Raw genomic sequence first — 113236 nt, forward strand, 5'->3', positions numbered from 1 at the left:
TGGCCGGGACCGTGCCGTGCCCGGAGGCACCGGCGGCCCCGGGCGGGCTCAGGCCGGGAGGATGACCCCGGCGAACCGGACCAGGACCGTCCCGAAGAGCAGCACGAGCAGGGCCGCGGAGACGAACCACGCCCACTGGCCGGCGCCCCGCGCCACGCCGGCGGGAGCCGGCAGCACCCCGGCGCGCAGGTTGCGGGCCGTGGTGTGCACGAGCAGGACGGTCTGCATCACCCACACGAGCATGCAGTACAGGCACAGGGCGTTGATCTCGAAGGTGGTCTGCCACCACAGCCACAGGACGAAGACCCAGCCGAGGGTCACCCCGATCTGCAGCCCCCACCAGTACCAGGCGGCGAACCGGGCGCCGGCCAGCACCGCGAGCGCCACGGCCACGACGACCGCGTAGGCCACGATGCCGATGAACGGGTTGGGAAAGCCGAAGGCCTCCGCCTGGGGCGTGCGCATGACGGTGCCGCAGGACAGCCACGAGTTGATGTCGCAGCTGGTGCGGTGACCGGCGTCGAGGAAGAGCTGGAGCCGCTCGTAGACCAGCGTGGCGGCGCCGTAGAAGCCCAGGAGGGCGGTCACGAGGGCCACCAGTCCCCAGCGCCGGTCGGCGCGGGCGTCGTGGCCGTGGGACACGGCGGGGGAGCCGTCGAGGGTGGGAGGAGTGGAGGTCACACGCCGATCCTAGGCGATGCGCCCCGGAGCTCTCCCGGACCCGCGCGGGAGGGTTGCGAGCCGTGACGAGGCCAATCCGGCCCGGACCGGGACGTCTGTGAGATACTGGCCACGGTCGTGCCCGCCCGTACGCGGGATCTCGGCCCAGTCGGACTTCGACCCCAGGTCGGCAGGACCCGCGGCTCTCATCGGATTGAGCGCGTCCGCCGCCGGCTCAAGACCGTTGCCCTCGTGAGCAACGGCTCGAAGCCCCGGACTGGCTCGTTGCCGTCCCCGCCCGTTCGCGGGGTGTGCGGGACGCGACGGGTACGCACAGGACTTCTGGCCGCCGCGTGGACCCCCACCGGCGTTACGCCGACCAAGCCGTTGCGGGGACCGGGTACGGACGGCGTACCGCGGCAGGAGCACAGCTGTATATGGATGCCGAACAGGTGAACCAGGCCGGGGCGCAGGACGCTTCGGACGCTGGTCAGCAGAACACATCGGACGACGCACGCCGGGACCTCCCGGTGGCGGAGGGAACGGTGCAGGACACCGCCCCAGAGACCCCGGCCGAGGCGCCGGGTGACGTCCTCGACGAGCCGTCGCAGGCCGCGCCGGAGGCCGCCCCGGAGATCCCGGCCGAGGTGCCGGGTGACGTCCTCGACGAGCCGTCGCCGACCGCCCCGGAGATCCCGGCCGAGGCTCCGGGCGACGTCCTCGACGGGCCGTCGGAGGCCGCGCAGCCCGTGCCGGACGCTGCGCCGGCCACCGGCGACGCCGCGGGGACCGACACCCTCGACGTCGCGCCCGGGACCGCGGTGCCGGGCGACGAGCGCCCCGGTGCGGTGGCCGAGGAGGCCGCGGCGCCCGGGAACCCCGCACCCGGCACGCCCGGTGCCGAGGAGTCCGCCGAGGGCGTGGAGCCCGCCGGCGAGGCCGAGGACCTGGGCCCCGAGGCCCCGTCCGCACCGGCCGAGGACGCGCCGACCAGCGCCGCGCAGGACCCTGCCCCGGACGCCGACGAGGACACCGACGAGGACACCGACGAGGACACCGACGAGGACACCGACGACGAGGGGGAGCCGCGCACGGCGCTGGCCGCCGCCGTGACGGCAACCTCGCTGATGTTCCACGCCCCGGACCTCGACGAGCTGCGCGAGGCCGCCCAGCAGCGCGCCGCCCGCCGCCGGGAGGCGCGGCGCCGCCAGCAGGAGGAGAACGCCTCCGCCGAGGACCCGGGCGACAGCCCCGAGGAACCGGACACGGCGGAGCTCGCCGACGAGGGCGAGGAGGCCGGACAGGGGTCGGGCGGGGGCGCCACCAGTCGACGCCGTCGGCGCCGCCGCCGCGGCGAGGTCGACATGGAGCTCGTGGGCGGCAGCGACGACGATCCGCCCAACACCGTGACCCGGGTCCGGGCGCCCCGCGCCGCGGAGACCGCCACGGCCGACGAGGTCGTGGCCGTGAAGGGCTCCACGCGGCTCGAGGCCAAGAAGCAGCGCCGGCGCGACTCCCGCCAGACCGGCCGCCGCCGCCAGGTGATCACCGAGGCGGAGTTCCTGGCCCGCCGCGAGTCCGTCGAGCGCCAGATGCTGGTCCGGCAGAAGGACAACCGGATCCAGATCGGCGTCCTGGAGGACGGCGTCCTGGCCGAGCACTTCGTCTCGCACACCCAGCAGGACTCCCTGATCGGCAACGTCTACGTGGGCAAGGTGCAGAACGTGCTGCCGTCCATGGAGGCCGCGTTCATCGACATCGGCCGGGGCCGCAACGCCGTTCTCTACGCCGGCGAGGTGAACTGGGACGCGTCGCGGGTCGAGGGCGGGCCCCGCCGCATCGAGGTCGCGCTGAAGTCCGGGGACTCGGTCCTGGTGCAGGTCACCAAGGATCCGGTGGGGCACAAGGGCGCCCGGCTCACGAGCCAGATCTCCCTGCCCGGCCGGTACCTGGTCTACGTCCCGGGCGGGTCGATGACCGGGATCTCCCGGAAGCTGCCCGACGTCGAGCGCGCCCGGCTCAAGAAGATCCTGAAGGACCGGCTGCCTGACGGGGCGGGAGTCATCGTCCGCACCGCCGCCGAGGGGGCCTCCGAGCAGGAGCTCACCCACGACATCAACCGGCTGCGCGCCCAGTGGGAGCAGATCCAGGAGCGGTCCGGGTCGACGAGGACGCTCGCGCCCGAGATGCTCTACGCGGAGCCGGACCTGACGATCAAGACGGTCCGCGACGTCTTCAACGAGGACTTCACCACCATGGTCGTCCAGGGCGACGAGGCGTGGGACAACATCGAGGCGTACGTGACCTACGTCGCGCCGGACCTGCTCGACCGGCTCCAGAAGTGGGACGAGGACGAGGACCTGTTCGTGAACTACCGCGTGGAGGAACAGATCCAGAAGGCGCTCGAGCGCAAGGTCTTCCTGCCCTCGGGCGGATCGCTCGTGATCGACCGCACCGAGGCGATGACGGTGGTCGACGTGAACACCGGCAAGTTCACCGGCTCCGGCGGCAACCTCGAGGAGACCGTCACCAAGAACAACCTGGAGGCGGCCGAGGAGATCGTGCGGCAACTGCGGCTGCGGGACATCGGCGGGATCATCGTGATCGACTTCATCGACATGGTGCTCGAGGCCAACCGGGACCTCGTGATGCGCCGGCTGGTGGAGTGCCTGGGCCGGGACCGCACCAAGCACCAGGTGGCGGAGGTGACCTCGCTGGGCCTCGTGCAGATGACGCGCAAGCGCATGGGCACCGGCCTGCTGGAAGTGTTCTCCGAGCCGTGCGAGCACTGCGCCGGTCGCGGCGTGGTGGTCCACGACCACCCGCTCGAGGGCCGCACCGGCGGCGCCACGGGCGAGTCCCGCGACCAGCGGCCGAACCGCACGGAGCGCAAGCGCGGACGGGGGGGCCGCAGCGAGCAGCAGCAGCCCGCCCGGACGGAGCAGCGGTCCGCCGAGCCCGATCCCGCGGAGAGGGCCAAGGCCGAGGCCGCGCGGACGGCGTTCGCGACGATCGCCGCCGCCACCCACCACGAGGAGGCCGCCGCGGAGACGCCGGAGCTCGCCGAGGAGACCGCCCAGCAGGCGGAGTCCCGGCCCGAGGGCTCGGGGCGCTCCCGGAAGAAGCGTCGCGGCAAGCGCAGCCGCAACCGCGGCCAGGGCGCGGAGAACGCCGCCGAGCAGCAGCCGGACGCGGGGGAGAGCCCCGCCCCGGCCGCACCGGACCAGGTCCCCGCGGACGGGTCACCGGCCGAGCCGGGATCGCGCCTGACGATCAACGGCGAGGTCATCGAGCTGCCGCAGGGCCACGCCGTCGTCGAGGAGCCCGCCGAGGCCCGGCCGCTGAGCCTGGACTCGCTCGCGGAGGTCCTCGGGCAGACGGCGCCGGACGCCGGTTCCGTTCCCCAGGAGGCCACCGCCGAGGAGGTCACCCCCGAGGCGGTCACCGCCGCGCAGGAGGCCGTGGCACGGGAGACAGCGACGCAGGAGCCCGTGGCGCGGGAGAGCGCGGAGCAGCTGGTGCCCACCCCGTCGGCGGCTCCGGAGCAGGCGAGCACCGAGCCGGCACGGCCCCGTCGTCGCTCCCGGCGCGCCTCGGCCCCGGCGGCACGGCCGGGCGAGGCCGAGGTGACCGCCGGCCAGGCGGTCGCCGCGGAGGGCGCCCGGCACGAGGCCAAGGCCGTCGCCCAGCGCTCCCCGGAGGACTCCTCCCGCCGGGCGCCGACCGTCGTCGGCGTCGGCGTCAAGGCCGAGGACCTCACCAGCGGCAGGCCCGCCGACCGGGGCTGAGCCGCCCCGCCGAGCAGGACGACGGAGGACCCCGACCAGCACGGTCGGGGTCCTCCGTCGTCGCGGACCGTCACGGACCGTCCCGGTCCGCCCGGCCCCCTCGCGGCGGCGTACCGTGGTGCGCACCACAGCACACCCGGGGCCGCCGTCCCGTCCGCCGGGGAGAGCGGCCGCCCGTTCCAGGGAGCATCGCCATGACCAGTGCAGACACCATCCGCACCGCCGGCGCGGACCTCTTCGTCCGCCGGGACCCGTCGGCCGTGGACCGCCACTACACGGAGGACTTCGTCCAGCACTCGCCGCTCGCGCCGGACGGACGCGAGGGCCTCCGGCAGTTCGTGCGCAGCATGCCCGACGACTTCCGCGTGGACCTCGTCCGGGTGCTCGACGACCACGGGACGGTGGTCGCCCACTCGGCCTACGCGGGACTCGGCCCGGAGCCCCTGGTCGGCTTCGACGTGTTCCGCGTGGACGACGGGCGGATCGCCGAGCACTGGGACGCCTTCGAGCCCCTGCGCACGGACTCCGACGGCGCCCGCCCCCAGCTCGACGGCCCCGTCGAGGTCACGGACCACGAGCGGACGCAGGACAACAAGCGCATTGCCGCGGAGTGGGTCGAGTCCGCCCTCGTCGCGGGCGACCGCCACGCCGTCCAGGACCACATGAGCCCCCGGGGCTGCACCGAGCACACCGCCCGCACGCCGGACGGCCCGCAGCCCGCGTACCGGCGGCTGCGCCGGGTGGTCGGCGAGGGGAACTTCGTGCTGACCGTCGCGGAGGCCGTCACGGGCGGCGACCGCGGCGACGGAGCCGCCGGCACGGTCGCCTGCTACGACCTCTGGCGCCTCGACGACGGCCGGATCGTGGAGCACTGGGGCGTCGCCCAACCGGTGCCCGAGAGGATGGCGCACGCCAACGGCATGTTCTGAGCCGGCGGCCGGGGTCCGTCCGCGTCCCGGTTCCCGCGCCGACTAGACTGGCAGGACACCTGACACGGGGTGCCGCACGAGCGGCTGAGAACACACCCGTCGAACCTGATCTAGCCAGTACTAGCGAAGGGATGTCGCAGATGCGCGATGCCGTACCCACGTCCGCCCGCACACCAGCAGCCGCGAGGCCGGCGCCGCCGGACCCCGCCCTCGCCGAGGACGCCGCCGCGGCCCTGGAGGACCTGCGCTCCGCGGCGCCGCTCGTGCAGTGCATCACCAATGCCGTGGTCACCAACTTCACCGCCAACGTGCTGCTCGCCGTGGGCGCGTCCCCGGCGATGACCGACATCCAGGGCGAGGGCGGGGTCTTCGCGGAGCTCGCCGACGGCCTGCTCGTCAACACCGGCACGCCCACCGCCGAGCAGCGCGGCGCCGCCTACGAGGCGGTCGGGGCCCGGGGCCGCGCGGGCCGGGCGTGGGTCCTGGACCCGGTGGCGGTGGGCGCCCTGCCCGTGCGCACGGCGCTGGCCCGCGACCTGCTCGAGTTCCGGCCGGCGATCGTGCGCGGCAACTCCTCCGAGGTGATCGCCCTCGCCGGCGGCGCCGGAGGCCGCGGCACGGACGCCACCCACGGCGTCGACGCCGCCCGGGACGCCGCCGCCGCGCTCGCCGAGCGGGCCGGCTCGGCGGTGGCCGTGTCCGGGCCCGTGGACCTCGTGCGCTCCCCGGACGGCACGGTCGTCCGCGTGCCGCACGGCACGCCCCTGCTGACCCGCATCACCGGAGGCGGCTGCGCCCTGGGCGCCCTCATGGCCGCGTTCACCGCCGTGCGCGCGGATCCGGCCGCCGCGGCGGTGGCCGCCACCACGGTGTACACCCTCGCGGCCGAGGACGCGGCCGCCGACTCCGGCGGGCCCGGCTCCTTCGCCGTGGCGCTGCTGGACCGGCTGCACGCCGTCACGCCGGAGCGGATCGCCGCCCGGGCGGAGCTCGTGCGCGAGGAGGGCACCCGGTGAGCCCGCGCCTCGACCCCGCCGCCCTTGCCCTGCACCTCGTGACCGACACCGCCCTGAGCTCGCCCCGGACGGTTTCGGACGTCGTGGCGGCCGCCGTCCGCGGCGGCGCCACGATGGTCCAGGTCCGTGCGAAGGACGCCCCGGTCCGCGAGCTCGTCGCCCTCCTCACGGCCGTCGCCGAGCGCGTGGGCCGGGAGGTGCCCGTGCTCGTGGACGACCGCGCGGACGTCTACCTCGCCGCCCGCGCGGCCGGCGCCCCCGTGGCCGGGGTGCACGTCGGTCAGTCGGACCTGCCCGTGGCGCTCGCCCGGGCGATCTGCGGGCCCCATGCCGTGCTCGGCCTCAGCGCCGCCACGGCGGAGGAGCTCGACGCCGCCTCCGCCCTGCCCGCCGGGACGGTCGACTACCTGGGGGTCGGGGCGGTGCGGGCGACCCGCACGAAGCCGGACCACCCCGAGCCGCTGGGCGTCGAGGGCTTCGCCCGCGCCGCGGGCCGCACGACCCTGCCCTGCCTGGCCATCGGCGGGGTGGAGGTCGGGGACGCCGCCGCCCTGCGCGCCGCGGGCGCCGCCGGCCTGGCCGTGGTCTCCGGGATCTGCGCCGACCCCGACCCCGAGGCCGCGGCCGCCCGCTACGTGCGGGCCTTCGCCGCCGTGACCGCCGAGGAGGTGGTCCGGTGACCGCCCGCGTGCCCCGTGTCCTGGCCATCGCCGGCACCGACCCCACGGGCGGCGCCGGCCAGCACGCCGACCTCAAGTCGATCGCCGCGATGGGCGGCTACGGGATGAGCGCCGTCACCGCCGTCGTCGTCCAGAACACCGTGGGCGTGCGCTCCATCCACGTCCCGCCGGTCGAGTTCCTCTCCGCCCAGCTCGACGCGGTCGCCGAGGACGTCGAGATCGACGCCGTCAAGATCGGGATGCTCGGATCCGTGCCGGTCATCGAGGCCGTCACCCGGTGGCTCGGGACCCACCGGCCGCCGGTCGTGGTCCTGGACCCCGTCATGGTCGCGACCTCCGGGGGGCGCCTGCTGGAGCGCGAGGCCGAGGACGCCCTGCGCTCGATGCTGGGCCTCGCCGACCTGATCACCCCGAACCTGCAGGAGCTCGCCGTGCTCGCCGGGGAGGACCCGGCGCCGTCGTGGGAGGAGGCCCTCGCGCAGGGCCACCGCGTGGCCCGCGCCCACGGGACCCTGGTGCTCGTCAAGGGCGGGCACCTCGCCGGCGACCGGACGCCCGACGCCCTCGTGGGCCCGGACGCCCCGGAGCCCCTCGTGGCGTTCGACGGCGCCCGCGTGCCCACCGAGAACTCCCACGGCACCGGCTGCTCCCTCTCCTCGGCCCTGGCCACGCTCCAGGTGCGGCACGGGGACTGGTCACGGAGCCTGCGGATCGCCCGGGACTGGCTGCGCGGAGCCCTCGAGGCCTCCGGGGAGCTCTCGGTCGGCCACGGGAGCGGTCCCGTCCACCACTTCCACCACGTCCAGGACGCCCTCGAGGCCTGGGGCACGGCGCCGGAGCGGTTCAGCGACGAGCTGTGGGAGGCCTCCGCGGCCGTGCGGCGCGAGATCGAGGAGCTCGAGTTCGTCCGCCTCCTCGGCGACGGCCGGCTGGAGCCGGACCGCTTCCTCGCCTACCTCGACCAGGACCTGCAGTACCTCGACGGCTACAGCCGGGCGCTCGCCCTGCTGGCGGCCAGGGCGCCCGACGAGGAGCAACGGCTGTTCTTCGCGGCCGGCGCCGTGTCCTGCACCGAGACCGAGGCGCGGCTGCACCGGACCCGGCTGCAGCACGCGGGGGACGGCGGCGGCCGGGACGGGCTCAGCGAGGTGACCCGGCGCTACACCACGTTCCTGCTCGCGGCCACCGCGGCAGAGCCCTACCCGGTCGGTCTCGCCGCCGTGCTGCCGTGCTACTGGGTCTACGCGGACGTGGGACGCCACCTGGGCGGGCTCGCCGCGGCCGGCGGGCCCGACGAGCACCCCTACGCGGACTGGCTGGCCACCTACGCGGACGAGGGGTTCCAGGAGGCGACCCGCACGGCCCGACGGCTGCTCGACGCCGCCGCCCGCGAGGCCCCGGCTGAGGTGCGGGACCGGATGCGGGAGGTGTTCCTGGAGGCCTGCGCGCTCGAGCGGGACTTCTTCGCCGCGCCGGTGGCGGAGCGCCGGTTGGCGGGCGCTGACCGGATCGAGTAGTCTTGATCTTCGGTGCCCTGCCGGTGCGCGCGTGTAGAAACTCGACACCCCACCTGGCGGCACATGCGGGTGCAGTTCCTGAATTGCGGCGAACCTGCGCTGACCTCGGCCTAGTCCCACGGGCCGGTCACCGACAGCTCGTCTCAACGTCGTTGGTCCTGACAGGTATGCGCTCGACCCACACTGTTTACACATGACGTCGAGAGAAGTGAGTTCCCAAGTGGTGTACGCGATTGTCCGCGCTGGCGGCCGCCAGGAAAAGGTTTCCGTCGGAGACCTCGTTACCCTTGACCGCGTCGCCGGCGGAGCAGGCAGCACCATCGAGCTCCCTGCCCTGCTGCTGGTCGACGGGGACAAGATCACCTCGGATGCCCAGACCCTGGCGAGCGTCAAGGTCACGGCCGAGATCGTCGAGAACCTCCGCGGTCCCAAGATCTCCATCCAGAAGTTCAAGAACAAGACCGGCTACAAGAAGCGCCAGGGCTTCCGTGCCGAGCTGACCACCGTGAAGGTGACCGGCATCGACGCCTGACCGACCCGGTCCCCGTCCAGACTCCACCAGCCAGTAAAGACCCGAAGGTAGGCACACCTCATGGCACACAAGAAGGGCGCGAGCTCCACTCGCAACGGTCGCGACTCCAACGCGCAGTACCTCGGCGTGAAGCGCTTCGGCGGCCAGACCGTCAACGCCGGCGAGATCCTCGTCCGGCAGCGCGGCACGCACTTCCACCCCGGCCTGAACGTCGGCCGCGGTGGCGACGACACCCTGTTCGCCCTGGCCGCCGGCCAGGTCGAGTTCGGCACCCGCCGAGGCCGCAAGGTCGTCAACATCCAGGCTGCCGCAGAGTAGTCGACAGGGCCGGCCCAGCCGGCCCCGGTGCGGGTCCCGACCCGCACCACCCATGTTTGGTCTGTAGAGGGTGGGTGCGTCCAGCGCCCGCCCTCTACAGTTTTAACGTGGCCCGTCCGCGGGCCCGACCGTTCTTGAAGCAGAGGAGTTCCCCGTGGCCAGTTTCGTCGACCGCGTCGTCCTGCACGTCTCCGGCGGCTCCGGCGGGCACGGCTGCGTGTCCATCCGCCGCGAGAAGTTCAAGCCGCTCGGCGGGCCGGACGGTGGCAACGGGGGAGACGGCGGCAGCGTGATCCTGCGCGTGGACGGTCAGACCACCACGCTGCTGAACTACCACCACGCCCCCCACCAGTCCGCCCCCAACGGAGGACCGGGCAAGGGGGACCTCCGCCACGGGCACAAGGGCGAGGACCTCGTCCTGTCCGTCCCCGACGGCACCGTGGTCAAGGACCAGGAGGGCAACGTCCTGGCCGACCTCGTGGGACAGGGCTCCGAATTCGTGGCCGCCCCCGGGGGGCAGGGCGGGCTGGGCAACGCCGCGCTGGCCTCGGTCAAGCGCAAGGCCCCCGGCTTCGCGCTCCTCGGCACGCCGGGCTCGGGCCGCGACGTGGTCCTGGAGCTGAAGTCCATCGCCGACATCGCCCTGGTCGGCTACCCCTCCGCCGGCAAGTCCAGCCTCATCGCCGCGATCAGCGCCGCCCGCCCCAAGATCGCCGACTACCCGTTCACCACGCTCGTCCCGAACCTCGGCGTGGTGGAGGCCGGGGACGTGCGCTACACCGTGGCCGACGTCCCGGGCCTGATTCCCGGCGCCTCCGAGGGCAAGGGCCTGGGACTGGAGTTCCTCCGCCACGTCGAACGCTGCGCCGCGCTCGTCCACGTCCTCGACTGCGCCACCCTCGAGCCCGAACGCGACCCGGTCTCCGACCTCGAGACGATCGAGGCGGAGCTCGCCGGCTACGCCGTGGACGGCGACCTCGACGGCGGACAGGCGGTGCCCCTCAACGACCGGCCCCGCCTCGTGGTGCTGAACAAGATCGACGTTCCCGAGGCCCGGGAGCTCGCCGAGTTCGTGCGGCCCGAGCTCGAGTCCCGCGGCTACCGCGTGTTCGAGGTCTCCACCGCCTCCCACGAGGGGCTGCGGCCGCTGACCTTCGCCATGGGCGAGGTCGTGCAGGAGGCCCGGGCGGCGCGTCCCGCCCCGGCGGAGGCCCCGCGGGTCGTGCTGCGCCCCAAGGGGGTGCGCGGGCCCGAGTTCACCATCACCCGCGAGGAGCGCAACCTCGAGCCGCTGTGGCACGTGCGCGGCGAGAAGCCCGACCGCTGGATCCTGCAGACGGACTTCAACAACGAGGAGGCCGTCGGCTACCTCGCCGACCGGCTCGCGAAGCTGGGCGTCGAGACGGAGCTGTTCAAGCAGGGCGCCCGACCCGGCGACGCCGTGCTCATCGGCCCCGAGGACGACGGCGTGGTCTTCGACTGGGAGCCCACCATGGTCGGCGGCGCCGAGCTGCTGGCCGGCCCCCGCGGCACCGACCTGCGCTTCGCGGACATCGACCGTCCCACCCGCGAGCAGAAGCGCCAGCAGTACCAGGACCGCAAGGACGCCAAGGCCGCCGCCCGCGCCGAGCTCGAGGCCGAGCGCTCCGCCGGCGTGTGGACCGAGTCGGTCGACGCCCGGCGCGGCGAGGCCACGGGCGGCCCCGGCACCGACGACTGAGCGCACCCGCAGGGCGGACCACGACCGCACGCACGGGACGCCCCGCGGCCACCGCCCGACGACCGACCCGGCACACCGACCGACCCGGCACACCGACCGACCCGGCACACCGACTGACCCGACACACCGACGACGCCCACCGGACGAGGGAGACGCCCAGGATGAACGAGCAGACGAAAGCGATCGACGTCGAGCAGCTCGAGGAGGTCGCGGAGAAGTCCGCGGTCCAGCTCAGCAGCGAGAACCGCGGCAAGAACCGGCGCAGCCCCATCGAGCGCCGGGAGGACATCCCGCGCGCCCACCGCGTCGTGGTCAAGGTCGGCTCGTCCTCGCTGACGTCCATCGAGAGCTCGATCGACGAGCAGGCCGTGCGGATGATCGTGGACGCCCTGGGCGAGACGAAGGCGCGCGGCATCGAGATCGTGTTCGTCTCCTCGGGAGCCATCACGGCCGGCCTGGCGCCCCTGGGGCTGTCCCGGCGGCCCAAGAACCTGGCCGGCAAGCAGGCGGCCGCCGCCGTGGGCCAGGGGCTGCTCATGGGCCGCTACATCGAGTCCTTCGCCCGCTACGGCGTCACCGTGGGCCAGGTGCTGGTCACCGCGGAGGACCTGATGCGGCGCAGCAGCTACAAGAACACCCACCGCCAGATCGAGCGGCTCCTGGACTTCGGCGTGCTGCCCATCGTCAACGAGAACGACGCCGTGTCCAGCCAGGAGATCAAGTTCGGCGACAACGACCGGATCGCCGCCCTGATCGCCCACCTCATCAAGGCCGACGTCCTGCTGCTGCTCTCCGACGTCGACGCCCTCTACACCATGGACCCCCGCAAGGGCGGGGAGCGGATCCCGGTGGTCAACGACCCCATCAAGGACCTCGAGGGCGTGCAGATCGGGTCTGTCGGCCGCGCCGGCGTCGGCTCCGGCGGCATGGTCACCAAGGTCCAGGCCGCCCGGATCGCCGCGGCCTCGGGCATCCCCGCGCTCGTCACCTCGGCGCAGAACATCACCCGCGCCCTGGACGGCGAGGACGTCGGCACCTGGTTCGCGACCTCCGGCGGGCGGCGCAACGTGCGGCTGCTGTGGCTGGCCCACCTCGCGGACATCAAGGGCTCCCTGACCCTGGACCCGGGCGCCGTCGAGGCGATCCGCGACCGCAACTCCCTGCTGGCCGCCGGGGTCACCGGCGTGTCCGGCACCTTCGAGGCGGGGGAGCCCGTCTCGCTGCGGGACGAGGAGGGCAGGGAGATCGCGCACGGGCTGAGCAACTACTCCTCGGACGAGATCCCGCCGATGCTCGGCAAGTCCACCTCCGTGCTCGCGGAGGAGCTCGGGGACGACTACAGCCGGGAGCTCGTGCACGTGGACAACCTCGTGGTTCTGCGCGCCCGCGGCGCACGGACTAAACTGAAGACATGACTTCCGCCGCACACGATTCCGTGACCACCGACGAAGCCACCCGCCCGACCGGCAAGGCGGTCGTGTCCGACCACGGCATTGTCGCCACCTTCGGGGAGGACCCCGTCGCCGGTGTCGCCGCGATGGCCGACGACGCCCGGGACGCCGCCCGGGTGCTCGGCCGCGCCACCCGGGCCTGGAAGGACCGCGCGCTGCTCGCCATCGCCGACCGCATCGAGCGCAAGCAGGACGTGGTGCTCGCCGCGAACGCCAAGGACCTCGAGCGCGGCCGCGTGAACGGGACTTCCACGGCCCTCCTGGACCGGCTCAAGCTGGACACCGAGCGGATCACCGGCCTGGCCGAGAGCCTGCGCGAGCTGGCCGCCCTGCCCGACCCCGTGGGCGGCTTCGTCCGCGGCAGCACCCTGCCCAACGGCCTGCGGATGCGCCAGGTGCGCGTGCCGATGGGCGTGGTCGGAGCCATCTACGAGGCCCGCCCGAACGTGACCGTGGACATCGCCGGCATCGCCCTGAAGTCCGGCAACGCGGTGCTGCTGCGCGGCGGCTCGGCCGCGGAGGAGAGCAACCGTGCCCTGGTGGGCATCATCCGGGACTCCCTCGCCGACGTGAAGCTGCCCGTGGACTCCGTCCAGAGCGTCGACGAGTACGGCCGCGAGGGCGCCAACGCGCTGATGGCGGCCCGCGGAAAGGTCGACGTCCTCATCCCGCGCGGCGGGCACGGGCTGATCCAGTCCGTCGTCCAGAACGCCAAGGTCCCCGTCATCGAGACCGGTGAGGGCAACGTCCACCTGTTCGTCGACCACTCGGCGTCGAAGGACATGGCCGTGAAGGTGGTCGTCAACTCCAAGACCCACCGCACGAGCACGTGCAACACCACGGAGACCCTCCTGATGCACAGCGGGTTCGAGCACGGGGCCGCCGTGCTGGCGGCCCTCGACCGGGCCGGCGTCACGCTGCACGTGGACGACCGGGCCGAGACCATGCTGCCGGCCGGCAGCCACCACCTGCGCGCCACCGACGAGGACTGGGGCACCGAGTACCTGTCCATGGACCTCGCCGTGAAGGTGGTGGACTCCCTGGACGAGGCGCTCCAGCACATCGACCGGTGGTCCACGCGGCACACGGAGGCGATCGTGACCAACGACCTCGCGGCCGCCGAGCGGTTCGTCGCCGAGATCGACGCCGCCGCGGTCATGGTCAACGCCTCCACCCGCTTCACCGACGGCGGCCAGCTGGGCCTCGGCGCCGAGATCGGCATCTCCACCCAGAAGATGCACGCACGCGGACCCATGGGCCTGGAGGAGCTGACCACCACGAAGTGGATCGTCCAGGGCGACGGGCACGTCCGCTCCTGAGCCCCGGACGCGGCGGGCGCGCCGCGGATTCAGTACGATGAGAGCCGTCCGGGCCCACCGGCCGAGGCGGCACGGGCCGCTCACCGACCACCCGCCGCGACGCCGGCGCCAGAAGGGATCCCCATGTTCCAGCAGACCGTCACCACCGTCCTCGCCGCCGCCGAAGGCGGGCACGCCGCCGCCGAGGCCGGAGTTCCCCCCGAGGTCTGGGGCATCTCCGTGTTCGTCGTGCTCATCGGACTCATGGTGGTGACGCTCTCCTTCGCCAACCGCGGGCTCAGCCCGGAGGTCGGCCAGCACCAGGATCCCGCCGACCTGCCCGCGGACGAGCGGGCCATGCTCGACGAGTACGCCGCCAAGCGCCACGGCTGAGCCGGGGAACCCCACCGTCGTGACGACCGCTTCGCAGGACACCGCCGCCCGCACCCGGGACCTGCCCCTCACGGGCACGGCCGTCCCGCCCCGGACGCCGGGCCGCACCCGGCTCGGCGTCATGGGCGGGACGTTCGACCCCATCCACCACGGCCACCTCGTGGCCGCGTCCGAGGTGGCGGGGGAGTTCGACCTCGACGAGGTCGTGTTCGTCCCCACCGGGCGACCCTGGCAGAAGGCCGCCGGGGCGGTGAGCCCCGCGGAGCACCGCTACCTCATGACGGTGATCGCCACGGCCTCCAACCCGCGGTTCACGGTCAGCCGGGTGGACATCGAGCGCGACGGTCCCACGTTCACGGTCGACACCCTGCGCGATCTCAAGCGCCAGCGCCCGGAGGCCGACCTGTTCTTCATCACGGGCGCGGACGTCATGGGGGAGATCCTGACCTGGAAGGGCGCCGAGGAGCTCTGGCAGCTCGCCCACTTCGTCGGCGTCACCCGGCCGGGCCACGACCTCGCCGCACCCGTGGGGTCCAGCGGCGTGAACCTGCTCGAGGTGCCCGCGATGGCGATCTCGTCCACGGACTGCCGCACCCGGGTGGCCGAGCACAAGCCCGTCTGGTACCTCGTGCCCGACGGCGTGGTCCAGTACATCAACAAGTACGGCCTCTACCTCGGCCCCGGGGACGCGACGACGCCGGACCACGTCGGCGCCCGCGGTGTCTCGGCGAAGGCGCCCTGATGGCCGGCGAGGACGACATGCGGGACGGCGCCGCACAGGACGACCGGACCCCGGCGCCGCCGCCGGTGCCCGCCGGGCCCGCCCCCATCATCGACCTCGGCGGTGACGCCGTGCCGGTCCGACCCGTCAAGCCCCTCGGGCCCCGGCGGCTGGCCCGCCTGCAGCGTGAACTGGCGGAGCGGTCCCGCGAGCTCGAGGAGGCCAGCGGCAGCCCCGCGGACCTGGAGCTGCTCGAGAAGCAGCGCCGGTTCGCGGAGCTCGCCGCCCAGGCCGGGGCCGCGCAGGCCGAACCCGGCACCGGCACCGCCGTCCAGGAGCCGGTCGTCCCGGAGACCGCGGCGCCAGGTTCCGCACCGTCCTCCTCCGCTCCGCCCTCCTCCGCACCGGGTCCCTCGGCGCCGCCGGAGGACCAGCAGGAGCCGCTCGAGCAGATCACCGTCGTGTTCCCCGACGGCGGCGGTCCGGGCGGGCCGGACGGGCACGTGTCCCACGACCCCGTGCACGTCGACCCGGCCCTGTTCAGCAACCGGCTCGCGCCGGAGGACCTGGCCGCGCTCACGCACATCGAGATCGTCACGCCCGCGGACGCCGAGCACCACGGCTCCCACGCCTCCACGTCGCCCGCCCCGGTTGCCGGCCACGAGGAGCCGGGGCACGCCGACGACCCACCGGCGGCTCCGCCCGAACCGGCCCCGGAGCCCGCGGGGTCGTGGACCGACGACGCGCCGCCGGCCGCGCCCGTGCCGGCCAGCACCGCCGAGGGGCTCGAGCTGCTCGAGCCGCGGGAGTACCGGCGCCGCGCAAGCAGCGCCTGGTGGGTCCTGCTGCTGCTGGCGGTGCTCGCGGCCCTCGCCGTCGTGCTCGTGCTCTTCGTGCTCTGAGCGCACCACCTGCTGTCCCGCACCACACATACCTGCACCACTCGTCCACTTCCATCCGTCCCCAGGGGACGGAACCTCCGGTTCGCCGGGAAAGGATCCTCCTTGACTGTCAACGATCTCTCCCTGTCCATCCTCCAGGTCGCAGCCGCCGCGGCCGACGCCAAGCAGGCCCACGACATCGTGGCCCTCGACGTGAGCGAGGCCCTGGGCATCACCGACGCCTTCCTCGTCGCCTCCGCCTCCAACGAGCGGCTCGTCAACGCCGTGGTCGACGAGATCGAGGAGAAGCTGGTCGAGCAGCTCGAGCTGCGCCCGATCCGCCGCGAGGGCCGTTCCGAGGGACGATGGGTGCTCCTGGACTACGGCGACGTGGTGATCCACGTCCAGCACGACGAGGACCGGGCGTTCTACGCCCTCGAGCGGCTGTGGCGGGACAGTCCCGTGGTGGACCTCGGTCCGGTCACGGGCCAGGCCGCTCCGGCGCCCGCCGCCGACGATTTGCCTGGAGCCTGACCGGCTGCCTACTATGAATGCGTTGCCCAGCGAGGTGCTGGATCAACCGGAAAAGGGTGCCGAGAGGGACTCCTTCAAGGTTGTGATAGTGTCTCCGAGGTAACGACCTGGGGCTGTGGCGCAGCTGGTAGCGCATTTGCATGGCATGCAAAGGGTCAGGGGTTCGAGTCCCCTCAGCTCCACCAGGACGAAAGAGCCCGTTCCGCATCGCGCGGAACGGGCTCTTTCGCTTTTCGTTTTCTCAGCTGCATTCTCTTCCGCTCGTTGACGCGTCCTGTTAGCGTCAGCACAACCGGCGGCCTTATCCCGTGACCTGGCTCACAGTGAGCCCAGGGCCACAGCGTGACGAGTTCCGTCGGAGACGAGGGCGTCGGTGGTGGAAACCTGCTGCGGACGCCCGTGACGGACATCCACCACGGAAGAGGTCATGATGGCAGGGAACAGAGCGGTTGCCTACAAGGGTCCCGGCAAGGTCGAGGTCATCGACACCGAGTACCCGGAGTTCGATCTCAAGGACGCGCCGGGGATCAACCCGGCCAACATCGGCCGGAAGGTCCCGCACGGAGTCATCCTCCGGACCGTGGCCACCAACATCTGCGGTTCGGACCAGCACATGGTCCGCGGGCGCACCACCGCCCCGACGGACCTGGTCCTCGGTCACGAGATCACGGGCGAGGTCATCGAGTGCGGGCCGGACGTCGAGTTCGTCCAGGTCGGGGACATCGTCTCCGTCCCGTTCAACATCTCCTGCGGCCGGTGCCGCAACTGCAAGGAGCGCAAGACCGGCATCTGCCTCAACGTCAACCCGGACCGGCCGGGCTCCGCCTACGGCTACGTGGACATGGGCGGCTGGGTCGGCGGCCAGGCCGAGTACGTGCTGGTGCCCTACGCGGACTGGAACCTGCTGAAGTTCCCGGACCGGGACCAGGCCCTGGAGAAGATCATGGACCTGACCATGCTCTCCGACATCCTGCCCACCGGCTACCACGGCGTGGTCACGGCAGGAGTGGGCGTGGGGTCGACGGTCTACATCGCCGGTGCCGGACCGGTGGGCCTGGCCGCGGCGGCCTCGGCGCACCTGCTGGGGGCCGCGGTGGTGATCGTGGGGGACATGAACGAGCAGCGCCTGGCCCAGGCCCGCAGCTTCGGCTGCGAGACCGTGGACGTCTCCCAGGGCGCCCCCGCCGACCAGATCGAGCAGATCCTGGGGGTCCCGGAGGTCGACTGCGGCGTGGACGCCGTCGGCTTCGAGGCCCGCGGGCACGGCAAGGACGCTTCGCACGAGGCCCCGGCCACCGTGCTCAACTCCCTGATGGACATCACCGCCGCCGGCGGGGCGCTGGGCATCCCGGGCCTGTACGTCACCGGTGACCCCGGAGCCGTGGACGAGGCAGCGAAGAAGGGTTCCCTGTCGATCAGCCTCGGCACCGGATGGGCGAAGTCGCTGTCCTTCACCACCGGGCAGTGCCCGGTGATGAAGTACAACCGGCAGCTGATGATGGCGATCCTGCACGACAAGATCCACATCGCCAAGGCCGTCAACGCCAAGGCCATCCCCCTGGAGGAGGCGCCGCAGGGCTACGCCGAGTTCGACGCCGGGGCCGCCACCAAGTACGTGCTCAACCCCAACGGCTACATCAAGAACTGACGCCGGGGCCGCCATCGGGCACGTGCTCGACCGCGGCGGCCGGGTCGAGAACCAGCCCGCGGGACGGAGGGCGCCCGCGGGGCGAGGCGGATCGGATGCCCGGTCCGCTCCGCCCCGCGGGCGCCGCCGCATCCTGGGTGCGCGCTGTGGAACACTGGGCGCATGGCCAAGAAAACCAGCAGCTCGGAGCTGAAGCAGACCGTCGACCAGGTCACCGAGGAAGCCATCAACGTGGGCTACCGCCTCGAGCAGCGGCTCCACCGGTTCCGGCAGCGGCGCGCCGAGGCCCGCGGTGACATCCCCGTCATGGTGGCCTTCGAGGGGTACGGCTCCCAGCACCACGTGCGGGTCCTGGGCCGGGCCCTGCTGAAGACCCGGGGACTCATCGAGTCCACCGACGAGAGCGCCGAGTCCATCCGCGGCTGGCGCTCGTTCACCGCCGTGCCCATCGCCTTCGCGCACATCAACGTCTGGATCGACGAGTTCGAGTTCCACCTGGTGGCCGACAAGGGCGGCGTGGTCGACGTCGACCTCCAGGTGTCCCTGGCCCCGGGCGAGCACACCGTGTGGATGCAGACGGAGGGCTCCGAGACGGTCGAGGCCCGCGTGTTCGTCGTGGCCGACGAGCAGCGGATCGGGGTGGTCTCCGACGTCGACGACACCGTCATGGTCACGGCCCTGCCCCGGCCCATGCTGGCGGCCTGGAACTCCTTCGTGCTCAACGAGCACGCCCGCACACCCACCCCGGGAATGGCGGTCATGATGGACCGGCTGCTGCACCGCCACCACGAGGCGCCGTTCCTCTACCTCTCCACGGGGGCGTGGAACGTGGCGCCCACCCTGCGCCGCTTCCTCACGCGCAACGCCTATCCGGCCGGGGCGCTGCTGCTCACCGACTGGGGGCCCACCACGGACCGGTGGTTCCGGGCCGGGGCGGCGCACAAGGTGCAGAACCTCGAGCGGCTGGCCCGCAACTTCCCCCACGTGCGGTGGATCCTCATCGGCGACGACGGCCAGCACGACCCCGAGATCTACAGCGGCTTCGTGCACCGCTATCCCGAGCACGTGGCCGCCATCGTGATCCGCAACCTGTCCCCGGCGGAGGCCGTGCTGGCCGGCACCCCGCTGGTCAACGAGGAACGGCGGGTGACCATCCCCGAGGGCACCCTGTGGATCGAGGGCAACGACGGCGCATCGATCTCCCGGCAGCTCGCGGAGCACGGCCTGCTCTGACCGACGGCCGGCCCGGGACGGCCGTGCCTCCCGGCTATCTGTGCTGTTCCGGCTCCCGGTGCTGCCCTGGCCGTCCTCGTCGCCCTTGACTGTTGGGGCAGCCCTGACCGGGCGTGCCGCCCCGGCGGTCTGTGGCGTCCGAGCCGGGCCCTACCCTGGAGCCATGACCAGCACCCGCAGCACCACCTCCGCCCCTGCACCGGCAGACGTCTCGGCGGGCTTCCCCGCCGTCGACGCCGCCGTCGACCGCGCCCGGGCGGCCTTCGTCCCCGACGTCGACCTCGCGACCCGGCTGGACCGGCTGCACCGGCTCGAGGACCTCGTGCGGGAGAACCGGGCCGGGCTCGAGGAGGCGCTGGCCGCCGACCTCGGCAAGCCCCCGGCGGAGGCGTGGCTGACCGAGCTCGGCTTCACCCTCGAGGAGATCGCCGGGATCCGCAAGGAGCTCGGCCGCTGGATGACCCCGACCCGGGTTCCCGTCCCGTTGAGCCTCGCCCCGGCACGCTCCCACGTGGAGCACCAGCCGCTCGGGACCGTGCTCGTGATGGCGCCGTGGAACTACCCCGTCCAGCTCGTCCTGAGCCCCCTGGCGGGAGCGCTCGCGGCCGGCAACACCGTCGTCGTCAAGCCCTCCGAGGTCTCCGCAACCGTCTCCGGGGTGCTGGCCGAGCTGCTCGAGCGCTACCTCGGGGACTGCGTGAGCGTGGTCGAGGGCGGCGTCCCGGAGACCACGCGGCTGCTCGAGCACCGCTTCGACCACGTCTTCTACACCGGCAACGGGTCGGTGGCCCGGATCGTGATGGCAGCCGCCGCCCGGCACCTGACCCCGGTGACCCTCGAGCTGGGCGGGAAGTCGCCGGTCTGGGTGGACGGCTCGACCGACCTGCGGACCGCCGCCCGGCGGATCGTGTGGGGGAAGTTCCTCAACGCCGGCCAGACCTGCGTGGCCCCGGACCACGTGCTCGGCACCCCCGAGACGCTCGCCGCCCTCGAGCCGGAGCTGGTGCGGGCGGTGGAGGAGCACTACGGCGAGGACCCGTCCTGCAGCGACTCCTACGGGCGGATCGTCACCGGGCGCCACCTCGACCGGCTGACCGGGCTCCTGGACCGGGTCCCCGCCCACGACATCGTCTGCGGCGGGACGGCAGGGCCGGGGGAGCGCTACCTCGCGCCCACGGTGGTGCGCTCCGCCCCGGACGGCCCGCTCATGGAGGAGGAGCTCTTCGGGCCCGTGCTGCCCCTGGTGCCGGTCGCCTCCGCCGAGCACGCCGTCGAGCTGATCACCGCCCGGGACAAGCCGCTGGCCCTCTACGTGTTCACCGAGGAGCGGTCGGTCAAGGATCTGTTCCGCCGACGCACGTCCTCCGGCGGACTGTCCTTCAACGCCCCGCTGCTGCACCTCACCAGCCCCGCGCTGCCGTTCGGCGGGGTGGGGGAGAGCGGCACCGGCGCCTACCACGGGAAGTTCTCGTTCACGACGTTCTCCCACGCGCGCGCGGTCCTGGACAAGCCGCTCGCCCCTGACACGCTGCGGGTCGTCTACCCGCCCTACCGGGGCCTGCGGGCCCGGCTCGCCGCCGCGGCGGTCGGGCTGCGCCGGCCCCGCCGCCGGAGCCGACACGCCGTGTCCGAAAATTAATCCTGTCCACCGGCCGGGGACCCCGCGGTGCGCACAGCCTGTGCACAACGGGACCCCGGCGCCGGAATTCCGCGACCCCCTGCGGAAGCCCCTGTGGATGGCCAGCGGTCGTTCTGGGGATAGCGAGAAAGGAGCTGTGGACAACCCCCACCACTGCATCTAGGGGTCGCTTCCCCTTCCTGGCACTAGATGTAGTATTGAAATCAGCCACCCGGAGAGACCCCTTCACCGCCGCAGAGTCTGCGGAAGTCCCGGATCTCCCCCACAAACCACCCGATCGACCAAGGGGAAACAGCGATGTCCGTGACCGTGTACAGCAAGCCGGCCTGCGTCCAGTGCAATGCCACCTACCGGGCCCTGACCAAGAAGGGCATCGAGTACAACGTCGTCGACGTCACGGAGGACGAGGCCGCCCTGGCCCACGTCCTGGCCCTCGGCTATCAGCAGGTCCCGGTCGTCGAGACGGCGACCGAGCACTGGTCCGGCTACCGTCCGGACAAGATCACGTCCCTGGCCGTCCTCCTCTCGGCCTGAGGCCGGCGCGCCGCCCGCTTCCCCGCGGCGCCCCGGCCCTCCACCACCGACCCCATTTCGGAGCGCGGAAGCAATGAGCACGCACCACCCCGGCACCCGTACCGGGACCGCTCAGCAGGACCACGGCGACACCGCCGCGGCGCCGGACAGCCACGCCCCGCTGGTGGTCTACTTCTCCTCGGTCTCCAACAACACGCACCGCTTCGTCGAGAAGCTCGACGCCCGCGTGCTGCGCCTTCCTCTTCTGACCGGGGAGGAGCCCCCTGAGATCACCGAGCCCTTCGTGCTGGCCGCCCCGACGTACGGGCGGCCCAACGGCAGCGGGGCCGTCCCGCCGCAGGTCGTGAAGTTCCTCAACAAGGAGACCAACCGGCGGTTCCTGCGCGGCGTCATCGGCGCGGGCAACACCAATTTCGGGTCGGCGTTCTGCCTGGCCGCGGACAAGATCGCGGCCAAGTGCGGCGTCCCCGTCCTCTACAAGTTCGAACTCATGGGCACCCCCGAGGATGTCCACCAGGTAAACCAAGGATTGGAACAGTTTTGGCGACAATTTCCGCAGCTCCGGGCGTGAGCGTCGAGCCCGGCCACGAGGACACGCGCGTCCCGGAGAAGTACCGGGGCCTGGGCTACCACGAGCTCAACGCCCTGCTGAACCTCTACGACGCCGACGGCCACATCCAGTTCGACGCCGACCGGCAGGCCGCGCGACAGTACTTCCTGCAGCACGTGAACAACAACACCGTCTTCTTCCACGACCTCGAGGAGAAGCTCGACTACCTGGTCTCGCACCAGTACTACGAGCCCGAGGTCCTGGCGAAGTACAGCATGGAGTTCATCAAGGAGCTCTCCAAGCGGGCGTACTCCCAGAAGTTCCGCTTCGAGACCTTCCTGGGCGCGTTCAAGTTCTACACGTCCTACACGCTGAAGACCTTCGACGGCCAGCGCTACCTCGAGCGCTTCGAGGACCGCGTGGTCATGGTGTCCCTCTACCTCGCCGACGGCAACGAGCTGCTCGCCACGCAGCTCGTCGACGAGATCATCTCCGGGCGCTTCCAGCCGGCGACCCCGACGTTCCTCAACGCGGGCAAGCAGCAGCGCGGCGAGCTCGTCTCCTGCTTCCTGCTCCGCATCGAGGACAACATGGAGTCCATCGGGCGGTCGATCAACTCCGCCCTGCAGCTGTCCAAGCGCGGCGGCGGCGTGGCGTTCGCGCTGACCAACGTCCGTGAGGCCGGGGCCCCGATCAAGAAGATCGAGAACCAGTCCTCGGGCATCATCCCCATCATGAAGCTGCTGGAGGACTCGTTCTCCTACGCCAACCAGCTGGGTGCCCGCCAGGGCGCGGGCGCGGTGTACCTGCACGCCCACCACCCGGACATCTACAGCTTCCTGGACACCAAGCGGGAGAACGCGGACGAGAAGATCCGGATCAAGACCCTCTCCCTGGGCGTGGTCATCCCGGACATCACGTTCGAGCTGGCCAAGAAGAACCAGGACATGTACCTGTTCTCCCCGTACGACGTGGAGCGGGTCTACGGGATGCCGTTCTCGGACGTCAACGTGTCCGAGAAGTACCACGAGATGGTCGCGGACGGCCGGATCACCAAGAAGAAGATCAACGCCCGCGAGTTCTTCCAGACCCTCGCCGAGGTCCAGTTCGAGTCCGGGTACCCGTACGTCATGTTCGAGGACACGGTGAACCGCGCCAACCCGATCGACGGCAAGATCATCATGTCCAACCTGTGCTCCGAGATCCTCCAGGTCTCCGAGCCGTCCACGTACCACGAGGACCTGAACTACGACGAGGTCGGCAAGGACATCTCCTGCAACCTCGGCTCCCTCAACATCGCGCTGACCATGGAGTCCCCGGACTTCGGGCAGTCGGTGGAGACCGCGATCCGGGGTCTCACCGCGGTGTCGGACATGTCCGACATCACCTCGGTGCCCTCGATCGAGCGCGGCAATCAGATGTCCCACGCGGTGGGTCTCGGACAGATGAACCTGCACGGCTACCTCGCCAAGGAGCACATCCACTACGGCTCCGAGGAAGGCCTCGACTTCACGAACATCTACTTCTACACGGTCACGTACCACGCGGTCCGCGCGTCGAACGAGATCGCGAAGGAGCGCAAGGCGGTGTTCGCCGGCTTCGAGCGGTCCCAGTACGCATCGGGGGAGTACTTCACCAAGTACACCGACCGCGAGTGGGCGCCGGCCACCGGGCGGGTGCGGCAGCTGTTCGCCGAGGCGGGCGTGCACATCCCCACCCGGGCGGACTGGGAGCAGCTCAAGGCCTCGGTCATGGAGCACGGGATGTACAACCAGAACCTGCAGGCCGTGCCGCCGACCGGGTCGATCTCCTACATCAACAACTCGACGTCCTCGATCCACCCGATCGCCTCGAAGATCGAGATCCGCAAGGAGGGCAAGCTGGGACGCGTGTACTACCCGGCGCCCTTCATGAACAACGAGAACCTGGAGTACTTCCAGGACGCGTACGAGATCGGCTACGAGAAGATCATCGACACGTACGCCGCGGCCACCCAGCACGTGGACCAGGGCCTGTCCCTGACCCTGTTCTTCAAGGACACGGCCAGCACCCGGGACATCAACCGGGCGCAGATCTACGCGTGGCGCAAGGGCATCAAGACGATGTACTACTCCCGGATCCGCCAGCTGGCGCTGGAGGGCACCGAGGTCGAGGGCTGCGTCTCGTGCATGCTCTGACCGCCGGAGCCCCGGCGACCACCCCAAAACTCCCCGCGCGCGTCCGCAGGACGCGCGCGGGGGTCCACCCCGTTCAAGGAAGAGACAGATCATGACTCTGGAGAAGAGCGAGAGCATCGACAAGGTGCAGCTGCTCCACCACCAGGCCCAGGCCATCAACTGGAACCGGATCGAGGACCCGAAGGACGACGAGGTCTGGGACCGGCTGACCGCGAACTTCTGGCTGCCCGAGAAGGTGCCGATCTCCAACGACGTCCCCTCCTGGAAGACGCTCACCGCGGAGGAGCAGGAGCTCACCATGCGGGTCTTCACCGGCCTGACGCTGCTGGACACCATCCAGGGCACCGTGGGCGCCGTCTCCCTGATCCCGGATGCCGTCACCCTGCACGAGGAGGCGGTGTACACCAACATCGCGTTCATGGAGTCCGTGCACGCGAAGTCCTACTCCTCCATCTTCTCGACGCTGTCCTCCATGAAGGACATCGACGACGTCTTCCGCTGGGCCCGGGAGAACCCGTACCTGCAGAAGAAGGCCGACATCGTCATCAAGTACTACAAGGGCGACGACCCGCTGAAGAAGAAGGTGGCCTCGACCCTGCTCGAGTCATTCCTCTTCTACTCGGGGTTCTACCTGCCCATGTACTGGTCCTCCCGGGCCAAGCTGACGAACACGGCCGACCTGGTGCGCCTCATCATCCGTGACGAGGCGGTGCACGGCTACTACATCGGCTACAAGTTCCAGCGTGCCATGGCCCTGGAGACCCAGGAGCGTCAGGACGAGCTGAAGCTCTACACCTACGAGCTGCTCGAGGAGCTCTACGAGAACGAGGTGCGCTACACCGAGTCCCTTTACGACGGTGTCGGGTGGACCGAGGACGTCAAGAAGTTCCTGCACTACAACGCCAACAAGGCCCTGAACAACCTGGGCTTCGAGGCGCTGTTCCCGAAGGAGATGACCGACGTCTCGGCGGCCATCCTCTCCGCGCTGTCCCCGAACGCCGACGAGAACCACGACTTCTTCTCCGGCTCGGGCTCTTCCTACGTGATCGGCAAGGCCGTGAACACGGAGGACGAGGACTGGGATTTCTGATCCCCTGTGAGGGGCCGAGCTAGTTGGCCAAAGCGGTAGGAGTTGGCCAAAATGCGCCAGCGGGTTGGCCAACGACCGCGCAGTTGGCCAGGGCCTTTGTGCAGGACCTAGGAAGTGCGGTGAGTAACCATTCTGCGCCTGAGCTTGCCGTTTAACCCTTGATGCTGGTGAGCGTGCCGGATTCAGGCCGGGGTCTGGCAGGAGGGCGGCCACCGCGTGATCCTTCACACGGTGGCCGCGCTCTTATTTGGAACGACGAGCAAGGCCACCGCGCTACATCCACTATGCGGGGCTCAACTTCGCCGTGGCGGTGTTCGTCCCCGTCTCCGGGTGGATCACCGGCCTGCTCACCGGGTGAGGGACCGACGTGGCGGTGCCCGGTTACGAGGTGACGGTCGCCCAGGTCCTCGCCGCGGCCCTGGTACTGGTCTGCCTGCCGGCCCCGCGGCAGATGTGGGAGCTGTTCCAGCTGCACCTGCTCTCCCGGGTGCTGCACTGGCCCCTCCGGCGAGCACCGTAGGGCACGGGGACGCTCGCCCGGGTCTTTCCGATCCGCCACGGGGAATGCCGTCCCCCTGCTATACCGGGACTGGGACCGCGGGGGAGATGCTTTTGACCGGGCGCTACTCGAGCACCTGAATATCGGGGCGGTTCTTCCTGACCCACTGGGCCATCCGACGCCGCCGTTTTCCGATGAACTCCAGGACGGCTTCCCGGTACTCCACGTATTCCTCCGGTGTGACCGGTGTTCCGGAAAGCTCGAAGTTGTTGAACGGTAGATAGAACCGGACCTCGGCATAGTCGGGCGTCACGAGGTCCTGGAAGTGGAAGAAGTCCACGAACTCAGGGAACCCGTCGAAGAGCGTGAAGAAATCCGCATAAGCGGTGATGACATCGGCCAGGGGGCTCTGAGGCTCTCCGGCGTAGTGACGCCGGATGCACTCGAGAGTGAGATCCATCCGGTCAGCAATCCGCAGGCGAGTCCCTCGCGCCTGGTTCATGGTGGGCCGGTCCTTCATCCTGACCGGCCAGATCATCGCACTGCCGATGGTGTACGGCGGGTCGAGGTAGCGGGAGCGCTGACCCTCGTCCATCGAGGCGACGGCGGCGGCCAGGGCCTTGGGACGCATCCACCGGGTGTAGGAGTTGGTGATGGCGTCGCTGCCGTACCGGTGCCGGCCTCCGGAGGTGTCCGTGAAGACGAGGTGGCGGCGACCCGGTGGCACGGTCGGGGCGAAAAGGACGCCGGAGTTCAGTTCCTTGGTCCACAACAGCTCATGGTCGGCCCTCAGCCTCGGGCTGAGACTGTCCGGGTCGGAACTTTCCCCTCCATGAGGAATGCCGGCCTTGTAGTCGAATGAAGTGTCGAAGATGCGCATGGTTGCAGTGTATGCACTCGTGAACACCACCGGCCTCGAACTCGTCGACCATCAGCAGGTAATCGAGCCGACAAAGCCATGGCCGTGCTCCGCTCACGGCTCACCACCAGCGGTGGGCCTGGGGTGGATGCTTTTCGTGTAATGCTTTCTCCGAAACGTCAACTCTCGCACCGAAACGCGTTGGAAAACACCTTGGGCTCGAATCTTGAGCGGGTTCTTACTCAAACGATGTTGAGATCAACGGAAAGGTGAAGCAGTGGCGCAGAGCGTGACGATGATTCTGGAGGACGACCTCGACGGAGGTCTCGCTGACGAGTCCGTTCAGTTCAGCCTGGACGAGAAGCAGTACGAGATCGACCTCAACCGCGCGAACGCGGAGAAGCTCCGGGAAACGCTGCACCCCGTCAACTCTTCCGGGCGGCGGAAGCAGGTCAAGCAGGCCCGCGCCGCCGGGGCCCGGACCACGGCGGCCGACAACCCGGAGACCGCGATGATCCGGGCCTGGGCGCAGGAGAACGGCCGGAAGGTCTCCGACCGCGGCCGGATCGCCCAAGAGATCCGCCAGGCCGACTACGCCGCCACCAGCTAGACCCCTCCTGACTGCCGGAACACCCCCCGCGTCACCGCACCCGATGAACGGCCCGCCGGACCCCCTCTTGGGGCGGGCCACGTCCGAGTCGCGGACTGTGGCACTACTGCAAGTGATTAGCTAACGCGCATATTGCATTCCACCCAATCGCGAGGACGCCATGGGCCACCGCAGATCCGCCATGTTCATAGACTTCGACAACTTCTTCAGCGGGTTGCTCAGTAGCGACCCGAAAGCAGCCCTCGAACTAGCGGAACGACCATCCGTGTGGATCAATCGGCTGTCCACAAAAAGTGGTGACGATGCTCGACGCTGGCTGGTACTTCGTTGCTACATGAACCCATCCGGTAACGTCGCCCACCCGTTGCGCCCGGATGAACGGCTGTACTTTTCGAAGTTCCGACCCTTCTTCACCCAGGCCGGCGTGGAGGTCGTGGACTGCCCCAGCCTCACCAAGGGTGCAAAGAACGGAGCGGACATCCGCATTGTGGTCGACGTGATGACCGCTCTGCAGCACGAGACTCACTACGACGAGATTGTGCTGGCGTCCAGCGACGCGGACTTCACGCCGCTGCTCCAGGTCCTGCGCGCCCATGACCGCAGAACTGCGATCATCGCCACTGGCTCGACGGCTGTTGCTTATGAAGCCCTGGCCGACCAGTACCTCGATGAGCAGGACCTTTTCGACCTCATGGCTCCGGCGCAGAAGTCGGAAGCTGATGTAAATGAGGAAGCAGCGGTAATCCTGGAGGCACACGACGTCGCAGGGGACACCGCTTCCGAGGGCCGGCCGAAGGATGAGGAGGCAAGGCGGGAGTTCTGCGAGGTGGTGCGCAGCGACTACGAGTCCTCCGAGGTGCCCAACAATTGTGCCCGCCTCGCCAGCAGGATCCACGCAGATATGGGTGAAGTCGTCACGCGTACCCGGTGGTTCGGGGGAGGAACGTTTCGGAAAGCTGTCGAACGGATCGGCTTGCCGAATATCGAATTTTCACAGCACCACTTCTGGGACTCGGCCAGGCACCTGGCGCCCGCACCTGTCCAGCCTGGCCTCAGCGCCCCGCCGGAAACTTTGGCGCCGCTTCCTCCGGGTATTACTCGATTCTGCGACGTCGCGAAGATGCCCCGACTGCCGCAGGAACACTGGCCCGTCGTGTTCCAGGTGCTCTCGGAGTACGCCCGTGAGTTCGACTTCATCCTGTCGGAGGCTTCGAAGTGGTCCCGAGACCGCGCCAGGGAGCTGGGCGTTGAGGTCTCTCGAAGAGCACTTCTCTACGTTATTCGAGGCGCCCGTACCGGTGGCGCCAACCATAGCGCGGATCAGGTCCCTGATGCGTCCGCCATCGGCCGCGCTGTGTTCAGCAGCGTGCTCGAACAGGCCGCCCTGGCGGGGTTCTCTCCTTCCGAGGGCGAGAAACGGGAACTGGCCGATTGGCTGACAGTCGACGCGTCGAGCTCCAGGCTTGTCCACGAAATGCAGTGACGACTGAAGCGGTGCCCGGCCTTCAGTCTTCGGGGTTTGCTGGCAACGCCGTCGCTGGCTCAGTATGAACCCTTAAACGGTTGAAGCCGGGCGGGGTCGGAGAGGTCGGGAATGGCCAACTATGCCGGGTCAGCGAGCACATGCTCGATGTGAGGAAAATGCCTAAATCTCGGGACTTTAGGACTGGCCACATTGGCCAGTTAGCCTGGTACCTCACATCCCGAGTGAGACCCCGACCTATCTGAGCAATGTGGCCCTGTCTGAGCAGTTCGGCCGCCGGATCTGAGCATTGATCAGATGTTGTGATACCGCGGTCCACCTGACCTCTTAGCCCTACCCGATCCCGGTGATTTGATGATCCGATCGCCGGGATCGGGCAGTTAAGCGGATGAGCCATGGTGTCGGTGAAGTTCAAGTAGCTTATAGAATTGGCTTGATTCGAGCGAAATGCGCGAATAGCCTATCCTGCGCAATGGCTCACATGAGGAGCAACTCGGGCCGCCGCCCAGAATCCCAATCGGTCTAAAAGTATGAATTGCGGCACAAGGCCGAAATTTTCTATCTGACGCTTGCCCTGAGGTGTGGCCAACTGTCGGATGACTGATTATCCGACTTACGCAGTTTCCCCGACAACGTCCCCTGATGCAGGAAATTCTGGCCCCCGAAGCGATCGACGACGGCAAAAAGGCGATTGACAGTGTCCTCGACGAAAAGGTTCTCGGGCCCGAGGGGTCCGAACTCCGTGTACGGAGACTCGTAGAGCTTCTCAGCGTCCATGCGGCCGCCCCGGGTGAGCTGGCCGAAGAGCATGTTCAGCATTTTCCGCTGGCGCGTGTTCGATGTGCTTGCGGCGATGAACTCGGCGAACGCCTCCTGGACGATTTGAGGGTCCAGGCCGACCAGCGATTTGATGAATCCAGCAAGCTCGCCCGCGCTGGTGCGTTCCAGGTCCTCGCGAGGTCCCGCACCGCTTTCCAGGAGCATCTTCTCGAGAGCTGCAAGAGCGAGCGTCGTCAGCGCCCGTCCGTGGCGCAGCCTGCGCCTGGCCGTTTCGAGCCGGAGCGGATCCCCTGCGGTCCACGCCCGGTTATCGGACCCCGTCTCCACGACGGCGTCGATCACGTGCAGCGGCGCCGAGATCCTCGAAACAATTCCCGGGTCCTGAAGCGCCGAAGCGATCTTCCCGCACGGCTCCTGAGGTCACGGCGCTGGCCCAGACGAGGATCGCCGGCGCACCGCTGTAGCCCAGGCGAGAGGTGAGGTCGACTCCTCGGCCCGCGACAGCGTTCGTCTCGACCTCCGGTCCGTCGCACTCGACGGGCGCGCATCGTCCGGTCCGACGGTAGGCGCAGGCGAACAGGACGGGCCCGCACGATCGGTGGGCAGGAACTGAAGCCGTGCGTGCCACTCGGCAGGAGCAAAGCGCAGGACACTGCGTCGATCGCCGACGTAGCTCCATCGGCGACGAGCAGCTTGCGCCCCTCGCCGCGAGCGAGGAACCACACCGCTGCACCGGACCGTCCCCGAGGGGCAGGCCACTCAACGCTGCCCCGGCGGGCCCGACTCGATGCCCTGTGGTCGTGCTGCCTCAGTCTGCCGCGTCGACTCGGGTCCCGGCTGTGCTCGTCCGCCGGATCGTCCACGGCCAGGTGATGAGCGCCCACGCCACAGTGACGACGAGGAACTCCACCAGCAGGTACCACGGCCAGGGCCCGAGCAGGTCGAGGACCGAGGGGTTGTCCGGCTTGCCGTTGAGGAAGCCGTAATTGGTCCCCAGCCGGCTGTTGAGCCCGAACGTTGCCATCGCCCAGGTGACAGTGACGGCGAGGGCCAGTCGGTAGTCGCGCCAGTCGACGCGGCCGCCGCGTCCCCACATCAGGTACAGGGTCGCCCAGAGCACCAGGATGTGCTGGACCCAGAGGTCGATGAAGTCGATGTGGGGGAAGTCCGGCGAGTCGAGTGCCGGGGTGAGGATGGCCTGCGGGTTGAGCGTGAGTCCCCAGTAGTAGGTGAGCGCCGTCGCCCAACGGGCCCGTGTCCACAGGGCGATGACGGCGACCATCCACGCGAGATCCGAGAGGTGGACCGGCAGAGAGATGTGGACGTCGAAATTGCCCGGCCACCACCGGTAGACGAGCATCGTCACCGTGTACGTGGTCAGCACCGAGGCGAAAGCCCGGGAGAAGATCACCTCGGCTTCGGAATCCCGTAGACGGCGGCCCAGGATCACCACGGCCGCAGCACCGAGGACGCAGACGCCCAGGGCAGCCCAGTGAGTGGCGCCGTAGGGTACGAAGACCTCCTCGTTGGGCATCGCCGTCTCCCCTCCACCTGTCCGGATTATAGATTTCCCGGACCGAGCGCCAGGAGCTCGGACGATCGAGGGGAGAGCACGACAGCGGGGGAGACCCGCACCGCGGTGCGGTCAGCGGGCTCGGCCCCTCCACCGGGTTTCCTGAGTGGTGCGACCATGGCACCAGAACATCAGATCCGGTCGTCCAGGGCCATGGGCGGGGCAACGTGAACCGGAACCGGTGTCGGTTTGCTGCTTGAGTCCTTGACCTTGCCCTGACCGATGCTGCGAGTGACGGAGATCAACTGGTAGGGCCGTTTGGCCCGGGGACGAGTGTCGCGCCGAAGCAGCGCCACCCAACCTTCGCCGGCAACGTCCATCTGCTTCAAGGGCCGGGTGAGGTAGCTGACAACCGTCGGCGGCGTTGTGGATCGGTCGATCCGGGCCCCGCCGACGAGACCGGTATTGAAGTCCCGGGTCCATGCGTTCTTCGCCGGCGTGGCCGAGGCGATGTGCTCTGTGAACTCCGGCGGCACCTCGAAGGTCGCCATCCTGCCTTCCACGCCCCGCAGCCGCAACGGCACCCGGTACCGCGGTGCGTCCAGCACGTCCATCCCAGGCCCTTCTTCGCGGGTTCGGACGGCGGGATTATAGCGTATCCGTCTGGATGTCTTCTTCTCAAAGATCATTGCAGCCGTGGGGAACCGCACTACTCCATGGCAGGCCGAGCCGGCCCACGATGGTGAACATCCTTGCGTGCGGCGTGAGTGAGACGCCGACGGCGAGGGCGTCCCAGGTGGCGCCTCGCGCTGTGCGCTGGGGCCATGGCCTCCCTGGGGGAGCAGGGGTGGGGTAGTGTTCGTGGTGGACATGCAGAACTCGCCTTCTCGTGTCCGCGGCTCGCTCGGTCTTACTGGACCGGGCGAGCCATTTTTCGTCGGGGGTGCGTGGAGCCCGCGGAGATGAGAGGGCGACGACCAGTGTCAGCAGCGGGAGCAGGGCGGCTCCGGCGCGGTCGACTACTGCGCCGGCTTCGAGATGTCCACGCCGGTGACCGGGTCGCCGGCCCGCTGGTAGACGAGCGAGATCGCGCCTTTCGGGAACGCCTGCGGTGGTTTCACCACGGTGAAGGCGGCCGGGACGGTGCCGTCGCCGAACAGGCGTTTGCCCGAGCCCAGGACCAGCGGATAGAGGAAGAGGTTCAGCCGGTCGACCAGGTTCTCCCTGAGCAGGCTCGTCACGAGGTCGCCGCTGCCGATGACGTGGATCTCGTCGAAGCGGTCCTTGAGCGCTTGCACCTCGGTCGCGACGTCCGTCAGCACCGTGGTCCCCTCCCACGACGGGTCGGTCAGCGTGCGCGACACGACGAACTTCGGCACCGCGTTGAACTTCACGGCGATCGGGTCGGCGTCGCCCTGGGCCGGCCAGTAGCCGGCGAAGATGTCGTAGGTCCTGCGGCCGAGCAGCAAAGCGTCCAGGCGCTCGATGCCGGCGGCGATCCTCTCGCCCGACTCGTCGTCGAAGTACGCCCCCTGCCATCCGCCGAGCTCGAAACCGCCCGAACGGTCCTCGTCGGGCCCGCCCGGCCCCTGGTACACGCCGTCGAGGGTGAGGAAGAGGTCGACCTGGATGATGCCCATGGGATGACCCTTCGGTGTGCTCCTGCAAGATCCGCGAGCACCATTTTTTCTCGACGACATCCGGGGATCAACCCCTGGCCGACGGATGACGACCCGCTCGGACACGGGCCGGACAGGGCCCGCGTGCACGGTGTCGGCCGTGGAAATGCCATGCTGAGGGTCATCGGCGCTGCACCCACCGGCAGGACCCACGACGGCCGGGGCGCTGATCGGGACCCCTGCTCCTGGAGCAGACCGGACCCATCCGGCTCCACCACGAGAGGACGGAGCGCCCATGCCCCACAGGACACCGGGCGTGTGGACCGTCGTCGTCCCTGGAGCTGCGGCGATGGCGCTGGCCATGGGCGTGGGCCGGTTCGGGTTCACCCCGATCCTGCCGCTCATGCAGGACCAGGCCGGCCTGGCCCCGGAGCAGGGCGCACAGCTGGCCACCGCCAACTACCTGGGCTATCTGCTGGGAGCGGTGCTGGCCCTGGTGCGGCCCGCGGTGACCTCGTCGGTCCTGGCGTTCAAGGTCGGGCTGGTGGTCCAGGTCGCGACTCTGGCCGCGATGGCGGCGACCGCCTCGGCACCCGCCTGGGTTCTGGCCCGGCTGAGCTCCGGGGTGGCCAGCGCCGTGGTGTTCATCGCCGTGGCCGGCGTCGTGGCGGTCCGGCTGTCGCACGGGGGAGCGCGCAGCGGCGGCTGGGTCTACGGCGGCATCGGTGGGGGCATCGCGCTGTCCGGCGTGCTCGTACTGGCCCTGGAGCGCGTCGGGACCTGGAGCACCGCCTGGTGGGCCTGCGCGGTGGCGGCCGCGGTACTGGCCGCGGTCGCCTGGATCCTGCCGGTGGGCGGCGCGCCGGGCCCCGTCCGGGCCCCGGCGTCGCGGGCCGGCTCCGGTTCCCCGGTGCGGGTCCGCCCGGGGGCCCGCCGCTCCTTCATGGCGCTGGTGGTCAGCTACCTCCTGGAGGGCGCCGGCTACATCATCGCGGGCACGTTCCTGGTCGCCGCGATCCGTGCCACCTCCCCGGGATGGATCGGCAGCAGCGCCTGGGTGGTCGTGGGCCTGGCGGCCCTGCCGTCCTCGGCGCTGTACTCCCGCCTCGCCTCTCGCTTCCCACCGGCCACGGTGCTGCGCACCGCGCTGCTGGTCCAGGGCGTCGGCATGCTGCTGCCTGCGGTGTTCTCGGGCAGCGGCGTGGCGCTGTTCGCCGGGGTCGTGTTCGGTGGCACCTTCCTGGGCATCGTCTCCCTGGGCATGGGCACCGGGGCCCGCATGGGCATCCCGCGCTCGGCAGCCATCCTCACGATCGCCTTCAGCATCGGGCAGATCCTCGGGCCGCTGGCCGCAGCGCCCCTGCTGGGCGGCGGATATGCCCCCGCCCTGGTGCTCGGAGCCGTGATCGTGACCCTGGCCGCAGTCCCCACCCTGTTCATCCGCTCCGGCAGGAACGCCACCGGTTGATGCGGTCCGGGCCTCCGGCGGAGGGATCCACGGTCTGCGCCTCAGCCGCCGAGGACCGGCGCCAGGGACTTGATCAGCTGCTGCACGCCCAGGACGGCGAACAGCAGGGCCGTGATGCCCAGGGCGATGTTGGTGTGCAGCTTGTTGGCCCACTTCTTCGGGATCCGCCTGCCGTTGAGCAGACCCAGCAGGGTGAGGGCGAGAAAGGGCATGAAGAGCGAGCCGAGCATGCCGTAGGCCAGGATCAGGCCGATGGGCTGGCCCAGGGCGAAGAGGATCATGGGCGGGAACGTCAGCCACAGCACGTAGAAGCGGAAGTACTTCCCGCCGACGCGGGTGTCGGGGTGGCCGGACTCCTTGCCGCGGACATTGCCCCAGAAGTCGGCGAACATGAGGGAGACGCCGTTCCAGACACCGATGATCGAGGAGAAGGACGCGGCCCAGAAGCCGAGGAGGAAGCCGGTGCCGACCACGTCCCCGTACTCCGCGCGCAGCACGTCGTAGAGGTCGAGGAGGCCCTCGTCGCCGGAGCTGAGCGCCAGGCCGGCGGAGCGGACCACCTCGGCGCCGACGATCAGCATGGCGATGACGAAGATGCCTGTGACGACGTAGGCCATGGAGTTGTCGATTCGCATGACGCGCATCCACTTCGGGGTGTACCAGCCCTTCTCCCGCAGCCAGTAGCCGTAGGCGGCCAGGGTGATGGTGCCACCCACCCCACCGGCCAGGGCCAAGGTGTAGAGCACGCCGCCCTCCGGGATGATCGGCACCAGTCCCGTGAGCATCTCGGGGATGTTGGGGGTCGCGATGACGGCCAGCCCGACGACGGTGACGAACATCAGGCCGACCAGTGCGGCGGTGATCTTCTCGAAGGTGGAGTACTTCCCGAACCACACCATGACGAACCCGAGGAGGCCCATCAGGATCGCCCAGCCCCAGAGCGGCAGGACGGGGAAGACCGCCGCGAGGGGAAGGGCTGCGGAGGACATCGCTGTCGCTCCGTAGACGAAGCCCCAGATCATGATGTACGGACCGAAGTACCAGGTGGTCCACCGGCCCAGGGACCGCCAGCCCTCGAAGATGGTCCGGCCGGTGGCCAGGGTGAAGCGCCCGGCACCCTCCACGAGGATGATCTTGAGGATCACCCCGAGGATCACGGCCCACAGCAGGCCGTACCCGTACCGGGAGCCGGCCACCAGCGTGGCGACCATGTCGGCGGCGCCCACACCGGTGGCGGCGACCACCAGGCCGGGTCCCACGATCTTCCACTTGGCGGGTGCGCCGCCGTCGTCGTCCGCGCGGGCCTCGTGGGCCGCGAAATCTGTTTCGTTCTGGTGGCTCATCTATGTCCTCATCGGATCGATCATGTGCATGCCGTGGCTCCCGGCGGGAATCGGCACAGGACTGCTGATCGGCGACGTCATCGTGCGGCGCCGGGAGATCCGGGTCTCCCGCACGAACGCGAGCCGGCCGAAGGGGTCGCGGTGTTCGATCGGACTGGCCCGGTCCGCGCCGGAGTCCTGTGCCCCGGATCACTGTACTGTGCGATGAGCCGCACCGTTCCCGGCACGGGGACCGGGAAGGGGCGCGGGTCCCCGGGATGCATGTCCTGACCTGGGGGCGGGTTTCCGGACACCTCCGCGGGCCCGACCGGAGGACCGTCGTCGGCGCACCGGACCGTTGCGGGAACGGCGGCGCGATGCCGGGCACCGGCCTGTTCCGCTCGGTGGTCCGAGCGGGCCACCGAGCCGTTGGCGTGTCCGCGCCCGTCACTACACTGGGCCGCATGAACGAGCAGGAACCGGGCCCGTCCCGGGCCGCCGCGGCTCCCGTCGGCCGCGCAGCACTTCCCGCGGACGCGGCCGTCACGTCCGCTCCGACCGATGACGCCGAGGCAGCACCGGGGCTGATCGATCCCGATGCCGTCGATACCTCCGTGCGCAGTCCCGCGCAGCGGTCCCGCACCTTCGCCGGGATCCTGGTGAACACCGCCCTCGCCAACATCACGACCAGTTACCTCTGGTTCGCCCTGACGTTCTGGGTGTACCTGGAGACGCGCAACGTGATCGCCACCGGGGTGGTCGGTGGCGCCTACATGCTGCTGATCGCGCTCTCGAGCATCAGCTTCGGCACCTTCGTGGACCGCTACCGCAAGCTCGCCGTGATGCGCTTCGCCGCAGCCTTCACACTGGTGATGTTCGTGCTGGCCGGAATCCTGTTCTTCGTCGCCCCGGCGGTCTCGATGGCGGACCTGACCCGGCCGTGGATCTGGATCTTCGCCCTGGTCGTCCTGATCGGGGCGGTGGTGGAGAACATGCGCAACATCGCCCTGTCCACCACGGTCACGATCCTCATCGAGCCGGACCGGCGTGCCAACGCCAACGGGCTGGTGGGCATGGTGCAAGGCCTGATGTTCATCATCACCTCGGTGCTCTCCGGGCTGTCGGTCGGACTGCTGGGCATGGGCTGGACGGTCGTGGTCGCCGTGGCGCTCACGGCCGTGGCCTTCGTGCACCTGTTGACCCTGCGCATGCCCGAGGAGGTGCGTGCCGCGGCCACGGACGCCCATGGCAGCTTCGACCTGCGGGGGGCGCTCGCCGCCGTACTGGCCGTGTCCGGGCTGTTCGCGCTGATCCTGTTCTCGACGTTCAACAACTTCATCGGCGGCGTCTACATGGCACTGATGGACCCCTACGGCCTGGAGATGTTCCCCGTGGAGATCTGGGGAACGGTCTTCGCGCTCGGCGCCACCGGGTTCATCGTGGGCGGGGCGCTGATCGGCAAGTTCGGGCTCGGGTCTAACCCGCTGCGCACCATGCTGCTCGCGGTGGTCGCGATGGGCATGCTCGGCGCGCTGTTCACCGTGCGGGAGTGGGCCTGGTTGTATGCCCTCGGCATCTGGCTCTACCTGGTGCTCGTCCCCTTCGTGGAGGCGGCCGAACAGACGGTCATCCAGCGGGTCGTGCCGCTCGAGCGGCAGGGCCGGGTCTTCGGCTTCGCCATGGCGTTCGAGTCCGCGGCGGCGCCGATCACCGCGTTCCTCATCGCGCCGATCGCCCAGTTCTGGATCATCCCGTACGCGCGATCCGCGGAAGGCAGCGCCCAGCTGGCCCCGCTGCTGGGCGAGGGCACCTCGCGCGGCATCGCCCTGGTGTTCCTGGTGGCCGGCATCGTCATGATCGCGGCCGCGCTGCTGGCCTTCCTGACCCCGGTCTACCGCCGGGTCTCGGCGACGTACGCACAGATCGCGGCGGAGGATGCCGGGAACGGCGTCACCGCCCCTTCGTCCCCCCTCTGAGCGAGACCGCCGGTCGGCCACCGCCCTCGCTCAGCCGAAGGACGAGGGCCGTGGCCGGCCGACGGGCCCGACCGGGCCGGCAGACCCGACACAACGTCAGCGGTGTGCGGCGACATAGGCGTCGAAGTCCCACGGCGGGCGGGTGGACGAGCCGTCGAGGAACTTCTCGGCGGCCGCCCGGCCGTTGTGGTAGAGGAAGTCCCGGTCGTCGTCGGTGAGGTTGAAGTCGGTGGCGCGGATGGTGCCGGTGTCGACGAAGATGGTGCGGGCCTGGGCGTCGGGGGACTCGATGTGCATCTGGTCGTAGAAGCCGGTCATGGTCTTGAGCATGGCCCGGCTCATGCTCACCGGCCCCTTGATCGGGTACCCCGTGCCCTGGACCGCGTCCGGATGGGCCGAGAGCTTGATGCCCAGCGTGGGCCACCGCGGAGCGGTGCCCGGCGGGGCGTCGAAGGCGGCGATCGGGAAGTTGGAGAGCATCCCGCCGTCGACCAGCCACGCCTTCCTGCCGTCGGCGGTGTCCCAGCGCACGGGACGGTAGAAGAAGGGGATGGACATCGAGGCCCGGACCGCCTCGACCACGTGCTGGGCGCCCCGGTCACGGCCGAACTCGTCGTAGTCCCAGGGCAGGTAGCGCAACCGGCCCCTGCTGATGTCCGAGGCGGTGACGACCAGCCGGAAGGACCGCTCCGGGGCGGGGGGCCGCTCGTCGTCGGTGTAGGGCAGGTCCGCGAAGGTCCGCACCCCGTACTCGTCGAGCTGGGACTGCAGCCAGGAGCGGAGGTGCTCGCCGAGATAGATGCCGTTGCGGGCCAGGATCCCGGCGGCCTTGCCCGCGGTGTAGCGCGTCAGACGGGAGCCGTCGCGGAAGTCCGGGTACTGGACGGAGCCGATGATGTCCACCAGCTTGCTCGCCGGGGCGCCGGCGGCGACCAGAGCCCCGACGATGGCACCGGCAGAGGTGCCCGCGACCCGTTTGAAACGGTAGCCGCGCTCCTCGAGGACCTCGATGGCTCCCACCAGGGCGATGCCTTTCACGCCCCCGCCCTCCAGCACCAGGTCGGCATACCGCTCCATGCTGTCCACGCCCCCTCGGCACGTCCTGTTCCCACTGTCAGTACAGCAAATGATGTGAGGGCATGGAACGGGTGTCCGGTATCGGGTCCCGTATGACGAGGGGGACATCGCACCTGGCACATCGGCACCTGCAGGAACCCCAGCGTTCCTCTCGGTGCAGAGGAGAGCGGCCCGACAGAAGCACAGACGGGGGTGGGGGTTCTTCATGTTGGTGTCACATGGTCACAGCCGCGGCACGGCAAGGATCGTCGTCTTGGAAGTGCATCCCCGAACGTGGTTTTGTCGATGCATATCACTAGGATGGTGTTCACCCCACACTGCGAGAAGCGATGGGTGCCGGCGTTGACCCGTATCGACACCTCGGTCCGCCAGGGCCGGTGCCCGTCCATGTCAGACCGTGGACCAGCCCGGTGTGCCGGGAAGCTGTGCCAACACCGTGCGGGCCGCGACTGCTCGGCGCGGAACGGCTCGCGCGGCGGGCGCTGGTCGCCGGGTCCTCGCAGGGCTTCGACGCCCTCGGCCTGCCGCGGGCCGTGCTCGAGACCATCCGACAGGTGCTCGTTCAGGAGTCGAGAATGATGAATTCCTCAGTCCGTCCTTATTGCGCTGTCAAGCCGCGCATCGTGCGTCCCCTCCCCGAGGGGGTGGTGGACGTCAGACAGCGACTCGTACGGTTGATGGCCCAGAAATGGGTCAACGGGACAGTGCTCCGCTACGCGTTCCGGGAGGGGCCCGAGCCTCAGCGCCACGCCGTGCGGAGCGCGTTCCAGGAGTGGAAGAACCTGGGGATCGGTCTCGGGTTCCAGGAGGTGGAGGAGCCGGGGGAGGCGGAGGTCAGGATCTCCTTCGACCAGGCCGACGGGTCGTGGTCCTACGTGGGCCGGGACGTCCTGACCATCGGCACCCAGGACGCGACCATGAACTTCGGCTGGGACCTGACCGATGAGTACGGGCGCACGACGGCGTTGCACGAGATCGGCCACACGATGGGCCTGCCGCACGAGCATCAGAACCCGTTCGCCGGCATCGTGTGGGACGAAGCGAGGGTCTATGAGTTCTTCGCCGAGGCCCCCAACCACTGGTCCCCGGAGACGACGCACCACAACGTCCTGCGCAAACTGGGACAGGACGAGGTGGAGGGCTCGACCTGGGATCCCGACTCGGTGATGCAGTACGCCTTCCCCGAGGGACTCATCAAGGAGCCCGCCCGCTACCAGCCGGGCATCAGCCCCCCGGGCGGCCTCTCGACCAAGGACCAGCAATGGGTGCGGAAGTTCTACCCGGTCCTGCCGGACCTGCTCCCGACGCTCGAACCGTTCCGGTCCACGCCGCTGACCCTCGCTCCGGGGCAGCAGGCGGACCTCGAGATCACCCCCGACGTGTCGCGGAAGTACCAGATCGCCACTTTCGGGACGGCCGACACCACCTTGGTGCTCTTCGAGGAGGTCGCCGGAGAGCTGCGCTTCCTCGCCGGCGACGACGACAGCGGGGAGGAACGCAACTCCGCTGTGTCGGCGAAGCTCTTCCGGGGGAGGCGGTACGTCGTCCGCGTCAGACTCGCCTGGGCAGGACAGTCGGGAGACACCGCCATCATGTGCTGGTAGCCCGCAGATGGTCTCCTCGATCGCACGAGCGGCGGCCCCTTCGCCCAGCACCCCACCCGGCCACCGCCGGGTCCTCGCGGGACCGGTGTCGGAGACCCCGGAACCTTGACGGCCTCCGGACCGGCCACGACACTTTGAGAGGTGGACGCACAGCTGGACCTCCAGCAGCTCCCTCGGAGCACCGCCCAGCGGGTCGACCCGACTCCGCCGGCGGTCCCGAACGCCGTGTCCGCGCCCCCGAGCGCCGGCACGATCTCGATCACCCGCGGCGTCCGTCGTGATTGCCTCGACGTCCCACCCCGGACGGTGGACGACGCCCTCCGGATGCCGGCCGGCGCCACGTCGCGGCCGGCGGCATCCGCCGACCACGTGCTGCCCGTTGACGAGTCCGGGCCGACCACCCGGAGCGATGCCTCTGCTGCGCGACCGGCCCCGGGCCGGTACCGCCATCCTGGAAGGAAGACCCATGTCCCAGATCTCTGATGCTCCCGTGCACGGCAGCGAGAGCGAGAACCCGGCGATCGACGCACCCACACCCAAGACCGGTCAGCCGCGGACCGTCCAGGACTGGTGGCCCAACCAGCTGGACCTGAACGTCCTGCGGAAGCACTCGACCACGACCGACCCGCTGGGCCCCGACTTCGACTACGCGAGCGAGTTCGCGACGCTCGACGTCGAGGAGCTCAAGCGGGACCTCGTCGAGCTCATGACCACCTCGCAGGACTGGTGGCCCGCCGACTTCGGGCACTACGGGGGGTTGTTCATCCGGATGAGCTGGCACTCGGCCGGAACGTACCGGATCGCGGACGGCCGTGGCGGTGCCGGGGAGGGCGCCCAGCGGTTCGCCCCGCTCAACAGCTGGCCGGACAACGCCAACCTGGACAAGGCCCGGCGCCTGCTGTGGCCGGTCAAGCAGAAGTACGGCCGGAAGATCTCGTGGGCCGACCTGCTGGTGCTCGCCGGGAACGTGGCGCTGGAGTCGATGGGCTTCAGGACCTTCGGCTTCGGCTTCGGGCGCGAGGACGTGTGGGAGCCCGAGGAGATGTTCTGGGGCCCGGAGGACTCCTGGCTCGGTGATGAGCGCTACGGCGGCGACCGCGAGCTCTCGGGTTCGCTGGCCGCGGTGCAGATGGGGCTGATCTACGTCAATCCCGAGGGCCCGAACGGCAACCCCGACCCGCTCGCCTCCGCCCGGGACATCCGCGAGACGTTCCGCCGCATGGCGATGAACGACGAGGAGACGGTCGCGCTGATCGCCGGCGGGCACTCCTTCGGCAAGACCCACGGGGCCGGGCCCGCCGACCACGTGGGCCCCGAGCCCGAGGCCTGCCCGGTCACGGGCCAGGGCCTGGGCTGGAGGAGCAGCTACGGGACGGGCAAGGGCCCGGACACCATCACCAGTGGTCTGGAGGTGACCTGGACCAGCACCCCGACCCGATGGGGCAACGGCTTCTTCGGCAACCTCTTCGGCCACGAGTGGGAGCTGACCGAGAGCCCCGCCGGGGCGCACCAGTGGGTCGCCAAGGACACCGAGGAGAGTGTCCCGGACGCCTTCGACCCGGAGCGGAAGCACCGGCCGACGATGCTCACGACCGATATCGCGCTCCGGGTCGATCCGGAGTACGAGAAGATCTCCCGACGCTTCCACGAGCACCCGGACGAGTTCGCCGAGGCGTTCGCCAAGGCTTGGTACAAGCTGCTGCACCGCGACATGGGCCCGGTCACGCGCTACCTGGGGCCGTGGGTGCCGGAACCGCAGCTGTGGCAGGACCCGGTCCCGGCGGTCGACCACGACCTGGTCGAGGACGACGACGTCGCGGCCCTGAAGGAGGCTCTCCTCGGCTCGGGACTGACCGTGGCGCAGCTGGCGTCCACCGCGTGGGCCTCGGCGGCCAGCTTCCGGGGCACCGACAACCGAGGCGGGGCCAACGGTGCCCGCATCCGCCTCGAGCCGCAGCGGCACTGGGAGGTGAACGAGCCGGAGCAGCTGCCCGAGGTGCTGCGCGTCCTCGAGCAGGTCCAGCAGGACTTCAACGGCGCCCGGTCCGATAACACGAGGATCTCGCTGGCCGACCTGATCGTCCTCGGCGGCTGCGCGGCCGTCGAGCAGGCGGCCCGGAACGCCGGGCACCCGGTCCAGGTCCCGTTCCGGCCCGGCCGCACGGACGCCACCCAGGAGCAGACCGACATCGAGTCCTTCGCCGTGCTCGAGCCGCAGGCCGACGGCTTCCGGAACTTCGCGAAGTCCGACGTGCGGCTCTCGCCCGAGACCCTGCTGCTCGACCGCGCCTACATGCTCAACCTCACCGCCCCCGAGATGACCGTCCTGGTCGGCGGTCTGCGGAGCCTGGGCGCGAACCACGGCCAGTCGGCGCACGGTGTCCTCACCGACCGCCAGGAGGCACTGACCAACGACTTCTTCGTCAACCTGCTCGCCGCCGGCACGGAGTGGCGGGCGTCCGAGGATGCGGAGGAGGTCTTCGAGATCCGCGATCTCGCCACGGACGAGCTCCGCTGGACGGCCACCGCGGCCGATCTGGTCTTCGGCTCGCACTCCCAGCTGCGGGCGATCTCGGAGGTCTACGCCGGCGACGACGCCCGGGAGAAGTTCGTGCGCGACTTCGCAGCCGCGTGGGTCAAGGTCATGGAACTCGACCGGTTCGACCTGCGCTGACGGCACCGGCTCCGGAAGGTGGGCCGCACCAGGTGCTGAGCGCGGCCTCGAGTCCTGAGGTGTTCCCGTCGCCCACCCAGGCGACGTGCCCGTCCGGCCGGACCAGCACGGCGGTGGGGGCGGGGACGGGCCCGAGCACCGGCAGCTCCCAGCTGCCGTGGTGCGCGGCGACGACCAGGGGGACGCGGTCCGCCCAGCCGCCGACGTCGACGCCGCCGGGCGTGCCGAGGTCGAGCAGCACCGGCCGGGCCTCGTGCAGCAGGGTGAAGACCCGCGTCGGTCCACCGGCCGTGCGGAGGTCGAGGTCCGGCATGCGCCGCCCGAGCAGCGGGTGTCCCGCACCGAGGTCGTAGTGGATGTCCAGACCGGACAGCATCGCCGCGTACCACCGGCGCGGCTCGTCCATGCGCAGCAGCTCGGCGACGGTCTCGCCCACGGCCCGGCTGCGGTCGTCGGGCCGGCGCAGCGCGACCTGCGCCATCGTGAGGCGCAGCACGCGGGCCGCCACCGGGTGGCGCTCGGCGTGGTAGCTGTCCAGAAGGCTCTCCGGTGCTGTCCCCTCGACCACCTGGCCCAGTTTCCAGCCCAGGTTCACCGCGTCCTGCACGCCGGTGTTGAGGCCCTGCCCGCCGTCCGGGGCGTGCACGTGCGCCGCGTCGCCGGCGAGCAGGACCCGTCCGTCCCGGTAGGACGCCGCCTGCCGGGTCATGTCGGTGAACCGTGTGATCCAGGTGGGGCTGTGGACCCCGTAGTCCGTCCCGTGCACGGCGACGAGCGCCTCGCTGAGGTCCTCCAGGGTGGGCTCGCGGCCGGGCCCGACGTGGCGCTCGGTCACCATGACGCCCACCGGCCCACCGTCCTGGGGCGGGCGGAAGGCATGCTTTCCGACGGCGTCCTGGTGGATGCCCCACTCCGGCGCCTCGGTCAGCTCCACCTCGGCGAGCAGGCTGCTCGTCGTCGGGTCCCACCCGGGGAATCCGATGCCCGCGGACTTGCGGATCCGGCTCCGTCCTCCGTCGCACCCGACGAGGTACTGCGCCCGCAGCGGCCGGCCGTCCGCCAGCTCGACGTCGACGCCCGTGCCGTCCCGGACGATGCCCGTCACCTCGTGCCCGTAGCGGACCGGCACCCCGAGCTCGCGGACCCAGCCGGCCAGGAGCCGCTCGATGTGGTTCTGCCACAGCGCGAGACCGTAGGGATGGCGGGTGGGGAAGTCGCTGATGTCCAGGGGGACACCGGCGAACCCGGCGACCTGGGCGGTCGTTCCCGCCGCGAGGAACCGGTCGGCGATGCCGCGCTGGTCGAGGACCTCGATGGTCCGCGAGTGCAGCCCACCGGCACGCGACCCGACGAGGTCCTGGCCGGCCCGCCGCTCGACGACGACGACGTCGGCCCCCGCCAGTGCCAGCTCGCCCGCCAGCACCAGTCCTGTCGGCCCTGCGCCGACAACCACCACCGCATGCTCGTCCATTCTCTCCGCCTCCGTCCGCAGGCCCCGATCCCAGCCCGAGCATTCTGCGGCGCGCCGGGGGTCTTGCCGCAAGCCCCCCGGAGCGCTGTAGGTTGGAAATGCAGGCGGGACATGATGACCGCACCGAGGGCCGGCAGATCTGCTGCGCCCTGGCGCACCCGGAGCTCATGGAGCTGCCGGCCTCGGCCGAGACGTTGCCGGTGGCCACCGGCTCCCGGGACACGCTGACTCCCACCTGCGGCGTTCCCGGGGAGGACCGGCGCCAGGAGGCGCACCCAGCCGCCCGGCGACCGCTCCGGATGTCGTCCGCCGGGCGGTACCCTGACTGGGTGGTCGAGCAGAGCGTGTGGATGCAGAAGGTGCGGGCGGATCCCGGGCACTCGTCGTGGTACGTCGAGCGGTTCCGGGCCCTCGCGGCCGCCGGTGAGGACATCGTGGGGGAGGCACGGCTGATCGAGGCCATGGTCCCGCCCGGGTCGCGGATCCTCGACGCCGGGTGCGGTCCCGGTCGGCTGGGCGGTCACCTGCACCGCCGCGGGCACACCGTCGTCGGGGTCGACGTCGACCCGGCCCTGGTCGCCGCCGCCCGGGAGGACCACCCCGGTCCCCGGTGGCTCGTGGGGGACCTGGCGGAGCTGGACCTGCCCGCCCAGGGCGTCCCGGAGCCCTTCGACGCCGTGGTGTGCGCCGGCAACGTGATGGCCTTCCTGGCCCCCAGCACGCGCACCGAGGTGCTCCGCCGCTTCCGCCGGCACCTGGCCGCCGACGGGCGGGCGGCCGTGGGCTTCGGAGCCGGCCGCGGCTACCCGTTCCCGGAGTTCCTGCAGGACGCCGAGCGGGCCGGGCTCGTGCCGGACCTGCTGCTGTCCACCTGGGACCTGCGCCCGTTCCGGGCGGACAGCGACTTCCTCGTGGCCGTGCTGCGGACCGCCGGGCAGCCCTGATCCCGCCGGCCCCTCGGCGGGACCAGGTTCAGCGAGTAGCGTGGTGGGTGTGAGCACCGCACCCCTGTCCACCGTCACCCTCGAGAGCAGCTTCGCCCAGGAGCTGGGGGAGCTGTCCGTGCCCTGGCGGGCCGACGACGTCCCCGACCCCCGGCTGCTGGTCCTCAACGAACCCCTCGCCGCCGAGCTGGGGCTGGACCCGGAGTGGCTCCGGAGCGCGGAGGGCGCACGCCTGCTGGTCGGCAACCTCGTGCCGGCCGGGGCGACGCCGGTGGCGCAGGCCTACTCCGGGCACCAGTTCGGCTCGTTCTCCCCGCGCCTCGGCGACGGCCGCGCCCTCCTGCTGGGCGAGTTCGTGGACGCCGCCGGCCGCCGCCGGGACCTGCACCTCAAGGGCTCCGGGCGGACGCCCTTCGCGCGCGGCGGCGACGGTCTCGCCGCGGTGGGACCCATGCTGCGCGAGTACATCCTGAGCGAGGCGATGCACGCGCTCGGCGTCCCCACGACCCGGTCCCTCTCGGTGGTGGCCACGGGGCGGCAGGTGCGCCGCGAGACCCTGCTGCCGGGGGCCGTGCTCGCCCGGGTGGCGAGCAGCCACCTGCGCGTGGGCAGCTTCCAGTACGCCCGTGCCACGGGCGACCCCGACCTCCTGCGCCGGCTCGCCGACCACGCCATCAGCCGTCACCACCCCGAGGCCGCCGGCGCCGAGCACCCGTACCTCGCGCTGTTCGAGGCGGTGGTCGCCGCCCAGGCCTCGCTCGTGGCCCGGTGGATGCTGCTGGGGTTCGTGCACGGGGTGATGAACACCGACAACACGACCATCTCGGGCGAGACCATCGACTACGGGCCGTGCGCGTTCCTGGACGCCTTCGACCCGGCCGCGGTCTTCAGCTCGATCGACCACGGCGGACGCTACTCCTACCGGAACCAGCCGGTCGCCGCGCAGTGGAACCTCGCCCGGCTCGCGGAGGCCCTGCTCCCGCTGCTCGACGAGGACCAGGACCGGGCGGTGTCCCTGGCGGAGGGAGCGCTCGAGGCGTTCCCGCAGCAGTACAGCGCGGCCTGGGCCGCGGGGATGCGGTCCAAGCTCGGTCTGCCGGGGGACCTCGACGACGAGGTCGCCTCGACCCTGGTCGATGACGTGCTCGTGCTGCTCCAGCAGAACCACGTCGACTGGACCTCGTTCTTCCGAGCCCTGGGCGGGACCGCCCGCACCGGCGCGCACGCCGCGCGCGACCTGGTCCTCGACCTGCCGGCGTTCGACGCCTGGGCCGAGCGTTGGCGCGCCGTGGGCCCGGACCCCGAGGTGATGGACCGCGTGAATCCCGTCCACATCCCCCGCAACCACCTCGTCGAGGAGGCCCTCGCCTCCGCCGTCGACGGCGACCTCGACCCGCTGGGGCGACTCCTGGAGGCGGTGACCGCCCCCTACGAGGAGCGTCCCGGCCTGGAGCGCTACGCCGCCGGCCCCCCGGACGACTTCGGCGCCTACACGACCTACTGCGGGACCTGAGGCGCCCGCCCCCTGAGCGCCCGGCGGCCCCGTGCGCCGTCGGGCTCTTCCGGGCCTATCCGTGCAGGGTGCGCGCCGGGTTCTCGCCGTAGGCCTGCCGGTGACGGCGGGCGAAGTCCCCGGCGTGGGGAAAGCCCCAGCGCAGGGCGATGGCGCGCACCGTCTCACCACCGGCCGGGGTGCCGCGGACCAGGTCCTGGTGGGCGGCAGCCAGCCGCAGACCGCGCAGGTAGGCCGCGGGGGTGATCCCTGTCTGGGCGCGGAACGCCCCGGCGAGCTCGACCGTGCTCAGACCCACGTGGCGGGCGACGTCCTCGACCGTGATCGGCAGCGACAGGGACGCGTGCATGAACTCGACGGCCTGCCGGTGGGCGCTCTGCCGGGCGGCGACCGAGATCCGCCGGGTCCTCGGGTCGCCGGAGAGGCGGAACGTCTCCAGCGTGGCCACCGACATCCGGCGCAGCAGATCCGCCCGCAGCAGGGGGACCGTGGCGATCGCGGGATCGGTGAGGACCCCGTGGGCGAAGTCGAAGGTGTCGGCCCAGTACTTCGCGTGCGCGGGGGACGCGGGCCGGGGATGGTCGAAGGCGACCTCGAGACCCTGGTCGCCGTGGACGGCGCGGGCAGTGTCCTGCAGGGCGGGCAGGTGCAGGTTCAGGGTGTCGACCTCCAGGAACTCCAGCTCGGCCCGGTAGTCCTCGTGCGGCTGGATGACCATCAGACCGGTGCCGCGCCGGCCGTCGACCTCCCAGCGGTGGGCGCCGGTGCGGCGCCGGACCACCGTGAGCGTGTCCTCCAGGACCAGGTTGACCCGTCCACGGCCCCCGAAGTGGAATCGCCCCAGGCTCAGTTCGGCGTCCCCGTCCACGTCCTGGCGGTAGGCGAACGCGGGGTCGTCGCGAGGCGTGCGGATCTCTGCCCCCGCGTACGTCTGCCGGAGCCTGTCGCTGGCGACCTCGGGGTCGGTGGTCGCCACGCGCAGGCGGATGGGCAGCGGGTCCGCCACGTCGTTCCTCCCGGAGCTCCGGTGCGACGCTGTCATGCGTGCAGGGTGGTGGACGGGGCCTGACCGAAGGTGTCCCGGTAGGCGGCGGCGAACCGTCCGCGGTGGGCGAAGCCCCACCGGGCGGCGATGGCCTCCACCGTCGCCCCGGTGGTCGGGTCGGCGGCCAGCAGATCGCGGTGGACGGCCTCGAGCCGGGCGGAGCGCAGATAGGCGAACGGCGTGGTGTGCAGCTCGCGCCGGAACGCCGCTTGCACCCCGCGGGGGCTCAGCCTCGCGGCCGCGGCGATCTCCGGCAGCCCGATGTCCTCGCTCAGGTGGGCGTCGATGAACGAGACGGCCCGCCGCAGCGCCGCCGGGCGGGGGGCGGGAGCATCGGACACCGGCGGGTCCTGGAGGAAGGTGTTCGGGAAGGTGTGCAGCAGCGCGGTGATCAGGGACCGGGTCATCTCGTTCCGGACCAGGGGACTGCTCATCACCTGGGTATTGGGCAGCAGGTCGCGCCGCAGGTGGGACACGGTGCTCGACCAGTACCGGGCCATGACCGGGCTCACGGGGCGGGTGCCGGTGAACTGCAGACGGAAGGAGTCCGCTCCCAGCAGCTGCCTGGCCTGCTCCGCCACCGCGGCGCCGTCCACGGAGACGCTGAACAGATCGAGGTCCGCCCAGTAGCTGGTGCACGGGAGCTGGGGGAACAGGAACGGGCCACGGCGCGGGAAGCGGTCGAGGCCGCCGGTGGTGCTCAGCACGCCGTCCAGCACATGACCGATCCGGACCACCTCGGCGTCCTCGGTGGTTCCCCGGACGGAGGATCCGCCCAGCCTCAGCCGGCCGTAGCTCGCCGGTCCTGCGCCGGTCGAGGAGAGGGACATGGAGAAGTCCCCGTCCGTGATCCACTGCACATCACGGAGGGCGTAGACCTCGCCCAGCTTGGCCAGGGCCTGGGCCGGGTCGCGGGTGGTGAAGACCGCCCGTCGCACAGTGTCCCCCATGCTTGGCAGGATACGCCGCACGGGCCGCCGTCGACACCCGGGCGACCCGTGCGAGTGCCGGTCACCCGCCGATGCGCTCCCCGGTCACGCTGTCCACGGTGCCGTTCTCGATGCCCGTGCACTGCGCGACACCGGCCTCCGTCACCGGATCGTAGTTGATGCAGAAGGCGTCGTAGTAGGGCACCCCGCTCTGCCAGGCAGCCAGGGCCTCCTCGTAGGTGAACTTCTCCGGGAAGGGCACCGCCCCCACGTCCGTGTTCACCTGCACCTGGCAGGTCCCGGGACCGCCCGGGGCGAAGGCCAGGAGCTGGCCGACGGTGTCGACGACGTCGATCCGGTCCTGGCCGGTGCCCATCGAGGACTGGTAGGCCCGGCAGATCTCGACGGCCACGGCGCGGTCGTTCACGTCCGCGGTGAGCCGGTGCACGACACCGCCGCCCGGGGCCTCCTGCTGCTCGATCCTGGACACGGTCCCGGCGTACGGCTGTCCCTCGGGCGTCGCGGAGAAGGCGGACCACGCATCGGCGGGAACGGGATCCGCGGGCGCGGCCTCGGGCTGCGACGGGGAGTCCTCGCCCGGCTCCTCGCCCGGCTCCTCGTCCGTCTCTTCTGTCGGATCCGCTGTCGGCTCCGGGGTCGACTCGGGGGCCGGCTCCGGCGTCGTCGCCGAGGCGGTGGCCGACGGGGAGGGCGAGGTCCGGGCGGCGGGGGTGTCCTCCTGGGCCGGGGGGTCGCCGGCGCAGCCGGCCAGGGCGAGACCGGACGCGAGGAACAGACTGGTGACGACGGCCTTCGTGCTCATGGGGTGCCTCTGCTTCGCTGGGGGGCGGGGTTCCCACTGTAGGCGGCCCGCGCGGCGAACCCGGGTTGCCCGCCGGAGAGTTGCCCACCCAAGAGGGGTCAGACGGGGAGGGGGGCGCCGTGCCACGATGCGGAGGGCATGCCGTCGAACAGTGAAGGGGGCCGCTGTGCCGCACCAGATGACGCTGATGTTCCTCAACATCGCGCTGACCCTCGTCCTCGCCGTGTCGTGCTATCTGCACCTGGACGGCGGACGGTGGTGGTTCCCCTGCCTGTGGTTCGTGGGCATGGCCGCGGGGTCCCTGTGGGACGCGCTGCCGCACCGCCGCGCGGCGGAGTTCGCAGGCCGCGCCGGCGGGCGGCCCGCCTGGCAGGGCTGAGCGCGGCGGGGCGCCCGTCCCGGACCGGCAGCGGCCGTGGAAGCAGGGGCCCAGCGGGTGGTGTCCGTCGTCCGGTCCTCGTCCTGCTGTCGTCCTACTCGCACGCGACGCCGTCGCCGTCACGGTCCATCGCGTCCCGGTAGCCGGGCGCCCCGCGTAGCAGCGGGGCGGCGCCGGCCTCCCGGGCGGCCGTGCAGTTGGCGTAGTGCACGTCTACGGGGGCGGGAGCAGGGGCCGGGGCGGGCTCCGGAGCCGTCCCGGTGCCCCCGGGGATGTCGCCGAACGGGGTGCCGCCGGGCAGCTGCTGGTCGGGGCAGTCGGAGAGCACCTCGGCCATGGCGGTCTTCTCCGGGGCGGTGACCCAGAGGTCGTAGCGGGACTTCACCGCGATCTGGACGGCCACCATCTCGCAGGCGAAGGCCCGGTTCGGGGGCAGCCACCGGGAGGCGTCCTTGTCGGACTTCGACCCGTTGGTCGGGCCGTCGACCGCCAGCAGGTTCAGCGGGTCGTTGGCGAGGGCCACGCGGTCGGCCGGGGAGAGCCGGCGCGCCCCGGTCACCCAGGCGTTGCCGAGCGAGACCACATGGTCCACCTGGACGTCGTCGGAGGTCGCGACCCCGCGCACGAAGTCGACGGTCGCCCCGGTGTAGGGGTCGGCGAGGGTGCCGGTGTCGACCCTGCACCCGTCGGTGGAGGTGATGCCGGTCAGGTCCCGGGCCAGGACCTCGTTGCGGGAGTCCTCGCAGTCGCCGTCGGCGTCGATCCACCCGCCGAACAGGCGCTCACGGTCGTAGTCGGACATGGTCCCGGCTGCGGCGACCGGCAGGTCCTCCAGGGCGAGGAACGCCCCTGAGGGCGGGGCCACGGCGCGGACGGGGGTCTCCGACGGCTCCGGAGCCGCGGTGACCGTGGTGACCGACCCGGGGGTCCTCGAGGGCGTGGGCGAGGCAGTGCTGCTCGTTGTGGTGCTCGGGGACGGGGTGGCGGGCACCGTCGTCACCGTCCCCGGGACGGGGCCGGGATCGGCGACCGGGTCGGTGGACGCGGTGCTGGACGCGCAACCGGCGACCAGGCCGATCGCCAGGGTGAGGTGCAGCGGCACGGACGCGATCCACGTGCCCACGGCGAAACCGCGGCGGGACGCCGGATCCGTCCCCGGCGCGGGGAAGGAGGAGGGGGTGCTGCTCATGGTGCTCCTGGGGGAATGAGGGGAAGTGCACCTGGGGGAGGGAGCGCGCCGGGGGAGCGCGGGAGGCGCTCTCCTGTTCTACGTCCGGTGCTCGTCCGTCACCGCACGGCGCGCCGCAGATGACGGCCACCGGCGCGAGTGTGACGCCGGAGCGCGCCGCGCCGGCTGGTGCGCACCACGACCGAGCTCGCGGTCCGGGCCGCTGGCGAGGGCTCGGCGGCGGCGCGGGGACCGTGCTGTACGCCCTGGCCGGGCGGCCCGCTGCTCCACTGCCTGCTGCCCGTGCCGGACGTCCCCGCCCGCGCCATCCCCGGATGAGGGGTCAGACACGCGGGCTCCCCGGGTGCGAGGATGCGCTCACGGGGATCGTCGAACGGGGGGAGGGCCTCGTGCTGACCGTGCGCGACAGGCTGCTCCTGGGGCTCTGGCTCCTGCCGGTGGCCCTCGGTCTCGTCGTGGGCCTGTGCGTCGGCGACGACGACGGTTCCGTCATGCTGTTCGTCACCGGGCTCGTCGCGGCCCTCTATGTGGCTGTGCTGGTCAGCACGGTGCACTCCGCACGGCGCCGGCGGGCCGCCCCCGCCGCCGAGACCGAGCCGGCCGAGCCCGACCCCGAACCCGGCCTCGAATCACCGGGCGCCTCCGGCGAGGGCGGGCGCGCGTTCGCCGTCCAGCGGGTCCTCCCACTGGTCCTGATCGTCTCCGCCGCCGTCTATGTCGTCGCGGAGGGCGGCTGGACCTTCGTGGTGGTCGCCGTGCAGCTCGTCACCGTGATCACGATGGCCGCCTATGTCCACGAGCGCGGCGCGGAGCCGAAGCCCGTGACGTGAGCACGGCGCAGCCCCCGTCCGCACGGACGGGGGCTGCGCCGTGGTCCGGCCGCGCCGGAGCGCGGCCGGCGGGCTCACGACAGCTGCACGTACGTGGCCGAGTGCCCGAAGCCGACGACGTCGTCGCGGCCGTCGCCGTTGACGTCACCGAGCAGGCGCGGATACCGCTCCTGCGTCCATCCGTGGTCGTAGCCGAAGGCGGCGACCTTCAGGTGCACCGGGCCGAAGGAGCCGTCCGCCCGGCCGTGGGCGACGTAGACCCCGGCGTTGCCGAAGCCCACGAGGTCCTGGATGCCGTCGACGTTGATGTCCGCGTGGGTCCGCAGATGCCGGTCGCCCCGCCAGCCCTGGGCCTGGCCGAAGTTGTTCACCCGCACGGCCACGCCGGTGTAGTTCCCTCCGTTCAGCGAATGGGCGACGGAGACCCCGGAGTAGCCGAAGCCGATGATGTCCGCCGCGGCGTTGCCGGCGGGATTGATGTTGACGTCGGCCAGCATCCGCGGATGCTGCTCGACGCGCCACCCCTGGGCGTAGCCGAAGTTGCGGATCTCCAGGGCGGGCTGGGTGAACGTGTCCCCGAGCGCCGAGAAGTAGGAGACGTACGTGCCGGCGTCGCCGAAGCCCACGATGTCGGCGGTGCTGTTGCCGTCGACGTCGGCGAGCAGGCGCGGGTTCTTGTCGACACGCCAGCCGCGGTCCCAGCCGAAGCTGTCGATGCGCTTGCCGGTCCCGGTGAACGTCCGGTTGGACAGGCCGTGGGAGACGGTGACGCCCGAGTGCCCGAAGCCCACGATGTCGGCGGTCAGGTTGCCGTTGAGGTCGGCGAGCTCGCGGGGGTGCCTGTCGACGCGCCAGCCCTGGTTCCAGCCGAAGTCGCGGACCTTGAGCTGCGGCGCGGTGAAGCTGCCGTCGCCCTGGGAGTAGGCGACGTAGACGCCGGCGTCGCCGAAGCCCACGATGTCGTCGCGGCGGTCGCCGTCGACGTCCGCGAGCGTGCGCACGTGCCGTGCGTTGTACCAGCCCTGGGCGGTGCCGAAGTCGCGCAGGCTCATCCGTGGCGTGCCGAAGGTGCCGTTGGTCTGGCCGAAGGCGACCTGGACGCCGGCGTTGCCGAAGCCGACGGCGTCGGCGCGGCCGTCGCCGTTGACGTCCGCGAGCTCGCGCACGTGCTGGTCCACGCGCCAGCCCTGGGCGTAGGAGAACATGGGCTGCGCGGTCGCGGCCTGGGCCGGTGCGCCCACGGCGAGCCCGGCGGTCGCCAGCACGGTGGCGGACGCGCCGGTGAGCACGCGCGAGAGGAGTAGGTGTTTCATGGTGGGTCCCCGAGGTCGTGAGGTGGATCGTCGGCACGGGTGCCGGTGGCACGTGCCGGAGTCGTCGGTCGGCCCCCGGCCGACCGGGAGAAGCCCCCGGGGCGCGATGCGCCTCCGGGGGACCGGTGGCACCGGGAACGACGTCCCGATGCCGAGGCGCAACAGCTGAGGACACCAGTTTACTCCTGCAACCCGAAGCTCACCAGGGGCGTTCCCTTTCGTGACCTTCTGGAGCGGCCGGACTCACCGGTCCGCCGTGGATCACGCCGCGGGACCGGTGGTGCAGCACGAGCCGTCGCCGCCGACCGCGGAGAGCTCCCGGCCGGTCCTGCCCTCGAGGTCGGGCCGGGCGTCGGCGGTGACGGTGTAGACCTCCCACGGCTCCTGGCCCGGACCGGTCACCCAGACCTTGTCCTGGACGGCGTAGCAGCAGGTGGTCTGCTCCTCCGGGCGGGTGGTCAGGCCGGCGTCGGCAAGGCGCTGCGCGGCCGCGTCGACGACCTCGGTGCTCTCCACCTCCACGCCGAGGTGGTCCATGCGGGTGTCGTCACCGGGCTCGCCCTCCAGCAGCACGAGCTTCAGCGGGGGCTCCGCGACGGCGAAGTTGGCGTAGCCCGGGCGTCGTTTGGCGGGGGCCGTGTTGAACAGGGTGGAGTAGAACTCGATGGAGCGCTCGAGATCGGCCACGCGCAGGGCGAGCTGGACTCTGGACATGACGGGTTCCTTTCGGGTGCGACGAACGCTCCTTGATATCGACGTCCGTCTATGTGGAAGAGTGCCACCAACATCGACGTTCGTCAATACGTCTGTCATGTCCCCCGACGTCCGTGCGCGCTCTTGACACGCGGCCCACCCGGTCGCACGGTGGTCCTGTCGGGCGGCGGGAACCCCCGCGGCCCGCGTCCGGAGGTCCCGATGCAGAGCTCTTCGCCCGGCGGCAGCTCTTCCCTCCCGGTGCCGCCACCGGCCGAGCTGCAGGACGCGGTGACGGCCATGATGCGCGCCGGGCGCGTCCCCGGGCTGTCCCTGGCGGTGGTCGACCGGGACGGAGTGCTCTGCGCGGCCGGCTTCGGAACGGCCGACCTCGCCGGTGGAGTCCCCGCGACGCCGGGCACGGCGTATCCGTGGTTCTCCATGACCAAGCCCGTCACCGCCACCGCCGTCATGGCGCTCGCCGAGGCCGGGCGGCTCGACCTGCAGGCGCCCGTCGACGACTACGTTGACTTCCTGCGGGCCCCCGGAACGAGTCGGCCGACGGTGGAGCAGCTGCTGACCCACACCGCTGGACTGTCCAACCCGCTGCCGATCCGGTGGGTCCATCCGGCCGGGGCGCCGACGCCGCCGGCCGGCGACCTGCTGCGCCGGCTGATGCGACGCCGGCGGGCGTACCGGTACCCGGTGGGGGAGAGGGCCCGGTACTCCAACGTGGGCTATCTCGCACTGGGCCGGATCGTCGAGGCGGTGACCGGGGCGCCGTTCGAGTCCTGTCTGCGGGAGACGGTGCTGGACCCGGCCGGCATGACCCGCACCGGGTTCGCCTACCGGGAGGACGCCGCGGCGGCGACCGGCTGTCTGCGCGCCCCGCGGCTCGCCGACCCCCTGCTGCGGCTGCTGCTGCCCCGCGGGGTGGTCGGCTCGCGGACCGGGGCGCACCTGGGCCTGCGCCCCTTCTACGTGGACGGTCCCGCGTACGGAGGCCTGGTCGGCGACGTGCTCGACGCCGGCCGGTTCCTGCGCCTGCACCTGGGGGACGGCCAGATCGACGGCCGCCCGGTGCTGTCCGCCGACGCGGCTCGTGCCATGCGGACGATCGAGCACCCGGGACGACCGTTCGACCACGGCATCGGGTGGTTCCGCGGTCCAGGCCCGGGCTCCCACGAGTGGGTCGAGCACTACGGGACCGGCGCCGGCTTCTGGAACGTCATGCGCCTCTACCCGGACCGCGGCCTCGGCATCGTCGTGATGGCCAACAGCACCACCGCCTACGACGTCGGACCGGTCCTCGCCCGCCTGGCGGCGGCGACCTGGGCCTGACGCCCGCGGCCGGGCGCCGACCACGCCGCGAGCGGGAGAGCCGCAGCGCACCGACGCCGGGAGCGGGCCCTCCGCGCCGGGCGGGGCGATAGGCTCGCCCCCGTGACCGAGCTCAGCGAGATGGCCCGCACCGGGGTAGTGAGCGCCGTGTGCCTCACCGCGGGAACGGCGCTCCTGGTGGCCGCGCTGCTCGTCCGGTGCCTGTACGCCTGGTGGGTCAGGACCGCCGCCGTGCACCTGGTGGAGGACGGCCGGCACCGGCTGCGCTGGCACACCACCCGGTACGAGATCCACGAAGAACCGTGGCCTCGCCCGCCGGCTCCCGCGCCCGAGGCCGGGGCGGAGGTCACGGTCTACTACCACGCCCGGGATCCGCACCGCTGGGCCCTCGTCGCACCGTACCGCTGGCTGTGGCTCCTCGCCGCTGCGGGCACGCTGCTGGTCGCCGCGGGACTGCTCACCCGTCTCGTCCAGGGCTGAGCCCCGCGAGCCGTTCCGGCGCGGCACCGGTCCGGACGACCCCGCAGACATCGCCGGCCGGGGGCCGTCGAGGGCCGTTCCCGTTTCGCCTTCCCCCACCCGGCGGGAGATCATGGGGGGAGACGTCCCGGACCGCCACCCGGAAGGACACCATGCGCAAGCACCAGCACTCCGACGACGAGCCCCGACCCAGCCTGTTCCGGCGCTTCGACGACTTCGCCATGCGGTTCTACGGGCCCGCCGTGCGCAGCCCCCGCGACCTCCGGGGCCAGGACCAGCCCAGCGAGCGGACGCAGCAGTGGTACCAGGAGCTGCAGGAGGAGTTCGTGGTCGAGAAGGACGCGAACGGCAACACCTACCTGCGCCCCCGCCACCGCTAGCCCGCCCGTGACGCCGGGAGGCGCCCGGCCGAGGAACACCCGGCCCCGGGCCGTACAGTGTCGGAGCATGGACGGAAACCACGTGCTGCCCCTGACCGATCCCGAGGTGCGTGCGCTCCGGGAGGACTTCCCCCTGCTGACGAACAGCTCGGCGGTCTACCTGGACTCCGGGGCCACCTCGCAGAAGCCCCTGGCGGTGCTGGACGCCGAGCGGGAGTTCTACCTGCACCGCAACGCCGCGGTCCACCGCGGGGCCCACGCCCTGGCCGTGGAGGCCACCGACGCCTACGAGGAGGCCCGCCGGGTCGTGGCCGGTTTCGTGGGGGCCACCGAGCGGGAGCTGGTGTGGACCTCCAACGCCACCGAGGCGCTCAACCTGATCACCTACTCCTTCTCCAACGCCTCCGCCGGGCGCGGGGCGGAGGCGGCCGCCCGCTTCCGCCTGGGCCCCGGCGACGAGATCGTCACCACCGAGCTCGAGCACCACGCCAACCTCATCCCGTGGCAGGAGCTGGCCGCCCGCACCGGGGCCACCCTGCGCTGGATCCCCGTCGACGGCGACGGCGCCCTCGATCTCGGGGCCGCCGCCGAGGTCATCGGCGAGCGCACCCGGGTGGTGGCCTTCAGCCACGTCTCCAATGTCACCGGCGCCATCACCGACGTCGCCGCCCTCGTCGGGCTGGCCGGGCGGGTGGGGGCGCTGAGCGTGCTGGACGCCTGCCAGTCGGTGCCGCACCTGCCCGTGGACCTGCCCGCCCTGGGGGTGGACTTCGCGGTGTTCTCCGGGCACAAGATGCTCGGGCCCACCGGGATCGGGGCGCTGTGGGGCCGCGCCGAGCTGCTGGACGCGATGCCGCCGTTCCTCACCGGCGGGTCCATGATCACGAAGGTCACGATGGAGTCCGCCCGGTACCTGCCGGCCCCGACCCGGTTCGAGGCCGGCACCCAGCGGATCGCCCAGGCCGTGGCGCTGGCCGCGGCCGTGGAGTATCTGCAGGGCATCGGGATGGAGCGGGTCGCCGCCCACGAGCACGAGCTGGGGCAGCGGCTCGCGGCCGGGCTCGCCGAACTGGAGGGGATCCGGTTGATCGGCCCGCCCCCGGGCGCGGAGCGGGTGGGGCTGGCGGCCGTGGACGTGGCGGGCGTGCACGCCCACGACGTCGGCCAGGTCCTCGACGTCGCGGGGGTGGCCGTGCGGGTGGGCCACCACTGCGCCCAGCCGCTGCACCGGGCGCTGGGGCTGACGGCCAGCACCCGGGCGAGTGCCTACCTGTACAACACCACCGAGGACGTCGACAGGTTCCTCACCGAGCTCGCCGGGGTCCGCACCTACTTCCGCGTGACCGGCTGAGCCCCGTGAGCACCGCACCGGAGCCACCGGAGCCACTGATGTCCCAGGGGTCGTGGACGCCACAGGCCCCGTTGAACCCGTTCAACCCACCGAGGAGGACTGCATGAGCGCGCTGGACGGGATGTACCAGGAGGTCATCCTCGACCACGCCAGGCGCCGGACCGGGGAGGGCCTGGTCGCCCCGGCGCCCGGGCACGGGACCGGGGAGTCGCACCAGTACAACCCCACGTGCGGCGACGAGATCACGGTGCGGGTCGAGCTCGCGGCCGGTCCCGAGGGCGCGGAGCCGGTGGTGTCCCGGCTCAGCTGGGAGGGCGAGGGCTGCTCGATCTCCATGGCCGCGGCCTCCGTGCTGGCCGAGACCGCCCCCGGGATGACGCGGGACGAGCTGGGCGAGCTGATCGACGCCTTCCGGGACCTGCTGCGGTCGCGGGGCACCGTGGTCCCCGACGAGGAGGTCCTCGGCGACGCCGCCGCCTTCGCCGGGGTGTCCCGGTTCGTGGCCCGCGTCAAGTGCGCGATGCTCGGCTGGGTCGCCGCCGAGGAGGCCCTCGACCGCGCCGGCTGAGCGGCTCCCGGTGCCGCCGGTCTGCACACACCAGGACGTCCTTGTCCCGCCCGGGGCGGGGTGGGACACCGACCGCCCCCGGCGTTGAGGAGGCGGTCATGAAGCAGCTCGAGGACCTGGTGGCCCGCATCCCGGAATGCTTCCGCCGCCGCCCGGGTTGTGCGCACCATGGCCCTCTCCGACGTTCCGCTCTCCCTCCTCGATCGCGCCAGCTCCCGGGACGGCTCCACGGAGGCAGAGGACCTCGCCCGCGTCCTGGAGCGGGCCGAGCGCGCGGAGGAGCTGGGCTACCACCGGTTCTGGGTGGCCGAGCACCACGCGGTGCCCGGGATCGCCGGGTCCGCGCCGGCGGTGCTGATGGCCGCCCTGGCCGCCCGGACCCACCGCCTCAGGATCGGCTCCGGCGGGATCATGCTCCCCAACCACCAGCCCCTCGTGGTCGCCGAGCAGGCCGCCACCCTCGAGGCCCTGCATCCCGGGCGGATCGATCTCGGCGTGGGCCGGTCCCTCGGCTTCACCGCCGCGGTCCGGGACGCGCTGCGCACCGGCAAGGAGGCCGCGGACCGCTTCGGGGACGACCTCGCGGAGCTGCTCGCCCACCTCTCGGGCACGGCCCCCGTGACCGCCCGGCCCCGCAACCACGCCGCGACACCGGTGTTCGTCCTGGCGACCGGGGCCGGGGTGGAGACCGCAGCCCGGGCGGGACTCGCCGTGGTGCTCGGCGGCCCGGCGCTCACCCGCGAGGGCCCCGGCGGCGGCGCCGCGGTGCTCGATCGGTACCGAGCGCGGTTCCGCCCGTCGTCGTGGTGGCCGCACCCCTACGTGGTGGTCTCGGCGAACGTCGCGGTGGCGCGGACCCGTGCGGCCGCCCGCGATCTGCTGCTGCCCGAGGCCCGCGCCCTCGCCGCGTCCCGCACCCGGGGCGAGTTCCCGCCCCTGACGCCCGCGCGGTCCGCGGAGCCGGACGGGCTCACAGCCCGGGAGCGGGCCCTCGTGGAGGAGACCCTCACGTCCTCCGTCCACGGCACGGCCCCGGAGGTCCGGGACCAGCTGGAACGACTGCTCGCGCGGACCGGGGCGGACGAGCTGCTCGTGACGGGCGGCGCGCACGACCTCGACGCCCAGGCGGAGTCCGACCGGCGGCTCGCCGCGCTGTTCACCGACCGCCCGCGCTGAGTGCCCGGCTGCCGGAGCGGGCGGCTAGAGTGACGGGGTGCCACAGCTGCTCGTTCTCGCCGCCCACCCCCTGGAGACCAAGTACTTCCCGGAGGACATCGACCTGGTCCTGACCGGCGTCGGGATGTCGGCCGCGGCGGTGCGCACCACCGAGGCGGTCCTGACCCGCTGCCCGGACCCCTCGCGCCGGGCCGAGCTGACGGTGCTCAACATCGGCAGCGCCGGCGCCCTGAGGCACGGCCTGACCGGGGTGCTCGAGCCCTCCCGGATCATCAACCGGGACGTGGACGAGGAGCTGCTGCGCGCGGCCGGGATCCCCGTGGACAACGTCATCGAGCTCGGCGGCGACGGGCCCGTGCTCGCCACCGGGGACTCCTTCGTGGCCGGCGGACCCGCCCGGGACGCCCTGGCCGCCCGGGCGGACCTCGTGGACATGGAGGGCTGGGCGATCGCGGTGGCCTGCCGGCACCTGGGCGTGCCGCTGCGGATGGTCAAGCACGTCTCCGACGCCGCCGACGAGGAGGCGGTCGCGTGGGCCGAGAAGGTGGAGCTCAGCGCCCTGGCCCTGGGCCGGTGGTTCCGCGGCAGCGGGATCGCCCGGTCGTGACCCGCCGCCGCACCGTCCGGATCCACCACTAGACTGGGACCAGCATGAAACTTCTCCGCCAGCGCGAGTCCCTGAGCGCCCAGCAGGACTACGAGAGCGCCATGACCCTCCTCGCCGACGTGCGGCGCAGCGGGCCCGTCCTGCGCCTCTACGAACCGGCCCCCACGGTCGCCTTCGGCCGCCGGGACGAGCTGCGCCCCGGCTTCGCCGACGCCGCCCGGGCCGCCCGCGAGAGCGGGTTCGAGCCCCTGGTCCGCAAGGTGGGCGGCCGTGCCGCGGCCTACCACGGCGGGTGCCTGATCATCGACCACCTCGAGGCCGCCGAGGACCCCACCTCGGGCATCCAGGACCGTTACCGCCTCTTCGGCGACATGATCGTGGCCGCCCTGGAGGAGCTCGAGGTCGAGGCCGACGTCGGCGAGATCCCGGGCGAGTACTGCGCCGGCGAGCACAGCGTGCACGGGACGCACCCGGCGTCGTCCCCGACCCCGGGCGAGAAGGTGAAGCTGGCCGGGACCGCCCAGCGGGTGGTCGCGGGCGCCTGGTACTTCAGCACCGTGCTGGTGATCGAGCAGTCCGAGCCCATCCGCTCGGTGCTCACCGACGTCTACGCCGCCCTCGACCTGGACTGGGACCCCGCCACCGCGGGGGCCGTCGACGACCTGCGCCCGGGCACCACCGTGGCCGACGTCGAGCGCGGGATCCGCAAGGTGTACGGCATGTACTCCCAGTACCTGGGGTACGGGCCGCTCACCGACTGAGTCCCGGCCGCGGGCCGGGCAGACCGAGGAGGCAGCAGATGTGCGGACGCTATGTCATCGCCCGGGCCGTGGGCGACCTCGTGGCCGAGACCGGGGCCGTCCCGGACGAGAGCCTCGGCGAGGCCGACTCCGAGCGGCTGCGGGCCAACTGGAACACCGCGCCCACCACCGACGTGCCGATCGTCCTCGAGCGCCTGACGGGCCAGGACGACGACGGGGAGCTGGTCCGCGAGCTGCACGTCGCCCGCTGGGGACTGGTCCCGGGCTGGGCCAAGGACCCGGCGATCGGGTCGAAGATGTTCAACGCCCGGTCGGAGACCGTCCTCGAGAAGCCGTCCTTCCGCAAGGCGGTCCGCGCCCGCCGGTGCGCGGTCCCGGCCAACGGCTACTACGAGTGGAAGAAGGAGCCCGGCGCAGGCAAGGGCGGGCGCAAGCAGCCCTACTACGTCCACCCGGCCGACCCGGAGGAGACCATCTGGTTCGCCGGGATCTACGAGTGGTGGCGGGTGCCCGAGGGCACCGAGCTGCACTCCGCGGCCCTGCAGCCCGGCAAGGACGGCGGCGGGAGCACCTGGCTGCTGTCCTGCTCCATCCTCACCACCGACTCCCCGGAGCCCTCCGACGAGCACCCCGTGCTCACGGAGCTGCACGGTCTGCACGACCGGATGCCGATCCCGCTGGCGCCCGAGCACGTGGGGGACTGGCTGCGCCCGGGGGAGGAGGACGCCCCGCAGCTCGTGGACCTGGTCCGGGCCGAGGCGCACCGGACGGCCGCCCGCTGGGTGCTCGACCCGGTGGACCCGGCGGTCGGCAGCGTGCGCAACAACTCCCCGGAGCTCGTGGTGCCGCAGCGGAGCCTGTTCTGAGTCCCCGGGAGCCCGTCGACCGGGTCACCGACTTCGTCCGCGCCCACGGCGGCGGGGTCGTGGCGACCAGCAGCGGCACCGGCTGCCCCGAGTCCGCGTGGATCAACCTCGCGGCCCTCGGGGACGGGCGGCTGGTCTTCGGCACGAACGAGCGCAGCCGCAAGTACGCCAACCTCCTCGCGGACCCCCGGGTCTCCCTGGTGGTGGTCTCCGGGACGGGCCAGGAGTTCCAGCTCGAGGGCGAGGCCGCCGTGCTCGAGGGGCCGGCCGCGCGGGACGCCGGTGAGGTGCTGGAGTCCCGGCACCCGGGTGCCACGGGCAAGACCAGCACCCGGCTCGTGGCGGTGCGCTGCCGCTGGGCGCGGTTCGTCGACATCGCCGTCGAGCCCCCCGTCCGGGAGGAGTTCACGCTCTGACCCGGCCACGGGGGACGCCGTGGGAAAGGCCCGGGACCCGTACCGCGGGTCCCGGGCCTTCCCTGTGGCCTTCTCTGTGGCCTTTTCCTGGCCTGCTGCCGGGCCTTCTTCGTGCCGTTCGTTCCGGCGTCCCCTCCGGCGTCCCCCGGTCCGGAGCGTTCGCCGGGCTCAGACGTAGTCCGTCTCGGGGACCCAGCGGTTGAAGTCGAGCGTCAGGTAGAGCGCGAGCGCCGCCGCGTTGTCCTCGTCGATCCGCAGGCTGACCTGGTCGTAGCCGTTGTCGTAGAGGGTGCTCATGGCGCAGCGCACGAGCTGCTCGGCCAGGCCCTGGCGACGGCGGGAGGCCGCCGTGAACAGCTCGAAGATGTAGGGGACGTCGGGGAGGTCCTCGCCGGTCCGCCGTGACAGCACGAGCGCAGCAGCCACCACCGTCCCGTCGTCGTCGACCACCACCGGCGAGGCGTCGGGGAGGAAGGGCCCGTACTCCCCGTCGAAGACGCCCCGGATCACCTGGCGGGCCTCCTCCAGGCTGGAGACCCCGCCCTGCTCGTAGGAGGAGTAGTAGAGCTGGGCGAGGCTCTCGGCGTCCTCCGGGCCGGCCGGACGCAGGTTCACCGCGGGTGTTTTGGTGTTCGCCGCGGTGTGGGCGATCAGCGTGATGGTTCCGGTCATGGGAGGCCTCCGTGAGGTCGACGCCGGCTGCTCCGGCGGGGCGGACGAGGGACAGGGGACGTCCGGGCGGGCCGCGCAGGGCAGGCCCTCCGTGCATTCAGCGTATCCATTTCGCTGGGCTTGTCCATGCTTCCCCTCTCGTGGTCGCAAAAGTGAACGCACTGGCCGGTGCGACAGTTTCAGGGGAACACCTGTTCCGCTCCGGTGTCCTCGGGGGTTAGCGTGTCGTACAGATGTTCTAGCTTCCAGGAGACAGGGCGCACCGCGGGACGGGCGCCGGGCCGAGGGAGAGAGGAGCCGTCGTGGGTTTCCTGACGGAGAGCGTCGACGTGGACTGCGACACGGACGGGGTGCCGGTAGGGGTGCGCTGGCGCGGGCGGAACTACCTGGTGGCCCAGGACCCGGTGCGCTGGTACGAACGCCGCGCCTGGTGGTCCGAGGACGCGCGGCTGCCCAAGGACCGCGGGATCGGGGCGGTGGACCAGCAGATGTGGCGGGTCCAGGTCCAGCTGAACACCCGCTCCGAGCTGCTGACCCTCGAACTCGTCCACACCCTCGACACCGGGCGCTGGCGGCTGCTCGCGGCCACGAGCGCCTCGGGCATCCGGGTGGTGCGCTGTGCGTAGGTCTGCCGCTGTGCGCGGGCCCGCCGCGGGTGCATAGGATCGGAGGCGGAGACCGCACCGCAGAACGTGAGGAAGCACCCGTGAGACTCGGCACCGTGCGACGCGACGGCACCACCCAGGCCTTCCGGCAGGAGGGCCGGCGGACCGTCTACCTCCCCGTGCCCGACGTCGGGGCCCTCCTCGCCGGGGGCGACCTGCGGCTGCCGGGGGAGCCGGGCCCCGCGCCGGCCCCGGAGGACCTGGCGACCCCCGTCCTGCGCCCGGGCAAGATCCTGTGCGCCGGGCTGAACTTCTACGACCACGCCGAGGAGGTCGGCCAGGAGATCCCGCAGCACCCCACGATCTTCGCGAAGTACGCCACCGCGCTCATCGGCCCCACCGACCCCATCGCCATGCCGGAGGAGTCGGAGAAGATCGACTGGGAGGCCGAGCTCACCGTGGTGATCGGCTCGCCCCTGCGCCACGCCACCCCCGACCAGGCGCGGGCCGCGATCGCCGGGTACACCATCATGAACGACATCTCGGTGCGGGACTGGCAGGGCCGGACCTCCGAGTGGTTCCAGGGCAAGAACTTCGACCGCACCACCCCGGTGGGTCCCGTGGTGGTGACCCCCGACGAGATCGACCCCGGGACGGGGCTGGCGATCCGCTGCACCGTGGACGGCGTGCGGCACCAGGACTCGGGCACCGACCGGATGATCTTCTCCGCCGTGGAGCTGGTCGAGTACCTCAGCCGGTTCCTGACCCTCGAGCCCGGGGACCTCGTGGCCTGCGGCACTCCCGCCGGCGTGGGCCTGGCCCAGAAGCCCCGCCGGATCTGGTTGCGCGACGGCCAGGAGGTCGTCACCGAGATCGAGGGCATCGGCGAGCTGCGCAACGTCTGCACCCCCGCCGAGGACCTCCGGGCGGCGGCCGGCTGACCCGGTCCGCGGCACCCGTCCCCACCCGTTCCGGCCGGCCCGGTCCGCGGCACCCGTACCCTCGGTCCTGCTGTCCTGTTCCCACTGTCCTGTTCCCGCCCTCGACCGGAGGACCCCATGGCGACGATCGGCTTCCACGCCTCCCACGAGCAGATCCCTCCCGAGCAGCTGCTGCGCGACGTCGGGCACGCCCAGCAGGCCGGCTTCGGCGCCGCCATGTGCTCGGACCACCTCGAGCCGTGGTCACCGCACCAGGGCCACTCAGGGTTCGCCCTGTCCTGGCTGGGCGCCGCCCTGGCCACCACGGACCTGCCGTTCGGATTCGTGCACGCCCCGGGCCGGCGCTACCACCCCGTGGTCACCGCCCAGTCCACGGCCACCCTCGCCCGCATGTTCCCCGGCCGGATCTGGACCGCCCTGGGCAGCGGGCAGAAGCTCAACGAGCGGGCCGTCACCCCCGAGTGGCTGGCCAAGGAGCAGCGGCAGCGGTTCCTCGAGGGCAGCTTCGACGTCGTCCGCCGGCTGCACGCGGGCGAGGAGGTGTCCTGCCGCGAGCCGTTCCACGCCGACCGCGCCCGGATCTGGGACCCGCCGGAGACCCCGCCCGCCCTGCTCGTCGCCGCGCTCACCCCGACGACGGTCCGCCGCTTCGCCCCCGTGGCCGACGGCTTCATCACCGTCCAGCAGCCCCTGGAGGACCTGCGCCGGATGCTCGACACCTGGCGCGAGGCCGGCGGCACCGGCCGGGCCGCGCTGCAGGTGCACCTGAGCTGGGCGCCCTCCCCGGAGCAGGCCCGCGCGATCGCCCTCGACCAGTGGCGCACCAACGTCTTCGACCCCGTGACCATGGCCGAGCTCGCCTCGCCCCAGGACTATCAGCGCAAGGCGATCCAGGAGGACGTGGGGGACGAGCAGATCGCCGGGGCGGTCAACGTCTCCGCCGACCTCGGCCGGCACACCCAGTGGCTGCACGAGTACGCCGAGCTCGGCTTCGACGAGATCTACCTGCACCACGTGGGGCAGGAGCAGCGCCCCTTCCTCGACGCCTTCGGGGAGACGGTGCTGCCCCAGCTGGCGCAGGCCTGACCCGGCGCTGCCGGGACCGTCGCCCCGGGGCCGCTGACAGGGCGGACCCGGGGCGGCGCGCGCGTCAGGCCCGGCGGCGCTGCAGCCTGTGCATCCGCAGGGCGGTGGCGGTGGGGACCGCGATCCCGGCCGCCAGCAGGGCGGCCACGAGCGCGGCCCCGGGGTGCGGCTCCCGGTCCGGGATCGCGGCGGTCTGGATGTTCAGGCCCGGGTTCACCGCCACGGACGCGGCCGGCGCCGGTGCGGCCGGCTCCGGCGCAGTGATCACCACGGGGTCGACCGTCACGGGATCGACCGTCACGGGATCGAGCGTCACCGGGGCGGCCGGCGCGGGGGCCACCGGTGCCGGTGCGGAGGGATTCCCGACCGGTGCGGTGACCGGGGCCCCTCCACCGGCGCCTTCGCACGCGGTGAGGAACTGCTTGAACAGGACGAGGAGCTGCTCCGAGGAGGCCTCGTCCAGGGCCAGGGCGCTCAGCTGCGCGTCGAGGGCGTCCGTCGCGTCGTAGAGGACCTGCTCGGCGGCCAGGATGTCCGGGGTGTCCAGGGCGAGCTCCAGGGCCGCCTCCAGTTCGACGAGCCGGGCCTCGGCCGCGGCGACGGCCTCCGGGTCGCCGGCCGTCTCGGCGGCGTCCAGGTCCTCCAGGGCGGTCTCCAGCTGCACGTACAGATCCCCGGCGGCGGCGTCGAGCAGCGCGAAGTACTGCTCCTCGGCCACGACCACGTCCTCTGCCGCCCGCTCCAGCTGCGTCACGGAGCCCGCGGTGATCCCGGCGGCGACCAGGGCCGCGTTGAACTGGCCCGACGCCTGAAGGCACGCGGCGTCGCCAGGTGCGGCGACAGCTGCGGGGGCGCCCAGCACCAGCCCGCCCAGCAGGAGCGCGGCCGAGGAACCGGCGGCCACCCAGCCCTTCACAGCCGTGGTCATCGTGGTCATCTCTGTGTCTCCTGCTCTCCCCGGGCTCCGGGACCGTCCCGAGGGCCACCAGCGCGCGGCCGGCCCTGTTGCCGGGCCGCCGTCGGGCGGGGAAGCGAGAGGTGTCGTACCGCTGACCGTCCGGCGCGCGTGCCGGCAGGCGTGAGGGCACCTGTGGCACAGCTGGATGGCTGCTGTGCGCTCACCGTACGACCAGCCCAGTACTATTGCAATAGTGAACACGCGGGTTCCTGTGCCCCGCTCCCGCGTCGGACGAAGGGACCGCCCGCTCCATCCGGGCTGGGGCGGTGCCGGGGGTGGGCTACGGCAGCCGGGACGGGCGGCGCAGCACGGCCGCGCCGGCCTGCTCCGGATCGAGCGGGACCGGGCTGTGCAGCACGGCCGGCCCGCGGTACAGGTCCCCGTTGGACAGCGGCCGGCAGCGCACACCGCCTCGCCCCCGCATGGCGGCGTGCGCGCCCGGTGCCAGGACCCGGTCCATCCAGGCGCAGGGGTGGGCGGGACGCCCGCCCCGCAGCCGCACGAGAGCGCCCCGGGACTCCAGGACGAACTCCTCGCCCAGCAGCGGGGCCAGGTGGGCTCCGCGGAGGACCACGTTCCGACGGGTCAGGAGCGGGTCGAACGGGGCCGTGTCCAGATCCGCGGCCATGGCCTCGAGCGCCTCGACGGCGAGCAGGGTGACGGCGGCGTCCATGTGCGCGGCCTTGCCGAAGAACCGGTCGCCCACCACGCCCTTGCCGGCGACCAGCTCGACCTGCTCGGCGTCGGTGGTGGGGACGTCCGCGGCGCCGTCCCGGGCGCGGCCGAAGTAGGCGTGCCCCGGGGACACCAGCAGGTGCAGGACCTCCACGTCGTACCGATAGCTCGCCGCCATGCCCCCACACCCCTCCGTCGTCGCGGCCGCCGGTCCAGCGCTGCCTGGGCTGCCGCCGTGCTGTCACCCGGCCTCAGCATAGGCAGGGCGGGACATCGGGGACCGCTGGGCCTCGCCGCTGCCTTCCCTGCACACAGGGCGCGCCGCCACGCGCTTGTCCCCTTTGCGGAGGCACATCTAGTGCCCGTGAGTGTGCGAGGGCAAGAATGACAGCGACGGAGGAGGGCCGCGGTGCACCGTGGTCCGGGCCAGCAGAGGAGGTCGTGTGTCTGCCAGACGCTCCGCCATGGGATGGGACCGGCTGGCCGGGCCGGCCGGATCGGCGGTCGTCGTCCTCGTCGGGGTCCAGCTCCTCCTCCGGGGCGTGGTCTCCGTGGCTCAGCTCGCGCTCGGAGCGGCGGCGCTCGTCGTCGTCGCGCTGGTGCTCGGACAGCGGGTCGTCGTCCCCTGGCTGGCGCACCGGTCCCCGAACCGGCCGCGCATCACCACGACCCGTGCGTGGACGTGCCCGATCCCTCCGGAGGAGGCCCTCGAGCGGATCCGCACGGCATTCGAGGACCTCGGCCCGGCGGTCCGCTCCGAGGAGTGCTGCGTGGAGGTGTCGGTGGGCTCGGACGTCACCTTCCGCCGCCGCGGGACGGCCTCCGAGTTCGGGTGGCGGGCGCTGCCCCTGCAGGCCACCTTCCGGGTCGCCCCCAGCAGGGGAGGGTCCGAGGTCGCCGCCGACGTGCGGGACGACCTCGGGTGGTACCCCGATGCTCCCGGTCGGCTCGTGGAGGACGAGGTCGACCGCCGCAGCGCCTCCCTGATCGAACGGGCGATCTGCGCCACGTGCCGGTGACCGTCGCGTCCGGGACGGGCGGGGTTTCAGACCGGGGTCAGTGAGGTGGCCAGGGCCTCGATGATCGCCTGGGTGACCTGGTCGGTGTCGGCGGTGCCGCCGATGTCGCGGGTGAGGTGACCGGCGGCGGTGGTGGCCTCGATGGCGGCCTCCAACCGTCGGGCTTGATCGTGGAGGCCGAAGTGGTCGAGCATCAGGGCCGTGCTGGCGATCGCCCCGATCGGGTTGGCGATGCCCTGCCCGGCGATGTCCGGGGCGGTGCCGTGGACGGGCTCGAACATGGACGGGAACCGCCGCTCCGGGTTGAGGTTCGCACTCGCCGCCAGGCCGAGGCTGCCGGCGAGGGCGGAGCCGAGGTCGGAGAGGATGTCGGCGTTGAGGTTGGAGGCCACCACCACGGAGAGCTCCTCGGGGTGCAGGACGAACTTCGCGCTCATCGCGTCCACCAGCACCGACTCCGTCTGCACATCGGGGTAGTCGGCCGCGACGCGGGCGAAGACCTCGTCCCACAGCACCATGCCGTACTGCTGGGCGTTGGACTTCGTCACGCTGGAGACCTTCTGCACCGTGCGGGTCCGGGCCAGGTCGAAGGCGAAGCGGATGATGCGCTCGCAGCCCTTCTCGGTGAACAGCGAGGACTGGACGGCGACCTCGTTGCCGGGGCCGCGGCCGGCGAGGTTGCGCCCGCCGAGCCCGGCGTACTCGCCCTCGCTGTTCTCCCGGACCACGATCCAGTCCAGCTCGGTGTCGTCGGACTTGCGCAGCGGGGACTGCACCCCGGGGAGGAAGCGCACGGGGCGGATGTTGGCCCACTGGTCGAAGTTCTGGGTGATGTTCAGCCGCAGCCCCCACAGGCTGACGTGGTCGGGGACGTTCTCCCAGCCCACGGCCCCGAAGTAGATCGCGTCGAAGTTCTTGAGCGTCTCCAGGCCGTCGGGATCCATCATCACCCCGTGCCGAGCGTAGTACGCGGAGCCCCAGGGGAACTCGGTCCAGTCGAAGGAGAACGCCCCGCCGGACTGGGCGGCCACCGCGTCCAGGACCGTGCGCCCGGCGGCGACGACCTCCTTGCCGACGCCGTCGGCGGGGATCGAGGCGATGCTGAAGACCTGGGGCTCGGCCATGGGGGTGCTCTCCTTCTCGGGTGCTCTTGCCTGTTGTCCGCAGTGCAGCGCGGTGTCAGGTACCAGTAGAACGTTCCGGCTTCGGGCAGGTCCAAGACCGGATTCTCATCCCACAGATAGGAACCCCCTATGGTCCGCTCCACGGCGTGCTCCGCGGCACGCCCGGAGGTGCCCTCTACGGCGCCCGGGGGTGGTCGTCGGGGTGCCGGCTCGCGTGCTCGTCGGCGACCGCCAGGAACGCCCGGGCCGCCGGGGTGAGGTGGGCCGGGCGGCTGAGCACGGCCACGTGCAGCACGCTGACCGGTTCGATGCCCAGCACGCGCAGCCCGGCGGCGCGCGCCAGCGGGGCCCAGGACGAGGGCATCACCGCGTGGCCGACCCCGGCCAGCACCAGCGGCAGCACCGAGGTGCGGTGGGCGACCTCGGCGGTGATCTCGAGCCGCACCCCGCCGGCCAGGGCGTCGTCGACCAGCCGGCGCATCAGCGATCCCCGCTGGGAGACGACCACCCGGTGCCCGGCCAGGTCCTGCCGGCCGATGGTGTCGTCGTCGCCGAAGGTGTCCGCCCGCGGGTTCACGATCAGCACCAGCGGCTGCTGCTCCAGGTGCCGCACCTCGACCTCGGCGGCGCGGAAGGGCCGCTCCGAGCCCAGGACCCCGATCTCCGCGCTGCCGGTGCGCACCGCGGCGGCCACCTCCTCGGGGGTGAACGCCGCCTCCACGCTGACCGTCACGGCCGGGTGGCCCCGGGTGTAGGCGGCGATCATCGCGGTGAGCGGCTCGATCCCCGGCGAGGGCATGGCCACCACGTCCAGGCGCCCGCTGCGCACTCCGCGCAGCTCGTCGACGGCGGCCCGGGCGGCCTCCAGGTCCCGGACCACCACCCGGGCCGGGCCCACCAGTTCCTGGCCTGCCGCGCTGAGCACCACCCGCCGGCCGATCCGGTGGAACAGCGGCACCCCCAGCTCCCGCTCCAGGCCCTTGATCGTCTGCGACAGCGAGGGCTGGGCGATGATCAACTGCTCCGCGGCGCGGGTGAAGCCGCCGTGGTCCACCACGGCCAGGAAACACGTCAGCTGCCGGACGTCCATCGTCGTCTCCTCCTGCGTCCGGACGGCGGGGCGTGCGGGCCGGACGCCCGTCCTGCTGTGGGACCCCGTCCGCGCGGCGACCGCCCGCCCCGGGAGTGCAGATCTCATCGATCCTGTCTGTGGGTGCAGGAAACAACATGCCACAGAAGCGCGGGAACTCCCCGTCTCGGAAGGAGGGTGTTCCCCGTGCGAGGTGCTCCTGCGGACCGTGGTCGAATCGTGTCCCGCACGGGCCTGGCGACGGCCTGTTTTGGAGGTGTCCCCGTGCCCAGGGGACGGAGGGGATCTCGGCGCGAGGGCCTTTCCGGTGGCACGCGGTCGTGCGCCGACGGAGGCGCCCCCCGTGCCCGACGCCGGACGGGACGGAGCGGAGACATGAGAGTCAGGACACCCTCCCTCGTCCTCGCGCTCGGCCTCCCCGGGACGACGGCACCCGCTCAGGCCGCCGCCACCCTCACCGGACCCGGCCGTGGCGGCGGGAGATCGGCGGCACCGGCCTGAGCGCGCTGCGAAGGACACCGTAGGATCCCGAAGTTCTGGCGAGCCCGGCGGTTTGCAATTGACTTAATATTCGAACAGGCATTCGAATGGGGGCGTGAGCTTTCCGCACCTGCACGTCGCCACCGCCTTCAGCGCCCACTTCGGGGTCAGCCGGCCCGCCGCCCTGGCGGCCGCCGCCGCGGCGGACGGCGCGGACGTGCTCGCCTGCACCGACCGGGACGGGCTCTACGGGGCGATCAAGCACCTGGGCGCGTGCCGGGAGCACGGCATCGACCCGGTCCTGGGGGTCGACCTCGCCCTGCTGGACCCCGGCCGCGAGCGCGCCCTCGGCCGCGTGGTGGTCCTGGCGGCCGGCGGCACCGCCGGCGCGGGCTACGCCGCCCTGTGCCGGCTCGTCTCCACCGCCCACGCCACGGAGGGCCCGCCGGGGGCGACCGCCGCCGAGATCGCGGCCTCCGCGCGCTCGCCCCGGCACGGGAAGCCGGTCCTGACCGTGCTGCTCGGGCCCGCGTCCGACGTCGGGCAGGAGCTCGCGGCCCGCCGCTACCGCACCGGACGCGCCGCCCTGACCCGGTGGCGGGCCCTGCTCCCCGCGCCGGCGCTCGCCGTGGAGGTGGTCTCGCACCTGGCGGCCCCCGGCACGGCGTGCAGCACGTCCCACGCGGCCCGGATGCTGCGCGCCGCCCTCGAGGCGGGGCTGACCCCCGTGCTGACCAACGCGGTGCGCTACGCCACCCCCGCCGAGGCCGCCACCGCCGACGTCCTCGACGCCGCCCGCGCCCTCACCCCGCTCGAGACCCTCGGCGCGCGCGCCGGGCACGCGCCCGGCCGCAGAGGAGGAGGCGCCGGACGGGCCGGGGCGTCCCGGCGGGCGGCGGCACCGGAGCCGCTGCAGCCCAACGGTCAGGGCTGGCTCAAGTCGGCCCGGCAGATGCGCGCGCTCGCCGCGGAGATCGCCCGGGCCGCGGACCTCGGCGCCGCCGGGGCCGCGGCCCTGCTGGCGGGCACCCAGCGGGTGGCCGACCGGTGCCGGCTGGACCCGGTCGCCGACTGCGGCTGGGGGCGGCCGGTGGTGCCCGAGGCCTCCGTGCTGGGCCTGGAGCGGCCGGCGCCGGCGGAGCTGCGGGCCCGGTGCGAGACGGGGCTGGGGCGCCGCTACCCGGGCCGCCGCGCGACACGGGCCGTGCGGGACCGGCTGGAGCGGGAGCTCGGGGTGATCGAGGACCTCGGCTTCGCCTCCTACTTCCTCACCGTGGCCGAGGTCTCCACGATGATCGGAGAGCTGGGGGTCCGCCACGCCGCCCGCGGCTCGGGGGTGTCCTCGCTCGTCAACTATCTGCTCGACGTCTCCCAGGTGGACCCGCTCGAGCACGAGCTGCTCTTCGAGCGCTTCCTCTCCAACGACCGCTCGACCCTCCCGGACATCGACATCGACGTCGAGTCGGCCGAGCGCCACCGCGTCTACCGGCGGATCTTCGAGCGCTTCGGCCCCGAGCGGGTGAGCCTCATGAGCATGCAGAACGCCTACCGGGCCCGCGGTGCCGTCCGGGACGCCGGGCTGGCGCTCGGCATCGACCCCGAGACCGTGGACGGTGCCGCCAAGCAGCTGTGGCACCTGCCGGCCTCGGCGCTGCGGGAGACCATCGCCCGCCAGCCGGAGCTGCGGGACTTCGCCGAGCAGGTGGCCCAGGAGAAGCAGCTCGACCTCCTCGTGGACCTCACCGAGCGCCTGGACCGGCTGCCCCGGCACATCTCCATGCACCCGTGCGGGGTGATCCTGGGGGACCTGAGCCTTCTGGACCGCACCCCGGTGCAGTCCAGCGGGACGGGGATGCCCATGAGCCAGTTCGACAAGCACGACATGGATCCGATGGGCATGCTCAAGCTCGACATCCTCGGCGTGCGGATGCAGTCGGCGCTGGCCCACGCCGTGGACGAGGTGGCCCGCATCCACCCGGGCCGGCCCCGCCTGGACCTCGAGGCGATCCCCGTGGACGACGGGAGGACGTTCGAGCTCATCCGCTCGACCCACACCCTGGGCTGCTTCCAGATCGAGTCCCCGGGCCAGCGCGAGCTCATCGGCAAGATGGCGCCCACGAGCGTCCGGGACCTCATCGTGGACATCTCCCTGTTCCGTCCCGGGCCCATGCACTCGGACATGGTCCGGCCCTACCTGGAGCACCGTCACGGCTGGTCCGCGCCCGTCTCGATCCACCCGGCCCTCGACCCGATCCTTGCCGAGACCCATGGCGTGACCGTCTTCCACGAACAGGTCCTGCGGATCCTCGACACCTTCACCGGGTGCGGTCTCGCCCGGGCCGACGAGCTGCGCCGCCGGCTGGGCTCCGAGCGTCAGCTCGAGGTGGAGGAGTTCTTCCGCGAGCGGGCCCGCGCGCGGCACTTCCCCCTGGACGTCGTGGACCGGGTCTGGGAGATCCTGGCGGCGTTCGGCTCGTTCGGCTTCTGCAAGGCCCACGGTGCGGCATTCGCGGTGCCCACCTACCAGTCCGCGTGGCTGAAGGCCCACCACCCGGAGGCGTTCCTCGCAGGGCTGTGGGAGCACGATCCCGGGATGTACCCCAAGCGACTGCTCGTGGGGGAGGCCCGGCGGATGGGCATCCCCGTCCTGCCCGTGGACGTCAACCGCTCCGACGAGCACTACCGGGTGGAGCGGCTCGACGACGACCCCGCCCGCCTGGGCGTGCGCCTGGCCCTCGCCGGGATCCACGGGGTCTCGCAGGCCGAGGTCCGCCGGATCGTGGCCGGGCAGCCCTACGCCTCGCTCGCCGACCTGCGGCAGCGGGCCCGTCCCGCCCGGCGCACCCTCGAGCGGCTCGCCGCCGTCGGTGCCTTCGACGGCCTGCTGCGCCGCTCCGGCGGCGCCGCCTCCCGGGCCGACCTCGTGCACGCCCTGCGGGCCCGGGCGGACAGCGGCCGGCCCGGCCGGCCGGCCGGGGAGGTCGAGGGGCAGCTGTCCCTCCCGCTCGGCGACCTCGAGCTGCGGGCGCTGCCCGCGGAGCGCCCCGAGCCCACCCTGGCGGAGAAGGTCCGCACCGAGCTGGACCTGCTCGCGGTGGACGTCTCGGCGCACCTGCTGGAGAGCTGGGCGCCCCTGCTCCGTGAGCTCGGGGTCACGCCCGCGGAGCGGCTGCTGGAGCTGCGCAGCCGGTCCGAGGTGCTCGTGGCGGGGGTGCGGGTCTCGACCATGACCCCTCCCATGCGCAGCGGCCGGCGGGTGGTCTTCGTCAGTCTCGACGACGGCACGGGCACGGTGGACTGCGCCTTCTTCTCCGACGCCCAGTCCCGCTCGGGACAGCACCTGTTCGGCACTCGGATGCTGCTGGTGCGGGGGCGGACGCGGCGCACCGGGCCCCGCGGGATCAGCCTCAGTGCAGAGCAGGCCTGGGACCTCGCCGACCCGGCAACCCCGGCGGCCGTGCGCGCCGCGACCCCGCTGCGCCTCCGGGAAACCGGGTCAGGATGAGCCGGAGAACCGCTCGGTTCCAGGGGTTTCACTCTCAGTGAAGCCATTGGCCAGCGAACTGATTGCCAGTATGGTTACTAATAACAGCGGACGAGCTGCACCCCGCCTCCCCGGACGGAGATCGTCCGCGGCGAGCCCCCCGTCCAGGGGAGCCCGTTGCCTCGCAGAATAGAGAAGGAGTTCTCATGGCTACGTACGACGTGAACGCACTGCTGTCCGCCACCGCCTATGGGTCGGACGGCAACAAGATCGGCAAGATCGAGCAGGTCTTCCTGGACGACAACACCGAAGAGGTCACCTTCGTGACCGTCAACACCGGTCTGTTCGGCACCAAGGAGAGCTTCGTCCCCGCCGACGGCGCTCAGCAGGACGGCGACCGCCTCGTCCTCCCCTACACCAAGGACGTCATCAAGGACGCCCCGAACGTGGACGCGGACCAGCACCTCTCCCCGGCCGAGGAGGAGGAGATCTACCGCTACTACAAGATGAACTACTCCGGCAACGGCGCCGACGACCGCGACCGCACCTCCGGTACCGCGGGTCTCGCCGACCGCGACGACCGCTACGCCGCGGACACCGACCGCAACGCCGTCCCGGCGACCGGCACCACCGGCTACTCCGAGAACGACGGGTACGCCGACCGCAACAGCACGGCCGGGATCGCCGACGTCGACCGCGACCGCACCGGTGTCGACCGCGACCGTGACCTCACCGACCGTGCCGACAACGGCGTGGTCCGCCACGAGGAGCGGCTGCACGTCGGCAAGGAGCAGCGCGAGACCGGCCGCGCCCGTCTGCGCAAGTACGTGGTCACGGAGAACGAGTCCGTGGACGTGCCCCTCGAGCGCGAAGAGGTCCGTGTCGAGCGCACCCCGCTGAGCGGCACCGAGGCCACCTCCGGCACCATCGGCGAGGAGGACGTCGAGGTGACCCTCCACGAGGAGCGCCCCGTCGTCGCCAAGGAGACCGTGGGCGTCGAGAAGGTCGGCCTCGAGAAGGAGACCGTCCGCGACACCGAGCGCGTCGACGCCGAGGTCCGCAAGGAGCAGGTCGAGGTCGAGACCGACGCCGAGCGCGGCACCGGCCTCACCGACAACGATCGCCGCGACCGCATCTGATCGCGCCCGATCTGTTCCGGGGCCCCCGTCACCGCCTGGTGACGGGGGCCCCGTCGTCGTGCCGGGCGCGGTTCACGCCCTTCCCCGCCGGGCCCGCGCCCCGGGCACGGCCGCGTAGTGGACCAGGCCCAGCGCCACCACCGCCGCGGCCGCCACGTACATGTCCCGGTAGCCGAGCGCGGGGACCAGGTCCCCATGAGCATCGGGCCCAGTGCCCCCACGTCCGTGCACAGGAAGCGGGTCGAGGTGGACAGGGGAGGGGAGAGGAGGACCCCTCCCCTCCCGGCGCGGGCGGTCCGGGAACGTCTGCGGGCATGGGGGGCTCACCTCCACCGGTCAACATCTCACCGCCGCTGCCCGCACCGGCCGACAGGTACCATCGATGCAGTGCGCGCCGCCCGGCGGTGCCGCTGCCACGCGCCCCCCGTACCGGTGCGTGCCGTCGCCGAACCCGAGGAGCACCTTCCCCATGACCACCGTGCCCGAGCACCAGCCCGAGTCCGCCCCCCTCACGCTTACCGTCGACGGCGAGCAGCGCACGGTGGGGACCGGGACGTCCGCCGCGGACCTGTACCGCGAGGACCGGGCCGTGGTGGTGGCCCGGGTCAACGGCGTGCTCAGGGACCTCGCCACCGAGCTGGCCGACGGGGACGCCGTGGAGCGGGTCCTGGTCTCCGAGCCCGAGGGCCTGGAGGTGCTGCGCCACTCCGCCGCCCACGTCATGGCCCAGGCCGTGCAGCAGCTGCACGAGGACGCGAAGCTCGGCATCGGCCCCTACATCACCGACGGCTTCTACTTCGACTTCGACGTCGAGCAGGCGTTCACGCCCGAGGACCTCAAGGCCATCGAGAAGCGGATGCAGCGGATCGTGAACTCCACCCAGTCCTTCCGCCGCCGTGCGGTGAGCGAGGAGGAGGCCCGGGCCGAGATGGCCGACGAGCCGTACAAGCTCGAACTCATCGGCCTGTCCCAGGGCCCCGGCTCCGGCGCGAACGTGGACGCCGCCGCGGAGGGCGCCTCCGTGGAGGTCGCCGCCGGCGAGCTGACGATCTACGACAACGTGGACCGCAAGACCGGGGAGACGGTCTGGAAGGACCTCTGCCGTGGCCCGCACCTGCCGGACACCAAGCTCATCGGCAACGGCTACGCCCTCATGCGCTCGGCCGCCGCCTACTGGCGCGGCTCCGAGAAGAACAAGCAGCTGCAGCGCATCTACGGCACCGCGTGGCCCTCCAAGGAGGACCTCACGGCGTACAAGAACCGTCTCGCCGAGGCGGAGCGGCGCGACCACCGCCGGCTCGGCTCGGAGATGGACCTGTTCTCCTTCCCCGACGAGCTCGGCTCCGGCCTGCCGGTGTTCCACCCCAGGGGCGGGATCATCCGCAAGACCATGGAGGACTACTCCCGGGAGCGGCACACGGAGGCCGGCTACGAGTTCGTCTACACCCCGCACATCACCAAGGGCCACCTCTACGAGGTCTCCGGCCACCTCGACTGGTACCGCGAGGGCATGTTCCCCGCGATGCACGTGGACGAGGAGCGGGACCCGCAGACCGGGGAGCTGACCAAGCAGGGCCAGGACTACTACCTGAAGCCCATGAACTGCCCGATGCACAACCTGATCTTCCGGTCCCGGGGCCGCTCCTACCGCGAGCTGCCGCTGCGCCTGTTCGAGTTCGGGCAGGTCTACCGGTACGAGAAGTCCGGCGTGGTCCACGGTCTGACCCGGGTGCGGGGCATGACCCAGGACGACGCCCACATCTACTGCACCCGGGACCAGATGAAGGCGGAGCTGACCACCACGCTCACCTTCGTGCTCGACCTGCTCAAGGACTACGGCCTGGACGACTTCTACCTCGAGCTCTCCACCAAGGACCCGGAGAAGTTCGTGGGCTCGGACGAGCTCTGGGAGGAGGCCACGAACACCCTCGCCGAGGTCGCGGCCGAGTCCGGCCTGGACCTGGTCCCGGACGCCGGCGGCGCCGCGTTCTACGGCCCGAAGATCTCGGTGCAGGCCAAGGACGCGATCGGGCGGACCTGGCAGATGTCCACCATCCAGCTCGACTTCAACCTGCCGGAGCGCTTCGACCTCGAGTACCAGGCCGCGGACGGCACCCGGCAGCGGCCCGTGATGATCCACCGTGCCCTGTTCGGGTCCGTGGAGCGGTTCATGGGGGTGCTCGTGGAGCACTACGCCGGGGCGTTCCCCGCGTGGCTGGCCCCCGTGCAGGTCGTGGCGATCCCGGTGGCCGAGGCGTTCAACGACTACCTGCAGGGCGTCGTGGACACGCTGCGGGCCCGTGGCGTGCGCGTGGAGCTGGACGCGGGCTCGGACCGGTTCCCCAAGAAGATCCGCACCGCCTCCAAGGAGAAGGTGCCGTTCGTGCTCATCGCGGGCGGGGAGGACGCCGAGGCGAACGCCGTGTCCTTCCGCTTCCGCGACGGCTCGCAGGACAACGGCGTCCCGGTCGGCGAGGCCGTCGAGCGGATCGTGGCGCACGTCCAGCGCCGGGTGAACGAGGAGCCGGCGGCCGCCGCCGCCGAGGACGCCGGCCCCGCCGCGGAGACGGCCGGGGTGGGGCAGTGACGGGGACGGCGCCCGACGCCGGGCCCCCGCACCACTGGATCCGCCAGGACGAGTTCGAGATCCCCGGGGTGCCCGACAGCTTCCAGCGGCTGTGGACCCCGCACCGGCTCGCCTACGTGCGCGGCGAGGACCCGTCCGTGCGGGAGGACCCCGGATGCCCCTTCTGCAACGGCCCGGACCGCGCGGACGAGGAGTCGCTGATCGTCCACCGCGGCGAGCACTGCTTCGTGATCCTCAACCTGTTCCCCTACAACCCCGGCCACCTCATGGTCTGCCCGTACCGGCACGTGGCCGACCTGACGGAGCTCGAGCTGGAGGAGCTGCGGGAGCTGACGGACCTGACCCGCACCGCGGTCGCGACGATCCGCAGCGTCGCGTCCCCGCACGCCTTCAACGTGGGCATCAACCTGGGGGCCGCGGCCGGCGGCTCCCTCTCGGGGCACCTGCACCAGCACGTGGTGCCGCGCTGGAACGGGGACGCCAACTTCATGCCGGTCCTCGCCGGGACCAAGGCGATCATGCAGACCCTCGGGGACACCCGCCAGGACATCGCCGAGGCCTGGCCCGCGGTCTGAGCTTCCCGGCCTGAGTTCTTCGGCCTGAGCTTCCCGGCCTGGTCTTCCTGGCCCGAGCTTCCTGGCCTGATCTTCCGGCCCTGTCCTCCGGCACGACGCCGGGGGTTCGACCCCTGCGCCCGACTCCGGGCGCCGGGGCGCTCAGCCGCGGGCGTCCGGCGCGGGCGCCCCGCGCTGCTGGTGGACGAAATGCTCCCGCTGCTGGAGCCCGCGCCGCTCCAGCAGCGCTCCGAGGTGCGGACGGCGTCCCAGCAGGGCCTCGAAGGCCTCCATCGGGGCGGTCTCGTTGCCCCGGGAGAGCACCTCCTCGGCGAAGCGACGCCCGTTCTCCCGGGTCGGTCCGCCGCGGGCGGTGAACCACTGGGCCGTGTCGGCGTCCAGGATCTCGGACCAGATGTAGGAGTAGTAGCCCGCGGAGTAGCCGCCGGCGAAGATGTGCTTGAAGTAGCCGGACCGGTAGCGCGGGGCGATGCCGTCCACGTCCACCCCGGCGCGGGCGAGCGCGTCCTGCTCCACGGTGCGCGGTTCCGGCAGCTCGGCCGGATCCTCGATCCCGTGCCAGGCGAGATCCAGGTAGGTCGAGGCGAGGTACTCCACGGTCCGGAACCCCTGCCCGTGCGCGGACGCCTCCCGCAGGCCCGCCAGGGTCTCCTCGGGGATCGGCTCGCCCGTGCGGTGGTGGCGGGCGTAGTGCCGGAGCACCTCCGGGTGCAGCACCCACATCTCGTGCACCTGGGAGGGGTACTCCACGAAGTCCCGCGGCACCTTCGTCCCGGAGAAGGAGGGCAGGTGCACGTCGGAGAGCAGCCCGTGCAGGGCGTGGCCGAACTCGTGGAAGACCGTCACCACCTCGTCCAGGGTCAGCAGCTTGGGCCTGCCCGCGGGCGGTCGGGTGAAGTTCGCGTTGTTGACGACGACGGGGCGCTGCCCGGTCAGCCGGTTCTGGTGCACCAGCGATCCCATCCAGGCGCCGCCCTGCTTGGTGGGCCGCGTGAACCAGTCGCCCAGGAACAGCCCGACGCCGCGGCCCTCCTCGTCGGTGACCTCCCACACCCGCACCTGCGGCAGGTAGCCGTGCAGGTCGGGGCGCTCGGTGAAGACCAGCCCGTAGAGCACCCGGGCGGTGCGGAAGATCCCGTGCTCCAGCACGGACTCCAGCTCGAAGTACTCCCGCAGCGCGGAGGTGTTCACGGCGTAGCGCTCCCGGCGCAGCCGCTCGGCCCAGAACGGCCAGTCCCACGCCTCGATCGGGTGGCCGGCCAGCTCCTCGAGCTCCGCCCGCTCCTCGAGAGCGTTGTGCACCGCGGGGCCGGTGATCCGCTCCAGCATCTCGTGCACCGCCTCCGGGGACGGCGCCGTGGCCCCGGCCATGACGTGGTCGCCGTGGCTGCGGTAGCCGAGCAGCCCGGCCTGCTCCGCGCGCAGCCGGGCGATCCGGGCGGCCACGGGCAGCAGGTCCGTGCGGCTCTGCGAGCCCTCGCCGCCGTGCTCGCCGGTGCCGCGGTTGACGGCGGCGAGGTGGATCCGTCGGCGCAGCGCGCGGTCCGTGAGCACCGACAGCACCGGCTGGACGGTGAACAGCGAGGGCGTGAGGAGGTACCGGCCCGGCATCTCGTTCTCGGCGGCGGCGGAGGCGGCGGCCTCGACGTCGGTGGGGGACAGCCCGTCCAGCTCCGCGGGGTCGTCGACGACCACGGCCGAGGCGTTGACCTCCCGGATCAGATCGTTGCCGTAGCGGATGCTCAGCTCCGAGAGCTCGTCGTTGATCTCCCGGAGCCGCTGCTGGTCGTCCAGGGTCAGCTCCGCGCCGGAGTTCGCGAACCAGGAGATGTACTCGTCCAGTGCACGCAGCTGCCACGGGTCCAGATCGGTGCGGTCGACCCGCCGGACCCGGGCATAGAGGTCCTTGTTGAGCGTGAAGTCCGCCTTGTGCTTCGACAGCCGCGGGGCGAGCTCCTGGTAGATCCGCTGGATGCCCTCGGTGTTGTGGGCGGCGGTCAGCGTGAAGAAGACGGACTCGACCCGGTCCAGTGCCAGGCCTCCGCGTTCGAGGGCCTCGATGGTGTTGGCGAACGTGGGCGGAGCCGGGTCGGCCAGGATCGCCCGAACGCACTCGAGGTCCTGGGCCATCGCCGACTCGAAGGCCGGCGGGAAGTGCTTCTCCCTGATCCGCCCGAAGTCGGGCAGCTCGTAGGGGAGCTCGCTGGGGCGCAGCAGTGGGTTGTCCAAGGGTCGGCTTCTGTCGTGGTGGGCGAACGGGCGCGCTTAAGACTAGCCTTCCCGTGTGACGGGGGTGTCAGCACGCCGCACCCGTCGACCACGCGACGCGGACCTCGACGACGTCGCGTGGTGCCCATCGGGGCAGTTCATGCCGGGCCTTCACGGGTGCGCATGCGGATGAGATTCGACTCGAATGCCCCGGACGGCCTCGGTGGGCCCCGGTCAGACCGTGATCGACGTAGATCCGGTCCTCGGTCACTCCCGGACGCAACAGGGCTTCGCGCTGAACGGTGAGGTCCTGCTCGACGGTCGACACGCGGGCGTATCCGACCTCCGTGCCAGCCACGATCCCAGTGTCGCGCAAAAGGCGGACCTAGAAGCGGCGTCCGGTGCGGTGGAAGTACACGGCGTCGACGACGACGAAGACTGCGCCGAGGAAAGCTGATCCACATCCGAGCAGGAAGATTCCGGCCGGCAGGAAGGGGAACCCCGTCGGGTGTTGGAGCCGGGATACTTCGATGAGCGCGAACATGGCCAGGGCGATGCCGACGCCGGCCCCGGTGAGAGCGAGAGCAGACCGGCGGAAGGATCCGTCGAGGTCAGCCCGCCATGGTCTCGCGGCAGCTGTCTGATCACTCGGGTTCCCGGATGAGCCCTGCCCTTGTCTCTGTGCCCAGAAGAAGACCACGGCGCCCATGAGCAGGACCATGCCGGGGCCGACAAAAGTTGCTGCTTGGTTGTAGACGCTCACAGCGATGACACCCAGCGCGCCGACGATCAGCAAGCCTGCGTGGACGAGGGCGGCAACTCTCACCGGATCCACCGGCTGTTGCACGCGAACCAGAGCTGGGCCTGTCGCATCGTGGGACTCCTCACGGTTGGGCGATCTGAGCAATCCCTCCGGGTGAGGGCTTGCTGACGGACCTACCACCGCCCGCCACTGCCCACCATCCACATAGTCGTGGTCCCACGGCAATCACGGGGGAGCCACTACGGGATGGCCCCGCCTCCGTAGCCGATGTCCAGCGTGCGGATTCCTCCAGCACCACCCCAACGTGCGCCGGCGACGATGTCGGCGGCCGTGACCCTGCCCATGCCCGTCGGGGTCTCCGCCAGCACGGTGGTGTTGCCCTGCTGGCCGATGAGCTGAACGTCATCGGCCATCGCCTGGCGGGCGTCGAGGAAGTCCTGGACCGAGGCCTCCGAGGCCAGATCCACGTCTCTGTAACCGATCAAGGTGGCACTGCCGGTGCGGGCGGGTGGGAACGTCTCCAGGCGGTTCGTGGCTTCCCGGGTCGCATCCGTCCACTGGCGGGCCAGCGGCAGGACCGACAGGGGTCCTTCTGTCGTCTCGAGGCGGTCGGCCCCGGAAATGACCACGACCTCCCAGGTGGCCGGGTCGACCGGGAACGTCACCTCGTCGGGGCCCTCCTCGGGGCCCACGCGGTGGCCTTCATCCACTGGCCAGTCGTGCTCGTCGATGATCCGGTGCGCCTGCGGGAGCAGCTCCAGCAGCCTGGTCTGGTCCGTGTCCTCATCCAGGCGTAGATCCAGGGTCCCTGAGCGAGGCCGCCAGGCCCCCTGCAGGGACCGGTTGACCCAGTACGGTGTCTCCACCGACAGCACCGCCCGGTCGACCCCGTCGAGCCGCCCCAGTTGCCGCTCCACGCTCTGGAGATGCCGCCACCAGGCATCGAAGGGGGGCGCACGCTCATCTGCGCGTACAGCAACGTTGCCCCGCCCACGGCAAGAACGAGGCACACCCCCACCAGGGCGAGAACGGTGCGTCCCGGGGCACGGTGGCGCGCGGAGGCGTCGAAGAGGGGTGGCACCTGCCCACCACAGGACGCCCATGGGCGGTCCAGCCGTCATGGGCGCCGTGGCCAGAACCGCTGACGTTCGCGTCGACGGAGAGATGTGCAGCGTTGCAGTCCGGGTTCCCATCCGGGCTCCAGCATCCGCTCGTAGCGCTCAAGCTGTGGTCGGCGAGCGGTGTTGAAGGTCCTGGTTGCGGACGACGTTGGCGCCGTGTTCCGGGCTACGAATTCACTCGGGGAGATTGAGCACGTCGCCGTCCCGGGTGAGGTCGGCGTCGGTGCGAATGGACAGCACCTCGAGACCCGGGGTCTGCATGAGCTCGCGCACGAGCGCCCTGGTCCCCGCCACGAGCGTCGAGTCGAAGTCGATCTCCGTGGCGAGCACCCAGGCGTGATCGTTCGGCCACAGAATGCTGGGCGAATGCGCCCACATGACGTCGTCGACCCAGGGCGCGCGGGCGGGCCACGCGGCATCCGCGAAATCGTTGGCACCGGCCTCGAACAGGATGTAGCGCCGCCCGGTGTCTCCGTGCAGCTCGAACCGCGGCCCGGATGCGATCTCTCGAGAGAGCAGCCCGGAGCCCGGCCCCGGCTCATTGTGGGCAGGCCCGTGACGGGCCTTCAGCACCCCGTGCGCTCCGGCGATCCCCTGCCGCACGGCCGCAGCGAGCCGCTTCCGCAGCGATGGGGCGATGACGTGCCCGGTGTCGTCGTCGGTGTATCGGGCGGGCGGACTCGCGCTGGACTCGAGCACGAAGCGCGCAACCCCGGCCGAACTCACGAGACCGCCCCAGCCCTCCCAGATCGCGGCGATGCCGGTGTCCGGAGTCGTGGTGTGACGGGCCAGCACCGCGGAGGCCGCAGCCAGCGACGCGGCGTCGAGGCAGCCCTCGGACGTATCGCTGTAACGCCAGCCGTCTGCGGCGATCGCTCCGTCGACATCGCCGTAGTCACGTCGCACGAGCCGTGCGTACTGCGCCTGGGCGTGCATGGTCGTGCCGAACGATTCCGCGGCCTGCGCCCACGTGGTGCACTCCGTCTCGAGCGCGGCCTCGATGTCGTCGACACCCTCGAAGTACGTCGTCGCGTCGAGGCCCTGCCAGGTCCTCGTGTGCCGGGGCCGGTCGCGGTCGACAGGATGGAACACGCGCGCGTACGCCTCGAAGCCACGCGGTACCACCGACAGGATGCTGCCCGGAGGCTCAGCTTCCATCGGGCGAAGCCACTCGCCCCGCTCGAGGTCGGGCACCCATTCGAATCGTCCTGACATGCACCTATTCTCCTCGTGCGGCCCGGTCCGGCCCACTGGGCCGATGTTCTCGAGCGTCCAGGTCCTCCGGACGCTGTGCATCGCCGTCCTTCTCGTGCATCTGGATCAGCCCCGTGGCGCCGTCGATGGTGACCACCTGGCCCTCGGTCAGCCGGGTGGTGGCCTCGGGCACGCAGATGACGGCCGGAATGCCGTACTCGCGGGCCACGGTCGGGCCGTGGGCGATCGTGGATCCGGTCTCCGTGATGAGTCCGCCGAGGGTCAGGAACAGCGGGGTCCAGCCCGGGTCGGTGGTCGGGGCGACGAGGATGTCACCGGGCTGCAGCCTCGCCTCGGACGGGTGGTGGACGATCCGCACCGGCCCGGTCGCGACCCCGGTGGCCGCCGGCTGGCCGACCAGCACGTCCGGCCCGTACTCGGCCGCGGTGTCGTCGGGCAGGGCCTGGGGGTTCGTGCCGTCGGACAGCAGCAGGCCCGGGACCTGCCGCCGTCGGGCCTCGCGGTCATGCTCCCGACGCCGGCCGGTCACCACCGCGCGCAGGTCCGCGCCGGGGGCGGCATCGAGCGCCTCGTCCAGGGTCAGGAACATGATGTCCTCCGACTGTTCCAGCAGGCCGCGCTCGGTGAGTTCGGACCCCGCGGTGAGCAGCTGCCGGCGCACCTCGGCCAGCGGGGTCAGCCAGAGGAACTTGGGCAGCTCGCGCAGGCCGGCCAGCTCCCGGGCCCGGCGCAGCATGGAGGCGGCGAGGCGGGCTCGCAGCGGCCGGGTGCGCCTGGCGCGGTCGACGAGGTCTGCCAGGGCGGCCTCGGCCTCGACGGCGGCGCGGGCGAATCGAATCGGCGGGGCCTGGTCCGGGTCGGCCACCTGCAGGTACCCGGCCAGGGCGGCGAACACGGGGGTGGAGTCGTCGGCCCACCGGGGGGAGCCGACGTCGATCTCGGCGCTGCCCCGGATCCCGTACTCCTCCAGGAAGGCCGTCAGACCGAACTCGGGCAGCTCGCCGCGCGAGAAGCGCGCGGCGAGCTCGTCCGGGGCGGTGCCGACCAACAGCTCGCGGTGTGGACGGGCGGCCTCAGCGACGAACCAGAGCTTCAGGTCCATCTGGGTGGTGACGTTGTGGGGCATGCCGCGCAGGGTCGCGTTCAGCTCGCCGGGCCGCAGGATGCCGCGGAGCAGCCAGCCGGCCACTCCCTGAGCGATGAGCGCTCCCCACAGTGGTGGCAGGGCGCGCATCATCGGTCCGGTCATCGTCGCGTCCTGCAGACCGGCGGCGGAGCGGATCCGGCTCGCCGTGTCCGCCGGTTCGGTCCGGGGCTGCCGGCGGACCTGCTCGAGTTCGTGGAACGCCCGCTCGCGGGCGGCGGCGGGCCGCGCCAGGGCCCGGAGCGCGCCGAGCAGCGAGGCGGGCACGACGGCCAGGAGCAGCCGGGCGGTCGCACCGGCAGAGAACGCTCGCTGACCGGGACGAGCGGGACAGGGCGCGTAGCGGGGGTCGTCCAGGACGCGCCGCACGCCCCGCGCCACGGCGGGACCGTAGACCTGCACCATCTCGGGGACGCGGGAGTGCAGGCGCGGACTGCGGACGAGGCCGGTGAGGTCCATGAACAGCCGGCCGCCGATGTCGACGAGGAACGGATCGACCAGGGCGTCGTCGACACCGATGATCTGCAGCCAGCGGCGGGTCGTCTCCCGCAGCACGGACACGCCCATGGGGGTCACCGGGCGCCGCAGGCCCTGCATGTGGCCGATCTCCATGTAGACACGCGGGTCGTCCTGCACCGGGTCGGTCCCGGGCGGGAGCGGGAAGAGCGTGGTGATGGCCCGGGACTGCAGCAGCCAGAGCGTGCCCTCCGCGTCGTAGGCGAACTCGATGTCCTGCGGGCTGCCGAGGACGCGCTGCACCCGCTGCCCCGTCTGCTGGAGCTCGCGGAGCTGGTCGGGGGAGAGGCAGCCGTGATCGTGTGGCCCGGGGAGCGGGCCGTGCCCGGGCAGGACGTAGTGGTCGGTGTCCATGGTGCCGTCCACGACGCCGGTGCCCAGCCCCGGGACCGAGTCGATGACGGTCTCCGTGCGGGTGCCGGTCAGCGGGTTGGCCGTGAACATCACCCCGGCGGCCGCCGGGGTGATCATGCGCTGCACGACGACAGCCATCGCCAGGTCGTCGGTCTCCAGCCCCTGCCCGGCCCGGTAGGCGACGGCGCGCTCGCTGTGCACGGAGTCCCAGCACCGCCGGATGGCCTCGAGCAGTGCGCCCTCGCCCTCGACGTCGAGGACGGTGTCCTGCTGGCCGGCGAAGCTGGCGTCCGGCAGGTCCTCGGCCGTGGCGCTGGAGCGGACGGCGACGTGGCCACCGCCGAGGTGTGCGTAGGCCGCCAGGACCGACCGCTCGGGGACGGCGCCCGAGCGGTAGGCCTCGGTGGTCAGGCAGAACCCGTCCGGCACGCGCTCGCCCGCAGCGATGAGGGCCCCGAGGCCGGCTGCCTTGCCCCCGACGAGCTCGGTGGTCTCCGGGGTGATGTGGGCCAGGTCGATCAGGTCCATGGGATGCCTCTCTGGTGCCCCGGGGCCGACGGGAGGTGAGGAACGGTCAGTGCCATGGGGCGCCCGATGCCCTGTTCGTAGCCGATGATCCAGTCCGACCGTCGGCAGGTCAACCTCCCCGTGCCCTGAGGAAGCAGCGTCTCGACGCGGCGGTGCCGGTCGTGGACAGGGCCGGGTTCCGTTGGCGTGGTCGGTCCGTCCACGCGGATCGTTCTGGTCGGTGCCCGCATGAGGTTCCTGTCACACGGCGGAGTCCGCTCAGATCCAGGAGGCGAGCACGGGGACGGTGGTCATCAGCCCCAGCGCCACGAAGACCGCCCCGGAGACGAGCTCGATCCGGCGGGTCACGGTGGGACGGTTGAGCCAGGTGCTGGCCGTGTGGGCGGCCAGGGCCACGACGAGCAGGTAGACCCCGATCGTGGCCGCCACCGTTCCGCCCATCACCACCACCACGAACAGCGCCCCGGCCCCGGCCGGGGTGAACTGGGGCAGCAGTGCCAGGAAGAACAGCCCGGTCTTCGGATTGGTGAGGCAGCACACCAGTCCCGCGGTGAACGCCGATCGCACCCGCCGCCGGGACGGCTCCGGGCGGGTGGGGGCGACCGCGGCGGTCGAGCCGGCGACCTGGGCGGCACCGATGGTCGCCGGGACCGCGGTGGCCGGGGCAGGCGCGTGAGCGGTCACCGCTCGGTAGCCCAGGTAGAACAAGTAGGCGCCCCCGAGCAGGCGCAGAGCATGGAAGGCCGCCGGGGAGCTGTTCAGGAAGGCGGCCACCCCCACCGCGACCAGCCCGGCCCAGGCGAAGACCCCCACCGCGGAACCGGCAGCGGCCAGCATCCCGTCCCGCCGCCGGCGCAGGGCGTAGCCCAGGGTCAGGACGGTGTCGGGTCCCGGGGTGAGAGCCAGGACCACGGCCACTCCCAGCAGGGCCAGATAGCTCGAGGTGTCCACGGCAGCTCCATTCCGGTCAGTGATCCAAGGCCTCCACCGTGCCACCGGATCACCATTCAGCACTAGCAATGATTTCCGCACGATTGACAGGTGAAAGCGTACGATCGAGGCATGCTCGACCCGCACCGGCTCACCATCCTGCGCGCCGTCATCGCCGCCGGCTCGATCCACGCCGCCGCCCGAAACCTCCACCTTGCCCCGGCCACCGTCAGCCAGCACCTCCGTGCTCTGGCCCGGCAGACCGGGCTGGTCCTGTTCGAGAAGAACGGCCGGGGCATCGAGGCCACCCCTGCCGCCCGGCACCTGTGCGAGGCCAGCGCGGACACCCTCAACAGCCTGGAACGCCTCGAGCGCACCGTGGAGGATCTGCGGCAGGGCCGGGCTGAGCAGATCGCCGTCGCCTGCTTCGCGTCCCTGGCCCAGGCCTGGATGCCCGAGGTGGTGGTCGCCCTGCGCGCCCGGTCCCCGGACGTGGTGGTGGAGATCAGCATCAACGAACTGCACCCCACCGGCGGCCGCCGGGCACCTGACGTCGACGTGCGCAACGAATCCCTCGACGGGCCCCCCAGTCATCTGGAGGGCTACCAGCGTTATCCCCTGCACGAGGAGGACTTTCACGTGGTCCTGCCCCTGGACCACACTCTGGCGAGCCGACACACCGTGACCATGGCCCAGTTGCGCGACGAGCCCTGGATCGACCACGACATCCACGACGGCCCCACCGGGCGCATCATCACCCGCGCCTGTCACGCCGCCGGCTACACCCCGCACTACGTCGCCCGTCTCGACGACCACCACGCGGCCACGAGCCTGGCCGCGGCCGGGCTGGGCATCACGGTGCTGCCCCGGATCGCGCTCACCGGGCTGCCTGCGAATCTCACGACGAGGCCGCTGGTCGACCCGGCCGTCCACCGGCGCATCGTCGCCCACACCCGCACCCACCCCACCAGGGCCCGGCTGATCCACACGACCCTGACGGCGCTGCGCGCAGCCGCTCGACGAAGCCGGCCGTCCACACCGGACGAGCACTGACTCCGCAACCACTCCGACAGACTCCGTGATCTCATCGGTCAACCGAAGCTGCCCGCGGGCGATGCTGCAGCAGGTGCTCTCCGTCCGGGCGTCTCGTCGGGCTATCTTCTGCGGGCGAGCTGCTGCAGCTGCCACCGGTGCACGTCGGGCAGCCAGTCCAACGGGGCGGAGGGGCCGACCCGCGGGTCGTCGGGAGCACCACCGTCTCGCAGGGCCACCACGTAGGCGCGATCCTGCTCGATCCGTGCGCGGACCTGCTCGGCGCCGCCGACCGATCCGTGACCGGGGACGACGGCAACGACGTCGTCGGCCACGCGCTCCAACAGCCGCAGGGCGGCGAGGTAGTCGTCGATCGGATCCGCGGCCTCCAGATCGAGGAACGGCATCAGGATGTCGGACAGCATGTCGCCGGCGACGAGAACGCCGTGCTCCTCGATCAGCAGCGCCGCATGGCCTGGGGCATGGGCCTGGTGCTCGATGATCCGGACCTCGGGGCCGTCCCAGGGAATCCGCGCGGCGTCGGCGGGCAGCCCGGTGATGAGGCCGAGCAGGTCCATCGGGATCTCCTCGGCGTACTCCGGTGGCAGCCCCACGGCGATGCGGGCCTGCCAGTCCGCGTGGGACAGCAGACCGTGGACGGAGGCCGCGCAGCGGGAGGTACCGTACCGCGGCACGTCGCCGAAGAGCCCGTGCCAGAGCACGTGGTCCCAGTCGGGATGCGTCGAAAAGCCGGCCACGACGGGCCGGCCCGACTCGCGGAGGTCGTGCGCGAGGGCGGCCATCTCGGCGCGGGTGATGCCGGGGTCGACGAGGAGCACCCCGGCCCGGCCCTGCACGACGACGGAGTTGCTCTGGAGGAACTCGCTCTCGTGCACGAGAACGCCCTCAGCGACGGGCCTCAGCATGGGACGCCTTCCGCTCGTGGTCTGCCACCGCTTGTCGAGACGGTAGGGCCTGGCGGAGCGCGATGTCCAGCCGCCGCCGACGTCGGCCGAGCAGATGCCCGACACCTGCCTGCCGCACCGCTGTGCGCGCCGAACCCGGACCCCCGTCTGCCGGACGTGCGCCGAAGCCGTGCCGGGTCAGCGGTTCGTGGTGACCTGCCCGCCGAGCTCGTCCTGCAGCTGCTGCAGCGGCTCCTCGGTCCTGGACAGCACGAACCAGTCGGTCGCCTGCAGGACGGAGACGTCCACCTCGCCGCGGAACGCCCCCAGGAGCTCCTCCATGCTCTCCTCGGAGCCCGCGACCGCCATCGCCATCTCGCCGTTGGCGCAGTCGAGGAAGGTGGTCTCCGGATCGGCCGGCGCGGACAGCTGATCCGTGCCCGGGCACTCGACGCCGGCGTCGACGACGGCTTCGCGCAGGGCCAGCGCGTCGTCGTAGGCGGTCTCGCCGTTCACCATCGCCTGGATGTCGTCGGCGGTCGGCCCGCAGCCGGTCAGGGCCAGGACGGAGAAGGAGAGCAGGACGGTAGCAGCGCGGCGCACGAGGAGCTCCGGTCGTCGGGGATCGAGCAAGGGCAGGAGGCCGAACGCAGAGAGGCACGGGCATCGACCTGCTCCGATCCTATGCGCACAGCAGGCGTCGGCGTCAGGTCCCGTGGCGCGCGGGACGGCGGGTGGGCCGAGCACAGGACGTCCGGCGCAGCCGGACCGGCCAGGGGGAGCACCATGATCGCGAGCAGACCCTGCAGACTCTGGACGGCGCGGAGGACCGGGTGCTTCCGCCACCGGGGTCAGCCGGTGCACCATCTGATCGATCGAGGACCTCGTGAGCGCTGAGCCCCAGCGCGGCAGGGTCCTCGATCGATCCGATGGTCGTCCCGGCGCCAGCCCGGGAACCCGGGAGAAGGAGGCCGGCATGGAGCCCGACGAGTGCCCGGAGTGCGAGGCCGGACGGGTGATCCGCTACCGGGTGGAGTCCACCCAGGAGATCGTGCGGGTCTGCGACGAGTGCGACGCGCTGTGGGAGGCCGAGGAGGATCTGACCTCGCCGTCGGTGACCACCGTCGATCAGTACCTCACCGTCCGCGGGCTGCCGCTGCTGTGGACCGGGCTGACGGTGATCGTCTGAAGCCGCGGGACCGTCCCGTGGCGGCGCCGCACCGCAGCCCGGCGTGCCCCACATGTCGGCCCGCGGTGCCCCCACGGCCGCGACGGGCCGTCAACCGAGCTGCTCGGCCAGCGCGACGATGATCCCGGCGGGGCCGCGGACGTAGCAGAGCCGGTAGCTGTCCTGGTACTGCACCACCTCACCGACGAGTTCCGCGCCGCGGGCTCGCAGACCGGCGACACTGGCGTCGACGTCGTCGACGGTGAACATGATGCTGCGCAGGCCCAGCGTGTTCCCCGGGGCGTTCTGCGGCTCGGCGCTGACCGCCCTCGGGGTGTGGAACTTCGTCAGCTCGAGCCGGCCGTGGCCGTCCGGGGTGCGCAGCATCGCGATGTCGACCCGGACGCCCTCGAGCCCGGAGACACGGTCCACCCACCGCCCCTCGATCGGCGCCCGCCCCTCCAGCTCCAGACCGAGGTCGACGAAGAACGCCACGGCGGTCTCGAGGTCGTCGACGACGACGCCGACGTGGTCCATCCGCTGAATCGTCATGGTGGTTCTCCTTCTTCGTCGCTCGGCCTGTCGTGGCCTCTGGTGCACCTGGGACGGAGCCGGCACCACGTTCTCGACATCCCGGACCCCGGCACTGTCCTCGTCCCTCGCACCCGCGACGACTCAGCGGTGGGGTCTCGACAGTGGGCAGGGCGCCCGTGCAGCCCCTGGCGTGCCGGCTCCGGTCACGGCCCAGCAGGGGCGGGGGAGCGGGCCTCATGCCGGGGCGGTCTCGCTCCGGCCCACGGCGGACATCCCCCTCGCGGGATGCTCCGGCAGGGGCTGCGCGCCGGTGCTGATGAGCACATCGGTCAGAACCGGCCCCTCCAGCCGCGGCAGCACCTCGGTGACCAGATGGACCAGAGCAGCACCGTAGGCGGCGGCAGCCGTGGCGGCCTCCACGGCCAGCAGCACGGACACCCCCGGCACTCCATGGCTGCAGGACACTCTCCGACAGGCCGTGGCGCCGGCCAGCAGGATCGCCACCGTGGGAGCGTCCACCCGACGGGTCGTGCTGATCGTGACCTGCACCGTCCAGACGCTCATGTCCACCTCCTGCGCTCCCGCCCACCGGCACTGCCTCCGCCGCTGTGCACTCGGTCGAGTACGAGAGGCCCGCGCCGCCTGATCGGGTCGGGCCTGTCCGCCCGGTGCTGCGACACGGCCGTGCTTCTCATGCTGTCGACCAGACCGGCACCGCACAACGTTCGTGCAGGTCCTTGCGTCAATCGGCCGATTGTTGCTGCCGATCAGCACACTGCGGACCGCTGGGTCCGCACCGGGGCTGCGTCTGCGCGCTCCGCAGCGTTCGTGGGCTACCGGTTCGAATTCACGAGGACGTCCGCGGCGTCCCCGCCGAAGCAGTTCCACGTGGCCGGCAGGGGCCCGTTCTCGTTGACGTTCCAGTTGTTCGTGATGGTCAGGCACTCGAGGACGAGGTTCTCCGCCGTGACGTTCTTGTTGCGCTCCCGGTCCGCTTCGGCGTCGATCTTGGCCTGCTCGAGGCGGGACTCGGCGCGGTCCACGTTCGCTTCGGCCTCCACGACCCGATTCAGCGCGTCCTGTGCCGTCTGGTCGAGTGCCGCCGGGGGCAGCGCCACGGAATCCAGTTGCACCCCGTACGGGGACAGGCGTTCGGTCAGAGCCTTCTCCACTGCCTCTCGCACCTCTTCCACCTTGCCCTCGGCACGGGCCTCAGCGGGTGTGTACGACGCCAGCACGGTCGCGACCGCTTCCCTGGCGGCCGGCTGGACGAGCATCCCGTCGACGTTCTCGAACTGCCGATACCGGGACCACAGCTCTTGGGCCTGTTCCCCCGTGATGGTCCACTGCACGGTCATGTGCTGGGTGCCGGATCCGCCGCCGGCGAAGGCGATCGGGGCGTCCATCTCCGAGCGCTGCAGCTGGGTGGAGAAGGTCTCGACCTCGGCCCAGGGCGCCTTGATCTGCCATCCCGCCTGCAGGGTGCGGGAGTACTTGCCGAGGCTGGTCTCGATCCCCACCTCACGGGCACCCACTCGGGCGAGCGTGGTCCCGGCTGTGACGAGCAGCAGGAGCACCAGGGCGCTGACGGCGGTGAGGCCGGCCGCCTTCCTCGTGGCGCCGGGGCGGACGTGCTCGCCGTCCGCGTCCTTCCGGACGGTCTCCTTCGGGGACATCATCCAGGCGACGATCGAGAGCACGGTGATGAAGGCCAGGACGATGCCCGTGACGATGTAGAACATGGATTCCTGCTCCCACTTCCCCTGGTCGGTGTGCCCCGCCCCCTGGACGGGGTAATTCACTGATGGAAACGGTCCCACAGTCCGACGCCGTGGCACCGCGATCGGCGAGCGGCGCGGGACCACACTTCTGGGGACCGCCGAGTACGACCGCCCGCACAGACCCGCCGAGCCCGCCGCTGAGCCGGACCAGGAGAGGCGGACGCGACGACCAGCAGGACCGGCGCTCAGGCCATCAGCGTCCCGTCCGGCGGACCTCGAGCGCTCCGCGCGGTCGAAGGCGGGTCCTCACAGGGCGTGCAGGTACCGGCGGGTGATCCGTCGCTGCACGGCGCGGCTCAGGGGTGCCGCGGCGCGGGCCCACCAGGTGGCCGGGCGGGAGAAGGCGGTGATGGTCAGCACCACGGTGTCGTCCGCCCGCCATTCCAGGGCGAAGAGCTCTTCACCCCGTTCGGGGTGGCCCTCCAGCGTGCCGTAGGCGAAGCCTCGCCGGCGCGGTTCCGCCAGGACGTAGACGACCTCGCAGCCGAAGCGGAGGGTCAGCGGTCCGCGCCCCAGGCCCAGCAGCACCCGTGCGCCGGGGACGGCCGACGGGGTCGTCGGTGCGACGGTGAGGCCGGCGCGGCGGTGCAGGTCCCAGGACATCAGCTGCTCGGCCGCGGCCCGGAACGTCGTCGCGCCGGCGCCGACGGTGCGGTGGCGCACCAGGTGGTGGTAGTCCCCGGGCAGGGGCCCGCGCGTGGCCCCGACCTCGGGGTAGCTCAGCGGGAGCTCCCGGAGGGAGTGGCGTCTCATCCGAGTGGCCCGGGCCGATCGGGCACTGTCACGACCCTCGGAGCTGTCGTGGGTCAGTGGATCTCCCGCAGGGAGCCGTCGGTCACGTCGTAGACGAACCCGCGCACGCTGTCCTTGTACGGGACGAAGGGGTTGGCGGCGATCCGTGCCATCGACTGGCGGACGTCGTCGTCGGGGTCGGCGAAGGACTCCGGTGACCACGGCGGGCGGATCCCGGTGTCGGCCTCGATCTGTGCCTTGAAGGCGTCGTCGGTGAAGGTGAGCATGCCGCAGTCGGTGTGGTGGATGAGGATGATCTCTCGGGTGCCCAGCAGACGCTGGCTGATCACCAAGGACCGGACCTCGTCGTCGGTGATCACCCCGCCGGCGTTGCGGATGACGTGGGCGTCGCCCTCGCTCAGCCCGAGCAGACCGTAGGGGTTCAGCCGGGCGTCCATGCAGGCCACCACCGCCACCGGCAAGGCCGGGGGCATGGGCAGATCGCCTCGGGTGAAGCCGGCGGCATAGGTCTCGGCGTGGTGCAGAAGGTCATCGGTGACGCTCATGGCAGGGGCCTCTCCTCGACGGCGGTGGCGGACTGCATTCCAGCGGTGGGTGCCGCGGCAGGTGTCCATGGGTGCCGCGGCCGGGCACGTCCGGATCCGTACGGTCCGTTCCTCACCTTAGGACCGGCCGCCCCCCGTGCACACCCTTCCCGTCGTCCGGCGTCACCCGGGGCGGACCCGCCCTGCCAGGGGCCCTCGGAACCCGCTGCTTCCGCCACGAGCACCGGACCGGATCATGCGGAGCCGCCGAGCGGGCGGGTCACCCGCCGACTCGGCAGCGCGAGCGGGATTCCCTGTCCACGACGGATGCGCCGGATGCGTCAGGTCACCCGCGTCCTGGAGATGTACCGGCCCAGCGCGAGCGGCAGTGTCAGCAGCGAGATCGCTCCCGCCACCAGCAGCGCGGTGCTGAACGAGGTCCCTGCGGCGACCATCCCCACCACCACCGCGCCGAGGCCGGTCCCGGCGTCGAAGCCGATGTTCCACACTGCGCTGGCCGGTCCGTAGTGCCGCCGTCTGACCGCTTGGAAGGTCACGACCAGGGTCAGGTTCTGCAGTCCGCCGTAGCTGATGCCCACCATGGCCGCTCCGACCATCAACGCCGGGGCCTCGGTCGCCTGAGGATCCCGGACGGCCCACGCGATGACGATCATGCCCGCCGTGGTTAGCAGCACCAGCGGTGCGATGAACCGGCGCGGTCCGTGCCTGTCCGACAGGGAGCCGATCCGCCAGCGCGCGAGCGCGGCGAGGACGCTCATCAGCAGCAGCGCCAGGGCGGTCAGCACGGTGCTGCTGCTCATCTGGGCCATGAAGGTGATGAGCGCACCACCGGCCAGGGTGACGCCGATCAGCAGCGCCATCGGAGGGAAGAGGCTCGCATAGGGCGCCCGCTCATCCACCTCCTCCGGGACGTGGTCCAGCATTCGGGCCAGGCCGATCGCGGGCACGACGGCCACGGCGGGCAGGGCCGCGACGACGAACACGACCCAGAAACCGAGCTGTTCGGCGATCCACGGTCCCGCCGACAGGAACAGGACCTGCGGTCCCGCGATCGCCAGGCCGTAGGCCCCGATCGCCCTCCCGCGACGCTCGGGCTCCACCAGCTCGGCCACCAGGGCGCTGCCGGTCACGGTCAGGACGCCGAAACCGAGCCCGCGCACCGCGGACAGCGCCAAGGTCGGCCCGAGCGCATCGCTGACGCCGTGCGCCAGTGCGGGCAGTCCCAGCAGGAGCATGCCCGCGACGAGGACCGGGGCCCAGCCGAAGCGGCGCAGCGCACGGGGGACGAACAGCTGTGTGAGCACGGTGAAGAGCATGAGCACGCCGTTCACCAGCCCCGCGCCGACGGTGTCAGCGCCTCCGCGCACCGCCCAGAGCGGCGCGACCGCCAGCAGCGCGGCGTACCCCGAGAAGCCCAGGACGGTCATCGTCAGCAGCAGCGGCATCCCCGGCGCCCGCAGGACCGAGTGGTTCACCACCGGTCGGGGCTCGTGACGAGGACGTCGCCCGGGTGGCACGCGTCAGCGGCGGCTGTGCTGTGCCGTCGGCCTCGCGGCCCTGCCGACGGTCTCTGGTGGCGGCCCTCGATGATCACCATGGTGACGCCAGCCTATGCCTGGCCTCGCCTCCGCCGTGGCCGTGATCCCTGACGGTTCCGCTCGAAGAGAGGACTGAGGTTCCGGTGGGCTCGCTGTCCGACGCCGTGCGGGAGCGGATGCACTGATCGAGACCGCGACCCGCGCCTCAGCCAGGACCTCCGCGCAGCACGTCCACGTGCACGTGGTCGAGGTGGCGCAGGATCTCGTTGCCGGGGTCGGGCGCGTCGTAGTCCCGCCACTGCCCTCGCGAGCTGTGGGCGCTCCAGAACCGGTCGTCGAAGATGACGTACTGGACGTCCAGGTCCTCGGCGTGGGCGACCAGCCAGTGGGCCAGCAGCCACCCCTCACGCCGGTTCTCCTCGGTCACCGGGCGGAAGAAGACGTCGACGGCGCGGCCGTCGTAGTGCGTCGACTCCCCTCCGTGCCCCTGGTCGACACCGCCCGGGGCGAACCCGCCCAGGCTCTGCTCGCCGAACACCCCGGTCATCGCCTCGCGGAGCTGCTCGGCGCGCGGTGTCAGACCGGTGCTGGTCAGCTGTTGTTCCGGCAGATCACCGGCGGCCGTGCCCCGGCACCTCAGGCTCGCGCCGGCGTCCTCGGGCGGCCCCTCGGCCAGCCGCTGCAGCACCGCCTCGTCGATGCCGGAGGTGTCCGGAGCCTCCGCCCCGCGGGCGGAGAGCGCGACCGCCGTCGTGGCCCGCTTCGCCTCCTCACGGTCGAGCTCGACCTCGCCCGCCGAGGTCTCGACCGTGCACTCCGGGCCCCAGCGCGGCCAGCCGTCCCCTGCGCGCAGGCCGCTGAGCCCGGGCCCGAGGAACGCCAGCGCTGCCGCGAGCGTCCCCAGGAGGAGAAGGCCCAGAAGCGCCCGCCGGGGGCCGCGCCGGCCCCCGCCCGTGTCCTCGACGGTCATGACGCGTGCGGACGAGCAGGCGGCACGGTGGGCTGCTGGGTGCCGGCCGGCTCACGGGTCGGGGCTGGTCCGAGGCAACCGGGGCCGGGCACGGGGCTCTTGGCTGTGATGACGCACCTGCTTCTGCTCGCTTCGTGGAGGGTCCTGCTCCAGCAGAGCAGGCGGACCTGGCGAGAACCTCCACGAAGCGGCAGGTGGTCCTGCTCGCGCCGCCCGAGCCCGGTGGCACCATCGGCGAAAGGGAGCCGCACCGGAGACGAGGAGCACCGCCATGAGGATCGCCGTCGCCGGAGGCACCGGAGTCGTGGGCCCTCACGTCGTCTCGCCCGGCGGATCCATCGACGGATGCACCTGGGGCCGATGGCGCTCGTCCCGGCGATGCGAGCACAGCCGATCGCCGCCCGGGAAGTCGCCGCACGGCTGGTGGAGCTCGCCGCGGCCGGCCCCGCGGCCCGGGTGCCGGACCCGGTCGGTCCCCGGGTGGAGCGCATGGCCGAGCTGAGCCGGCGCTGGGCTGCCGCCACCGGCGCTCGCGGACGGGTCCTCGAGGCTCCGGTCCCCGGCGGGTCCGGGCGCGCGATGCGCAACGGCACCCTGGTGGCCCGGCCCGGGTCCCAGCACGGTGAGCAGACCTTCGACCCGTGGTTCGCCAGGTGGCAGCACCCGCCTCCGCGGGCGGCTCCGGGCTCGATGTCCTCTCGTCCCTCAGCTCACCGGTTTCCCGAGCTGCGGCTCGCTTCTGCGCGGCCGGCGGCGATCTGGGCGGCCCAGCGCACCCGGAACGGCCGCCGATCCTGCTCTGCCGCCTCCTGCGACTCGCCGGCCGCCCCCGACACCCCCGGCCCCACTCCCGCGGTCTGCGACTGGACCCCGCGGGCAGAGTGCTGTTCAGCGGCCGCGAGGGCCTCGGCCCGGCGCTGCTCGGCCTCCGCAGCGGCGCGCTGGTCGAGCGAGCGCATCGGGGTGCCGTCCTGGTGGGTCCAGGCGCGCAGGCGGGCGGCGAACCAGGCGCCGGGGTTCTCGATCCCGGTCACCGAGTCGTGGGTGTAGCGCACCCCCTGCGGGGTCCAGTCCAGGGCGTGCAGGATGTCGGCGATGGACCAGCCGGCCTCGAAGCAGGGCCTGGCCACGTCCACGACACAGGCGGTGGTGATCCTCCGCAGCACCAGCGCGTGGTACTGGATCTCCCACCCCGCCAGTCGATGGACCTGCTGCCAGTCCCGACGGGTCGCCTCCGCCGTCGACGGCGCCACCGTCGCATGAGCCGGCCACAGCGGAGCTGTCCGCCGGCCCAGGGCGGTCCGGACGTCCCGCCGCTGGGCGGCGGCCTGGGCAGGGGGCCGCGGCGCGGCCAGGTCCGTCGGGGAGGTCGCTTCGCGCGCGTGCGGGGAAGGGCGCGACCCCTTCAGCGGGACCGGGCCGACGTCGGCATCCACCGGCAGTGACTCCTCTGCTGGCTCCTCGATGGCGTGCTCTGCGGTCTCGAACAGCGGCGAACAGCTCTCGACCTCCAGGTCCCGGCCAGTATCCATGACGCCAGGCCTCCTCAGTCCTGGCCGGACTGGACGACCAGCAGCATCGTGCCCTCGGGATCCCGGACGTAGGCGACGGTCTCGCCCCACGGCATGTCCTGGGCATCGACCGGCACGGCGGCACCGGACCGGCGGGCGGCCTCGACGACGGCCGGGAGATCCTCGACGTAGACGCACAGGTCCACCGCGTGTCCGGTGGCGGGCAGCGGTGTGTCGCCGTACAGCGCCTCCGTGGTGCCGACGCCCAGACCGAGCTGACCGTCTCCCACCTGCAGCACGAGGTAGGCCGGCTCTCCCGTCTCAGGAAACCGGTAGGTCTGCACGGCACGGAACACCCGCTCGTAGAAGGCGCAGGCGGCCGGCAGGTCCGCACAGTTGATGATGGGGAACAGCTCGTGCCCTGTCATGGTCCGACAGTACCGACGGACCGCACCCGGGCGCACGCACTCGTGCGAGGGAGGCCACGGGATGTGCTCTACTCGGTCCCATGAGCGGTGATGCCCTGCCTGAGACCCCCACGGCCGATGACTTCCGCGCGCTGGCGCGCAGCTCGCCGTGGCGCTTCAGCACCGTGCACTTCACCCATCGGCGGCAGCGGGACAGCGGAAGCGCGCCGAGCGGTGCGCCGGTCGAGGCCTGGCTCGACCGGGGTCCCGGCCGAGTGGTCGTGCGTTCCCCCGCGGGGGTCGAGGTCGCCGAGGGCCCGCCCTACGGCGCGGCCGTGAAATTGGTGGCCCGCCACGACGACGACGCGTGGTGCGCTGTGCCGCCACCGCCGGAACCGGAGGTGCTGCTGCGCCCGGACGGCCTGGTCGCCCGGCGCCCGGAGGGCTGGCACTACGACCACGGTGATCCCCTCTGGCAGGACTACCAGTGGACGGCCATGCTCGACCCGGTCGAGCTCAGCCGGGGAGTGGACGTCAGCGACGTCCTGGCCACTGTGCTGCGGGGCCGCCCGACCTGGTCGGCCACCTGCCAGCCGCTCCTCGGCAACGGCGAAGAGTGGGAGGACGGCTACACCCCGCGGTGCGGCTGCTGCCCGCTGCTGGACAGCCCGGCCAGCCGGATCCACGAGTACGGCCCCGAGGACCCGACCCCCACCGGCGGAGACCTCGCCACGGTGTACCGGGTGCACCTCGACGTGCAGACGGGGATCGTCGTGGACATCACCCCGCTCGACGGCACCGACGGCAGCAGCCTCAGCAACGAGCTCCACGCCGTCGACGAGCCCTTGGCCCCGCCTCTGTGACAGCCGGTCCAGCCGGGCCCGATCCCTCTGGCCGGCCGGATCGTCGTCGTGCTCGGGATGCCGCCCCCGGCGGCCGCGCCGCGGACGCTCGGTGAGCCCGCCGGGGTGGGCGAGCGAGGCTTGTGCGCGGCGCGCCCGCTCGTCGACGATGGACCTGTTCCGTGCCACGGACGAAAGGGACGCCCCGATGACGAAGTACCTGATCTCGTTCCCGAGCGGCGCCATGGACCTTGCCGGCGAGGATCTGCAGGCCGTGTCGGAGGCCACGCACGCGGTGGTGCAGGAGGCCAAGGAGGCCGGCGTCTGGGTGTTCGGCGGTGGCATCGACGAGAGCGTTCCGCCCGTCCTGATCGACGAGGACGGCACGGTGACCGAGGGCACGTACCCGCAGACGAAGCAGCTCGAAGGCGGCTACGCGGTACTGGAGGTGCCCTCCCGCGAGGCGGCGCTGGCATGGGCTGCAAGGATCGCGGCTGCCTGCCGGTGCGCGCAGGAGGTGCGCGCGTTCCAGGACGATCCCGCGAGCTGACGGGGCTCCGTCGTCGTCCGTCCCCGTCCGTCGCGGGGCGGGACGCCGGCCACGCCCCCGGGCGCGCACGCGGGTGCCCGCCGCCGCAGGGGCGCAGACCATAGGATGGAGCGCATGTCCAGACCCCACGTGCGCCTGCTCGGCCAAGGCATCCGGTACCTGACCACACTGCGCGGCGGCGGCTCCGCCTTCCCCGGCCTCGTGATGGAGCGGCTGCACCCCGGGTTCGTGGCCGAGGAGCTCGCGAAGCTGCCGCACGGCGTGGTGCTCATCAGCGGGACCAACGGCAAGACGACCACCACCAAGATGGCCGTCCAGCTGCTGCGCTCGCAGGGGTACAAGGTCTTCACCAACCGCACGGGCTCCAACTTCGTGCGCGGCGTGGCCGCCGCCCTGCTCGGGGAGATGAGCCTCACCGGCCGCCTCGACGCGGACATCGCGGTGCTCGAGCTCGACGAGGCCCACGCCGTGCACTTCGTCAAGCAGGTCAGGCCGCGCCACGCGCTGCTGCTCAACGTCATGCGCGACCAGCTCGACCGCTTCGGCGAGATCGACACCACCCGGCGGATGCTCGCCCAGATCGCGGCGGCCACCACGGGCACCGTGGTGCTCAACCGGGAGGACCCCCGGATCGTGTCCCTCGCGGAGCACATCCCCGAGGGCACGCAGACCCGCTGGTTCGGGCTGTCCGCGCCGCTGCGACCCCTGTTCCCCTCCGACGACGACATGCGCTCGGCCGGCGGGCCCGACGCCGAGGCCGACCACGAGGTGGAGCTGGCGCCCCGGCCGGCCGCCGACGTGGAGCTGACGTCCTTCGAGGCGAACCGGGTCCGACTGACGGTGGGCGGCGAGTCCGTCGAGACCACCGTGGAGCTCTACGGCGTCTACAACATGTACAACGCGGCGGCCGCGCTGGCGGTGACGCTCGCCGTGGCCGGCCCCGACGCGGACCGCGCCGCGCTGGTGGACGAGCTCTCGCGCGTCACCCCCGCCTTCGGGCGCGGGGAGACCATCACCGTGGACGGCCGGCCGCTGCAGCTGCTGCTCGTGAAGAACCCCGCAGGGTTCCGCCTCTCGCTGGCCTCGGCCCGGCCGGGCGACTACGCCACGATGATCGCCATCAACGACGAGTACGCCGACGGCCGCGACGTCTCCTGGCTGTGGGACGTCGACTTCCACTCCCTGCGCCCGGGCGGCGTGGACGTGGTGGCAGGCACCCGGGCATGGGACATGGCCCTGCGCCTGGACTACGACGAGGTCGCCGTCCGCGAGGTGGTCCCGGGTCTCGGTGACGCCCTGCAGCGCTTCGTCGCCGGGGCCGGGGACCGTCCCATGCGCGTCTTCTGCACCTACACGTCCATGCTCGAGCTGCGCCGGGAGCTGTCCCGCGTGGCCGAGGTCGCCGAGATCTGAGCGGAGCCCCCGTGACCGACCGCACCGTCCACCTCGTCCAGCTCTATCCCCGGGACATGAACATCTACGGGGACTGGGGCAACACCCTCACCCTCAAGCGCCGGCTCGAGAAGTACGGCTACGCCGTGCGGCTGAGCGACCACAACCCCGGGGACCCGTTCCCGCCCGACGCCGACCTCCTCGTGGGCGGCGGCGGCCAGGACTCCGGGCAGTTCCGGGTCCAGGAGGACCTGCAGCGCATCGCCCCCGAGCTGCGGGCCATGGCCGCCGACGGCGTGCCGATGCTCGCGATCTGCGGTCTCTACCAGCTCTTCGGCCACGAGTTCCGCACCGGCGCCGGCGAGACCCTGCCCGGCATCGGGATCCTTGACCTCACCACGGTGGGCGGGCCGACGCGCCTGATCGGCAACATCGTGCTGGAGTCCCCGGAGTTCGGGACCGTCGTCGGCTACGAGAACCACTCCGGGGTCACCCGGCTCGGCCCGGACCAGACGCCGCTGGGCACGGTGGTCAAGGGCGCGGGCAACAACGGCGAGGACGGCACCGAGGGCGCCCGCGTGCACCACGTGGTGGGCTCCTACCTGCACGGGTCGATGCTGCCCAAGAACCCCGCCGTGGCCGACCACCTCATCCGCGCCGCCGTGGAACGACGTCTCGGGGCCTTCGACGCCGCACCGCTGGACGACACCCTGGCCGAGCGGGCCCGGGAGGTCGCGCAGGCCCGGCCCCGCTAGACCCCCCGGCCGGGAACGGGAGCACCCGGTAGAATGGAGCAGAACTTCTCCGGCCCGTCCCGGCCACCGCCGGGGCGGGCCGTGCCGGGACGACGACCGACGCGTCCCGGCCGACCGCGAACGACTTCCCGAGGAGGGACGCATGTCAGGACACTCCAAGTGGGCCACGACCAAGCACAAGAAGGCCGCGATCGACGCCAAGCGCGCGAAGGCCTTCGCCAAGTACATCAAGGGCATCGAGGTGGCCGCGCGCATGGGCGGGCCCGACACCGCGGGCAACCCGGCGCTGGACCTCGCCGTGTCCAAGGCCAAGAAGAACTCGGTGCCGGTGGCGAACATCGACCGTGCGATCAAGCGCGGCGCGGGCCTGACCGGTGAGGTCGTCGACTACACCGAGATCCTCTACGAGGCCCGCGGTCCGCAGGGCACGGCGCTGTACATCGAGTGCCTCACCGACAACAAGAACCGCGCGGCCTCCGAGGTGCGCGTGGCCGTGACCCGCAACGGCGGCACGATGGCCGACTCCGGCTCCGTCGCCTTCCTCTTCGAGCGCAAGGGCGTCGTGGAGGTCACCCGCACCGGCGGGCTGACCGAGGACGACGTCCTCATGGCCGTCCTGGACGCCGGCGCCGACGAGGTCGTGGAGCAGGAGGACGTCTTCGAGGTCGTCTCCGAGGCCACCGACCTGCCCGCGATCCGCGCGGCCCTCGACGAGGCCGGGCTCGAGTACAACAACGACGACCCGCAGTTCCGCCCGAGCATGCTCGTGGAGCTCGACGCCGAGGGCGCCCGGAAGTTCCTGCGCCTGGTCGACGCCGTCGAGGAGCTCGACGACGTGCAGAACGTCTACGCCAACGCGGACATCCCCGCCGAGGTCCTCGCCCAGCTCGACTCCGAGGACTGACCACGGCCACGCAGCGGATCCTCGGGGTCGACCCCGGGCTGACGCGGTGCGGGTTCGGCCTGATCGACATGGCCGGCAACCGCACCGCGTCCTTCGTGGACGTCGGGGTGGCCGGCACGGACGCCGCCGACCCGCTCGACGTGCGCGTGCTGCGGATCTGGGAGGCCACCGAGCGGTGGATCGAGCGGTACCACCCCGACGCCCTCGCCCTGGAGCGGGTGTTCGCCCAGACCAACGTGAACACGGTCATCGGCACCGCCCACGCCTCCGGCGCGGTCATCGCCTCGGCGGCCCGCCACGGCGTGCCGGTGGCCTGGCACACCCCGTCCGAGGTCAAGGCCGCGGTGACGGGGGAGGGGCGCGCCGACAAGGCGTCCGTGGCCCGCATGGTCGTGCGCATCCTCCGGCTCGAGGAGGCGCCCCGGCCCGCCGACGCCGCCGACGCCCTGGCCATCGCCATCTGCCACGGCTGGCGCGGCGGCGGCACGGGTGTGGACGCGACCGCCCGGACCGAGACGCACCAGGGCGCCCGCCCCCTGGCCGCCGCCCGCACCGGCATGACCCCCGCCCAGCGGGCCTGGGCCGAGGCGGAGCACCGCGCCAAGCGGGGCGGGCGCCGCTGAGTCGGTGTCCACTGCTAGAGTGGTCGTCATTCGTAGATCTGTTCGATCGACCGTCCTCGGCCCCCGCCGGGCACGGGAAGGAGTTGCGCGGTGATCGCGTCCATCACGGGACAGGTCGAGCACGTCGGCCTCACCACCGCCGTCGTCGCGGTGGGCGGGTTCGGCGTCCAGGTCCAGGCGACGCCGGAGACCCTGTCCGGCCTGCGGATCGGCGGAGAGGTCCGGCTCGACACGGCGTACGTGGCCCGCAAGGACGAGTCCCCGCTGCTCTTCGGCTTCCGCAGCCCCGCCGAGCGCGAGGTCTTCGAGATCATGCTCGGCGTCAGCGGTGTGGGCCCCCGCACCGCCCTCGCGGTGCTCTCCGTGCTCGGCCCGGACGCCGTCCACCGCGCCATCGCGCAGGGGGACGCCAAGGCGTTCACGACCGTCCCGGGCATCGGCCCCAAGGGCGCCCGCCGGATCGTGCTGGAGCTCGCCGACAAGCTCATCGTCCCGGACCGTCCCGCCCCGCCTGCCGCGGCCCCGATGGAGCCGTGGCGCGCGCAGGTGCTCGAGGCCCTCGTGGGTCTGGGCTGGAACGAGAAGGACGCGGCCCGGGGCATCGCGGACGCCCTCGCCGGCCGGGAGGAGCTTGCCGCCTCCGGCGACGTCCCGACGATCCTGCGCACCGTGCTCGGGTGGCTCGGCGCGGCCAAGGCCGGACCCCGGGTTCCCGCGGAGCGGGGGGTCTGATCGTGGCCCGCGAGGACGGTGCCGCGGTGAACTCCCGGGACCGGCTGGTCTCGGGGGAGGACGAGCCCGACGAGAAGCAGCTCGAGTCGGCGCTGCGGCCCGCGAACCTCGACGAGTTCGTGGGGCAGAAGCGGGTGCGACAGCAGCTGTCCCTCGTGCTCGAGGCCTCGCGGCTGCGGGGCCGCTCCGCCGACCACGTCCTGCTCTCGGGGCCCCCCGGCCTGGGCAAGACGACCCTGGCCATGATCATCGCCGAGGAGATGGGCGCGCCCCTGCGGATCTCCTCCGGCCCGGCCATCCAGCACGCCGGTGACCTCGCCGCGATCCTGTCCTCCCTGACGGAGGGCGAGGTGCTGTTCCTCGACGAGATCCACCGCATGTCCCGGCCCGCCGAGGAGATGCTCTACATGGCGATGGAGGACTTCCGGGTGGACATCGTGGTCGGCAAGGGTGCCGGCGCCACGTCCATCCCGCTGGACCTGCCGCCGTTCACCCTCGTGGGCGCCACCACCCGGGCGGGTCTGCTGCCCGGCCCGCTGCGCGACCGCTTCGGCTTCACCGGCCACCTCGAGTTCTACTCCGTGGCGGAGCTCGAGCTCGTGCTGCGCCGCTCCGCCGGGCTCATGGACCTGGCGATGACCGCGGAGGGCTTCGCCGAGGTCGCCTCCCGGTCCCGGGGCACCCCGCGCATCGCCAACCGGCTGCTGCGCCGGGTTCGGGACTGGGCGCTCGTGCACGGCATCGACCGGATCGACTCCCGCACCTCCTCCGCGGCCCTCGACATGTACGAGGTGGACACCCGCGGCCTCGACCGCCTGGACCGCTCGGTGCTCGAGGCGCTCGTGACGAAGTTCGGCGGCGGCCCGGTGGGCCTGTCCACCCTGGCGATCGCGGTGGGGGAGGAGACCGAGACCGTCGAGACCGTGGCCGAGCCCTATCTGGTCCGCGAGGGCCTGCTCGGCCGGACGCCCCGGGGCCGGATCGCGATGGCCGCGGCCTGGGACCACCTGGGTCTGCGCCCGCCCGAGCACGCCGCGTTCAAGGACCCCGGGCTGCGCGCCGCCTTCGGCGGCACGGCCCCGGCCGCCGCCGAGGACGTCCCGTCCCTGTTCGAGGACTGAGGGCGGCCGCCGTCCCCGGACCCGGGCCGGCTCTCCGGGCGCCGTCCGGGACGCTGAAGGGCTCGATCCCCTACCATGGTGAGGACACCCGCCACCGATCGAACGGAAGTCCGTGAGCCCGCTCCTCCTCGCCCAGTCCCTCCCCGCCCAGGCCGCCCAGCCCACGGGAGGCGGCACCGCCTGGCTGCTGCCCCTGATGCTCGTGGCCATGGTGCTCCTGCTGTGGCTGCCCATGCGCCGGCAGAAGAAGGCCGTGGCCCAGGTCAAGGAGAAGCAGGCGGCCATGGGCCCCGGCACCGAGGTCATGACGAACTACGGCCTCTACGGCACGGTGCGCTCGATCGACCGGGACACCAACAAGGTCGTCCTCGAGATCGCCCCCGGCACCGCCGTGACCGTGCACCTGCAGACCGTCACCACGGTCGTCGAGGACGAGGTGGCCCCCGCCGCCGCCGCTCCCGAGACCCGGGCCGAGGCGTCCGTGATCGAGCCCGACGCCCCCGGCGCCGGGTCGACCCCGGTCGACCCCCTGGACGACGACGCCCGGCGCGATCCCGGGCAGCGCAACGACTGACCCCCCACGCGGGACGACGGGCCGACCGATGGTCGGCCCGTTCCCATGCACAGGCCCGGCCCCACCGGGCCGTTGTTCGTAAGGAAGACCATGGCACTGACCACACGCAAGACCCCCGGTGACCCGGGACCCGCCGCACCGGACGGCCCGTCCGGCCGGGGCGGCTCGACCGCTCCGGCGCGCTCGGGGGTGCGGGCCGCCCTCTCGACGGCGCGCCGGTCCCTGATCGGACTGCTCGTGCTGCTCGCCCTGCTGGCCGGGCTGCTGGCCTGGGGCGCGGGCACGGACCGCGCCGGCTGGGGGCCCAAGCTGGCCCTCGACCTCGAGGGCGGAACGCAGATGATCCTCTCCCCGTCCCTGCAGGGGGAGGACGCGGGCCAGGAGATCACCGCCGAGCAGCTGGACCAGGCCGTGGAGATCATCCGCCAGCGCGTCGACGGCTCGGGCGTGGCGGAGGCGGAGATCGCCACCCAGTCCGGCAGCAACATCGTGGTCTCCATGCCCGGCGTGCCCTCCGCGCAGACCCGGGAGCTCATCCAGACCTCGGCGCAGATGAACTTCCGGCCGGTGCTCACCACCGCCGCCGCGGAGCCGGTGCCCGAGGACCAGCGCGTCGCCGACGACGAGGTGCCCGAGCCCACCGCCGAGCCCACCGACGCCTCCGACCCCAACTGGATCACCCCGGACCTGTTCCGGGAGTTCGAGGAGACCGACTGCACCGTGCCGCAGTCCCCGGAGGAGCGGGAGGCCCAGGACGCCGGCGCGCCCGTCGTCGCCTGCGAGCCCGAGACCGCCACCAAGTACCTCCTGGGCCCGGTCGAGATCCAGGGCACCGGGATCGAGGACGCCTCCTACGGCACGGCCCAGAACTCGCAGGGCGTGTCCCTGAACCAGTTCGCCGTGAACCTGCAGTTCGGCCCCGAGGCCACGGACACGTTCCGGCAGCTCTCCGAGCGGCTCTACGGCATCGGCAGCGCCACGCCCGGCGACCCCCGCAGCCAGTTCGCGATCCTGCTCGACGGCCAGGTGGTCTCCGCCCCGTCGATGAACGCCGTGATCTCCGACGGCCAGGCCCAGATCACGGGCCAGTTCACCGAGGAGCAGGCCAAGTTCCTGGCCGAGCAGCTCAAGTACGGTGCGCTGCCGATGAGCTTCGACATCCAGTCGGAGCAGCAGATCTCCGCGACCCTGGGCGCCGACCAGCTGCGGATGGGCATCATCGCCGGGATCATCGGCCTGGTCCTCGTGTGCGTGTACTCGCTGTTCCAGTACCGGTTGCTGGGCCTCGTGACCATCAGCTCGCTCGTGGTCGCGGGCGTGCTCACCTGGCTGGCGATTACCCTGCTGGGCTGGTCCGCGAACTACCGCCTGTCCCTGGCCGGCGTGGCGGGCCTGATCGTGGCCATCGGCCAGACCGCCGACTCGTTCATCGTCTACTTCGAGCGCATCCGCGACGAGATCCGCAGCGGCCGCTCCATCCCCGCGGCGGTCGACCACGGATGGCAGCGCGCCCGCCAGACCGTGCTCGCGTCCAAGGCCGTGAACCTGCTGGCCGCCGCGGTCCTGTACTTCGTGGCCGTGGGCAACGTGCGCGGCTTCGCCTTCACCCTCGGCCTGACCGCGATCGCCGACCTCCTCGTCGTCTTCCTCTTCACGCACCCTGTGATGGTCATGCTCGCCCGCACCCGCTACTTCGGCGGCGGCGGGAAGCACTCGGGGCTCAGCCCCGAGGCCCTCGACGCGGTGCCCCTGTACCGGGGCGCCGGACGGCTGCGCGAGCCCGGGGCGGAGCACGACGGCCTGACGATCGCCGAGCGGCGCCGGCGTGCGGGACAGACGGCGCCGCAGGACCCCCCGTCCGCGGCAGCACCGGACGGGGCGCCGGTCGGCGCGTCGTCGTCCGCCGCCCGCACCCCCGAGGAGAACGCCTGATGTCCCGGTTCGCAGATTTCGGCAACGCCCTGCACAGCGGGCGCACCTCGTACCCCTTCGTGGCCCGGGCCAAGCAGTGGCTCGCGATCGTGGGCGTCCTCGTGCTGCTCTCACTGCTCGTGCCCGTCGCCAAGGGCGGCTTCAACCTCGGCATCGACTTCACCGGCGGGTCCGAGTTCACCGTGTCCGCCGTGGCCGACCCGGACATCGAGACCGGCCAGCGCGCCGTCGCCGGGTCCTCGGACGCCGCGGAGGTCGAGGTCACCAACATCGCCCCGGAGACCGTCCGGGTGCGCACCGAGCAGCTCGACGACGACCAGACGCTCGCCGTCAAGGACGCCCTGGTCGAGGCCTACGGCGTGAGCGAGGAGGAGGTCACCTCCAACTTCGTGGGCCCCACGTGGGGCGCCGGCGTCACCAGCCAGGCCCTGCGGGGTCTCGTGGTCTTCGTGGTCCTCGCCACCGCCCTGATGGCCCTGTACTTCCGCACCTGGAAGATGTCGGTCTCAGCGATCGCCGGCATGCTCGCCTCGGTGGCGATCACCGCCGGCATCTACTCGCTCGTGGGCTTCGAGGTCACCCCGTCCGCGGTGATCGGCTTCCTCACGGTGCTCAGCTACTCGCTCTACGACTCCGTGGTGGTCTTCGACAAGGTCCGGGAGAACACCGAGGGCCTGCTCGACGGCACCGCCCCGCCGGAGCGGGCCGGACGGAAGTACTCCGACCAGGTGAACCTCGCCGTCAACCAGACCCTGGTGCGCTCGATCAACACCTCCGTGGTGGGCATCCTGCCGGTGGGCTCGATCCTGTTCATCGGCTGGCTCGTCCTGGGCGCGGGCACGCTCAAGGACCTGTCCCTGTCCCTGTTCGTCGGGATCATCGTGGGGACCGCGGCCACCCTGTTCGTGGCCGCGCCCCTCTACGCGCTGCTGCGCCGCGGGGAGCCCGCCATCCAGGAGCAGGAGGCCCGTGCGGGAGCGCCCGCGGAGCGTGCCGCCGAGGAGGCGCTCGCGCACTAGACTGTAGCCACCGTAGGGCGGGCCGTGCAGGAGCGGCCCGCCACAGCAGCACCTGTCGAACCGGATCCGGGCTCGACGACCGGGGCGGCGGCCGCACGGCCGCCGCCCCGCGTGCATCGAATGGGAAGGAAGTGCCGGTCATGAGCTCGTCCGACGACGGGGCCGTCCCCACGGGCCAGGGCGCCGCGCCGACCCCGCCGCGCCGGTCGGACATGGCCGGCACGCACTACGTGGTGCCCGCCTCCCGGCCCCTGCTGGGCCGGGCCGTGTTCCCGGGCCGCAGCGACCGCACCCGGTCGAGCCTGTCCTACCTCTCCGGCCGGCCCATGGACCACTCGCCGATCCTCGAGCCGCTGCTGCACACCGTGCGCGCCACCCACCCCGAGGAGGACCTCGAAGTCCTGCAGCGCGCCTTCAAGGTCGCGGAGAAGTGCCACGAGGGGCAGAAGCGCAAGAGCGGCGACCCCTACATCACGCACCCCGTGGCCGTGACCACGATCCTCGCGGAGCTCGGCATGACGGGCGCCACGCTGGTGGCCGCGCTGCTCCACGACACCGTCGAGGACACGGACTACACCCTCGACCAGCTGCGCGCGGAGTTCGGCGACGAGGTCGCCGCCCTCGTGGACGGCGTGACGAAGCTGGACAAGGTCCAGTACGGGGACGCCGCGCAGGCCGAGACCGTCCGCAAGATGATCGTGGCGATGGCCAAGGACATCCGCGTGCTCGTCATCAAGCTCGCCGACCGCCTGCACAACGCCCGCACCTGGCGCTTCGTCTCCCAGAGCTCCTCCTCGAAGAAGGCCCGCGAGACCCTCGAGATCTTCGCCCCGCTGGCCCACCGGCTCGGCATGAACACCATCAAGTGGGAGCTCGAGGACCTCGCCTTCGCGGCGCTCTACCCCAAGGTGTACGAGGAGATCGTGCGGATGGTGGGCGAGCGCCAGCCCCAGCGCGAGCGGTCGCTGGCCAAGATCCGGGAGCGGATCGCCCAGGATCTCTCGGAGGCGGGCATCGAGGCGACCATCACCGGCCGGCCCAAGCACTACTACTCGATCTACCAGAAGATGATCGTGCGCGGGAAGGACTTCGACGAGATCCAGGACCTGCAGGCGGTGCGGGTCCTGGTGAACACGGTGCGCGAGTGCTACGCGGCGCTGGGCGCCCTGCACGCGCGGTGGCGGCCGCTGCCGGGGCGGTTCAAGGACTACATCGCCATGCCGAAGTTCAACATGTACCAGTCCCTGCACACCACGGTGATCGGCCCGGACGGGCGCCCCGTGGAGATCCAGATCCGCACCCACGAGATGCACCGCCGCGCCGAGTACGGCGTGGCCGCGCACTGGAAGTACAAGGACCAGGCCAACCAGGCGAACTCCGCGACTCCGAAGGCCATGGAGGGGGACCTCGCCTGGCTCAGCTCGCTGGTGTCCTGGCAGGAGGAGACCCAGGACTCCTCCGAGTTCCTCGACTCCCTGCGCTACCAGATCAACACGTCCGAGGTGTACGTCTTCACCCCCAAGGGCGAGGTCATGGCCCTGCCCGCCGGCTCCACGCCCGTGGACTTCGCCTACGCCGTGCACACCGAGGTGGGGCACAAGACCATCGGGGCCCGGGTGAACGGCAAGCTCGTGCCGCTGTCCTCGGAGCTGCAGCACGGTGACTGGGTGGAGGTGCTCACCTCCAAGTCCGAGCACGCCGGGCCCTCGCAGGACTGGCTGAAGTTCGTGCAGTCCCCGCGGGCCCGCAACAAGATCCGGCAGTGGTTCTCCAAGGAGCGCCGCGAGGAGGCCATCGAGAAGGGCAAGGACGCGCTCACCCGCGCCCTGCGCAAGCACCACCTGCCGCTGCAGCGCACGCTCACCCAGGAGTCCCTGCTCGCGGTGGCCCAGGACTTCCACCGCACCGACATCAGCTCCCTCTACGAGGCGATCGGCTCCGACGTGGTCAGCGCCCAGGACGTGGTCGCGAAGATCGTGGGCGACCTCGGCGGGGCCGACGGCGCGGAGGAGGACTTCGCGGAGACCACGATCGCCACCCAGCCGGTGCGCCCGCGCGTGTCCGACTCCGGGGTGACGGTCCAGGGCGCCTCGGACGTCTACGTCAAGCTCGCCCGCTGCTGCACCCCGGTGCCGCCGGACGAGATCATGGGTTTCGTGACCCGTGGCGCCGGCATCTCCGTGCACCGCAAGGACTGCGCCAACATGCTCGCCCTCACCTCCACCGAGCGAGTGGTCGAGGTCGAGTGGGCGCCCACCCAGTCCAGCGTGTACCTGGTGGAGATCCAGGTGGAGGCCCTCGACCGCAAGTCCCTGCTCTCGGACGTCACCCGGGTGCTCTCCGAGAACCACGTCAACATCCTTTCCGCCTCCGTGCACACCTCGAAGTCGCGGCTGGCGATCTCCCGCTTCGCCTTCGAGATGGGGGACCCGCGCTACCTGGACCACGTGCTCAACCAGGTCCGCCGCATCGACGGGGTGTACGACGTCTACCGCACCTCGGGCAACCGGCCCATCTCGGAGCCGTCCGGCCGGTGAGCCGCCCGGCCGCCCGCATCACCGGAGGGGGCGGCCGACGGCCCGGGCGGCACGGCGGACCCGCAGCAGCGCCGCCTGCCGGCCGGGCATCCGCTCGAAGCTCTCGAGCGCGGTCTGCACCAGCGGGGGCGGGCAGTGCAGGTGCGGGGCGTGCATGAGCTTCTCCAGGGCCGCGATCCCCTCCCGTCCCGGCACGTGCAGGGCCAGGTCCACGGCGGTGCGCAGCGGCGTGGTGACGTGCACGGGCCCGGCGTCGTGGACGTCATAGCCGCCCAGCGTGACCTGGTGCAGCGCCAGACCCTCGGGCACCGGGGACATCGTGGTGCGGCGCAGCTTGTCCAGCAGCACCGGCAGGATGCTGGGGCGCCCGGCGCAGTCGTAGAACCACGCAGCGGAGAGCCGCCCGAGCACCCCGCGCCGCAGCAGGTGCGGAGGCAGCTGTGCCTCCAGCGCCGCGATCTTGACCGCCCGGGTCACCGGGCGCCCGCGCAGCACGTGCGCCTCCAGCACCACGGGCACGAGCACCCCGTCCGTGACCAGGGCGGAGAGCTCGACGCGCGAGAAGGGCCGCGCGGGCAGGAACAGGGTGTCGGGGTGCCAGGGCGGGGCGTCCATGAGCCCACTCTGACCCGCGGCCGCGGCACGGGAAAGGCCCCGCGGCGCGCTGTGGACAGCGCGGCCGCGGGGCCCTCCCGTGCGTCCCCGGTCAGCGCAGGTCCGCCGCCGAACGGCGCAGCGTCTCGAGCCACTGGCGGCTGGTGGCGAGCTCGCCCTCCAGCTTGGCCGCGCGCTTGGTGTCCCCGGTGGCCTGGGCCCGGGCCAGCGCGTCCTCCTGGTCCTCGATCTTCGACTCGAGCTGCGTGAGCATCGAGTTGGACCGGGCCTTGGTCTCCGGGTTGGAGCGCTGCCACTTCTCGTCCTCGACCTGCCGCACGGCGTCCTCCACCGTGCGCAGCTCGGCCTCCACCCGGCGCATGTGGGCGCGCGGGACCTTCCCCGCCTGCTCCCACCGGTCCAGGATGTCGCCCAGCGCCCGCTTGGCGGCCTTGAGGTCCGTGACCGGCAGCAGCGCCTTCGCCTCGGCGAGCAGCTGCTCCTTCACGGCGAGGTTGCCCTCGAACTCCTCGTCGATCCGGTCGTTGTCGGCCTTGCGCGCCGCGAAGAAGGTGTCCTGGGCGGCACGGAACCGCGCCCACAGGGCGTCGTCGTCCTTCTTGGACGCACGCTTGGACTCCTTCCACCGGTCCATCAGGCGGCGGTACTCCGCGGCCGTGGCGCCCCAGTCGGTGGAGCCGGACAAGGCCTCCGCCTCGGCGATGAGGGCCTCCTTGGCCTTCTTCGCCTCGGAGTTGTCGGCGTCCAGCTGCGAGAAGAACGCGCGGCGGTGCCGGTCGAACGTGGTGCGTGCGGTGCGGAACCGCTTCCACAGGGCGTCCTCCGCGGCCCGGCCCAGCCGGATGCCGGACTTCTGGTGGGTCTTCCACTGGTCGAAGAGCTCCGCCATCCGGGCCGACGACTGCTTCCACTGCGTCCGCTGCGGGTCCTGGGCGGCGATCTGCTCCGCCTCCGCGACGATCGCCTCCCGCGCCGCGACGTTCTGCGCGCGCTCCGCCTCGTGGGCGGCCCGCTCGGCGGCCTCCAGGTCCCGGATCGCCGGGCGCAGGGCCTCCAGACGGGACTCGAGGGCCTTGACGTCCCCGAGCATCTTGCGCTGGCCGACCTGCTCGGCGAGGTGGTCCACCGTGCTCTGCATGTCCGCCGAGGGCGCGCCCGCGGCCACCCGCTGCTCGAGCAGCGCCACCTGGGCCTCGACGTCGTCGAACTTCCGGGCGAAGTAGCCCAGCGCCTCGTCCTCGGTCGCGTCCGGGAACTGGCCGCAGAGGACCTCCTCGCCGTCGACGACCACGTAGACGTGGCCGTCCTCCGTGACCCGCCCGAAGGCCCGGGCGCGGGCCACGGACTCCGGGGAGGCGAGGGCCGGCGCCGCCGCCGGAGGCGCCGCGGGGGCCGGGGCCGCCGCCGGAGTCGC

The 113236-nt window shown here is 71.9% G+C and carries 105 protein-coding genes, 1 tRNA gene and 1 riboswitch (1 of these 107 only partly in view); of the genes, 65 read left to right on the forward strand and 41 right to left on the reverse strand.

Going from position 1 to position 113236, the window contains the following annotated elements:
• Nucleotides 1-48: 48 nt before the first annotated feature.
• Entirely contained in the window at nt 49-681 is a 633-nt protein-coding gene (locus ACFYE3_RS03670) for a vitamin K epoxide reductase family protein (RefSeq protein ID WP_387606126.1), read from the reverse strand.
• Nucleotides 682-1097: 416 nt separating this feature from the next.
• On the opposite strand from ACFYE3_RS03670, the gene ACFYE3_RS03675 reads away from it, so the two are divergent.
• The 23 genes from ACFYE3_RS03675 (at nt 1098) to ACFYE3_RS03785 (ending at nt 25829) form a co-directional block, all read left to right on the forward strand.
• Complete coding sequence (locus ACFYE3_RS03675) at nt 1098-4448, forward strand: Rne/Rng family ribonuclease (protein WP_387606129.1); 3351 nt, start codon at nt 1098-1100, stop codon at nt 4446-4448.
• Nucleotides 4449-4642: 194 nt separating this feature from the next.
• Complete coding sequence (locus tag ACFYE3_RS03680; protein WP_387606130.1) at nt 4643-5377, forward strand: nuclear transport factor 2 family protein; 735 nt, start codon at nt 4643-4645, stop codon at nt 5375-5377.
• Between the two features lie 55 nt (nt 5378-5432).
• Nucleotides 5433-5526, forward strand: a riboswitch (TPP riboswitch).
• Nucleotides 5518-6393 carry a hydroxyethylthiazole kinase gene (thiM, locus tag ACFYE3_RS03685; protein ID WP_387606132.1) on the forward strand — a complete coding sequence of 292 codons (876 nt, stop codon included), beginning with the start codon at nt 5518-5520 and terminating at the stop codon, nt 6391-6393. Its footprint overlaps the riboswitch before it by 9 nt.
• Nucleotides 6390-7073, forward strand: coding sequence for a thiamine phosphate synthase (gene thiE / locus ACFYE3_RS03690; RefSeq protein WP_387606134.1), 684 nt, complete (start codon nt 6390-6392; stop codon nt 7071-7073). Before thiM ends, thiE begins: the two co-directional genes overlap by 4 nt.
• On the forward strand, nt 7070-8590 hold the full coding sequence (locus ACFYE3_RS03695) for a bifunctional hydroxymethylpyrimidine kinase/phosphomethylpyrimidine kinase (RefSeq protein ID WP_387606136.1): 1521 nt from the start codon (nt 7070-7072) through the stop codon (nt 8588-8590). Before thiE ends, ACFYE3_RS03695 begins: the two co-directional genes overlap by 4 nt.
• A gap of 220 nt (nt 8591-8810) precedes the next feature.
• Nucleotides 8811-9122, forward strand: a complete 312-nt coding sequence (gene rplU, locus ACFYE3_RS03700; RefSeq protein WP_017834600.1) for a 50S ribosomal protein L21 — start codon at nt 8811-8813, stop codon at nt 9120-9122.
• Between the two features lie 60 nt (nt 9123-9182).
• Nucleotides 9183-9440 carry a 50S ribosomal protein L27 gene (rpmA, locus tag ACFYE3_RS03705; RefSeq protein ID WP_017834601.1) on the forward strand — a complete coding sequence of 86 codons (258 nt, stop codon included), beginning with the start codon at nt 9183-9185 and terminating at the stop codon, nt 9438-9440.
• Nucleotides 9441-9594: 154 nt separating this feature from the next.
• Complete coding sequence (obgE, locus tag ACFYE3_RS03710) at nt 9595-11160, forward strand: GTPase ObgE (protein ID WP_387606140.1); 1566 nt, start codon at nt 9595-9597, stop codon at nt 11158-11160.
• Between the two features lie 161 nt (nt 11161-11321).
• Nucleotides 11322-12575: a glutamate 5-kinase gene (gene proB / locus ACFYE3_RS03715; RefSeq protein ID WP_387606141.1), complete on the forward strand. Its 1254-nt coding sequence runs from the start codon at nt 11322-11324 to the stop codon at nt 12573-12575.
• A complete protein-coding gene (locus tag ACFYE3_RS03720) occupies nt 12572-13930 on the forward strand; it encodes a glutamate-5-semialdehyde dehydrogenase (RefSeq protein ID WP_387606143.1) in 1359 nt (452 codons plus the stop codon). The genes proB and ACFYE3_RS03720 overlap by 4 nt, the downstream gene beginning before the upstream one ends.
• 123 nt (nt 13931-14053) lie before the next feature.
• Complete coding sequence (locus tag ACFYE3_RS03725) at nt 14054-14302, forward strand: hypothetical protein (protein ID WP_368819966.1); 249 nt, start codon at nt 14054-14056, stop codon at nt 14300-14302.
• A gap of 61 nt (nt 14303-14363) precedes the next feature.
• The gene (gene nadD / locus ACFYE3_RS03730) at nt 14364-15044 is read left to right on the forward strand and encodes a nicotinate-nucleotide adenylyltransferase (RefSeq protein ID WP_387606982.1); all 681 of its coding nucleotides are present in this window, start codon (nt 14364-14366) and stop codon (nt 15042-15044) included.
• Complete coding sequence (locus ACFYE3_RS03735) at nt 15044-15925, forward strand: hypothetical protein (RefSeq protein ID WP_387606146.1); 882 nt, start codon at nt 15044-15046, stop codon at nt 15923-15925. Before nadD ends, ACFYE3_RS03735 begins: the two co-directional genes overlap by 1 nt.
• A 102-nt stretch (nt 15926-16027) precedes the next feature.
• On the forward strand, nt 16028-16438 hold the full coding sequence (rsfS, locus tag ACFYE3_RS03740) for a ribosome silencing factor (RefSeq protein ID WP_387606148.1): 411 nt from the start codon (nt 16028-16030) through the stop codon (nt 16436-16438).
• Between the two features lie 109 nt (nt 16439-16547).
• A tRNA-Ala gene (locus ACFYE3_RS03745) sits at nt 16548-16623 on the forward strand.
• A gap of 245 nt (nt 16624-16868) precedes the next feature.
• Nucleotides 16869-18086: a formaldehyde dehydrogenase, glutathione-independent gene (gene fdhA, locus ACFYE3_RS03750; protein WP_387606984.1), complete on the forward strand. Its 1218-nt coding sequence runs from the start codon at nt 16869-16871 to the stop codon at nt 18084-18086.
• A 162-nt stretch (nt 18087-18248) separates the two neighbouring features.
• Nucleotides 18249-19319, forward strand: coding sequence for an App1 family protein (locus ACFYE3_RS03755; protein ID WP_368831319.1), 1071 nt, complete (start codon nt 18249-18251; stop codon nt 19317-19319).
• Nucleotides 19320-19482: 163 nt separating this feature from the next.
• On the forward strand, nt 19483-20958 hold the full coding sequence (locus tag ACFYE3_RS03760; RefSeq protein WP_387606151.1) for an aldehyde dehydrogenase family protein: 1476 nt from the start codon (nt 19483-19485) through the stop codon (nt 20956-20958).
• Nucleotides 20959-21255: 297 nt separating this feature from the next.
• Nucleotides 21256-21492: a glutaredoxin-like protein NrdH gene (nrdH, locus tag ACFYE3_RS03765; protein ID WP_017834611.1), complete on the forward strand. Its 237-nt coding sequence runs from the start codon at nt 21256-21258 to the stop codon at nt 21490-21492.
• A gap of 73 nt (nt 21493-21565) precedes the next feature.
• On the forward strand, nt 21566-22063 hold the full coding sequence (gene nrdI, locus ACFYE3_RS03770) for a class Ib ribonucleoside-diphosphate reductase assembly flavoprotein NrdI (RefSeq protein WP_387606153.1): 498 nt from the start codon (nt 21566-21568) through the stop codon (nt 22061-22063).
• Nucleotides 22060-24219 carry a class 1b ribonucleoside-diphosphate reductase subunit alpha gene (gene nrdE, locus ACFYE3_RS03775; protein ID WP_368819973.1) on the forward strand — a complete coding sequence of 720 codons (2160 nt, stop codon included), beginning with the start codon at nt 22060-22062 and terminating at the stop codon, nt 24217-24219. Before nrdI ends, nrdE begins: the two co-directional genes overlap by 4 nt.
• Before the next feature lie 91 nt (nt 24220-24310).
• Entirely contained in the window at nt 24311-25309 is a 999-nt protein-coding gene (nrdF, locus tag ACFYE3_RS03780; RefSeq protein WP_387606156.1) for a class 1b ribonucleoside-diphosphate reductase subunit beta, read from the forward strand.
• 367 nt (nt 25310-25676) lie between these two features.
• Entirely contained in the window at nt 25677-25829 is a 153-nt protein-coding gene (locus ACFYE3_RS03785; RefSeq protein WP_387606158.1) for a hypothetical protein, read from the forward strand.
• Nucleotides 25830-25932: 103 nt separating this feature from the next.
• Here the strand turns inward: ACFYE3_RS03785 and ACFYE3_RS03790 are convergent, their stop codons facing one another.
• On the reverse strand, nt 25933-26688 hold the full coding sequence (locus ACFYE3_RS03790; RefSeq protein WP_387606161.1) for a DUF6994 family protein: 756 nt from the start codon (nt 26686-26688) through the stop codon (nt 25933-25935).
• Nucleotides 26689-26944: 256 nt separating this feature from the next.
• Here ACFYE3_RS03790 and ACFYE3_RS03795 point away from each other — a divergent pair, with 256 nt between their 5' ends.
• Together ACFYE3_RS03795 and ACFYE3_RS03800 are read left to right on the forward strand one after the other, a co-directional pair.
• Entirely contained in the window at nt 26945-27277 is a 333-nt protein-coding gene (locus ACFYE3_RS03795) for a histone-like nucleoid-structuring protein Lsr2 (RefSeq protein ID WP_387606163.1), read from the forward strand.
• Nucleotides 27278-27437: 160 nt separating this feature from the next.
• Complete coding sequence (locus ACFYE3_RS03800) at nt 27438-28760, forward strand: NYN domain-containing protein (RefSeq protein WP_387606165.1); 1323 nt, start codon at nt 27438-27440, stop codon at nt 28758-28760.
• Between the two features lie 558 nt (nt 28761-29318).
• Here the strand turns inward: ACFYE3_RS03800 and ACFYE3_RS03805 are convergent.
• From ACFYE3_RS03805 to ACFYE3_RS03820, 4 genes are all read right to left on the reverse strand, one after another.
• Entirely contained in the window at nt 29319-29882 is a 564-nt protein-coding gene (locus ACFYE3_RS03805) for a type I restriction-modification enzyme R subunit C-terminal domain-containing protein (RefSeq protein WP_387606167.1), read from the reverse strand.
• Nucleotides 29883-30348: 466 nt separating this feature from the next.
• Nucleotides 30349-31074, reverse strand: a complete 726-nt coding sequence (locus tag ACFYE3_RS03810; RefSeq protein WP_387606169.1) for a YwaF family protein — start codon at nt 31072-31074, stop codon at nt 30349-30351.
• Nucleotides 31075-31244: 170 nt separating this feature from the next.
• Nucleotides 31245-31667, reverse strand: coding sequence for a hypothetical protein (locus ACFYE3_RS03815; RefSeq protein WP_387606170.1), 423 nt, complete (start codon nt 31665-31667; stop codon nt 31245-31247).
• 405 nt (nt 31668-32072) lie between these two features.
• Entirely contained in the window at nt 32073-32693 is a 621-nt protein-coding gene (locus ACFYE3_RS03820; RefSeq protein WP_387606173.1) for a dihydrofolate reductase family protein, read from the reverse strand.
• Between the two features lie 274 nt (nt 32694-32967).
• Here ACFYE3_RS03820 and ACFYE3_RS03825 point away from each other — a divergent pair, with 274 nt between their 5' ends.
• The gene (locus ACFYE3_RS03825; RefSeq protein ID WP_387606176.1) at nt 32968-34140 is read left to right on the forward strand and encodes a YbfB/YjiJ family MFS transporter; all 1173 of its coding nucleotides are present in this window, start codon (nt 32968-32970) and stop codon (nt 34138-34140) included.
• Between the two features lie 41 nt (nt 34141-34181).
• On the opposite strand, the gene ACFYE3_RS03830 is transcribed toward ACFYE3_RS03825, so the two are convergent.
• Entirely contained in the window at nt 34182-35483 is a 1302-nt protein-coding gene (locus tag ACFYE3_RS03830) for an Nramp family divalent metal transporter (protein WP_387606179.1), read from the reverse strand.
• Between the two features lie 443 nt (nt 35484-35926).
• On the opposite strand from ACFYE3_RS03830, the gene ACFYE3_RS03835 reads away from it, so the two are divergent.
• Nucleotides 35927-37438 carry an MFS transporter gene (locus ACFYE3_RS03835; RefSeq protein WP_387606181.1) on the forward strand — a complete coding sequence of 504 codons (1512 nt, stop codon included), beginning with the start codon at nt 35927-35929 and terminating at the stop codon, nt 37436-37438.
• Between the two features lie 96 nt (nt 37439-37534).
• Here the strand turns inward: ACFYE3_RS03835 and ACFYE3_RS03840 are convergent, their stop codons facing one another.
• The gene (locus tag ACFYE3_RS03840) at nt 37535-38515 is read right to left on the reverse strand and encodes a patatin-like phospholipase family protein (protein WP_387606183.1); all 981 of its coding nucleotides are present in this window, start codon (nt 38513-38515) and stop codon (nt 37535-37537) included.
• 677 nt (nt 38516-39192) lie between these two features.
• Between ACFYE3_RS03840 and ACFYE3_RS03845 the strand changes: the two genes are divergently transcribed.
• Both ACFYE3_RS03845 and katG read left to right on the forward strand, forming a co-directional pair.
• Nucleotides 39193-40119 carry a M12 family metallopeptidase gene (locus tag ACFYE3_RS03845; RefSeq protein ID WP_387606186.1) on the forward strand — a complete coding sequence of 309 codons (927 nt, stop codon included), beginning with the start codon at nt 39193-39195 and terminating at the stop codon, nt 40117-40119.
• Between the two features lie 466 nt (nt 40120-40585).
• A complete protein-coding gene (gene katG / locus ACFYE3_RS03850; protein WP_387606188.1) occupies nt 40586-42793 on the forward strand; it encodes a catalase/peroxidase HPI in 2208 nt (735 codons plus the stop codon).
• On the opposite strand, the gene ACFYE3_RS03855 is transcribed toward katG, so the two are convergent.
• The gene (locus ACFYE3_RS03855) at nt 42762-44264 is read right to left on the reverse strand and encodes an FAD-dependent monooxygenase (protein ID WP_387606189.1); all 1503 of its coding nucleotides are present in this window, start codon (nt 44262-44264) and stop codon (nt 42762-42764) included. The two genes, katG and ACFYE3_RS03855, sit on opposite strands and share 32 nt — an antisense overlap.
• A gap of 350 nt (nt 44265-44614) precedes the next feature.
• Between ACFYE3_RS03855 and ACFYE3_RS03860 the strand changes: the two genes are divergently transcribed.
• Together ACFYE3_RS03860 and ACFYE3_RS03865 are read left to right on the forward strand one after the other, a co-directional pair.
• On the forward strand, nt 44615-45208 hold the full coding sequence (locus ACFYE3_RS03860; RefSeq protein WP_387606986.1) for a class I SAM-dependent methyltransferase: 594 nt from the start codon (nt 44615-44617) through the stop codon (nt 45206-45208).
• Nucleotides 45209-45257: 49 nt separating this feature from the next.
• On the forward strand, nt 45258-46721 hold the full coding sequence (locus ACFYE3_RS03865; RefSeq protein ID WP_387606191.1) for a protein adenylyltransferase SelO: 1464 nt from the start codon (nt 45258-45260) through the stop codon (nt 46719-46721).
• Nucleotides 46722-46776: 55 nt separating this feature from the next.
• Here ACFYE3_RS03865 and ACFYE3_RS03870 read toward each other — a convergent pair whose 3' ends face one another.
• From ACFYE3_RS03870 to ACFYE3_RS03880, 3 genes are all read right to left on the reverse strand, one after another.
• Nucleotides 46777-47763 carry a helix-turn-helix transcriptional regulator gene (locus ACFYE3_RS03870; RefSeq protein WP_387606194.1) on the reverse strand — a complete coding sequence of 329 codons (987 nt, stop codon included), beginning with the start codon at nt 47761-47763 and terminating at the stop codon, nt 46777-46779.
• Nucleotides 47760-48716: an AraC family transcriptional regulator gene (locus tag ACFYE3_RS03875; protein ID WP_387606195.1), complete on the reverse strand. Its 957-nt coding sequence runs from the start codon at nt 48714-48716 to the stop codon at nt 47760-47762. Before ACFYE3_RS03875 ends, ACFYE3_RS03870 begins: the two co-directional genes overlap by 4 nt.
• A 61-nt stretch (nt 48717-48777) precedes the next feature.
• Nucleotides 48778-49518, reverse strand: a complete 741-nt coding sequence (locus tag ACFYE3_RS03880) for a hypothetical protein (RefSeq protein ID WP_387606196.1) — start codon at nt 49516-49518, stop codon at nt 48778-48780.
• A 166-nt stretch (nt 49519-49684) separates the two neighbouring features.
• Here ACFYE3_RS03880 and ACFYE3_RS03885 point away from each other — a divergent pair, with 166 nt between their 5' ends.
• Nucleotides 49685-49897: a hypothetical protein gene (locus ACFYE3_RS03885; RefSeq protein ID WP_387606199.1), complete on the forward strand. Its 213-nt coding sequence runs from the start codon at nt 49685-49687 to the stop codon at nt 49895-49897.
• A gap of 94 nt (nt 49898-49991) precedes the next feature.
• Here ACFYE3_RS03885 and ACFYE3_RS03890 read toward each other — a convergent pair whose 3' ends face one another.
• Nucleotides 49992-51086: an excalibur calcium-binding domain-containing protein gene (locus ACFYE3_RS03890; RefSeq protein ID WP_387606202.1), complete on the reverse strand. Its 1095-nt coding sequence runs from the start codon at nt 51084-51086 to the stop codon at nt 49992-49994.
• 389 nt (nt 51087-51475) lie between these two features.
• Between ACFYE3_RS03890 and ACFYE3_RS03895 the strand changes: the two genes are divergently transcribed.
• Nucleotides 51476-51916: a hypothetical protein gene (locus tag ACFYE3_RS03895; protein WP_387606204.1), complete on the forward strand. Its 441-nt coding sequence runs from the start codon at nt 51476-51478 to the stop codon at nt 51914-51916.
• A 74-nt stretch (nt 51917-51990) separates the two neighbouring features.
• Here ACFYE3_RS03895 and ACFYE3_RS03900 read toward each other — a convergent pair whose 3' ends face one another.
• Nucleotides 51991-53229, reverse strand: coding sequence for an FG-GAP repeat domain-containing protein (locus tag ACFYE3_RS03900; RefSeq protein ID WP_387606206.1), 1239 nt, complete (start codon nt 53227-53229; stop codon nt 51991-51993).
• A 261-nt stretch (nt 53230-53490) separates the two neighbouring features.
• Entirely contained in the window at nt 53491-53943 is a 453-nt protein-coding gene (locus ACFYE3_RS03905) for an ArsI/CadI family heavy metal resistance metalloenzyme (RefSeq protein ID WP_387606209.1), read from the reverse strand.
• A 201-nt stretch (nt 53944-54144) separates the two neighbouring features.
• On the opposite strand from ACFYE3_RS03905, the gene ACFYE3_RS03910 reads away from it, so the two are divergent.
• From ACFYE3_RS03910 to ACFYE3_RS03955, 10 genes are all read left to right on the forward strand, one after another.
• Nucleotides 54145-55263, forward strand: coding sequence for a serine hydrolase domain-containing protein (locus ACFYE3_RS03910; protein ID WP_387606211.1), 1119 nt, complete (start codon nt 54145-54147; stop codon nt 55261-55263).
• A 102-nt stretch (nt 55264-55365) separates the two neighbouring features.
• Nucleotides 55366-55743 carry a hypothetical protein gene (locus tag ACFYE3_RS03915; RefSeq protein WP_387606213.1) on the forward strand — a complete coding sequence of 126 codons (378 nt, stop codon included), beginning with the start codon at nt 55366-55368 and terminating at the stop codon, nt 55741-55743.
• A 152-nt stretch (nt 55744-55895) separates the two neighbouring features.
• Entirely contained in the window at nt 55896-56123 is a 228-nt protein-coding gene (locus ACFYE3_RS03920; RefSeq protein WP_387606216.1) for a hypothetical protein, read from the forward strand.
• Between the two features lie 67 nt (nt 56124-56190).
• Complete coding sequence (locus ACFYE3_RS03925) at nt 56191-57474, forward strand: aminotransferase class V-fold PLP-dependent enzyme (RefSeq protein ID WP_387606219.1); 1284 nt, start codon at nt 56191-56193, stop codon at nt 57472-57474.
• A gap of 103 nt (nt 57475-57577) precedes the next feature.
• Nucleotides 57578-58042 carry a Fe-S cluster assembly sulfur transfer protein SufU gene (sufU, locus tag ACFYE3_RS03930; protein WP_387606222.1) on the forward strand — a complete coding sequence of 155 codons (465 nt, stop codon included), beginning with the start codon at nt 57578-57580 and terminating at the stop codon, nt 58040-58042.
• Between the two features lie 168 nt (nt 58043-58210).
• Nucleotides 58211-59218, forward strand: coding sequence for an MsnO8 family LLM class oxidoreductase (locus ACFYE3_RS03935; RefSeq protein WP_387606224.1), 1008 nt, complete (start codon nt 58211-58213; stop codon nt 59216-59218).
• A 37-nt stretch (nt 59219-59255) separates the two neighbouring features.
• Nucleotides 59256-59825: a nucleosidase gene (locus ACFYE3_RS03940; protein ID WP_387606226.1), complete on the forward strand. Its 570-nt coding sequence runs from the start codon at nt 59256-59258 to the stop codon at nt 59823-59825.
• Nucleotides 59826-59869: 44 nt separating this feature from the next.
• On the forward strand, nt 59870-60586 hold the full coding sequence (locus tag ACFYE3_RS03945) for a lipoate--protein ligase family protein (protein WP_387606227.1): 717 nt from the start codon (nt 59870-59872) through the stop codon (nt 60584-60586).
• A 38-nt stretch (nt 60587-60624) separates the two neighbouring features.
• Entirely contained in the window at nt 60625-61452 is an 828-nt protein-coding gene (locus ACFYE3_RS03950; protein WP_387606228.1) for an SOS response-associated peptidase, read from the forward strand.
• A complete protein-coding gene (locus ACFYE3_RS03955) occupies nt 61449-61868 on the forward strand; it encodes a pyridoxamine 5'-phosphate oxidase family protein (RefSeq protein ID WP_387606987.1) in 420 nt (139 codons plus the stop codon). The genes ACFYE3_RS03950 and ACFYE3_RS03955 overlap by 4 nt, the downstream gene beginning before the upstream one ends.
• A 168-nt stretch (nt 61869-62036) precedes the next feature.
• Here ACFYE3_RS03955 and ACFYE3_RS03960 read toward each other — a convergent pair whose 3' ends face one another.
• On the reverse strand, nt 62037-62540 hold the full coding sequence (locus ACFYE3_RS03960; protein WP_368820044.1) for a GNAT family N-acetyltransferase: 504 nt from the start codon (nt 62538-62540) through the stop codon (nt 62037-62039).
• Between the two features lie 302 nt (nt 62541-62842).
• On the opposite strand from ACFYE3_RS03960, the gene ACFYE3_RS03965 reads away from it, so the two are divergent.
• The 3 genes from ACFYE3_RS03965 to ACFYE3_RS03975 all read left to right on the forward strand — a co-directional run bounded on the left by ACFYE3_RS03965 (nt 62843) and on the right by ACFYE3_RS03975 (nt 65172).
• Nucleotides 62843-63166: a DUF6504 family protein gene (locus tag ACFYE3_RS03965; protein ID WP_368820045.1), complete on the forward strand. Its 324-nt coding sequence runs from the start codon at nt 62843-62845 to the stop codon at nt 63164-63166.
• A gap of 80 nt (nt 63167-63246) precedes the next feature.
• Nucleotides 63247-64086 carry a fumarylacetoacetate hydrolase family protein gene (locus ACFYE3_RS03970; protein ID WP_387606230.1) on the forward strand — a complete coding sequence of 280 codons (840 nt, stop codon included), beginning with the start codon at nt 63247-63249 and terminating at the stop codon, nt 64084-64086.
• A 117-nt stretch (nt 64087-64203) separates the two neighbouring features.
• The gene (locus ACFYE3_RS03975; protein WP_387606232.1) at nt 64204-65172 is read left to right on the forward strand and encodes a TIGR03885 family FMN-dependent LLM class oxidoreductase; all 969 of its coding nucleotides are present in this window, start codon (nt 64204-64206) and stop codon (nt 65170-65172) included.
• 64 nt (nt 65173-65236) lie between these two features.
• Here ACFYE3_RS03975 and ACFYE3_RS03980 read toward each other — a convergent pair whose 3' ends face one another.
• Together ACFYE3_RS03980 and ACFYE3_RS03985 are read right to left on the reverse strand one after the other, a co-directional pair.
• Nucleotides 65237-66109 (reverse strand): hypothetical protein, encoded by an 873-nt coding sequence (locus ACFYE3_RS03980; RefSeq protein ID WP_387606235.1) that lies wholly within the window; start codon nt 66107-66109, stop codon nt 65237-65239.
• 301 nt (nt 66110-66410) lie between these two features.
• The gene (locus tag ACFYE3_RS03985) at nt 66411-66983 is read right to left on the reverse strand and encodes an MOSC domain-containing protein (RefSeq protein ID WP_387606238.1); all 573 of its coding nucleotides are present in this window, start codon (nt 66981-66983) and stop codon (nt 66411-66413) included.
• A gap of 265 nt (nt 66984-67248) precedes the next feature.
• Here ACFYE3_RS03985 and ACFYE3_RS03990 point away from each other — a divergent pair, with 265 nt between their 5' ends.
• Nucleotides 67249-67824 carry a hypothetical protein gene (locus tag ACFYE3_RS03990; RefSeq protein WP_387606240.1) on the forward strand — a complete coding sequence of 192 codons (576 nt, stop codon included), beginning with the start codon at nt 67249-67251 and terminating at the stop codon, nt 67822-67824.
• A gap of 26 nt (nt 67825-67850) precedes the next feature.
• On the opposite strand, the gene ACFYE3_RS03995 is transcribed toward ACFYE3_RS03990, so the two are convergent.
• Complete coding sequence (locus ACFYE3_RS03995; protein ID WP_387606241.1) at nt 67851-68948, reverse strand: tartrate dehydrogenase; 1098 nt, start codon at nt 68946-68948, stop codon at nt 67851-67853.
• 175 nt (nt 68949-69123) lie between these two features.
• Complete coding sequence (locus tag ACFYE3_RS04000) at nt 69124-70146, reverse strand: LysR family transcriptional regulator (RefSeq protein ID WP_387606243.1); 1023 nt, start codon at nt 70144-70146, stop codon at nt 69124-69126.
• 487 nt (nt 70147-70633) lie between these two features.
• Here ACFYE3_RS04000 and ACFYE3_RS04005 point away from each other — a divergent pair, with 487 nt between their 5' ends.
• Complete coding sequence (locus ACFYE3_RS04005) at nt 70634-74023, forward strand: DNA polymerase III subunit alpha (protein WP_387606244.1); 3390 nt, start codon at nt 70634-70636, stop codon at nt 74021-74023.
• A gap of 185 nt (nt 74024-74208) precedes the next feature.
• Complete coding sequence (locus ACFYE3_RS04010; RefSeq protein WP_387606246.1) at nt 74209-75141, forward strand: DUF2382 domain-containing protein; 933 nt, start codon at nt 74209-74211, stop codon at nt 75139-75141.
• Between the two features lie 72 nt (nt 75142-75213).
• On the opposite strand, the gene ACFYE3_RS04015 is transcribed toward ACFYE3_RS04010, so the two are convergent.
• Nucleotides 75214-75372, reverse strand: a complete 159-nt coding sequence (locus ACFYE3_RS04015; RefSeq protein ID WP_387606247.1) for a hypothetical protein — start codon at nt 75370-75372, stop codon at nt 75214-75216.
• A gap of 238 nt (nt 75373-75610) precedes the next feature.
• Between ACFYE3_RS04015 and thrS the strand changes: the two genes are divergently transcribed.
• Both thrS and ACFYE3_RS04025 read left to right on the forward strand, forming a co-directional pair.
• On the forward strand, nt 75611-77728 hold the full coding sequence (gene thrS / locus ACFYE3_RS04020; RefSeq protein ID WP_387606250.1) for a threonine--tRNA ligase: 2118 nt from the start codon (nt 75611-75613) through the stop codon (nt 77726-77728).
• Nucleotides 77725-78303 carry an HIT family protein gene (locus ACFYE3_RS04025; RefSeq protein ID WP_387606252.1) on the forward strand — a complete coding sequence of 193 codons (579 nt, stop codon included), beginning with the start codon at nt 77725-77727 and terminating at the stop codon, nt 78301-78303. Before thrS ends, ACFYE3_RS04025 begins: the two co-directional genes overlap by 4 nt.
• A 141-nt stretch (nt 78304-78444) precedes the next feature.
• On the opposite strand, the gene ACFYE3_RS04030 is transcribed toward ACFYE3_RS04025, so the two are convergent.
• The 7 genes from ACFYE3_RS04030 to ACFYE3_RS04060 form a co-directional block, all read right to left on the reverse strand.
• Nucleotides 78445-80532 (reverse strand): M3 family metallopeptidase, encoded by a 2088-nt coding sequence (locus tag ACFYE3_RS04030; RefSeq protein WP_387606253.1) that lies wholly within the window; start codon nt 80530-80532, stop codon nt 78445-78447.
• 67 nt (nt 80533-80599) lie between these two features.
• Nucleotides 80600-80869 (reverse strand): recombinase family protein, encoded by a 270-nt coding sequence (locus tag ACFYE3_RS19085; RefSeq protein ID WP_449274654.1) that lies wholly within the window; start codon nt 80867-80869, stop codon nt 80600-80602.
• Between the two features lie 27 nt (nt 80870-80896).
• Nucleotides 80897-81358 carry a hypothetical protein gene (locus ACFYE3_RS04040; RefSeq protein ID WP_387606255.1) on the reverse strand — a complete coding sequence of 154 codons (462 nt, stop codon included), beginning with the start codon at nt 81356-81358 and terminating at the stop codon, nt 80897-80899.
• Between the two features lie 155 nt (nt 81359-81513).
• The gene (locus tag ACFYE3_RS04045; RefSeq protein ID WP_387606257.1) at nt 81514-82191 is read right to left on the reverse strand and encodes a hypothetical protein; all 678 of its coding nucleotides are present in this window, start codon (nt 82189-82191) and stop codon (nt 81514-81516) included.
• A 378-nt stretch (nt 82192-82569) separates the two neighbouring features.
• On the reverse strand, nt 82570-83610 hold the full coding sequence (locus ACFYE3_RS04050) for a hypothetical protein (protein ID WP_387606258.1): 1041 nt from the start codon (nt 83608-83610) through the stop codon (nt 82570-82572).
• A gap of 4 nt (nt 83611-83614) precedes the next feature.
• The gene (locus ACFYE3_RS04055) at nt 83615-86152 is read right to left on the reverse strand and encodes a PEP/pyruvate-binding domain-containing protein (RefSeq protein ID WP_387606260.1); all 2538 of its coding nucleotides are present in this window, start codon (nt 86150-86152) and stop codon (nt 83615-83617) included.
• Between the two features lie 258 nt (nt 86153-86410).
• Entirely contained in the window at nt 86411-87103 is a 693-nt protein-coding gene (locus ACFYE3_RS04060; RefSeq protein ID WP_387606263.1) for a LysE family translocator, read from the reverse strand.
• Nucleotides 87104-87214: 111 nt separating this feature from the next.
• Between ACFYE3_RS04060 and ACFYE3_RS04065 the strand changes: the two genes are divergently transcribed.
• A complete protein-coding gene (locus ACFYE3_RS04065) occupies nt 87215-88135 on the forward strand; it encodes a LysR family transcriptional regulator (protein ID WP_387606264.1) in 921 nt (306 codons plus the stop codon).
• Nucleotides 88136-88236: 101 nt separating this feature from the next.
• Here the strand turns inward: ACFYE3_RS04065 and ACFYE3_RS04070 are convergent, their stop codons facing one another.
• Both ACFYE3_RS04070 and ACFYE3_RS04075 read right to left on the reverse strand, forming a co-directional pair.
• A complete protein-coding gene (locus tag ACFYE3_RS04070; protein ID WP_387606266.1) occupies nt 88237-89040 on the reverse strand; it encodes an MBL fold metallo-hydrolase in 804 nt (267 codons plus the stop codon).
• 177 nt (nt 89041-89217) lie between these two features.
• Nucleotides 89218-89622, reverse strand: a complete 405-nt coding sequence (locus ACFYE3_RS04075) for a hypothetical protein (protein WP_387606269.1) — start codon at nt 89620-89622, stop codon at nt 89218-89220.
• Between the two features lie 373 nt (nt 89623-89995).
• Between ACFYE3_RS04075 and ACFYE3_RS04080 the strand changes: the two genes are divergently transcribed.
• Entirely contained in the window at nt 89996-90208 is a 213-nt protein-coding gene (locus ACFYE3_RS04080) for a hypothetical protein (RefSeq protein WP_387606270.1), read from the forward strand.
• A gap of 90 nt (nt 90209-90298) precedes the next feature.
• On the opposite strand, the gene ACFYE3_RS04085 is transcribed toward ACFYE3_RS04080, so the two are convergent.
• From ACFYE3_RS04085 to ACFYE3_RS04125, 9 genes are all read right to left on the reverse strand, one after another.
• Complete coding sequence (locus tag ACFYE3_RS04085) at nt 90299-90739, reverse strand: VOC family protein (protein ID WP_387606273.1); 441 nt, start codon at nt 90737-90739, stop codon at nt 90299-90301.
• Nucleotides 90740-90955: 216 nt separating this feature from the next.
• On the reverse strand, nt 90956-91285 hold the full coding sequence (locus ACFYE3_RS04090; protein ID WP_387606275.1) for a hypothetical protein: 330 nt from the start codon (nt 91283-91285) through the stop codon (nt 90956-90958).
• Nucleotides 91286-91554: 269 nt separating this feature from the next.
• Entirely contained in the window at nt 91555-92523 is a 969-nt protein-coding gene (locus ACFYE3_RS04095) for an SPFH domain-containing protein (protein ID WP_387606276.1), read from the reverse strand.
• 225 nt (nt 92524-92748) lie between these two features.
• A complete protein-coding gene (locus tag ACFYE3_RS04100; protein ID WP_387606278.1) occupies nt 92749-93255 on the reverse strand; it encodes a DUF1990 family protein in 507 nt (168 codons plus the stop codon).
• Between the two features lie 53 nt (nt 93256-93308).
• Complete coding sequence (locus ACFYE3_RS04105) at nt 93309-93800, reverse strand: beta-class carbonic anhydrase (RefSeq protein WP_387606280.1); 492 nt, start codon at nt 93798-93800, stop codon at nt 93309-93311.
• Nucleotides 93801-94120: 320 nt separating this feature from the next.
• Nucleotides 94121-95278 carry an MFS transporter gene (locus ACFYE3_RS04110; RefSeq protein ID WP_387606282.1) on the reverse strand — a complete coding sequence of 386 codons (1158 nt, stop codon included), beginning with the start codon at nt 95276-95278 and terminating at the stop codon, nt 94121-94123.
• Nucleotides 95279-95543: 265 nt separating this feature from the next.
• Nucleotides 95544-96308 carry a hypothetical protein gene (locus ACFYE3_RS04115; protein ID WP_387606284.1) on the reverse strand — a complete coding sequence of 255 codons (765 nt, stop codon included), beginning with the start codon at nt 96306-96308 and terminating at the stop codon, nt 95544-95546.
• A gap of 710 nt (nt 96309-97018) precedes the next feature.
• Nucleotides 97019-97840: a hypothetical protein gene (locus ACFYE3_RS04120; RefSeq protein WP_387606286.1), complete on the reverse strand. Its 822-nt coding sequence runs from the start codon at nt 97838-97840 to the stop codon at nt 97019-97021.
• A gap of 14 nt (nt 97841-97854) precedes the next feature.
• Nucleotides 97855-98247 (reverse strand): VOC family protein, encoded by a 393-nt coding sequence (locus ACFYE3_RS04125; RefSeq protein WP_387606289.1) that lies wholly within the window; start codon nt 98245-98247, stop codon nt 97855-97857.
• 80 nt (nt 98248-98327) lie between these two features.
• Here ACFYE3_RS04125 and ACFYE3_RS04130 point away from each other — a divergent pair, with 80 nt between their 5' ends.
• The 12 genes from ACFYE3_RS04130 to ACFYE3_RS04185 all read left to right on the forward strand — a co-directional run bounded on the left by ACFYE3_RS04130 (nt 98328) and on the right by ACFYE3_RS04185 (nt 111207).
• On the forward strand, nt 98328-99089 hold the full coding sequence (locus tag ACFYE3_RS04130) for a hypothetical protein (protein WP_387606291.1): 762 nt from the start codon (nt 98328-98330) through the stop codon (nt 99087-99089).
• A gap of 187 nt (nt 99090-99276) precedes the next feature.
• The gene (locus ACFYE3_RS04135) at nt 99277-99618 is read left to right on the forward strand and encodes a YciI family protein (protein WP_387606294.1); all 342 of its coding nucleotides are present in this window, start codon (nt 99277-99279) and stop codon (nt 99616-99618) included.
• A 105-nt stretch (nt 99619-99723) separates the two neighbouring features.
• The gene (locus tag ACFYE3_RS04140) at nt 99724-101031 is read left to right on the forward strand and encodes a Mur ligase family protein (protein WP_387606296.1); all 1308 of its coding nucleotides are present in this window, start codon (nt 99724-99726) and stop codon (nt 101029-101031) included.
• Nucleotides 101032-101042: 11 nt separating this feature from the next.
• Nucleotides 101043-101765, forward strand: a complete 723-nt coding sequence (locus tag ACFYE3_RS04145) for a type 1 glutamine amidotransferase (RefSeq protein ID WP_387606298.1) — start codon at nt 101043-101045, stop codon at nt 101763-101765.
• A gap of 142 nt (nt 101766-101907) precedes the next feature.
• Nucleotides 101908-102669 (forward strand): YebC/PmpR family DNA-binding transcriptional regulator, encoded by a 762-nt coding sequence (locus ACFYE3_RS04150; RefSeq protein ID WP_368831397.1) that lies wholly within the window; start codon nt 101908-101910, stop codon nt 102667-102669.
• On the forward strand, nt 102666-103292 hold the full coding sequence (gene ruvC, locus ACFYE3_RS04155; RefSeq protein WP_368831462.1) for a crossover junction endodeoxyribonuclease RuvC: 627 nt from the start codon (nt 102666-102668) through the stop codon (nt 103290-103292). Before ACFYE3_RS04150 ends, ruvC begins: the two co-directional genes overlap by 4 nt.
• Nucleotides 103293-103382: 90 nt before the next feature.
• On the forward strand, nt 103383-104024 hold the full coding sequence (ruvA, locus tag ACFYE3_RS04160; protein WP_387606300.1) for a Holliday junction branch migration protein RuvA: 642 nt from the start codon (nt 103383-103385) through the stop codon (nt 104022-104024).
• A 2-nt stretch (nt 104025-104026) separates the two neighbouring features.
• Entirely contained in the window at nt 104027-105145 is a 1119-nt protein-coding gene (gene ruvB, locus ACFYE3_RS04165; RefSeq protein WP_387606302.1) for a Holliday junction branch migration DNA helicase RuvB, read from the forward strand.
• A gap of 112 nt (nt 105146-105257) precedes the next feature.
• Nucleotides 105258-105719, forward strand: coding sequence for a preprotein translocase subunit YajC (gene yajC / locus ACFYE3_RS04170; RefSeq protein WP_387606304.1), 462 nt, complete (start codon nt 105258-105260; stop codon nt 105717-105719).
• Nucleotides 105720-105809: 90 nt separating this feature from the next.
• Nucleotides 105810-107651 carry a protein translocase subunit SecD gene (gene secD, locus ACFYE3_RS04175; protein WP_387606306.1) on the forward strand — a complete coding sequence of 614 codons (1842 nt, stop codon included), beginning with the start codon at nt 105810-105812 and terminating at the stop codon, nt 107649-107651.
• Nucleotides 107651-108670 carry a protein translocase subunit SecF gene (gene secF, locus ACFYE3_RS04180; protein ID WP_387606308.1) on the forward strand — a complete coding sequence of 340 codons (1020 nt, stop codon included), beginning with the start codon at nt 107651-107653 and terminating at the stop codon, nt 108668-108670. The genes secD and secF overlap by 1 nt, the downstream gene beginning before the upstream one ends.
• 140 nt (nt 108671-108810) lie before the next feature.
• On the forward strand, nt 108811-111207 hold the full coding sequence (locus tag ACFYE3_RS04185) for a RelA/SpoT family protein (protein ID WP_387606310.1): 2397 nt from the start codon (nt 108811-108813) through the stop codon (nt 111205-111207).
• A gap of 18 nt (nt 111208-111225) precedes the next feature.
• Here ACFYE3_RS04185 and ACFYE3_RS04190 read toward each other — a convergent pair whose 3' ends face one another.
• Nucleotides 111226-111822: a hypothetical protein gene (locus tag ACFYE3_RS04190; protein ID WP_387606312.1), complete on the reverse strand. Its 597-nt coding sequence runs from the start codon at nt 111820-111822 to the stop codon at nt 111226-111228.
• A 91-nt stretch (nt 111823-111913) separates the two neighbouring features.
• Nucleotides 111914-113236 carry the 3' portion of a DUF349 domain-containing protein gene (locus ACFYE3_RS04195; protein WP_387606315.1) on the reverse strand. Its footprint extends 159 nt past the window's final position, so 1323 of the gene's 1482 nt are visible here — the last part of the coding sequence; its start codon lies off the right edge, out of view — the gene reads right to left on this strand; its stop codon occupies nt 111914-111916.

It is taken from the genome of Kocuria arenosa (assembly GCF_042879215.1).
Lineage (GTDB): Bacteria > Actinomycetota > Actinomycetes > Actinomycetales > Micrococcaceae > Kocuria > Kocuria arenosa.

Excerpts from the sequence above, each read along its gene's own strand:
- ACFYE3_RS03675 (WP_387606129.1), top strand. The coding sequence starts at position 1,098 with ATGGATGCCGAACAGGTGAACCAGGCCGGGGCGCAGGACGCTTCGGAC.
- ACFYE3_RS03680 (WP_387606130.1), top strand. The coding sequence starts at position 4,643 with ATGACCAGTGCAGACACCATCCGCACCGCCGGCGCGGACCTCTTCGTC.
- thiM (WP_387606132.1), top strand. The coding sequence starts at position 5,518 with ATGCGCGATGCCGTACCCACGTCCGCCCGCACACCAGCAGCCGCGAGG.
- rpmA (WP_017834601.1), top strand. The coding sequence starts at position 9,183 with ATGGCACACAAGAAGGGCGCGAGCTCCACTCGCAACGGTCGCGACTCC.
- proB (WP_387606141.1), top strand. The coding sequence starts at position 11,322 with ATGAACGAGCAGACGAAAGCGATCGACGTCGAGCAGCTCGAGGAGGTC.
- ACFYE3_RS03720 (WP_387606143.1), top strand. The coding sequence starts at position 12,572 with ATGACTTCCGCCGCACACGATTCCGTGACCACCGACGAAGCCACCCGC.
- ACFYE3_RS03725 (WP_368819966.1), top strand. The coding sequence starts at position 14,054 with ATGTTCCAGCAGACCGTCACCACCGTCCTCGCCGCCGCCGAAGGCGGG.
- ACFYE3_RS03735 (WP_387606146.1), top strand. The coding sequence starts at position 15,044 with ATGGCCGGCGAGGACGACATGCGGGACGGCGCCGCACAGGACGACCGG.
- fdhA (WP_387606984.1), top strand. The coding sequence starts at position 16,869 with ATGGCAGGGAACAGAGCGGTTGCCTACAAGGGTCCCGGCAAGGTCGAG.
- ACFYE3_RS03755 (WP_368831319.1), top strand. The coding sequence starts at position 18,249 with ATGGCCAAGAAAACCAGCAGCTCGGAGCTGAAGCAGACCGTCGACCAG.
- ACFYE3_RS03760 (WP_387606151.1), top strand. The coding sequence starts at position 19,483 with ATGACCAGCACCCGCAGCACCACCTCCGCCCCTGCACCGGCAGACGTC.
- nrdH (WP_017834611.1), top strand. The coding sequence starts at position 21,256 with ATGTCCGTGACCGTGTACAGCAAGCCGGCCTGCGTCCAGTGCAATGCC.
- nrdI (WP_387606153.1), top strand. The coding sequence starts at position 21,566 with ATGAGCACGCACCACCCCGGCACCCGTACCGGGACCGCTCAGCAGGAC.
- nrdF (WP_387606156.1), top strand. The coding sequence starts at position 24,311 with ATGACTCTGGAGAAGAGCGAGAGCATCGACAAGGTGCAGCTGCTCCAC.
- ACFYE3_RS03790 (WP_387606161.1), bottom strand. The coding sequence starts at position 26,688 with ATGCGCATCTTCGACACTTCATTCGACTACAAGGCCGGCATTCCTCAT.
- ACFYE3_RS03800 (WP_387606165.1), top strand. The coding sequence starts at position 27,438 with ATGGGCCACCGCAGATCCGCCATGTTCATAGACTTCGACAACTTCTTC.
- ACFYE3_RS03810 (WP_387606169.1), bottom strand. The coding sequence starts at position 31,074 with ATGCCCAACGAGGAGGTCTTCGTACCCTACGGCGCCACTCACTGGGCT.
- ACFYE3_RS03815 (WP_387606170.1), bottom strand. The coding sequence starts at position 31,667 with ATGGACGTGCTGGACGCACCGCGGTACCGGGTGCCGTTGCGGCTGCGG.
- ACFYE3_RS03820 (WP_387606173.1), bottom strand. The coding sequence starts at position 32,693 with ATGGGCATCATCCAGGTCGACCTCTTCCTCACCCTCGACGGCGTGTAC.
- ACFYE3_RS03825 (WP_387606176.1), top strand. The coding sequence starts at position 32,968 with ATGCCCCACAGGACACCGGGCGTGTGGACCGTCGTCGTCCCTGGAGCT.
- ACFYE3_RS03830 (WP_387606179.1), bottom strand. The coding sequence starts at position 35,483 with ATGAGCCACCAGAACGAAACAGATTTCGCGGCCCACGAGGCCCGCGCG.
- ACFYE3_RS03835 (WP_387606181.1), top strand. The coding sequence starts at position 35,927 with ATGAACGAGCAGGAACCGGGCCCGTCCCGGGCCGCCGCGGCTCCCGTC.
- ACFYE3_RS03840 (WP_387606183.1), bottom strand. The coding sequence starts at position 38,515 with ATGGAGCGGTATGCCGACCTGGTGCTGGAGGGCGGGGGCGTGAAAGGC.
- ACFYE3_RS03845 (WP_387606186.1), top strand. The coding sequence starts at position 39,193 with ATGGCCCAGAAATGGGTCAACGGGACAGTGCTCCGCTACGCGTTCCGG.
- katG (WP_387606188.1), top strand. The coding sequence starts at position 40,586 with ATGTCCCAGATCTCTGATGCTCCCGTGCACGGCAGCGAGAGCGAGAAC.
- ACFYE3_RS03855 (WP_387606189.1), bottom strand. The coding sequence starts at position 44,264 with ATGGACGAGCATGCGGTGGTGGTTGTCGGCGCAGGGCCGACAGGACTG.
- ACFYE3_RS03860 (WP_387606986.1), top strand. The coding sequence starts at position 44,615 with ATGCAGAAGGTGCGGGCGGATCCCGGGCACTCGTCGTGGTACGTCGAG.
- ACFYE3_RS03870 (WP_387606194.1), bottom strand. The coding sequence starts at position 47,763 with ATGACAGCGTCGCACCGGAGCTCCGGGAGGAACGACGTGGCGGACCCG.
- ACFYE3_RS03875 (WP_387606195.1), bottom strand. The coding sequence starts at position 48,716 with ATGGGGGACACTGTGCGACGGGCGGTCTTCACCACCCGCGACCCGGCC.
- ACFYE3_RS03880 (WP_387606196.1), bottom strand. The coding sequence starts at position 49,518 with ATGAGCACGAAGGCCGTCGTCACCAGTCTGTTCCTCGCGTCCGGTCTC.
- ACFYE3_RS03890 (WP_387606202.1), bottom strand. The coding sequence starts at position 51,086 with ATGAGCAGCACCCCCTCCTCCTTCCCCGCGCCGGGGACGGATCCGGCG.
- ACFYE3_RS03900 (WP_387606206.1), bottom strand. The coding sequence starts at position 53,229 with ATGAAACACCTACTCCTCTCGCGCGTGCTCACCGGCGCGTCCGCCACC.
- ACFYE3_RS03905 (WP_387606209.1), bottom strand. The coding sequence starts at position 53,943 with ATGTCCAGAGTCCAGCTCGCCCTGCGCGTGGCCGATCTCGAGCGCTCC.
- ACFYE3_RS03910 (WP_387606211.1), top strand. The coding sequence starts at position 54,145 with ATGCAGAGCTCTTCGCCCGGCGGCAGCTCTTCCCTCCCGGTGCCGCCA.
- ACFYE3_RS03920 (WP_387606216.1), top strand. The coding sequence starts at position 55,896 with ATGCGCAAGCACCAGCACTCCGACGACGAGCCCCGACCCAGCCTGTTC.
- ACFYE3_RS03925 (WP_387606219.1), top strand. The coding sequence starts at position 56,191 with ATGGACGGAAACCACGTGCTGCCCCTGACCGATCCCGAGGTGCGTGCG.
- sufU (WP_387606222.1), top strand. The coding sequence starts at position 57,578 with ATGAGCGCGCTGGACGGGATGTACCAGGAGGTCATCCTCGACCACGCC.
- ACFYE3_RS03935 (WP_387606224.1), top strand. The coding sequence starts at position 58,211 with ATGGCCCTCTCCGACGTTCCGCTCTCCCTCCTCGATCGCGCCAGCTCC.
- ACFYE3_RS03945 (WP_387606227.1), top strand. The coding sequence starts at position 59,870 with ATGAAACTTCTCCGCCAGCGCGAGTCCCTGAGCGCCCAGCAGGACTAC.
- ACFYE3_RS03950 (WP_387606228.1), top strand. The coding sequence starts at position 60,625 with ATGTGCGGACGCTATGTCATCGCCCGGGCCGTGGGCGACCTCGTGGCC.
- ACFYE3_RS03960 (WP_368820044.1), bottom strand. The coding sequence starts at position 62,540 with ATGACCGGAACCATCACGCTGATCGCCCACACCGCGGCGAACACCAAA.
- ACFYE3_RS03975 (WP_387606232.1), top strand. The coding sequence starts at position 64,204 with ATGGCGACGATCGGCTTCCACGCCTCCCACGAGCAGATCCCTCCCGAG.
- ACFYE3_RS03980 (WP_387606235.1), bottom strand. The coding sequence starts at position 66,109 with ATGACCACGATGACCACGGCTGTGAAGGGCTGGGTGGCCGCCGGTTCC.
- ACFYE3_RS03985 (WP_387606238.1), bottom strand. The coding sequence starts at position 66,983 with ATGGCGGCGAGCTATCGGTACGACGTGGAGGTCCTGCACCTGCTGGTG.
- ACFYE3_RS03995 (WP_387606241.1), bottom strand. The coding sequence starts at position 68,948 with ATGGCCGAGCCCCAGGTCTTCAGCATCGCCTCGATCCCCGCCGACGGC.
- ACFYE3_RS04000 (WP_387606243.1), bottom strand. The coding sequence starts at position 70,146 with ATGAGATCTGCACTCCCGGGGCGGGCGGTCGCCGCGCGGACGGGGTCC.
- ACFYE3_RS04010 (WP_387606246.1), top strand. The coding sequence starts at position 74,209 with ATGGCTACGTACGACGTGAACGCACTGCTGTCCGCCACCGCCTATGGG.
- thrS (WP_387606250.1), top strand. The coding sequence starts at position 75,611 with ATGACCACCGTGCCCGAGCACCAGCCCGAGTCCGCCCCCCTCACGCTT.
- ACFYE3_RS04050 (WP_387606258.1), bottom strand. The coding sequence starts at position 83,610 with ATGTCAGGACGATTCGAATGGGTGCCCGACCTCGAGCGGGGCGAGTGG.
- ACFYE3_RS04055 (WP_387606260.1), bottom strand. The coding sequence starts at position 86,152 with ATGGACCTGATCGACCTGGCCCACATCACCCCGGAGACCACCGAGCTC.
- ACFYE3_RS04065 (WP_387606264.1), top strand. The coding sequence starts at position 87,215 with ATGCTCGACCCGCACCGGCTCACCATCCTGCGCGCCGTCATCGCCGCC.
- ACFYE3_RS04070 (WP_387606266.1), bottom strand. The coding sequence starts at position 89,040 with ATGCTGAGGCCCGTCGCTGAGGGCGTTCTCGTGCACGAGAGCGAGTTC.
- ACFYE3_RS04080 (WP_387606270.1), top strand. The coding sequence starts at position 89,996 with ATGGAGCCCGACGAGTGCCCGGAGTGCGAGGCCGGACGGGTGATCCGC.
- ACFYE3_RS04085 (WP_387606273.1), bottom strand. The coding sequence starts at position 90,739 with ATGACGATTCAGCGGATGGACCACGTCGGCGTCGTCGTCGACGACCTC.
- ACFYE3_RS04090 (WP_387606275.1), bottom strand. The coding sequence starts at position 91,285 with ATGAGCGTCTGGACGGTGCAGGTCACGATCAGCACGACCCGTCGGGTG.
- ACFYE3_RS04100 (WP_387606278.1), bottom strand. The coding sequence starts at position 93,255 with ATGAGACGCCACTCCCTCCGGGAGCTCCCGCTGAGCTACCCCGAGGTC.
- ACFYE3_RS04105 (WP_387606280.1), bottom strand. The coding sequence starts at position 93,800 with ATGAGCGTCACCGATGACCTTCTGCACCACGCCGAGACCTATGCCGCC.
- ACFYE3_RS04115 (WP_387606284.1), bottom strand. The coding sequence starts at position 96,308 with ATGACCGTCGAGGACACGGGCGGGGGCCGGCGCGGCCCCCGGCGGGCG.
- ACFYE3_RS04120 (WP_387606286.1), bottom strand. The coding sequence starts at position 97,840 with ATGGATACTGGCCGGGACCTGGAGGTCGAGAGCTGTTCGCCGCTGTTC.
- ACFYE3_RS04125 (WP_387606289.1), bottom strand. The coding sequence starts at position 98,247 with ATGACAGGGCACGAGCTGTTCCCCATCATCAACTGTGCGGACCTGCCG.
- ACFYE3_RS04130 (WP_387606291.1), top strand. The coding sequence starts at position 98,328 with ATGAGCGGTGATGCCCTGCCTGAGACCCCCACGGCCGATGACTTCCGC.
- ACFYE3_RS04135 (WP_387606294.1), top strand. The coding sequence starts at position 99,277 with ATGACGAAGTACCTGATCTCGTTCCCGAGCGGCGCCATGGACCTTGCC.
- ACFYE3_RS04140 (WP_387606296.1), top strand. The coding sequence starts at position 99,724 with ATGGAGCGCATGTCCAGACCCCACGTGCGCCTGCTCGGCCAAGGCATC.
- ACFYE3_RS04150 (WP_368831397.1), top strand. The coding sequence starts at position 101,908 with ATGTCAGGACACTCCAAGTGGGCCACGACCAAGCACAAGAAGGCCGCG.
- secD (WP_387606306.1), top strand. The coding sequence starts at position 105,810 with ATGGCACTGACCACACGCAAGACCCCCGGTGACCCGGGACCCGCCGCA.
- secF (WP_387606308.1), top strand. The coding sequence starts at position 107,651 with ATGTCCCGGTTCGCAGATTTCGGCAACGCCCTGCACAGCGGGCGCACC.
- ACFYE3_RS04185 (WP_387606310.1), top strand. The coding sequence starts at position 108,811 with ATGAGCTCGTCCGACGACGGGGCCGTCCCCACGGGCCAGGGCGCCGCG.
- ACFYE3_RS04190 (WP_387606312.1), bottom strand. The coding sequence starts at position 111,822 with ATGGACGCCCCGCCCTGGCACCCCGACACCCTGTTCCTGCCCGCGCGG.